103 protein-coding genes, 7 tRNA genes, 1 pseudogene and 1 riboswitch (2 of these 112 running past the window's edge) are annotated in these 112992 nt (G+C 72.9%); of the genes and pseudogenes, 87 read left to right on the top strand and 24 right to left on the bottom strand.

Features of this window, described 5'->3' with window-relative positions; genetic code table 11:
* From cobT to ACWDYF_RS15605, 3 genes are all read left to right on the top strand, one after another.
* Positions 1-812 carry the 3' end of a nicotinate-nucleotide--dimethylbenzimidazole phosphoribosyltransferase gene (cobT, locus tag ACWDYF_RS15615; RefSeq protein ID WP_389464150.1) on the top strand. Its footprint begins 3214 nt before the window's first position, so only the last 812 of its 4026 coding nucleotides appear in the window; its start codon lies off the left edge, out of view; it ends in the stop codon at positions 810-812.
* 197 nt (positions 813-1009) lie between these two features.
* On the top strand, positions 1010-2242 hold the full coding sequence (gene cobA, locus ACWDYF_RS15610; RefSeq protein WP_381737054.1) for a uroporphyrinogen-III C-methyltransferase: 1233 nt from the start codon (positions 1010-1012) through the stop codon (positions 2240-2242).
* A gap of 43 nt (positions 2243-2285) precedes the next feature.
* Positions 2286-3104 (top strand): TrmH family RNA methyltransferase, encoded by an 819-nt coding sequence (locus ACWDYF_RS15605; protein ID WP_381737055.1) that lies wholly within the window; start codon positions 2286-2288, stop codon positions 3102-3104.
* Positions 3105-3186: 82 nt separating this feature from the next.
* Here the strand turns inward: ACWDYF_RS15605 and ACWDYF_RS15600 are convergent, their stop codons facing one another.
* Positions 3187-4659, bottom strand: coding sequence for a serine/threonine-protein kinase (locus tag ACWDYF_RS15600; protein ID WP_389464152.1), 1473 nt, complete (start codon positions 4657-4659; stop codon positions 3187-3189).
* Positions 4660-5248: 589 nt separating this feature from the next.
* Here ACWDYF_RS15600 and ACWDYF_RS15595 point away from each other — a divergent pair.
* From ACWDYF_RS15595 to ACWDYF_RS15585, 3 genes are all read left to right on the top strand, one after another.
* Positions 5249-5443, top strand: coding sequence for a hypothetical protein (locus ACWDYF_RS15595; protein ID WP_389464154.1), 195 nt, complete (start codon positions 5249-5251; stop codon positions 5441-5443).
* 374 nt (positions 5444-5817) lie between these two features.
* Entirely contained in the window at positions 5818-6774 is a 957-nt protein-coding gene (locus ACWDYF_RS15590; protein ID WP_389464156.1) for a phosphotransferase family protein, read from the top strand.
* A gap of 81 nt (positions 6775-6855) precedes the next feature.
* Positions 6856-7155, top strand: a complete 300-nt coding sequence (locus ACWDYF_RS15585) for a TFIIB-type zinc ribbon-containing protein (RefSeq protein WP_389464158.1) — start codon at positions 6856-6858, stop codon at positions 7153-7155.
* 56 nt (positions 7156-7211) lie between these two features.
* Here the strand turns inward: ACWDYF_RS15585 and ACWDYF_RS15580 are convergent.
* From ACWDYF_RS15580 to ACWDYF_RS15560, 5 genes are all read right to left on the bottom strand, one after another.
* Positions 7212-7283: transfer RNA gene (locus ACWDYF_RS15580), tRNA-Val, on the bottom strand.
* 34 nt (positions 7284-7317) lie between these two features.
* Positions 7318-7389 (bottom strand) — tRNA-Val (locus ACWDYF_RS15575).
* A gap of 36 nt (positions 7390-7425) precedes the next feature.
* Positions 7426-7497, bottom strand: a tRNA-Val gene (locus ACWDYF_RS15570).
* 1 nt (position 7498) lies between these two features.
* Positions 7499-7572 (bottom strand) — tRNA-Cys (locus ACWDYF_RS15565).
* Between the two features lie 37 nt (positions 7573-7609).
* Positions 7610-7682 (bottom strand) — tRNA-Gly (locus tag ACWDYF_RS15560).
* A gap of 177 nt (positions 7683-7859) precedes the next feature.
* Between ACWDYF_RS15560 and ACWDYF_RS15555 the strand changes: the two genes are divergently transcribed.
* From ACWDYF_RS15555 to ACWDYF_RS15545, 3 genes are all read left to right on the top strand, one after another.
* Positions 7860-8924, top strand: a complete 1065-nt coding sequence (locus ACWDYF_RS15555) for a chorismate-binding protein (RefSeq protein WP_381737058.1) — start codon at positions 7860-7862, stop codon at positions 8922-8924.
* Positions 8921-9742, top strand: coding sequence for an aminotransferase class IV (locus ACWDYF_RS15550; RefSeq protein WP_389464159.1), 822 nt, complete (start codon positions 8921-8923; stop codon positions 9740-9742). Before ACWDYF_RS15555 ends, ACWDYF_RS15550 begins: the two co-directional genes overlap by 4 nt.
* Positions 9743-9822: 80 nt before the next feature.
* The gene (locus tag ACWDYF_RS15545) at positions 9823-10647 is read left to right on the top strand and encodes a GNAT family N-acetyltransferase (RefSeq protein ID WP_389464161.1); all 825 of its coding nucleotides are present in this window, start codon (positions 9823-9825) and stop codon (positions 10645-10647) included.
* Positions 10648-10709: 62 nt separating this feature from the next.
* Here the strand turns inward: ACWDYF_RS15545 and ACWDYF_RS15540 are convergent, their stop codons facing one another.
* Complete coding sequence (locus tag ACWDYF_RS15540; RefSeq protein WP_037896568.1) at positions 10710-11249, bottom strand: DsbA family protein; 540 nt, start codon at positions 11247-11249, stop codon at positions 10710-10712.
* A gap of 256 nt (positions 11250-11505) precedes the next feature.
* Between ACWDYF_RS15540 and ACWDYF_RS15535 the strand changes: the two genes are divergently transcribed.
* Positions 11506-11964: a hypothetical protein gene (locus ACWDYF_RS15535; RefSeq protein ID WP_389464163.1), complete on the top strand. Its 459-nt coding sequence runs from the start codon at positions 11506-11508 to the stop codon at positions 11962-11964.
* A gap of 139 nt (positions 11965-12103) precedes the next feature.
* Positions 12104-12256, top strand: coding sequence for a hypothetical protein (locus tag ACWDYF_RS15530; protein ID WP_018570251.1), 153 nt, complete (start codon positions 12104-12106; stop codon positions 12254-12256).
* A 62-nt stretch (positions 12257-12318) separates the two neighbouring features.
* Here ACWDYF_RS15530 and ACWDYF_RS15525 read toward each other — a convergent pair whose 3' ends face one another.
* Positions 12319-12879 (bottom strand): CGNR zinc finger domain-containing protein, encoded by a 561-nt coding sequence (locus ACWDYF_RS15525; RefSeq protein ID WP_064531712.1) that lies wholly within the window; start codon positions 12877-12879, stop codon positions 12319-12321.
* Between the two features lie 261 nt (positions 12880-13140).
* Positions 13141-13554, bottom strand: coding sequence for an SsgA family sporulation/cell division regulator (locus tag ACWDYF_RS15520; RefSeq protein ID WP_004002642.1), 414 nt, complete (start codon positions 13552-13554; stop codon positions 13141-13143).
* 247 nt (positions 13555-13801) lie between these two features.
* Between ACWDYF_RS15520 and ACWDYF_RS15515 the strand changes: the two genes are divergently transcribed.
* The 4 genes from ACWDYF_RS15515 (at position 13802) to ACWDYF_RS15500 (ending at position 15290) form a co-directional block, all read left to right on the top strand.
* On the top strand, positions 13802-14245 hold the full coding sequence (locus ACWDYF_RS15515) for a TIGR02611 family protein (protein WP_389464165.1): 444 nt from the start codon (positions 13802-13804) through the stop codon (positions 14243-14245).
* Positions 14246-14358: 113 nt separating this feature from the next.
* Positions 14359-14430 (top strand) — tRNA-Val (locus ACWDYF_RS15510).
* A gap of 302 nt (positions 14431-14732) precedes the next feature.
* Positions 14733-15179, top strand: coding sequence for an SRPBCC family protein (locus ACWDYF_RS15505; RefSeq protein ID WP_018570248.1), 447 nt, complete (start codon positions 14733-14735; stop codon positions 15177-15179).
* Between the two features lie 39 nt (positions 15180-15218).
* Positions 15219-15290, top strand: a tRNA-Val gene (locus ACWDYF_RS15500).
* Between the two features lie 105 nt (positions 15291-15395).
* On the opposite strand, the gene ACWDYF_RS15495 is transcribed toward ACWDYF_RS15500, so the two are convergent.
* Complete coding sequence (locus tag ACWDYF_RS15495) at positions 15396-16124, bottom strand: 3'-5' exonuclease (protein ID WP_389464293.1); 729 nt, start codon at positions 16122-16124, stop codon at positions 15396-15398.
* Between the two features lie 280 nt (positions 16125-16404).
* On the opposite strand from ACWDYF_RS15495, the gene ACWDYF_RS15490 reads away from it, so the two are divergent.
* The 4 genes from ACWDYF_RS15490 to ACWDYF_RS15475 all read left to right on the top strand — a co-directional run bounded on the left by ACWDYF_RS15490 (position 16405) and on the right by ACWDYF_RS15475 (position 20908).
* A complete protein-coding gene (locus ACWDYF_RS15490; RefSeq protein ID WP_355478652.1) occupies positions 16405-16971 on the top strand; it encodes a DUF4365 domain-containing protein in 567 nt (188 codons plus the stop codon).
* The gene (locus ACWDYF_RS15485) at positions 16968-18206 is read left to right on the top strand and encodes a hypothetical protein (RefSeq protein ID WP_389464167.1); all 1239 of its coding nucleotides are present in this window, start codon (positions 16968-16970) and stop codon (positions 18204-18206) included. Before ACWDYF_RS15490 ends, ACWDYF_RS15485 begins: the two co-directional genes overlap by 4 nt.
* Positions 18207-18305: 99 nt before the next feature.
* The gene (thrS, locus tag ACWDYF_RS15480) at positions 18306-20282 is read left to right on the top strand and encodes a threonine--tRNA ligase (RefSeq protein WP_389464169.1); all 1977 of its coding nucleotides are present in this window, start codon (positions 18306-18308) and stop codon (positions 20280-20282) included.
* Positions 20283-20362: 80 nt separating this feature from the next.
* Positions 20363-20908 (top strand): HIT family protein, encoded by a 546-nt coding sequence (locus ACWDYF_RS15475; protein WP_389464170.1) that lies wholly within the window; start codon positions 20363-20365, stop codon positions 20906-20908.
* Between the two features lie 48 nt (positions 20909-20956).
* On the opposite strand, the gene ACWDYF_RS15470 is transcribed toward ACWDYF_RS15475, so the two are convergent.
* Together ACWDYF_RS15470 and ACWDYF_RS15465 are read right to left on the bottom strand one after the other, a co-directional pair.
* Positions 20957-22615 (bottom strand): hypothetical protein, encoded by a 1659-nt coding sequence (locus tag ACWDYF_RS15470; protein ID WP_381737065.1) that lies wholly within the window; start codon positions 22613-22615, stop codon positions 20957-20959.
* Positions 22616-22810: 195 nt separating this feature from the next.
* Complete coding sequence (locus ACWDYF_RS15465) at positions 22811-25009, bottom strand: elongation factor G-like protein EF-G2 (protein WP_389464173.1); 2199 nt, start codon at positions 25007-25009, stop codon at positions 22811-22813.
* Between the two features lie 264 nt (positions 25010-25273).
* Between ACWDYF_RS15465 and pgsA the strand changes: the two genes are divergently transcribed.
* The 15 genes from pgsA (at position 25274) to ACWDYF_RS15390 (ending at position 41326) form a co-directional block, all read left to right on the top strand.
* On the top strand, positions 25274-25948 hold the full coding sequence (gene pgsA, locus ACWDYF_RS15460) for a phosphatidylinositol phosphate synthase (RefSeq protein ID WP_018570240.1): 675 nt from the start codon (positions 25274-25276) through the stop codon (positions 25946-25948).
* Positions 25945-26880: a phosphatidylinositol mannoside acyltransferase gene (locus ACWDYF_RS15455; protein ID WP_389464175.1), complete on the top strand. Its 936-nt coding sequence runs from the start codon at positions 25945-25947 to the stop codon at positions 26878-26880. The genes pgsA and ACWDYF_RS15455 overlap by 4 nt, the downstream gene beginning before the upstream one ends.
* Positions 26877-28040, top strand: coding sequence for a glycosyltransferase family 4 protein (locus tag ACWDYF_RS15450; RefSeq protein WP_018570238.1), 1164 nt, complete (start codon positions 26877-26879; stop codon positions 28038-28040). Before ACWDYF_RS15455 ends, ACWDYF_RS15450 begins: the two co-directional genes overlap by 4 nt.
* An 825-nt stretch (positions 28041-28865) precedes the next feature.
* On the top strand, positions 28866-29408 hold the full coding sequence (locus ACWDYF_RS15445; RefSeq protein WP_018570237.1) for a LemA family protein: 543 nt from the start codon (positions 28866-28868) through the stop codon (positions 29406-29408).
* Positions 29409-29620: 212 nt separating this feature from the next.
* Positions 29621-30469 carry a pyridoxal 5'-phosphate synthase lyase subunit PdxS gene (gene pdxS, locus ACWDYF_RS15440; protein ID WP_234021320.1) on the top strand — a complete coding sequence of 283 codons (849 nt, stop codon included), beginning with the start codon at positions 29621-29623 and terminating at the stop codon, positions 30467-30469.
* 8 nt (positions 30470-30477) lie between these two features.
* Complete coding sequence (gene pdxT, locus ACWDYF_RS15435; RefSeq protein ID WP_381737068.1) at positions 30478-31089, top strand: pyridoxal 5'-phosphate synthase glutaminase subunit PdxT; 612 nt, start codon at positions 30478-30480, stop codon at positions 31087-31089.
* Between the two features lie 79 nt (positions 31090-31168).
* Positions 31169-31921, top strand: a complete 753-nt coding sequence (locus ACWDYF_RS15430; RefSeq protein WP_064531685.1) for a YebC/PmpR family DNA-binding transcriptional regulator — start codon at positions 31169-31171, stop codon at positions 31919-31921.
* A 110-nt stretch (positions 31922-32031) separates the two neighbouring features.
* Positions 32032-32589 carry a crossover junction endodeoxyribonuclease RuvC gene (gene ruvC, locus ACWDYF_RS15425; RefSeq protein ID WP_018570233.1) on the top strand — a complete coding sequence of 186 codons (558 nt, stop codon included), beginning with the start codon at positions 32032-32034 and terminating at the stop codon, positions 32587-32589.
* Entirely contained in the window at positions 32586-33191 is a 606-nt protein-coding gene (gene ruvA / locus ACWDYF_RS15420; protein WP_355478665.1) for a Holliday junction branch migration protein RuvA, read from the top strand. The genes ruvC and ruvA overlap by 4 nt, the downstream gene beginning before the upstream one ends.
* 57 nt (positions 33192-33248) lie before the next feature.
* Entirely contained in the window at positions 33249-34319 is a 1071-nt protein-coding gene (gene ruvB, locus ACWDYF_RS15415; RefSeq protein WP_064531679.1) for a Holliday junction branch migration DNA helicase RuvB, read from the top strand.
* Between the two features lie 163 nt (positions 34320-34482).
* Positions 34483-34992 (top strand): preprotein translocase subunit YajC, encoded by a 510-nt coding sequence (gene yajC / locus ACWDYF_RS15410; protein ID WP_355478667.1) that lies wholly within the window; start codon positions 34483-34485, stop codon positions 34990-34992.
* 132 nt (positions 34993-35124) lie between these two features.
* A complete protein-coding gene (secD, locus tag ACWDYF_RS15405) occupies positions 35125-36945 on the top strand; it encodes a protein translocase subunit SecD (RefSeq protein ID WP_389464181.1) in 1821 nt (606 codons plus the stop codon).
* A 1-nt stretch (position 36946) separates the two neighbouring features.
* The gene (gene secF, locus ACWDYF_RS15400; protein WP_381737071.1) at positions 36947-38071 is read left to right on the top strand and encodes a protein translocase subunit SecF; all 1125 of its coding nucleotides are present in this window, start codon (positions 36947-36949) and stop codon (positions 38069-38071) included.
* The gene (locus ACWDYF_RS15395; protein ID WP_381737072.1) at positions 38068-38607 is read left to right on the top strand and encodes an adenine phosphoribosyltransferase; all 540 of its coding nucleotides are present in this window, start codon (positions 38068-38070) and stop codon (positions 38605-38607) included. Before secF ends, ACWDYF_RS15395 begins: the two co-directional genes overlap by 4 nt.
* A 199-nt stretch (positions 38608-38806) precedes the next feature.
* On the top strand, positions 38807-41326 hold the full coding sequence (locus ACWDYF_RS15390; RefSeq protein ID WP_389464183.1) for a RelA/SpoT family protein: 2520 nt from the start codon (positions 38807-38809) through the stop codon (positions 41324-41326).
* Positions 41327-41446: 120 nt separating this feature from the next.
* Here the strand turns inward: ACWDYF_RS15390 and ACWDYF_RS15385 are convergent, their stop codons facing one another.
* Positions 41447-42676, bottom strand: a complete 1230-nt coding sequence (locus tag ACWDYF_RS15385) for a DUF349 domain-containing protein (protein ID WP_018570223.1) — start codon at positions 42674-42676, stop codon at positions 41447-41449.
* A gap of 138 nt (positions 42677-42814) precedes the next feature.
* On the bottom strand, positions 42815-43639 hold the full coding sequence (locus ACWDYF_RS15380; protein WP_018570222.1) for a peptidylprolyl isomerase: 825 nt from the start codon (positions 43637-43639) through the stop codon (positions 42815-42817).
* A gap of 179 nt (positions 43640-43818) precedes the next feature.
* Between ACWDYF_RS15380 and ACWDYF_RS15375 the strand changes: the two genes are divergently transcribed.
* Positions 43819-44535, top strand: coding sequence for an MBL fold metallo-hydrolase (locus ACWDYF_RS15375; protein WP_018570221.1), 717 nt, complete (start codon positions 43819-43821; stop codon positions 44533-44535).
* A gap of 11 nt (positions 44536-44546) precedes the next feature.
* The gene (gene hisS / locus ACWDYF_RS15370) at positions 44547-45809 is read left to right on the top strand and encodes a histidine--tRNA ligase (protein WP_018570220.1); all 1263 of its coding nucleotides are present in this window, start codon (positions 44547-44549) and stop codon (positions 45807-45809) included.
* 102 nt (positions 45810-45911) lie between these two features.
* Here the strand turns inward: hisS and ACWDYF_RS15365 are convergent, their stop codons facing one another.
* Together ACWDYF_RS15365 and ACWDYF_RS15360 are read right to left on the bottom strand one after the other, a co-directional pair.
* Complete coding sequence (locus tag ACWDYF_RS15365; protein WP_389464185.1) at positions 45912-46766, bottom strand: ABC transporter permease; 855 nt, start codon at positions 46764-46766, stop codon at positions 45912-45914.
* On the bottom strand, positions 46763-47623 hold the full coding sequence (locus ACWDYF_RS15360; protein WP_389464187.1) for an ABC transporter ATP-binding protein: 861 nt from the start codon (positions 47621-47623) through the stop codon (positions 46763-46765). Before ACWDYF_RS15360 ends, ACWDYF_RS15365 begins: the two co-directional genes overlap by 4 nt.
* A gap of 172 nt (positions 47624-47795) precedes the next feature.
* On the opposite strand from ACWDYF_RS15360, the gene ACWDYF_RS15355 reads away from it, so the two are divergent.
* The 3 genes from ACWDYF_RS15355 (at position 47796) to rpsD (ending at position 50781) form a co-directional block, all read left to right on the top strand.
* A complete protein-coding gene (locus ACWDYF_RS15355) occupies positions 47796-48452 on the top strand; it encodes a vitamin K epoxide reductase family protein (protein ID WP_018570217.1) in 657 nt (218 codons plus the stop codon).
* Between the two features lie 60 nt (positions 48453-48512).
* Positions 48513-49868, top strand: coding sequence for a replication-associated recombination protein A (locus ACWDYF_RS15350; RefSeq protein ID WP_381737078.1), 1356 nt, complete (start codon positions 48513-48515; stop codon positions 49866-49868).
* Between the two features lie 298 nt (positions 49869-50166).
* Complete coding sequence (rpsD, locus tag ACWDYF_RS15345) at positions 50167-50781, top strand: 30S ribosomal protein S4 (protein WP_018570215.1); 615 nt, start codon at positions 50167-50169, stop codon at positions 50779-50781.
* Positions 50782-50803: 22 nt separating this feature from the next.
* On the opposite strand, the gene ACWDYF_RS15340 is transcribed toward rpsD, so the two are convergent.
* A complete protein-coding gene (locus ACWDYF_RS15340; RefSeq protein ID WP_389464191.1) occupies positions 50804-53074 on the bottom strand; it encodes an ATP-binding protein in 2271 nt (756 codons plus the stop codon).
* A gap of 173 nt (positions 53075-53247) precedes the next feature.
* On the opposite strand from ACWDYF_RS15340, the gene ACWDYF_RS15335 reads away from it, so the two are divergent.
* The 12 genes from ACWDYF_RS15335 (at position 53248) to nusB (ending at position 66904) form a co-directional block, all read left to right on the top strand.
* Positions 53248-53697, top strand: coding sequence for a DUF948 domain-containing protein (locus tag ACWDYF_RS15335; protein WP_173860802.1), 450 nt, complete (start codon positions 53248-53250; stop codon positions 53695-53697).
* A gap of 9 nt (positions 53698-53706) precedes the next feature.
* Positions 53707-54066, top strand: a complete 360-nt coding sequence (locus ACWDYF_RS15330; RefSeq protein ID WP_018570212.1) for a hypothetical protein — start codon at positions 53707-53709, stop codon at positions 54064-54066.
* Positions 54066-56738 (top strand): alanine--tRNA ligase, encoded by a 2673-nt coding sequence (alaS, locus tag ACWDYF_RS15325; RefSeq protein ID WP_389464194.1) that lies wholly within the window; start codon positions 54066-54068, stop codon positions 56736-56738. The genes ACWDYF_RS15330 and alaS overlap by 1 nt, the downstream gene beginning before the upstream one ends.
* Before the next feature lie 8 nt (positions 56739-56746).
* Positions 56747-57211: a Holliday junction resolvase RuvX gene (ruvX, locus tag ACWDYF_RS15320; protein WP_389464195.1), complete on the top strand. Its 465-nt coding sequence runs from the start codon at positions 56747-56749 to the stop codon at positions 57209-57211.
* A 120-nt stretch (positions 57212-57331) separates the two neighbouring features.
* Positions 57332-59125, top strand: coding sequence for an endolytic transglycosylase MltG (mltG, locus tag ACWDYF_RS15315; protein ID WP_389464197.1), 1794 nt, complete (start codon positions 57332-57334; stop codon positions 59123-59125).
* A gap of 19 nt (positions 59126-59144) precedes the next feature.
* Positions 59145-59972 carry a shikimate dehydrogenase gene (locus ACWDYF_RS15310; protein ID WP_381737082.1) on the top strand — a complete coding sequence of 276 codons (828 nt, stop codon included), beginning with the start codon at positions 59145-59147 and terminating at the stop codon, positions 59970-59972.
* Positions 59973-60422: 450 nt separating this feature from the next.
* Positions 60423-61607, top strand: coding sequence for a chorismate synthase (aroC, locus tag ACWDYF_RS15305; protein ID WP_381737083.1), 1185 nt, complete (start codon positions 60423-60425; stop codon positions 61605-61607).
* Positions 61604-63271: a 3-dehydroquinate synthase gene (gene aroB / locus ACWDYF_RS15300; RefSeq protein ID WP_389464199.1), complete on the top strand. Its 1668-nt coding sequence runs from the start codon at positions 61604-61606 to the stop codon at positions 63269-63271. Before aroC ends, aroB begins: the two co-directional genes overlap by 4 nt.
* 164 nt (positions 63272-63435) lie before the next feature.
* Complete coding sequence (locus ACWDYF_RS15295) at positions 63436-64350, top strand: Pro-rich N-terminal domain-containing protein (RefSeq protein WP_389464200.1); 915 nt, start codon at positions 63436-63438, stop codon at positions 64348-64350.
* Between the two features lie 390 nt (positions 64351-64740).
* Positions 64741-65847 (top strand): aminopeptidase P family protein, encoded by a 1107-nt coding sequence (locus tag ACWDYF_RS15290; RefSeq protein WP_381737086.1) that lies wholly within the window; start codon positions 64741-64743, stop codon positions 65845-65847.
* Between the two features lie 47 nt (positions 65848-65894).
* The gene (gene efp / locus ACWDYF_RS15285; RefSeq protein WP_018570203.1) at positions 65895-66461 is read left to right on the top strand and encodes an elongation factor P; all 567 of its coding nucleotides are present in this window, start codon (positions 65895-65897) and stop codon (positions 66459-66461) included.
* A 2-nt stretch (positions 66462-66463) separates the two neighbouring features.
* Positions 66464-66904, top strand: coding sequence for a transcription antitermination factor NusB (nusB, locus tag ACWDYF_RS15280; protein ID WP_381737087.1), 441 nt, complete (start codon positions 66464-66466; stop codon positions 66902-66904).
* A gap of 238 nt (positions 66905-67142) precedes the next feature.
* Here nusB and bldD read toward each other — a convergent pair whose 3' ends face one another.
* On the bottom strand, positions 67143-67646 hold the full coding sequence (gene bldD / locus ACWDYF_RS15275; protein WP_018570201.1) for a transcriptional regulator BldD: 504 nt from the start codon (positions 67644-67646) through the stop codon (positions 67143-67145).
* Between the two features lie 276 nt (positions 67647-67922).
* Here bldD and pyrR point away from each other — a divergent pair, with 276 nt between their 5' ends.
* From pyrR to ACWDYF_RS15205, 14 genes are all read left to right on the top strand, one after another.
* Complete coding sequence (pyrR, locus tag ACWDYF_RS15270; RefSeq protein ID WP_018570200.1) at positions 67923-68519, top strand: bifunctional pyr operon transcriptional regulator/uracil phosphoribosyltransferase PyrR; 597 nt, start codon at positions 67923-67925, stop codon at positions 68517-68519.
* 102 nt (positions 68520-68621) lie between these two features.
* Positions 68622-69602 (top strand): aspartate carbamoyltransferase catalytic subunit, encoded by a 981-nt coding sequence (locus ACWDYF_RS15265; protein WP_018570199.1) that lies wholly within the window; start codon positions 68622-68624, stop codon positions 69600-69602.
* 5 nt (positions 69603-69607) lie between these two features.
* Complete coding sequence (locus tag ACWDYF_RS15260; RefSeq protein ID WP_381737088.1) at positions 69608-70894, top strand: dihydroorotase; 1287 nt, start codon at positions 69608-69610, stop codon at positions 70892-70894.
* Positions 70891-71484: a PH-like domain-containing protein gene (locus tag ACWDYF_RS15255; RefSeq protein WP_037896515.1), complete on the top strand. Its 594-nt coding sequence runs from the start codon at positions 70891-70893 to the stop codon at positions 71482-71484. The genes ACWDYF_RS15260 and ACWDYF_RS15255 overlap by 4 nt, the downstream gene beginning before the upstream one ends.
* Entirely contained in the window at positions 71481-72623 is a 1143-nt protein-coding gene (gene carA, locus ACWDYF_RS15250) for a glutamine-hydrolyzing carbamoyl-phosphate synthase small subunit (RefSeq protein WP_381737089.1), read from the top strand. The genes ACWDYF_RS15255 and carA overlap by 4 nt, the downstream gene beginning before the upstream one ends.
* Positions 72616-75924, top strand: coding sequence for a carbamoyl-phosphate synthase large subunit (carB, locus tag ACWDYF_RS15245; RefSeq protein ID WP_389464206.1), 3309 nt, complete (start codon positions 72616-72618; stop codon positions 75922-75924). Before carA ends, carB begins: the two co-directional genes overlap by 8 nt.
* A 68-nt stretch (positions 75925-75992) precedes the next feature.
* Positions 75993-77099 (top strand): quinone-dependent dihydroorotate dehydrogenase, encoded by a 1107-nt coding sequence (locus tag ACWDYF_RS15240; RefSeq protein WP_381737090.1) that lies wholly within the window; start codon positions 75993-75995, stop codon positions 77097-77099.
* Positions 77096-77941: an orotidine-5'-phosphate decarboxylase gene (gene pyrF, locus ACWDYF_RS15235; RefSeq protein ID WP_389464208.1), complete on the top strand. Its 846-nt coding sequence runs from the start codon at positions 77096-77098 to the stop codon at positions 77939-77941. The genes ACWDYF_RS15240 and pyrF overlap by 4 nt, the downstream gene beginning before the upstream one ends.
* Positions 77942-78229: 288 nt before the next feature.
* Positions 78230-78553 carry an integration host factor gene (locus ACWDYF_RS15230; protein WP_003977346.1) on the top strand — a complete coding sequence of 108 codons (324 nt, stop codon included), beginning with the start codon at positions 78230-78232 and terminating at the stop codon, positions 78551-78553.
* Between the two features lie 60 nt (positions 78554-78613).
* Positions 78614-79207, top strand: a complete 594-nt coding sequence (gene gmk / locus ACWDYF_RS15225) for a guanylate kinase (protein WP_051115955.1) — start codon at positions 78614-78616, stop codon at positions 79205-79207.
* Positions 79208-79257: 50 nt separating this feature from the next.
* On the top strand, positions 79258-79530 hold the full coding sequence (gene rpoZ, locus ACWDYF_RS15220; protein WP_018570191.1) for a DNA-directed RNA polymerase subunit omega: 273 nt from the start codon (positions 79258-79260) through the stop codon (positions 79528-79530).
* Between the two features lie 117 nt (positions 79531-79647).
* The gene (coaBC, locus tag ACWDYF_RS15215; RefSeq protein ID WP_389464211.1) at positions 79648-80850 is read left to right on the top strand and encodes a bifunctional phosphopantothenoylcysteine decarboxylase/phosphopantothenate--cysteine ligase CoaBC; all 1203 of its coding nucleotides are present in this window, start codon (positions 79648-79650) and stop codon (positions 80848-80850) included.
* A gap of 238 nt (positions 80851-81088) precedes the next feature.
* Entirely contained in the window at positions 81089-82297 is a 1209-nt protein-coding gene (gene metK, locus ACWDYF_RS15210; protein WP_026252923.1) for a methionine adenosyltransferase, read from the top strand.
* A gap of 102 nt (positions 82298-82399) precedes the next feature.
* Positions 82400-84547 carry a primosomal protein N' gene (locus tag ACWDYF_RS15205; RefSeq protein WP_389464213.1) on the top strand — a complete coding sequence of 716 codons (2148 nt, stop codon included), beginning with the start codon at positions 82400-82402 and terminating at the stop codon, positions 84545-84547.
* A gap of 197 nt (positions 84548-84744) precedes the next feature.
* On the opposite strand, the gene ACWDYF_RS15200 is transcribed toward ACWDYF_RS15205, so the two are convergent.
* Positions 84745-85284 carry a hypothetical protein gene (locus ACWDYF_RS15200; RefSeq protein WP_389464215.1) on the bottom strand — a complete coding sequence of 180 codons (540 nt, stop codon included), beginning with the start codon at positions 85282-85284 and terminating at the stop codon, positions 84745-84747.
* Positions 85285-85623: 339 nt separating this feature from the next.
* Between ACWDYF_RS15200 and fmt the strand changes: the two genes are divergently transcribed.
* The 11 genes from fmt to ACWDYF_RS15145 all read left to right on the top strand — a co-directional run bounded on the left by fmt (position 85624) and on the right by ACWDYF_RS15145 (position 98348).
* A complete protein-coding gene (fmt, locus tag ACWDYF_RS15195; protein ID WP_389464216.1) occupies positions 85624-86556 on the top strand; it encodes a methionyl-tRNA formyltransferase in 933 nt (310 codons plus the stop codon).
* A 971-nt stretch (positions 86557-87527) separates the two neighbouring features.
* On the top strand, positions 87528-88946 hold the full coding sequence (locus ACWDYF_RS15190) for an RsmB/NOP family class I SAM-dependent RNA methyltransferase (protein WP_381737095.1): 1419 nt from the start codon (positions 87528-87530) through the stop codon (positions 88944-88946).
* Between the two features lie 97 nt (positions 88947-89043).
* Positions 89044-89730: a ribulose-phosphate 3-epimerase gene (rpe, locus tag ACWDYF_RS15185; protein ID WP_389464218.1), complete on the top strand. Its 687-nt coding sequence runs from the start codon at positions 89044-89046 to the stop codon at positions 89728-89730.
* Between the two features lie 92 nt (positions 89731-89822).
* Complete coding sequence (locus ACWDYF_RS15180; RefSeq protein WP_026252922.1) at positions 89823-90866, top strand: sugar-binding transcriptional regulator; 1044 nt, start codon at positions 89823-89825, stop codon at positions 90864-90866.
* 65 nt (positions 90867-90931) lie between these two features.
* Positions 90932-91399 (top strand): ribonuclease domain-containing protein, encoded by a 468-nt coding sequence (locus tag ACWDYF_RS15175; protein ID WP_389464219.1) that lies wholly within the window; start codon positions 90932-90934, stop codon positions 91397-91399.
* Complete coding sequence (locus ACWDYF_RS15170) at positions 91396-91725, top strand: barstar family protein (RefSeq protein ID WP_389464221.1); 330 nt, start codon at positions 91396-91398, stop codon at positions 91723-91725. The genes ACWDYF_RS15175 and ACWDYF_RS15170 overlap by 4 nt, the downstream gene beginning before the upstream one ends.
* 123 nt (positions 91726-91848) lie before the next feature.
* Positions 91849-93300 carry a GuaB1 family IMP dehydrogenase-related protein gene (locus ACWDYF_RS15165; protein WP_389464223.1) on the top strand — a complete coding sequence of 484 codons (1452 nt, stop codon included), beginning with the start codon at positions 91849-91851 and terminating at the stop codon, positions 93298-93300.
* Positions 93301-93620: 320 nt separating this feature from the next.
* The gene (locus ACWDYF_RS15160) at positions 93621-95096 is read left to right on the top strand and encodes an amino acid permease (protein WP_381737099.1); all 1476 of its coding nucleotides are present in this window, start codon (positions 93621-93623) and stop codon (positions 95094-95096) included.
* A gap of 43 nt (positions 95097-95139) precedes the next feature.
* Positions 95140-95592, top strand: a complete 453-nt coding sequence (locus tag ACWDYF_RS15155; protein ID WP_018570178.1) for an Lrp/AsnC family transcriptional regulator — start codon at positions 95140-95142, stop codon at positions 95590-95592.
* 204 nt (positions 95593-95796) lie between these two features.
* Complete coding sequence (locus ACWDYF_RS15150; RefSeq protein WP_381737149.1) at positions 95797-96594, top strand: carbon-nitrogen hydrolase family protein; 798 nt, start codon at positions 95797-95799, stop codon at positions 96592-96594.
* A 56-nt stretch (positions 96595-96650) separates the two neighbouring features.
* Positions 96651-98348 (top strand): flavin monoamine oxidase family protein, encoded by a 1698-nt coding sequence (locus ACWDYF_RS15145; protein WP_381737100.1) that lies wholly within the window; start codon positions 96651-96653, stop codon positions 98346-98348.
* Positions 98349-98364: 16 nt separating this feature from the next.
* On the opposite strand, the gene ACWDYF_RS15140 is transcribed toward ACWDYF_RS15145, so the two are convergent.
* From ACWDYF_RS15140 to ACWDYF_RS15130, 3 genes are all read right to left on the bottom strand, one after another.
* Entirely contained in the window at positions 98365-99294 is a 930-nt protein-coding gene (locus ACWDYF_RS15140) for an LLM class F420-dependent oxidoreductase (RefSeq protein ID WP_381737101.1), read from the bottom strand.
* 111 nt (positions 99295-99405) lie between these two features.
* A complete protein-coding gene (locus ACWDYF_RS15135; RefSeq protein ID WP_381737102.1) occupies positions 99406-100128 on the bottom strand; it encodes a DUF5995 family protein in 723 nt (240 codons plus the stop codon).
* 107 nt (positions 100129-100235) lie between these two features.
* Positions 100236-101645 (bottom strand): uracil-xanthine permease family protein, encoded by a 1410-nt coding sequence (locus ACWDYF_RS15130; protein WP_381737103.1) that lies wholly within the window; start codon positions 101643-101645, stop codon positions 100236-100238.
* A 205-nt stretch (positions 101646-101850) separates the two neighbouring features.
* Here ACWDYF_RS15130 and ACWDYF_RS15125 point away from each other — a divergent pair.
* Positions 101851-102003, top strand: a pseudogene (locus ACWDYF_RS15125) (acyl-CoA thioesterase); the annotation flags it as partial.
* Here ACWDYF_RS15125 and ACWDYF_RS15120 read toward each other — a convergent pair.
* Positions 101963-103174, bottom strand: a complete 1212-nt coding sequence (locus ACWDYF_RS15120) for an MFS transporter (protein WP_389464227.1) — start codon at positions 103172-103174, stop codon at positions 101963-101965. The pseudogene ACWDYF_RS15125 and the gene ACWDYF_RS15120 overlap by 41 nt on opposite strands.
* A gap of 140 nt (positions 103175-103314) precedes the next feature.
* Here ACWDYF_RS15120 and ACWDYF_RS15115 point away from each other — a divergent pair, with 140 nt between their 5' ends.
* Positions 103315-104526 carry an ROK family transcriptional regulator gene (locus ACWDYF_RS15115; RefSeq protein ID WP_389464229.1) on the top strand — a complete coding sequence of 404 codons (1212 nt, stop codon included), beginning with the start codon at positions 103315-103317 and terminating at the stop codon, positions 104524-104526.
* 133 nt (positions 104527-104659) lie between these two features.
* Here ACWDYF_RS15115 and ACWDYF_RS15110 read toward each other — a convergent pair whose 3' ends face one another.
* Entirely contained in the window at positions 104660-105418 is a 759-nt protein-coding gene (locus ACWDYF_RS15110) for an SDR family oxidoreductase (RefSeq protein ID WP_381737106.1), read from the bottom strand.
* A 366-nt stretch (positions 105419-105784) separates the two neighbouring features.
* A riboswitch (FMN riboswitch) is annotated at positions 105785-105915 on the top strand.
* A gap of 151 nt (positions 105916-106066) precedes the next feature.
* Here ACWDYF_RS15110 and ACWDYF_RS15105 point away from each other — a divergent pair.
* From ACWDYF_RS15105 to ACWDYF_RS15065, 9 genes are all read left to right on the top strand, one after another.
* A complete protein-coding gene (locus tag ACWDYF_RS15105; RefSeq protein WP_389464231.1) occupies positions 106067-106675 on the top strand; it encodes a riboflavin synthase in 609 nt (202 codons plus the stop codon).
* The gene (locus tag ACWDYF_RS15100; RefSeq protein ID WP_381737107.1) at positions 106672-107316 is read left to right on the top strand and encodes a nicotinamide mononucleotide transporter family protein; all 645 of its coding nucleotides are present in this window, start codon (positions 106672-106674) and stop codon (positions 107314-107316) included. Before ACWDYF_RS15105 ends, ACWDYF_RS15100 begins: the two co-directional genes overlap by 4 nt.
* A complete protein-coding gene (locus ACWDYF_RS15095) occupies positions 107313-108665 on the top strand; it encodes a bifunctional 3,4-dihydroxy-2-butanone-4-phosphate synthase/GTP cyclohydrolase II (RefSeq protein ID WP_389464233.1) in 1353 nt (450 codons plus the stop codon). Before ACWDYF_RS15100 ends, ACWDYF_RS15095 begins: the two co-directional genes overlap by 4 nt.
* Positions 108666-108722: 57 nt before the next feature.
* Positions 108723-109208, top strand: coding sequence for a 6,7-dimethyl-8-ribityllumazine synthase (ribH, locus tag ACWDYF_RS15090; protein WP_018570166.1), 486 nt, complete (start codon positions 108723-108725; stop codon positions 109206-109208).
* Positions 109209-109242: 34 nt separating this feature from the next.
* Positions 109243-109515, top strand: a complete 273-nt coding sequence (locus ACWDYF_RS15085; RefSeq protein ID WP_018570165.1) for a phosphoribosyl-ATP diphosphatase — start codon at positions 109243-109245, stop codon at positions 109513-109515.
* A gap of 49 nt (positions 109516-109564) precedes the next feature.
* A complete protein-coding gene (gene hisG / locus ACWDYF_RS15080; protein WP_381737109.1) occupies positions 109565-110413 on the top strand; it encodes an ATP phosphoribosyltransferase in 849 nt (282 codons plus the stop codon).
* Positions 110414-110426: 13 nt separating this feature from the next.
* Positions 110427-110888, top strand: coding sequence for a PH domain-containing protein (locus ACWDYF_RS15075; protein WP_037896484.1), 462 nt, complete (start codon positions 110427-110429; stop codon positions 110886-110888).
* Between the two features lie 268 nt (positions 110889-111156).
* The gene (locus tag ACWDYF_RS15070) at positions 111157-112503 is read left to right on the top strand and encodes a hemolysin family protein (protein ID WP_018570162.1); all 1347 of its coding nucleotides are present in this window, start codon (positions 111157-111159) and stop codon (positions 112501-112503) included.
* A protein-coding gene (locus ACWDYF_RS15065) for a hemolysin family protein (RefSeq protein ID WP_037896481.1) crosses the window boundary here: on the top strand, positions 112500-112992 show its 5' portion. The gene runs 587 nt beyond the window's last position; only the first 493 of its 1080 coding nucleotides appear in the window; the start codon lies at positions 112500-112502; its stop codon lies beyond the right edge, outside the window. Before ACWDYF_RS15070 ends, ACWDYF_RS15065 begins: the two co-directional genes overlap by 4 nt.

Here is a 112992-nt window from a genome sequence, read left to right as displayed (position 1 = left end):
AGGAGGTCACCGCCCAGATGGTGGCGAACTTCCTCGGCGGGGGAGCGGTCTGCAACGCCTTCGCCAACCAGGTGGGCGCCGAGGTCTGTGTGGTCGACGTGGGCGTCGCCGCCGACCTCCCGGCCACCCCGGGCCTGCTGCCCCGCAAGGTGCGCGCGGGCACGTCCGACATGACCACCGGGCCCGCCATGACCCGCGAGGAGGCCAAGAAGGCCATCGAGGTCGGCATCGAGACCGCCCGCGACCTGGTGGCGGCCGGCAACAAGGCGCTGCTCACCGGCGAGATGGGCATTGCCAACACCACCGCCTCGGCCGCCCTCATCTCGGTCTACACCGGCGTCGACCCCGCCGAGGTCACCGGCCGGGGCACCGGCATCAACGACGAGACGCTGGCCCACAAGACCGAGGTGGTCCGCCGCGCCCTCGACGTGCACCGGCCCGACCCGGCCGACCCGATCGGCGTGCTCGCCGCGATCGGCGGCTTCGAGCACGCGGCCATCGTCGGTCTGCTGCTGGGCGGCGCGTCGCTGCGTACGCCGGTGATCCTTGACGGGGTCAGCGCGGGCGCCGCCGCCCTGGTGGCCCGCGCCATCGCCCCGGAGGTGCTGGCCGCCTGCATCGCCGGGCACCGCAGCGCCGAACCGGGCCATGTCGCCGCCCTCAACAAGCTCGGTCTGCGCCCCCTGGTCGACCTGGACCTGCGTCTGGGCGAGGGCACGGGCGCGCTGCTCGCGCTGCCGCTGGTGCAGAGCACGGCGCGGGCGATGCACGAGGTGGCGACGTTCGACTCGGCGGGCGTCACCGAGAAGTGACCCGGGAGTCCTGAGCCGGGCGGGTACGCGGCCCCTGCGTACCCCCCGGCCCCGCCGTACCCTGAACCCACGGTTAAAATCCGCACGTCAGGGCCGCTCCGGAGCCGTAGCGCCCGTCACCGTCGCACCGCTTCGACCGCATCCCCACGTCGCCCACCGCCGCCGCGACCGCCGTCCGGACGAGGAGCCGCACCACCATGGCCGAACACCCCGCCTACCCCGTAGGACTCCGCCTGTCCGGCCGCCGCGTGGTCGTCCTCGGCGGCGGCCAGGTCGCCCAGCGCCGGTTGCCGGCCCTCATCGCGGCCGGTGCGGACGTCCTTCTGGTCTCGCCCGCGGCCACGGCCTCCGTGGAGGCGATGGCGGACGCCGGTGAGCTCTCCTGGCTGCGGCGCCCGTACCAGGACGGCGACCTCGCCGACGCCTGGTACGCGCTGATCGCCACCAGTGACCACGACGCCAACACCCGGGCCTCCGCCGAGGCCGAACGGGCACGCGTGTGGTGCGTACGCGCCGACGACGCCGACGCGGCGACCGCCTGGACCCCGGCCACCGGCCACAGCGAGGGCGTCACCGTGGCCGTGCTCACCACCCGGGCCAGCGGACGCGACCCCCGGCACACCGCCGCCGTCCGTGACGCCGTCGTCGAGGGACTGCGCGACGGCACCCTGGTCGCCCCGCACCACCGCACCCGCACCCCCGGCGTCGCGCTGGTCGGCGGCGGCCCCGGCGACCCGGACCTGATCACGGTGCGCGGGCGCCGGCTGCTCGCCGAGGCGGACGTCGTCATCGCCGACCGGCTCGGCCCCCGCGACCTGCTGGCCGAACTCCCGCCGCACGTCGAGGTGATCGACGCCGCGAAGATCCCCTACGGCCGCTCCATGGCCCAGGAGGCCATCAACGACGCGCTCGTCGAGCACGCCAAGCAGGGCAAGTCGGTGGTCCGGCTCAAGGGCGGCGACCCGTACGTCTTCGGCCGGGGCATGGAGGAGGTCATCGCGCTCACCGAGGCGGGGATCCCGTGCACGGTGGTGCCGGGCATCTCCAGTTCCGTCTCGGTGCCGGGCGCGGCGGGCATCCCGGTCACGCACCGCGGCGTCGCCCATGAGTTCACCGTGGTCAGCGGGCATGTGGCGCCCGACGACCCGCGCTCCCTGGTCGACTGGGCCAGCCTGGCGAAGCTCACCGGCACCCTCGTGATCCTCATGGGCGTCGACAAGATAGGCAGGATCGCCGAGACCCTGGTGGCCCACGGCAAGTCCCCCGACACCCCGGTCGCCCTCGTCCAGGAGGGCACCACCGCCGCCCAGCGCCGCGTCGACGCGACCCTCGCGACCGTCGCCGGGACCGTACGCGCCCAGGACGTGCGCCCGCCGGCCGTCATCGTCGTCGGCCCGGTCGTCACGGTCGGCCCCGCCCCCGCCGCCTGACGGCACCCTCTCCCACCGCACCAGGACAAGGCAGCAGCTCCCCGTGGCCGAACTCATCACCGTCGACGACCCCGCCGACCCCCGCCTGCACGACTACACCGGCCTGACCGACGTGGAGCTGCGCCGTCGGCGCGAACCCGCCGAGGGCCTGTTCATCGCCGAGGGCGAGAAGGTCATCCGCCGGGCCGCCGAGGCCGGGTACGAGATGCGCTCGATGCTGCTGTCCGCCAAGTGGGCCGACGCCCTGCGCGACGTCCTCGACACGCTCGACGCGCCCGTCTACGTGGTCGCCCCCGACCTGGCCGAAGAGGTCACCGGCTACCACGTGCACCGGGGCGCGCTGGCCTCCATGCGGCGCAAGCCGCTGCCCGCCGCCGCCGACCTCCTGGCCACCGCCCGCCGGGTCGCGGTCATGGAGGCGGTCAACGACCACACCAACATCGGCGCGATCTTCCGTTCGGCCGCCGCCCTCGGCATGGACGCGGTACTGCTCTCGCCGGACTGCGCCGACCCGCTCTACCGCCGCAGCGTCAAGGTCTCGATGGGCGCCGTCTTCTCCGTGCCGTACGCCCGCCTCGACACCTGGCCGCAGGGTCTTGACGCGGTCCGCGAGGCCGGTTTCGCCCTGCTCGCGCTCACCCCCGACGCACAGGCCCGCTCCCTGGACGAGACGGCCCCGCACCGGATGGAACGGGTCGCGCTGATGCTCGGCGCGGAGGGCGACGGCCTCTCCCGCCGCGCGCTGGCCGCCGCCGACACCTGGGTGCGTATCCCGATGTCCCACGGCGTCGACTCCCTGAACGTCGGCGCGGCGGCGGCCGTCGCCTTCTACGCCGTCACGGCCGGCCGCCCGGAGGCGTAGCCCGCCCGCAGGCGCAGCCCGTCAGGAGATGCGGCCCGTACGGAGTCGCGGTCCGCGCGCGACGCGTGTCGCCGGGCCGGGGTCAGTGTCCCGGTGCGGAGGCGGTCTCCGCCGCCTGCCCGTGCTGCTGCTCCACCCGTACGCCGCCGCGCTCGACGCCGAGCCCCCGGGACGGCCCCTGGCAGCCCTGGGCCGCCGCGATACCGAGCGCGACCAGCAGCGTCACCACCACGAACACGAACAGCCGCTGCCGCAGCAGCCGCGGGTTGGCCGGGCGCAGACCGGTGGACGTGCCGCGCGGGCGCGGGCGGCCGGGACCGCCGCGGGTGCCGGGACGGTTGCCGCCGCCGGGCCGGGACCCGCCCCTGGACGCCGGAACGGGCCGTCCGCCCGCCCGGGACGACGCGCCGGTGGCCCGCGGGCCGCCCCCGTCCCGGGGAGCGCCGCCCCGCCCGGCCGGGGCGCCGCCGCGCGGCGCGGGTGTCCGGGGCGCGGCAGCCTGCTGCCGCCGCTGCCCGCGCGCCTCGGGATGCCCGCCGCGCTGCTGCTCGGCCGGGCCGCCCCGCCGCTGCTCGGAGTACGGCGACCGCTGGCCCTCGGGACGGGCGGCGCGCTGCTGCTCCGGGTAGGTGGCGCGCTGCTGGTCCGGGTAGGTGTCGGCCATCCGGCCGGTGGGCCGGTCCGCCTCGGCGGCGCGCGGCGACGGCGGCCGGGGCTCGCCCAGGCCCTGCGCCTCGCGGGCGGCGATCTCCTTGAGCCGCAGCGACAGTTGGAGCGTGCTGGGCCGGTCCTCGGGATCCTTGGCCAGGCAGGCCCGCACGAGCGGGGCCAGCGCGTCGGGCACCCCCTGGAGATGCGGCTCCTCGTGCACCACGCGGTACAGCATCACCTCGGAGCTGCCGTGCCCGAACGGCGAGTCGCCCGTCGACGCGTACGCCAGCGTCGCGCCCAGCGAGAACACGTCGGTCGCCGGGGTGACGGCGGCGCCCCGCACCTGCTCCGGGGCGAGGAAGCCGGGGGAGCCGACCGCCGTGCCCACATGGGTGAGCGTCGAGGCGCCGGTCGCCCAGGCGATGCCGAAGTCGATGATCCGCGGGCCCTTGGGCGACAGCAGGATGTTGGACGGCTTCAGGTCCCGGTGCACCACACCGGCCTCGTGGACCGCGACGAGCCCCTCCGACAGGGCGGCCCCGACCGCGGCCGCCTCGGCGGCGCCCAGCGCGCCCTCGTCGGCCACCTTGTCGTGCAGGGAGGGGCCGGGCACGTACTGCGTGGCGAACCACGGCCGGTCCGCCTCCAGGTCCGCGGCCACCAGCCGGGCGGTGCAGCCGCCCCGGATCCGCCGGGCCGCCGAGACCTCGCGCGCGAACCGGGAGCGGAACTCCTGGTCCTCCGCCAGATCCGGCCGGATGACCTTCAGCGCGACCCGCTGGCCCTTCCGGTCGGAGCCGAGATAGACGACGCCCATCCCGCCCGCGCCGAGCCGTCGGTGAAGCCTGAACGAGCCGACGACGCGCGGGTCCTCGCGCCTCAGGCGCATCATCGCCATGTTCATCCCCGCTGCCCGGTCCCTGTGACGAGCCACAGCTTACGTTTCCGGGACCGCTCGCGCGCAGAGGCCGCGCCCTCTCGACCCGATCGATTGTCACTGCCGTGCGCGAGAGTTGAGGGACGGTCAGCGCACGGGCGGCCCGCCGGAGCCGCCCGCGGACAAGATCCCAACCGCCCGCGCCGACAGGGGGGTTGGAGATCACGGAGGCCGCCCGCCGGTCCCGGCCGGGACCGCGCGGGAGACGGCCGGGAGGGACCGTGCGGCGTCGTGGCGGGCGGTCGGACGGCGGGCGCACGCGGGGGTCCGGCCCCACCCGGAAGTGAGCGATGTCACCGTCCGTGTCCGGAAATGCCGGGCAGTCCGGGCACCCTCTCCGGGATGACCCGGAGACGGAGGAGGACGTCTCCACCCAGGGGAGTACGCCCCCGGGCACGGCTCATCCTCCGGGAGGCCCGCCAATCGGTACGAGGGCATGACGCCCTGCATCCGCCCCGCCCCTAGATTTGAGGTCAAGCGGCGGGTGCAGCACTCGTCCCCCGAGGTCAGACACCCGCCGCTGCCGATGACAACCGAGACGGTCAGGAGAGGGACCATGGCCCACACGGCACCGCGGACCGCGTTCCGCTTCCCGGGACGCTTCACGCGCCCCCGCCGCACGGGCCGTCGCCACCCACTGGTGGCGACCGTGATGGCCCTTCCCCTGGCGGCCCTGCTCCTGCTCGTCTTCGACGGGTGGGACACCGTGGCCACACAGGCGTCGTCCGTGGGAGTGATGCTGGGGCGCTGAGCGGCGCCCCAGGCCCGGAAGAGCGGTCCGGGCGGGGACATCCACCCATGAAACCCCGTGGGGACGGGGGTGCGGCGGACGGCAGAATGCCGGCGCAGCTGGGGAGCTGCGCCGGCATTGCCGTGTCCGGCCCCGCCCGCCCGCGGGCCACACCCACCGGCCTCACTCGCGGGCCTCACCCGCGGACCCGCCCCCCGGACCCTCGGACACCGCCCGCGGCTCCCGCCCGGCCCGGCGCCCCCGCCCGCGACACCAACCCGTAGGCTCACCGCCCGACACCGCACCCGTACGCCTGTCCGGACACGGTGCCCGGCCGCCGTACCCGGACACGGTGCCCGACGCCGCGCCCGGCCGCCGTACCCCAGGGGGAGCCCGTGACCGCCACCGCCGCCCCCGTCCCCGTCGGCCCGCCCCCCGCGCTGGCCGCGCAGGTCATCAGGGCCGCCCACCCCGGCGCGCCCGGCTGCGCCCGCCCGACGACCGTCCTGGCCGACCGCCCCGACGCCACGGTGGTCCGGCACTGCGGGACCGTCGCGAAGGCGCACGCACCCGGCACGGACCCCGCCGCGCTCGCCCACCGCCTGGCCCTGGCCGCCCGCCTGCCGGACATCCTGCTGCCCCCGCTCGACCCCGCTCCCGTGGCGTCGGACGACCGCCTCGTCACCTTCTGGCCGCACGGCACGCCCGTCGACCCCGAGGTCCCGGAGGCCGCGCCCTGGGAAGCCACCGCCGCACTCCTCGCCCGCCTCCACCGCAGCCCCGTACCGCCCGGACTGCCGCCCATGCGCGGCCCGGAGAAGACCGCCCGCGCCGTCGCCCGGCTGCGCGCCGCCGCCCCCGGCCACCCGGCCACCGGCCCGGTCCTGCGCGCGTGGGCCGCCCTGCCCGCCTGGGCGCGCGCCGAGGCACCCGCGCCCGGTCCTGCCGCCGTCTGCCACGGCGACCTGCACCTGGGCCAGCTCGTACGCCATCCGGTGCCCGGCGGTCCCTGGCTGCTGATCGATGTCGACGACCTCGGCACCGGAGCGCCCGCCTGGGACCTGGCCCGTCCCGCCGCCTGGTTCGCCTGCGGGCTGCTCCCGCCGGACGACTGGACCCGCTTCCTCACCGCCTACCGGGCGGCGGGCGGCCCCGCCGTGCCGCCCGACGGCGACCCGTGGGCGGCCCTGGACACCGCCGCCCGCGCCCTGACCGTGCAGAGCGCCGCACGGGCCGTCGCCAAGGCGGCGGCGGCCGGCCGCGCCCTGGACGAGGTGGAGCGGGCCGTGGTCGACGCCTGCGGCCGAATGGCGCCGCCGCCCGGCGAGTTGACGGGCGGAGCGCACCAGTAGGGTGCAACCGACCGCGGCCGGACGGAGTCTGTCCAGGCGGTACCCCGAAGCAGGACCCACCGGTGAGGAGTTGAGCCGAGCATGCAGTGTCCGAAGTGCCACGCGCCGATGCACACCTACAACCGCAACGGCATCCAGATCGAGCAGTGCAGCGGCTGCCGCGGCATCTTCCTCGACTACGGCGAGCTGGAGGCACTGACCCGCCTGGAGTCCCAGTGGGCGCAGCCCGCCCCGCCGCCGCCCGCCCCGCAGGGCTACCCGGCCCCGCAGGCGTACCCGGCCCCGCCCGCCCCGGCCTGGGGCGCGCCGCACGGCGGCCACGGGCACTACGGACACGGCCACAAGCGCAAGAGCTTCGGCCACATGCTCTTCTCCAGCTGAGCCCCGGCACGCGAAAGCCCCCGGCCGTACGGAACGGCCGGGGGCTTGCTGCGGTGTGGACGATACTGGGATTGAACCAGTGACCTCTTCCGTGTCAGGGAAGCGCTCTCCCGCTGAGCTAATCGTCCTCGGGACCGTGACCGAAGGGTCACGGGCGGTGCGTGCGCGATACTGGGATTGAACCAGTGACCTCTTCCGTGTCAGGGAAGCGCTCTCCCGCTGAGCTAATCGCGCGGGTCGGGACCTCGCCGTACGAGACGGCCGGTCCAGTGGACGATACTGGGATTGAACCAGTGACCTCTTCCGTGTCAGGGAAGCGCTCTCCCGCTGAGCTAATCGTCCTTGGAGGTGGAGACGGGATTTGAACCCGTGTAGACGGCTTTGCAGGCCGTTGCCTCGCCTCTCGGCCACTCCACCAGGAGTGCAGGGGACCGGGAGTCCCCTCTTTCCTGCGAGCGGACGACGAGGCTCGAACTCGCGACCTCAACCTTGGCAAGGTTGCGCTCTACCAACTGAGCTACGTCCGCCTGTCGGTGCGGTCCGCTTGCGCGTCCCGGCGACGTGTTGAACTCTAGCGGATTCCCGGGCCAGTACAAAAACGCGTTTGCGCAGCGTGCTGCGGTGCGTCCCCCCGAGGACCTGGTCAGGCCCCCCGCAGGACACGCACGGGCCATCCGGTGGACACCGGTCCTAGACTCGGTGCCGTGCTCGACCTGCCTCCTCTGGCGCGCTTCGGCGACCGCCTCGCCACCGGCCTGACCGATGTCACCGACGACCCCGCGGCCCTGGACTCCACCGGCTTCTGGGCGGTCGCCGCCGACTACGAGGGCCGTCTGACCTGCGCCCGCTTCAGCGACGTACGGCACGCGCCCGTGCCCGCCCCGGTGCCCGGCGCCTGGCGCGGACCGGCCGCCGCCGACTGGACCTCCTCGCTCGACCGCCGCGCGTACACCGCCGGCGTGCGCCGGGTGCGCGAGCACATCGCGGCCGGCGAGGTCTACCAGGTGAACCTCTGCCGGGTGCTGTCCGCGCCGGTCCGCCCCGACGCCGACGTGGACGCGCTCACCGCCGTCCTGGCCCGCGGCAACCCGGCCCCGTACGCCGGAACGATTCGCCTGCCGGAGCACGGTGTGGAGATCGCCACCGCCTCCCCGGAGCTGTTCCTGCGCCGCGCGGGCCGCACCGCCGAGTCGGGCCCGATCAAGGGCACCGCCCGCACCGAGGACGAACTCCTCGACAAGGACCACGCCGAGAACGTGATGATCGTGGACCTGGTCCGCAACGACCTGGGCCGGGTCTGCACCACCGGCAGCGTCACCGTCCCCGACCTGTGCGCCGTCGAGAAGCACCCGGGCCTGGTCCACCTCGTCTCCACCGTCCGCGGTGAACTGCGCCCCGGCACCGGCTGGCCCGGACTGCTCGCCGCCGCCTTCCCGGCCGGTTCGATCACCGGCGCCCCCAAGTCGAGCGCCCTGCGGATCATCGACGCCCTGGAGACCGCGCCCCGCGGACCGTACTGCGGCGGCATCGGCTGGGTCGACGCCGACCGGGGCACCGGTGAACTGGCCGTCGGCATCCGCACCTTCTGGATCGACCGGCCCGGCGGCGGCGCCGGAACGGGCGCCGTGCTGCGCTTCGGCGCGGGCGCCGGCATCACCTGGGACTCCGATCCCGAGGGGGAGTGGCGGGAGACCGAACTGAAGGCGGCCCGGCTGCTCGCGGTAGCGTCGGGCACCCACGAGCACGGCGGAGAGGACACGGCACTGTGAAGGTATGGCTCGACGGCGCACTGCGGGACCTGGAGTCCGCGCGCGTCTCCGCCCTGGACCACGGGCTGACCGTGGGCGACGGCGTCTTCGAGACGGTCAGGGCCACCGACGGGAAGCCGTTCGCGCTCACCCGCCATCTGGACCGGCTGACCCGCTCGGCCCGCGGCCTCGGGCTGCCCGGCCCGGACCTCGACGAGGTCCGCCGCGCCTGCGCCGCCGTCCTCGGCGCCCACCCCGTGCCGCTCGGCCGGCTGCGCATCACCTACACCGGCGGCCACGGCCCCCTCGGCTCCGACCGGGGCGAGCACCCGCCCACCCTCGTCGTCGCCCTCGGGGAGGCCGCCCGCCGCCCCGACTCCACCGCCGCCGTCACCGTCCCCTTCACCCGCAACGAACGCGGCGCCCTCACCGGCCTGAAGACCACCTCCTACGCGGAGAACGTCGTCGCCCTCGCCCGCGCCCGCGCCGAGGGCGCCTCCGAGGCCCTGTTCGGCAACACCGTCGGACAGCTCTGCGAGGGCACCGGGTCCAACGTCTTCGTCGTCCTCGACGGCGAGATCCACACCCCGCCGCTCGCCTCCGGCTGCCTCGCCGGTGTCACCCGCGCGCTCGTCCTCGACTGGACCGGGGCCCGCGAGAGCGACCTGCCGCTCGACGTCCTGGACCGCGCCGAGGAGGTCTTCCTCACCTCCACCCTGCGCGACGTGCAGGCCGTCCACCGTGTCGACGGCCGCGCGCTGCCCGGCACGGCGGGCCCGGTGACGGCCAAGGCCATGCGGATCTTCGACGAGCGGTCAGGCGACGACCTCGACCCGTGACCGGGCGGCGGCCGCGGGACATCGCGCACGTCGTGGAAAAAGAGCTGACGCGGGCCGCCGGGGCGGGTAGAAATCCCCTGATGACCACCACCCTGCGGCCCACCGAGCCGCTCCAGCAGCACCCCGACGGAACCCGCTCGCGCCGCTACCAGGTCTGCGTGAACAGCCGCCCCGTCGGCGTGCTCCACCTGGCGACCCACCCCGTCTTCGGGCCCGCCGTCGCCCGGATCCTCGACCTGCGCATCGACGAGCCCGACCGGGGCCGGGGGCGCGGCACGGTGGCCGCGCTGGCCGCCGAGGAGGTCGCCCGCGACTGGGGCTGCCGACGCGTCGAGATCGCCGTGCCCGCCGCCGAGGAGGCCGCCCTGCGGCTCGTCGCCGCGCTCGGCTACGTCCCGCGCAACCGCGGCATGGAGAAGCGGCTCGGCGCCGCCGCGCCCGGACTGCCCGCCGGAACCCGCGGCCGGCCGCTCACGGACGCCGAGTACGGCCCGTGGCTGGAGCACGGCAAGGCCGTCTATGCGCAGAGCTGGATCGACCGCGGCGTACCGGCCGACGAGGCGCAGGCCAAGTCGGAGGCCGACCACGCCCGGCTGCTGCCCCAGGGCCCGGCCACACCGGACATGCTGATCAGCGTCCTGGAACACGAGGGCACCCCGGTCGGCACCCTGTGGGTCGCGCTCGACGAGGACAGGGCGTTCGTCTACGACGTCGAGGCCGACGCCCGCTTCCGCGGCCGGGGCCACGGCCGCTCCCTGATGCTGCTCGCCGAGGCCCAGGCCATCGCCGCGGGCCGGTCCGTCCTCGGCCTGAACGTCTTCGCCGGCAACACCCCGGCCGAGCGCCTCTACGACTCCCTCGGCTACCGCACGACCCTGCACTCCCTCTACAAGGAGCTGCCCTGACCCGCAGGGAGCTGCCCTGACCCACAGGGAGCTGTCCTGACCCCACGGCCGCGGGGGAGCGGTCAGGCCGTGTCCCGGCCGCCCCGGTCCTGCTGCGCCAGCAGCCGGTCGGCGATCTCCTCGACGCGCTCGCGCAGCCCCTCCTGGCCGGTGCCGCCGTCCAGGCGCTCGCCGCCGATCACATACGTCGGTGTGCCCGTCACCCCGATCGCCTTGCCCTCGGCCTGGTCGGCGTCCACCATCAGGATGTGCCGGCCGTCGATCAGCGCGGTGTCGAACTCCTCGGCGTCCAGGCCCAGTTCACGGGCCACCTCGACCAGCAGCGGCTCGCCCCGGCGGTCCAGCTCCGCCACCCGGGCGAGCACCGCCTCCACGTACGGCCACAGCTGCCCCTGCTCGGCGGCCTCCTCGGCGGCCTGCGCGGCGGCGAAGGCGTGCCGGTGCTTGTCCAGCGGGAAGTGCCGCAGCCGCAGCTCCAGCCGGTCGCCGTAGCGGGCGCGCAGGGCACGCAGGTCGTCCAGCGCCGTACGGCAGTCGGGGCACTGGAGCTCGCACCAGACGTCGAGGACCGGGACCGTGGATGCGGGGGAGGTGTCGCTCATGCCACCAGTCTTCCAGGCCCGCGGCGCGGCACCCAATCCCCGCCCGCCGCGACCGGCGCCCCGCCCGGCCGTCGGCCCACGCCCGGCCGGGCGCCGCCCGTGACCGGCACCTGCGGAGGAGGCGACCCGGAGATCTCCCTGATCTCGGTCCCGGACGTGGCCCGCGGCCCGGTGGCAGGTGCAGGATGGAGGGGACGAAGGGCCCGGACCGGCTGCCCCGGCCGCCCCGACCGCAGAGCACCGCCTGGAGGACCGGATGATTGCCGAGACCGTCTGTTGCGCCGTCTCCGCGGCCGGGCTGGGCATCGCCGCGGTCACCGCCTACCGCAAGCGGTTCCTCGCGGCGGCCCGGATCGCCGCCTACTCGCTGGTCCCGGTGGGCCTGGTGATGACCGGGGCCGTCGGCTGGCTGGCCCGCACCGCCTTCAGTCCCACCGCCTGGGCCGGATTCGCCCTGCTCGGCTGCGCCTGGGTGCTCTTCGCGACGACCCGCGCCGTCGAGCGCCGCCGGGGCGGCACCCGCAAGGAGCGCAGAGCGGCGGCCCGCGCCACCGCACCGGAAGCGGTGGCTCCGGCGGCCTCCGCGCCCTCCCTCGGCGGCGCCCGCAAGCCCGCCGCCCGCCCGTCCGGCGCCCAGAGCTCCCGCCCGGCCTCCGCGCCCGGCGGCGACGACTTCAGCGACATCGAGGCCATCCTCAAGAAGCACGGCATCTGACATCCGACCGACGCCGGTCCCGGAAACGATCAAGCTCGGACCCGATCCGGAGCGAAGATCACGGAATCCCGCGACGACCCGGACATTCGGTGCGTGTTGATCGCGCCGCGGGTCCTGGCTGGGTCATCATCACCGCGAGATGGTGGACACGACCCAGAGCGAGGCCGCGCCGCAGAAGGACAAGCCGCGCGGCTGCCTCTTCGCCCTATCCCAGCCACCGCTGATGATCTTCCTTGCGGTGATCGGGTGTCTGCTGCTCATGGCTGCGTTGCACGACCTGCTGCTGCTGTGAGCCGTACCGTGGTTCCTCGGCGTCACCCGCCGGGGGCCACGACCCACCGGAGCGTCCCGGGCTCAGCCCGCCGCCTCCTTGCGCCGCGCGCGGTACGCGGCCACATGCAGCCGGTTGCCGCAGGTGCGGCTGTCGCAGTAGCGCCGCGAGCGGTTGCGGGACAGGTCGACGAAGGCCCGTCGGCAGTCGGGCGCCTCGCACCGGCGCAGCCGCTCCTGCTCCCCGGCCACCACGAAGAACGCGAGCGCCATCCCGCAGTCCGCCGCCAGATGATCGGCGACCGAGGCACCGGGGGCGAAGTAGTGCACATGCCAGTCGTAGCCGTCGTGGTCCGTCAGCCGGGGCGTGGTGCCCGCCGCCGCCACCAGCTCGTTGATCATCCCGGCGGCCGTACGGGAGTCCGGGGCGGAGAAGATCCCCGCGAACCGGCCGCGGATGCGGCGCACCGCCGAGAGATCGAACTCGGAGAGCACCCCGACATCGCTCATGTCGTGCCGGCGTACGAAATCCGTCAGCGCGGCGAGATCCGCCAGCCCGTCCGGCGCCGAGTCGTCCTCCGGTGCGGTGTTCACCAGATCCACCACGGTGTCGAGCGCGCACCGGGTGTCGTGGGTGATCAGCACGTTTCGCTCCCTGGCCTGGGGATCGGGCACACGCCCGCCGATGCAGGCCGATGGTAGCGGCCCCGCCGTCACCCGAGCAGCGCACAGACACGCCACGACGGCCCCCTGCCGTCCCCTGCCGCCCCCGGACGCGCGCGAGCGCACCGGCGGCGGCCCCCGAGGGGAACCGGCGCCGGTGCGCCCTGTGTGCGGTCGTCCTGGCCCGAGCCGTCTCCCCGAGTGGACGGCAACGGGCAGCTCGAAGGGCCTCGGCGGCTACCGCTAACTCTCCGCGAGGATGTGCGACAGCTCCTGATCGAGATCGAAGTGCCGGTGTTCCGTGCCCGGGGGCACGGCCGCGTCCGTCCGCTTCAGGAAGGACTCCAGGGCCCGCGCCGGGGCCTCGAGCAGTGCCTCGCCCTCCGGAGAGCTCAGGGCGATGCACACGACGCCCTGACCATGACTGCGCGACGGCCAGACTCGGACGTCGCCGGTGCCCGTGGGACGGTGAAGCCCCTCGGCGAGGAGGTCGCGGGCGAACACCCACTCGACGGTCTCCTCGGCTCCGGTGTGGAAGGTGGCGTGCACGGCGTAGGGGTCGGCCGTGTCGTACCGCAGGCCTGCGGGGACAGGCAGGGAGGACTCGCTCGACACAACGAGGCGCAGGTGCAGCTCGCAGCTGACCGTGGTGTTCATAAGCGCCAGGGCCTTTCGCTCAGTGTGCGCTCGGGGATTCGCACGTCGGCGAAATCGACATGCCACCTACGGTGCCGTTGTAAACCCCTCTGAGGGTTTTGCCTGGCTTTACGTAACTCTTCCGGCCGAGAACCCGTTCGGGCGGTACGGCCATTCCGGTGACCGGATTCTCTCCGGTAGGTTCGGACATATGAATACGGGGAGTGACGAGCCGGCCGAGGTTGCCGCGACGCCGGACGGAGCGACGATGGAGGGGAAACCCGAAGAGGCCCGCGAGCCCCACGGCGGGGCCGGGGCGGACGAGGCGCCGGACCGCCGGGGCCTCGGGTCCCGCGCGCCGGAGTTCGTCCGGTCCCGGCGCGTGCTCCACGTCAGCTGGCAGGTCGGCGTCTTCGTCGTCGGCCTGGCGGTCGTCGTCACCGGCGTCATCCTGCTCCCGCTGCCCGGACCGGGCTGGGTGGTCATCTTCGGCGGCATGGCGATCTGGGCGACCGAGTTCGTCTGGGCCCAGCTCGTGCTGCGCTGGACCAAACGCAAGGTCACCGAGGCGGCCCAGCGGGCCCTCGACCCCAGGGTGCGCCGCCGCAACATCGCTTTGACCGTGGCCGGACTCGTGATCATCGCGGTGCTCGGCGGGATCTACCTGTGGAAGTTCGGCCTGGTCATGCCCTGGAGCATCAAGCACCAGTGACCCCGACCGGCCGCCGGTGACCGGCCCGCGAGACCTCCCGGCCCCCCGCGGAACCCTCCCGGACCCTGGTCCGGGGCACCGGCTGACATGCGGTAATGTTCTTCCTGCACCCGGGGCGATTAGCTCAGTGGAAGAGCGCTTCGTTCACACCGAAGAGGTCACTGGTTCGAACCCAGTATCGCCCACCCCGGTCCCACGGCCCGTCCCTGAACACAGGGCGGGCCGTCGGTGTATGCGCACCGATGGACGCCGATCCATGAAGGCGGACTTTCCGGTCCCGCTTTCACCGCCGCGTCCCACCACCGTGTCTCTTTCCGCCGGGAGTTCCGCGAGCGGACTCGCGATGAAAATCTCCTGACCTTTTCCAATACCCCGTCATATTCCCTCGGACGTAGGGCACAAGAGGAACCGGCGCCCGTCCCGCGGCCCCGGCCCGGCACCGGGAAAGCGGCCCCCGGGCAGCGGCGCACCGGGCAGACTGAGGACCATGGACTGGACCCACTACCGCTTCCTCAGCCGGTGGCCCCTGCCCGCTCCGCCCGCCACCGTGTACGCGGCCCTGGAACGGGTCGAGGACTACCCGCGGTGGTGGCCGCAGGTGCGCGAGGTCCGCCCGACCGACGCCACCGCAGGCGTCGTCCGGATCCGCTCCCTGCTGCCGTACGACATGACGTTCACCGCCCGCGAGGCGCGCCGCGACCCGGCCGCCGGGATCCTGGAGGTGGCGATGACCGGGGACATCGACGGCTGGGCGCGCTGGACCCTCACCGCCCACGGCACCGGCACCCTGGCCCGCTACGACCAGGTCGTCGACGTGCACAAACCGCTGCTCAGACGCCTCGCCGTGCCCGGCCGCCCCGTCTTCCGGCTCAACCACCGGCTGATGATGAGCGCCGGACGGCGCGGACTGGCCGCGCATCTGGCGACGGTTTGAACGAAGGCCCCCCGGACCTGTATGGTTCAGTCCGTTCCCGGGCGATTAGCTCAGTGGGAGAGCGCTTCGTTCACACCGAAGAGGTCACTGGTTCGAACCCAGTATCGCCCACCGGGAAAAGGCCGGTCCGCAGCAGCGGACCGGCCTTCTTCATGTCACCGCCGCCCGCCGCCCGCCGCCCGCCGCCCGACCCCGGCGCCGCGGAACCGCACCGCCTCACGCCGCCGCCGGCAGCTCCGGGCGCAGTGGCCAGGCCGGATCCACGGTCTCCTCGGTGCCGGTACGCGCGAACCACGCTTGCAGGCCCCGTGCCTGCGCCGCGTGCCAGCCCGTCTGCAACGCGTGCAGCTCGGCGGGGGACAGCCGCTCCAGCCGGGCCGCGAACCGGCGGCCGAGCGCCCGGACCACCTCCAGCGCGGCAAGCGCGTCCGCCGCCGCGTCATGCGCCTCCGCCAGCGTCACCTCGTAGTGCGCGCACAGATCGGTGAGCGTGCGCCGGCCCTTGCGGTAGCGGTCCAGATGCTTGTCCAGCACCCGCGGATCCAGCACGCTCAGCGGCGACGACTCCAGCCAGCGGCCCAGCGAGGACGCCCGGTGCCGCCGCAACTCCCGGTCCAGCAGGGTCAGATCGAACGGCGCGTTCATCACCACGAGCGGGCGGCCCAGCGTGGCCTGCTCCGCCAGCTCCTCGGCTATCTCGTACATCACCGGCGCGGGCCAGCGCCCGTTGCGGTGCAGGTGATCCTCCGTCAGGCCGTGCACCGCCGTCGCCGCCCCGGGCACCGGCACCCCCGGATTCACCAGCCAGCGCACCGTCCTGGGCCGCGCGCCCGGCGCGTCCTGGACGACGACGGCGGCCGACACGATGCGGTCGGTCTCGACGTCGACGCCCGTGGTCTCCGTGTCGAAGGCGGCCAGCGGCCCCTCGTACCAGCAGCACGTCATGTCGACCACAACTCCTCGCTCACCCAAGGCGGCTGACGTGCCGTCCGCCACCCGAACCGGTGATACCCGGGCTGTTTGCGGCGTACGCCGGAAGGAGACAACAGCAGTACGGGTCTTTGCAGTTCACGGACCCGCTCCCCGGACCGGGACCCCTGCCCCGGCGGCGGCAGCGGCACACGCCCGGCCCGACCGCCGCGGCCGCCCCCGCCGGACCCCCGTTCCACCCCCATCCCGTTCGGTACGTCTCTCTCGATTCCCCTGGTTCGGAAGGCTGTCGGTCATGGTGACGGCGCAGCCCGAGCGGAGCGGGCTGCTGCCCGGACGCGCGGGCACCCGACGCGGCACACTCGCCACCACCGCCTGCATGGAGACCTTGCAGGTGGGCTATCTGCATGCCGTCGCCGCCGCGGCCGGCTGCTCCCTGTCCCAGCCCTTCCCGGACAACGGCATCGACTGGCACGTCAGCCACAGCGCCCCCGGACACACCGTCGACGACGAGGTGACCGTCAAGGTGCAGCTCAAGTGCACCTACCAGCTCCCGCCCCACCCGCCGGGCCCGACCTTCGCCTTCACCCTGGACAACGCCCACCTGGCGAAGCTCGCCCGCACCCCGGTCTCGGTCCACAAGATCCTGGTCGTGATGATCGTGCCGCGCTCCCAGGACCAGTGGCTGCGGGCCGGGCACGACCGGCTCGACCTGAGGCACTGCTGCTACTGGGTCAACCTCGCCGGCCATCCGATCACCGGCCGCCACCGCACCACCGTACGGATACCGACCTCGCGCATCTTCGACGACCGGGCCCTGTGCGAGATCATGACGCGGGTCGGGACCGGAGGCAGACCATGACGCACCGACCCCCGGACCAGCCGTCGCGCGCCGCGCGCCCGCACCCCGCCACCGCGCCCCCGGCCGGTGTCCCGCACCCCGCCGACGTCGACCCGGCCGTGCTCGCCGCCCTGCTGCACCGGCACGGCTGGCAGCGGCGCGGCGGCGCCACGGGACACTACGGCCGCTGGACACCGCCCGGCCCCGGCGGCGCCGCCACCAGCCTGCTGGTGCCCGTCAGCCACGCCTTCCCCGACAGCGACGACCTGCTCGGCGAGGCACTGGACGCCCTGGTCCACGCCCGCACACCGTCCGCGTACGCCGTGCTGGCCGCCCTCGCCGTGCCCAGCGACGAGATCCACTGGTGGCGCGACGAACCGGGCGGCCCGGCCGGCACCGCCGCCTGGACCGCCGCGGAACGGCTGCGCGCCGCCGCCCGGCAGACCCTGCTCGCCGCCGCGCTCGCCACCCGCGCCCGCACCGGCTACCACGGCGCACGGCACCGCCGCCCGGCCGCCGCCTGCCTCGACCACGTCCTGGTCGGCTCCGGCAGCGGCGGCCCCGGCCTGACCGCGCTCGTCCCCGTCGACCCCGCCCGGCCGCTCGCCGTCCGGCTCCACCGGGCCGTCCACGCCGTCCGCGAGGCCGTCGACCACCGCCGGGCCACCGGCGCCCTGGACGCCTTCGACGGCGCGGTGCGGGCCGGTGCCAGCCGCGAGCTGACCGAGGCGCTGATCGCGCTGGTGCGCGGCAGCGAGGGCGCCCGGATCGCGGTCGACTGGGCACCCGCCGCGGGCGTACCCGCGCACTGCGGGGCCGGGCCGGTCGCGTTCTCACCGGGCGACCTGCCCGTGCTGCGCGAGGCCGGTGCCCGCTATCTGCGCGCCGAGCCGTCCGTGCCGGTGCGGATCACCGGCGCGGTGGTCCGGCTGCGCAGACCCCGGCCCTACGGCGAGGGCACCGCGCGGCTGCGCGTCCTCGCGGGCGCCGAGGTGCCCTACGTCCGGGTCGTGCTGGCCGAGGAGGACTACCGCACCGCCGGGCACGCGCACCTGGCCGGACTGCCGGTGCGGATGCGCGGCAGACTGGAGAGCCGCGGCGGCTTCCGCCGGGTCACGGGCGCCTGCGAGGTCGTCCCCGTGCGGGTGGACGACGAGGAACGGGACCGGCTGATGAAATGGCTGGGGGAGGGGCCCGGGGACCCGGATCTCTTCGGCGGACCGGAGGCCGGAGCGGACGGCGCCCCGCGGGGCTGACGACAACCGCTTCGCGGAGGGCGCCTTCGTCTCGGTACCATCCCAGTCATGCGCGCGCTCCCGGTATGGCGCCGCACCCCCTTCAGTCAGGAGAGACCGGTGTCAGACGTCCGTGTGATCATCCAACGCGATTCCGAGCGGGAAGAGCGCACGGTGACGACGGGCACCACGGCCGCCGACCTCTTCGCCGGTGAGCGCTCGATCGTCGCCGCGCGCGTGGGCGGCGAGCTGAAGGACCTGGCGTACGAGGTCGCGGACGGCGAGACCGTCGAGGGCGTGGAGATCTCCTCCGAGGACGGTCTGAACATCCTGCGCCACTCCACCGCGCACGTCATGGCGCAGGCCGTGCAGGAGCTGTTCCCCGAGGCCAAGCTGGGCATCGGCCCGCCGGTCAAGGACGGCTTCTACTACGACTTCGACGTCGAGCGGCCCTTCCACCCCGATGACCTCAAGGCCATCGAGAAGAAGATGCAGGAGATCCAGAAGCGCGGGCAGCGGTTCGCCCGCCGGGTGGTCACCGACGCCGAGGCCCGCGAGGAGCTGGCCGGCGAGCCGTACAAGCTGGAGCTGATCGGCCTCAAGGGCTCCGCCTCCGCCGAGGACGGCGCGGACGTCGAGGTCGGCGCCGGTGAGCTGACGATCTACGACAACCTGGACGCCAAGACCGGCGAGCTGTGCTGGAAGGACCTCTGCCGCGGTCCCCACCTGCCCAGCACCCGGCTCATCCCGGCGTTCAAGCTGATGCGCAACGCCGCCGCCTACTGGCGCGGCAGCGAGAAGAACCCGATGCTCCAGCGCATCTACGGCACCGCTTGGCCGTCCAAGGACGAGCTGAAGCAGTACCTGGAGTTCCTCGCCGAGGCCGAGAAGCGCGACCACCGCAAGCTGGGCAACGAGCTGGACCTCTTCTCCGTCCCCGAGCAGATCGGCTCCGGCCTCGCCGTCTTCCACCCCAGGGGCGGCATCATCCGCCGGGTCATGGAGGACTACTCGCGCCGCCGCCACGAGGAGGAGGGCTACGAGTTCGTCTACACCCCGCACGCGACCAAGGGGAAGCTCTTCGAGACCTCGGGCCACCTGGACTGGTACGCCGACGGCATGTACCCGCCCATGCAGCTCGACGAGGGCGTGGACTACTACCTCAAGCCCATGAACTGCCCGATGCACAACCTGATCTTCGACGCGCGCGGCCGGTCCTACCGCGAACTGCCGCTGCGCCTCTTCGAGTTCGGGACGGTGTACCGGTACGAGAAGTCGGGCGTCGTGCACGGCCTGACCCGCGCCCGCGGCTTCACCCAGGACGACGCGCACATCTACTGCACCCGCGAGCAGATGGCCGACGAGCTCGACAAGACGCTCACCTTCGTGCTGAACCTGCTGCGCGACTACGGTCTGACCGACTTCTACCTGGAGCTGTCGACCAAGGACCCGGAGAAGTTCGTCGGCTCGGACGAGGCGTGGGAAGAGGCCACCGAGACCCTGCGCCAGGTCGCCGAGAAGCAGGGCCTGCCGCTGGTCCCGGACCCGGGCGGCGCCGCCTTCTACGGCCCGAAGATCTCCGTCCAGGCCAAGGACGCCATCGGCCGCACCTGGCAGATGTCGACGGTCCAGCTCGACTTCAACCTGCCCGAGCGCTTCGACCTGGAGTACACCGCGGCGGACGGCTCCAAGCAGCGCCCGGTCATGATCCACCGCGCGCTGTTCGGCTCCATCGAGCGGTTCTTCGCGGTGCTCCTGGAGCACTACGCGGGCGCCTTCCCGGCGTGGCTGGCCCCGGTGCAGGCGGTCGGCATCCCGATCGGCGACGCGCACGTCGGCTATCTGCACACGTTCGCCGCCGAGGCCAGGAAGAAGGGCCTGCGGGTGGAGGTCGACTCCTCCTCGGACCGGATGCAGAAGAAGATCAGGAACGCGCAGAAGCAGAAGGTGCCGTTCATGGTCATCGCGGGCGACGAGGACATGGCGAACAACGCCGTCTCCTTCCGCTACCGCGACGGCTCGCAGGACAACGGCATCCCCTTCGACGAGGCCATCGCCAGGATCGCGAAGGTCGTCGCGGAGCGCACGCAGGTCTGACCCACGGGAGCAGGCCCCCGGGAGGCACGGCTTCCCGGGGGCCTGCTCCGTCCCCGGGCGGCACGCCATATGCTGCACGCATGACGAGTGAGCCGGAGCAGCAGATCGGAGTGGGGACGCAGGACGCGTTCCAGCGCCTGTGGACGCCCCACCGGATGGCCTACATCCAGGGCGAGAACAAGCCGACCGGTCCAGGGGCCAAGGACGGCTGCCCCTTCTGCGCGATCCCGGCCAAGTCCGACGAGGACGGTCTGATCGTCCGGCGCGGCGAGCAGGTGTACGCGGTGCTCAACCTCTACCCGTACAACGGCGGCCATCTGATGACGGTGCCCTACCGCCACGTCGCCGACTACACCGACCTCACCGTGGCGGAGACCGCCGAGCTGGGGGAGCTGACCAAGCAGGCGATGCGGGCCCTGCGCGCGGCCTCCGGAGCGCACGGGTTCAACATCGGCATGAACCAGGGCTCGGTGGCGGGCGCGGGCATCGCCGCCCATCTGCACCAGCACATCGTGCCCCGCTGGGGCGGCGACACCAACTTCATGCCGGTGGTCGGGCACACCCGGGTGCTGCCCCAACTGCTCGCCGACACCCGCAAGATGCTCGCGGAGGCCTGGCCCGAGTAGTCCCGGGCCCGGCCCCCGCCGTGCGTGTCGGGGCGTGTCGCGCGGGTGCTACGCGTCGTACAGATCGGCCTTCCTGGGCGAGGCGTCCTGGACCATGCCGCTGAGCACCGAGGAGCGGTTGCCGAACTTCTCGACGTCCACGCCGTTGTCCCGCAGGACCTTCAGCGCCGCCGTGTGCACCACCCGCAGCACGGGTGTGGCGGCGCGCAGCGCGTCGTCGGCCATGAAGCGGTGGCGCCAGGGCTGGTCGGCCCAGGCGTGCCGCAGTCCGAACGGCTCGGGCAGGGCGAGGCTGCCGCCGAGCCAGTTGAGCAGCGGCGGGTACCAGGTCAGCGGGGCGCGGGCGGCGAGCCGTACCACCTCGTCGGTGTCGATCAGGGGCAGCTTGACCTTGCGGGTCTCCCAGAACCGGAAGGCCTTCTGCACCTCCTTCTCCTTGGCCGCGGGCTTGCCGTTGAAGAGCGGGTTGACCGGGCCCAGGGCGTGACCGGTGACCTCGATGCGCAGCGTGTTGTGCAGCACGGTCACGGTGATCATCATGGTGATCACCAGATGGCCGTCCCAGAGCGTCCACTGGACGCCGAGGTAGTGCCGGTCGCCGCTGCCGAACTGCTGCTTGTTGCAGATGTCCTGCACGGCGTGGCTGCGGACGGTGTACGCGTCCACGTCGGTGCCGCCGGGCCGGGCGACCTCCTTGGCGTTCTCCCCGATGGGGGTGACGATCCAGTGGGTGATCGCCGGCTTGGTGAAGCCGCCGGTGTTGATGGAGGTGCGCTCCAGCATGCCGAGGCCGCCCTGGATGGCGTTGATCACGTCCCAGCTGCGGAACGGGTGGAACTCCTTGCCCGGTTCGGCCGAGACCAGGTCCTCGGCGAGCTGCCAGCTGCCCCAGCGGGTGCCCATGCCGAGTATGCCCTTGGGACCGGCGTAGAAGACCGAGTTGGAGCGCTGTTCGGCACTGAGCCGGGCGAGTTCCTTGCGGATCTGCTCGGCGGCGTCACCGGGGTTGCCGGGGACGGCCTCGGGGATCTTGGCGCCGACACCGCCGCCGCCCGAGAGCAGACCGGACCAGCGTTCGCGCAGGTCACGGGCGGTGCGCTCACAGATCCGCTTGGCCCAGAACCAGCCGGCGACCGGCATGACGACGGCCGCGCGCGCGTACCAGGCCCAGAAGCCGTGGAAGGGCATCTTGACCAGGAAGAGGACGGCGAGCGCGCCCATGGCGACCAGCAGGGTGGTGGCGAGCATCCCGGCCCGCTTGTCCTCGCGGCGGCTCATGGTGGTGCGCAGGACGAACACCAGCAGCCAGACCAGGAAGCCGGGCAGGAACAGCACCCCGCACAGCACCGTCACGGCCGAGAGCCAGTTGTCGCGCTCGCGGCGGATGCGCTGGGCGGCCAGGCAGTGCTCCACGACGACCTGGGGCTCGATGCCGAAGGACTGGATGAGCGGCTTGCGTCCGGCGCCGAGCATGCGGTCGATCACGGCGCGGGAGAACGCCTCGCCGAGCCGGGGGCGGAAGATCTTCGCCCAGGGGCGCGGCGGTTTGACCGTGGACTGGTGCCAGTCGTTGTCGGCTTCCTTGATCTTCTCCACTTCGTCGTCCCGGTAGGCGGCGGCGGCCAGCGCGAAGGTGGCCGCCGTCTGTCCCGCCGCGCCCGAGAGGGGAATCTGAGCCCCTGGACTGAAATCGAATCCGTCCGTCACCGCCGCCCCCACTGCCGCCGATTCTGCATCTGCGGCCTTCCCGACTTCCCTGCCTCGCACACCTGTTGATCAGGTCATCAGCGTATCCGCACCCGCCCTTCCGCACAGGTGGACGGCCGAAGCCGCCCCCCTGTGCGGAGCGCGGTGCCCCGTACTGCCCCGCGCGAGCGCTCCGTTGTGCGCCCGGCGCGTCGACTATGAGGCTTCGCGCTCCTGTTGGCGCAGCCGGTCGGCGATCTGCTGCGGCATCGGTTCGTGGCGGGCGTAGCGGCGCTCGAAGCGGGCCGTGCCGTGCGACAGGGACCGCAGGTCGATCGCGTACCGGCCGATCTCGATCTCGGGCACCTCGGCCCGCACCAGGGTCCGGCCGCCGCTGATCTGCTCGGTGCCCAGCACCCGGCCGCGCCGTCCGGACAGATCGCTCATCACGGCGCCCACGTAGTCGTCGCCGACCAGGACGCTCACCTCGGCCACCGGTTCGAGCAGATGGATCCGGGCGTCGGCCGCGGCCTCCCGCAGCGCCAGCGCGCCCGCGGTCTGGAAGGCGGCGTCGGAGGAGTCCACCGAGTGCGCCTTGCCGTCCAGCAGTGTGACGCGGACGTCGATCAGCGGATGACCTGCGGCCACCCCCTTCGCGGCCTGCGCCCGTACGCCCTTCTCGACGGAGGGGATGAACTGCCGCGGGACCGCGCCGCCGACGACCTTGTCGACGAACTCGATGCCCGAGCCGCCCGGCAGCGGCTCCACCTCGATCTCGCAGATGGCGTACTGGCCGTGGCCGCCGGACTGCTTGACGTGCCGGCCGCGGCCCGCCGACCGGCCGGCGAACGTCTCCCGCAGGGAGACCCGGTGCGGGACGACGTCGACCTGGACCCCGTAGCGGCTGCGCAGCCGCTCCAAGGCCACGTCGGCGTGCGCCTCGCCCAGGCACCACAGGACCACCTGGTGGGTGTCCTGGTTCTGCTCCAGGCGCATCGTGGGATCCTCGGCGACCAGCCTGGCCAGGCCCTGGGAGAGCTTGTCCTCGTCGGCCTTGCTGTGCGCCTGGATGGCGAGCGGCAGCAGCGGGTCGGGCATCTGCCAGGGGGCCATCAGCAGCGGGTCGTCCTTGGCGGAGAGGGTGTCGCCGGTCTCGGCGCGGTTCAGCTTGGCCACGGACACCAGATCGCCCGCGACGGCGTGCGTCACCGGGCGCTGCTGCTTGCCGAACGGGGTGGACAGGGCGCCGATCCGCTCGTCGACGTCGTGGTCCTCGTGGCCCCGGTCGGCGAGGCCGTGCCCGGAGACGTGCACGGTCTCGTCCGGGCGCAGGGTGCCGGAGAAGACGCGTACCAGGGAGACCCGGCCCACGTAGGGGTCGGAGGCCGTCTTGACGACCTCCGCGACCAGCGGTCCGTCCGGGGCGCACGGCGCCGGGCGGCGCGAGCGGCCGTCGGGTGTGGTCACCTCGGGTGCCTCGTGCTCCAGGGGCGTGGGGAAGCCGCGGACGATCAGGTCGAGGAGTTCCACCGTGCCGATGCCCTGGCGGGCGCCGTCGGCGGCGGGGGCGGCGGCCAGCACGGGGAAGAAGGCGCCGCGCGCGACGGCCCGTTCGAGATCTTTGATCAGGGTCTCCACGTCGACCTGCTCGCCGCCGAGGTAGCGGTCCATGAGGGTCTCGTCCTCGCTCTCGGCGATGATCCCCTCGATGAGCCGGCCGCGGGCCTCGTCCATGCGCGGCAGTTCGTCCGCGCCGGGTTCGGACTCCTTGCGCTCCCCGCTCGCGTAGTCGAACAGCTTGCGGGTCAGCAGGCCGACCAGGCCGGTGACCGGGGCGTGCCCGTCCGGGCCCTCGGGTCCGTGCAGCGGCAGGTACAGGGGGAGGACGGCGTCGGGGTCGTCGGCGCCGAACGCCTCGGCGCACACCCGGGTCATCTCCTCGAAGTCGGCGCGGGCGGCCTCCAGGTGGGTGACCACGATGGCGCGGGGCATGCCGACGGCGGCGCACTCCTCCCACACCATGCGGGTGGAGCCGTCCACGCCGTCGGAGGCCGAGACGACGAAGAGGGCCGCGTCGGCGGCCCGCAGACCGGCGCGCAGCTCCCCGACGAAGTCCGCGTAGCCGGGTGTGTCCAGCAGGTTGATCTTGATGCCGTCCCAGGCGACGGGCACCAGGGACAGCTGCACCGAGCGCTGCTGGCGGTGCTCGATCTCGTCGTAGTCGGAGACGCAGCCGCCGTCCTCGACGCGGCCCGCCCTGTTCACCGCCCCCGCCGTCAGCGCGAGAGCCTCTACCAAGGTCGTCTTGCCCGATCCGGAGTGGCCGACCAGCACCACGTTCCGCAAGGAAGCGGGGTGGTCGGCCGCCATCGCCCTGCCGGCGGCTCCGGGATGTGTGTGCGCCTTGTCGCCCATGATCCTGCCCTCCCGTGCACGGTGAGGTCCTGTGGGCGCGGACACGCGGCACCGCGTCACCGGCGGCTCCTGCGACGCCCGCGGTCATTCGAGCTTTGCACTCCCGTCATGCCGCGTCCATACGAAGGACCCGATCCCGCCGCCCGCCCGTGCGCCGCAAGGGCCAGAGGGTGCCCGGACGCGGCCCACGCGCGCGCGTGACTACGATGGGCCAGCCGGTGGCCAGCAGGGGCCGCCCGGCGAAAGCGACCCCCCGGGAAGGCCATGCTGAACAAGTACGCGCGTGCATTCTTCACGCGTGTCCTCACACCGTTCGCCGCGTTTCTCATCCGCCGGGGCGTGAGCCCCGACACGGTCACGCTCCTCGGCACCGCCGGGGTGATGGCGGGCGCACTGGTCTTCTACCCCCGGGGCGAGTTCTTCTGGGGCACGGTGGTGATCACGCTCTTCGTGTTCTCCGACCTGGTCGACGGCAACATGGCGCGCCAGCTGGGCCGTTCCAGCCGCTGGGGCGCGTTCCTGGACTCCACCCTGGACCGGGTGGCCGACGGCGCCATCTTCGGCGGGTTCGCCCTCTGGTACGCCGGGCAGGGCCACGACAACACCCTGTGCGCGGTGTCGATCTTCTGCCTGGCCAGCGGCCAGGTGGTGTCGTACACCAAGGCGCGCGGTGAGGCGATCGGCCTGCCCGTCGCCGTGAACGGCCTGGTCGAGCGGGCCGAGCGGCTGGTGATCTCCCTGGTCGCGGCCGGATTCGCGGGCCTGCACAAGTTCGGGGTGCCCGGCATCCAGTACCTGCTGCCGGTCGCGCTGTGGATCGTCGCCGCCGGCAGCCTGGTCACGCTGATCCAGCGCGTGGTCACCGTGCGCCGCGAGTCGGCCGAGGCGGACGCCGAGGCCGCCCGGCAGGAGAACCAGGGGAGCGGGGCGTCGGCGTGAGCGCCCGGGAGCGCCTGACCGACACCCTGTACGGGCTGGGCTGGAACACCGTCAAGAAGCTGCCCGAACCGGTGGCCGTCCGGCTCGGCCGCACCCTCGCCGACCTCGTCTGGAAGCGGCGCGGCAAGGGCGTCCTGCGGCTGGAGGGCAACTACGCGCGCGTGGTGCCCGGCGCGAGTCCCGAGCGGCTGGCGGAGCTGTCCCGCGCGGGCATGCGCTCCTACCTGCGCTACTGGATGGAGTCCTTCCGGCTGCCCGCCTGGAGCGCCGAGCGGGTCCGGGGCGGCTTCGCCCCCGACGACGTGCACCACCTGACCGACGGCCTCGCCTCCGGCAGGGGCGTCGTCCTCGCCCTGCCGCACCTGGCCAACTGGGACCTGGCGGGCGCCTGGGTCACCACCGCGCTGGAGACGCCGTTCACCACGGTCGCCGAACGCCTCAAGCCCGAGACGCTCTACGACCGGTTCGTCGCCTACCGCGAGGGCCTGGGCATGGAGGTACTGCCGCACAGCGGCGGCTCGGCCTTCGGCACCCTGGCCCGGCGGCTGCGCGACGGCGGCCTGGTCTGCCTGGTCGCCGACCGCGACCTGTCCTCCTCCGGCGTCGAGGTCGAGTTCTTCGGCGAGACGGCCCGGATGCCGGCCGGCCCCGCGCTGCTCGCCCAGCAGACCGGCGCCCTGCTGCTGCCCGTCACCCTGTGGTACGACGGCTCGCCCGTCATGCGGGGCCGGGTCCATCCCCCGATCGAGGTACCGGCGACAGGCACGCGGCCCGAGAAGACGTCTGTCATGACACAGGCGCTGGCCGACGCCTTCGCCTCGGGTATCGCCGACCATCCGGAGGACTGGCACATGCTCCAGCGCTTGTGGCTCGCGGACCTCGAACCCCGCCCCGCACCGGCCGGGCAGGACACGGAGGGGGAGGCGGCGTGAGGATCGGCATCGTCTGCCCGTACTCCTGGGACGTCCCCGGCGGCGTGCAGTTCCACATCCGCGACCTCGCCGAGTACTTCATCCGCCTCGGCCACGAGGTGTCCGTCCTCGCCCCCGCCGACGACGACACCCCGCTGCCGCCCTACGTCGTCTCGGCCGGCCGCGCGGTCCCGGTGCCGTACAACGGGTCGGTGGCCCGCCTGAACTTCGGCTTCCTCTCGGCCGCCCGGGTACGGCGCTGGCTGCACGAGGGCCGCTTCGACGTGATCCACATCCACGAGCCGACCTCGCCGTCGCTCGGCCTGCTCACCTGCTGGGCGGCGCAGGGTCCGATCGTGGCCACCTTCCACACCTCCAACCCGCGCTCCCGGGCGATGGTCGCCGCGTACGCCATCCTCCAGGCGGCCCTGGAGAAGATCAGCGCGCGCATCGCGGTGAGCGAGTACGCCCGGCGCACCCTGGTCGAGCACCTGGGCGGGGACGCCGTGGTCATCCCCAACGGCGTCGACGTCGGCTTCTTCGCCCGCGCCGAGCCCCGGCCCGAGTGGCAGGGCGGCACGATCGGCTTCATGGGCCGCATCGACGAGCCCCGCAAGGGCCTGCCCGTGCTGATGCGGGCCCTGCCGAAGATCCTCGCCGCGCATCCGCGGGCCCGGCTGCTGGTCGCGGGCCGCGGCGACGAGGAGGAGGCCGTGGCGAGCCTGCCGCGGGAGCTGCGCGCGCGGGTGGAGTTCCTCGGCATGGTCAGCGACGAGGACAAGGCGCGCTTCCTGCGCAGCGTCGACCTCTATGTGGCGCCCAACACCGGCGGCGAGAGCTTCGGCATCATCCTCGTCGAGGCGATGTCCGCGGGCGCTCCCGTGCTCGCCTCCGACCTCGACGCCTTCGCCCAGGTCCTCGACCAGGGCAAGGCCGGTGAGCTGTTCGCCAACGAGGACGCGGACGCCCTGGCCGACGCCGCCGTGCGCCTCCTCGCCGACCCGGCCCGCCGCGCCGAACTCCGCGAGCGGGGCAGCGCCCACGTCCGCCGCTTCGACTGGTCCACCGTCGGCGCGGACATCCTCTCCGTCTACGAGACGGTCACCGCCGGCGCGGCAGCGGTCGCCACGGACGACCGCGCCACGGGGCTGCGGGCGCGGCTGGGCCTGGTCCGCGACTGACCGGAAGCCGGGCTGCGTGGTGCAGCCGGGCGCGCGGCTCGCGAGGGCTGTGCGGTCCGAGGGCCGCGCGGTTCCGGGGGCGTGCGGTTCGAGGGCCGTGCGCCTCGGCGGGCTTGCGGTTCCGGGGCGTGCGGTCCGGTGGCCGTGCGGCCGGGGGCTCGGGCGGTCCCGGCGGCGGGTTGCGGGGCGGTCCGGTGGCCGCGTCGGCGTGCGGGGGCCGACCTTCAGGGTGGTGTCCGGACGCGGGGGACGCGGGGAGAGAAGCGGGGGAGAGGAGCTGCCGGAGCAGGCGCGCCAGCCCCCGGCTCCGGCCTCCTGACCGGTCGTATGCCTCTCCGGCCGCCTCGGCCGGGTGCCTTCCGGCCTGCGCGCCCGGGGGCGGATCGGCGCTCCCTGATGTTGCGTACCCGCGCCGCGGCTGTCCGCCCTGGGCGGGCGTCCACTGCCCCCGGAGCGGCTGCCCGCCCAGTTCCTCACCGTCCGGCCGCAGGCTCCGTTCCCACCTGGCCTGGTGCCGTCCCGGTTGCCCGAGGGACGGGGCGGCGCCCGTGCCACCGCGCCCCTACTGCCCGCCCAGGTACGGGCACACCGCCCCCGGATCGGTCGCCTCGCCCACCTGCGCCCTCTCCCGGACAGCCGCAGACGCCACCCCGCCCCAGGCGCCGCGTCACTCCCCGCCCCCGAGGGGCGGATCGGCGCCCCTACGGCCGCGCGCCCGCGCCCCCGCTGCCCGCCCCGGGGACCGGCACCCACCGCTCCCGAACCGCTCGGCACACCCCCGACCGGCCGCAGGCCCCCCTCCCCGCCCCGGTAGCCTTGCCGCCCGTGATCGCAACGCTCATCTGGATCCTTGTCGCGCTCGTGGCCGTCGGCCTCTATCTGAGCTGGACGGCGGGCCGGCTGGACCGGCTGCACGCCCGGATCGACGCGGCGCGGGCCGCGCTGGACGCGCAGTTGCTGCGCCGCGCCTCCGTGGCGCAGGAACTGGCCACCTCCGGGGTGCTGGACCCGGCCGCCTCGATCGTGCTGTACGAGGCCGCGCACGCGGCCCGGCAGTCCGAGGAGGAGCAGCGGGAGGTCGCCGAGAGCGAGCTGAGCCAGGCGCTGCGGGCGGTGTTCGGCGAGGCGCAGCAGGTGGAGGCGGTCCGCGCGGTGCCCGGCGGCGAGGAGGCGGCGCGCGAGCTGGCCGAGGCGGTGCGCCGGGTGCCGATGGCCCGCCGCTTCCACAACGACGCCGTGGGCGCGGCCCGCAGACTGCGCGAGCACCGCAAGGTGCGCTGGTTCCGGCTGGCCGGGCACGCCCCCTTCCCGCTGGCCTTCGAGATGGACGACGAGCCCCCGGTGGCGCTGGTGGAGCGCGCGGCCTAGCGGTCCGCGCCGCACGGCACTGCCCGTACAGGGGCCGTGCGGGCAAAAGGATCCACCCGCTTGTCATTGGCCCTTGCCGTGGACTGGTCCACTCGCGTTTCCTCTGGGTGCATCAACCCCCTCTTTCCACCCGAGTGAGGTCACCCGTGTCCACCACGCTTCCCGATTCCGCCCAGACTCCCGAGACCGGTACCGCGCGCGTCAAGCGCGGCATGGCCGAGCAGCTCAAGGGCGGCGTGATCATGGACGTCGTCACGCCGGAGCAGGCGAAGATCGCCGAGGACGCGGGCGCCGTCGCCGTCATGGCCCTGGAGCGGGTCCCGGCCGACATCCGCAAGGACGGCGGCGTGGCCCGCATGTCCGACCCGGACATGATCGAGGGCATCATCGAGGCCGTCTCCATCCCGGTCATGGCCAAGTCCCGCATCGGCCACTTCGTCGAGGCCCAGGTCCTCCAGTCGCTCGGCGTCGACTACATCGACGAGTCCGAGGTCCTCACCCCGGCCGACGAGGTCAACCACTCCGACAAGTGGGCCTTCACCACCCCCTTCGTCTGCGGTGCCACCAACCTGGGCGAGGCCCTGCGCCGCATCGCCGAGGGCGCGGCCATGATCCGCTCCAAGGGCGAGGCCGGCACCGGCAACGTCGTCGAGGCCGTCCGCCACCTGCGCCAGATCAAGAACGAGATCGCCCGGCTGCGCGGCTTCGACAACAACGAGCTGTACGCCGCCGCCAAGGACCTGCGCGCCCCCTACGAGCTGGTCAAGGAGGTCGCCGAGCTGGGCAAGCTCCCGGTGGTCCTCTTCTCCGCCGGCGGCGTGGCCACCCCGGCCGACGCCGCCCTGATGCGCCAGCTCGGCGCCGAGGGCGTCTTCGTCGGCTCCGGCATCTTCAAGTCCGGCGACCCGGCCAAGCGCGCCGCCGCCATCGTCAAGGCGACCACCTTCTACGACGACCCGAAGATCATCGCGGACGCGTCCCGCAACCTCGGCGAGGCCATGGTCGGCATCAACTGCGACACCCTCCCCGAGACCGAGCGCTACGCCAACCGCGGCTGGTAGCCCACCCCATGAGCAGCGAAGCACCTGTCGTCGGCGTCCTGGCCCTCCAGGGCGACGTACGGGAGCACCTCGTCGCCCTGGCCGCGGCCGACGCCGTGGCCAGGCCGGTCAGGCGCCCCGAGGAACTCGCCGAGGTGGACGGCCTGGTCCTGCCCGGCGGCGAGTCCACCACCATCTCCAAGCTCGCCGTCCTGTTCGGCGTGATGGACCCGCTCCGCGCGCGCGTGCGTGACGGCATGCCCGTCTACGGCACCTGCGCCGGGATGATCCTGCTCGCCGACAAGATCCTCGACCCGCGCTCGGGCCAGGAGACCGTCGGCGGCATCGACATGATCGTGCGCCGCAACGCCTTCGGCCGGCAGAACGAGTCCTTCGAGGCGGCCGTGGACGTCCGGGGCGTCGAGGGCGATCCGGTGGAGGGCGTCTTCATCCGCGCGCCCTGGGTCGAGTCCGTGGGCGCCGGGGCCGAGGTGCTCGCCGAGCACGGCGGTCACATCGTGGCGGTGCGCCAGGGCAACGCGCTGGCCACGTCGTTCCACCCGGAGCTGACCGGCGACCACCGTGTGCACGCCCTGTTCGTCGACATGGTGCGCGCGATACGGGCGGCGGAGTCCTTGTAGGATCTCCCGGGGTACCTCCCGGCTGCTTCAGGCCCGGGGGCGTTCGTACAGGATGGGTTTACGCGAAGGAGACAGGCAGATGTCCGGCCACTCTAAATGGGCCACGACGAAGCACAAGAAGGCCGTCATCGATGCCAAGCGCGGCAAGCTCTTCGCGAAGCTGATCAAGAACATCGAGGTCGCGGCGCGGATGGGCGGCGTGGACCTGGACGGCAACCCGACGCTCTACGACGCCGTACAGAAGGCCAAGAAGCAGTCGGTCCCGAACAAGAACATCGACTCCGCCATCAAGCGCGGTGGCGGTCTTGAGGCCGGCGGCGCCGACTACGAGACGATCATGTACGAGGGCTACGGGCCGAACGGCGTCGCGGTGCTCATCGAGTGCCTCACCGACAACCGCAACCGCGCCGCCTCCGACGTCCGCGTCGCCATGACCCGCAACGGCGGCTCCATGGCCGACCCCGGTTCGGTGTCGTACCTGTTCAACCGCAAGGGCGTCGTGATCGTCCCCAAGGGCGAGCTGTCCGAGGACGACGTCCTGGGTGCCGTCCTGGACGCGGGCGCCGAGGAGGTCAACGACCTCGGTGACACCTTCGAGGTCCTCAGCGAGGCCACCGACCTGGTCGCGGTCCGCACCGCCCTCCAGGAGGCCGGCATCGACTACGACTCGGCCGACGCCAACTTCGTCCCGACCATGCAGGTCGAGCTGGACGAGGACGGCGCCCGGAAGATCTTCAAGCTGATCGACGCGCTGGAGGACAGCGACGACGTGCAGAACGTCTTCGCCAACTTCGACGTCAGCGACGAGGTCATGGAGAAGGTCGACGCCTGACGCACGCACGGCGCCACCGGCGGGCCGAGGGACACACGTCCCTGGGCCCGCCGCCGTTGTCAGTGGCACCCGATAGCCTGCGCGGACAGGAGATCGAAGGGAAAGATCGCGTGCGCGTACTGGGGGTGGACCCGGGGCTGACCCGCTGCGGGGTCGGTGTCGTGGAGGGGGTCGCGGGCCGGCCGCTGACCATGATCGGTGTGGGCGTGGTGCGGACCCCCGCGGACGCCGACCTCGGACACCGCCTGGTCGCCGTCGAACAGGGCATCGAGCAGTGGCTCGACGAGCACCGCCCCGAGTTCGTGGCCGTGGAGCGCGTCTTCAGCCAGCACAATGTGCGCACGGTCATGGGCACCGCCCAGGCCAGCGCCGTCGCCATCCTGTGCGCCTCCCGCCGCGGCATCCCCGTCGCCCTGCACACCCCCAGCGAGGTCAAGGCCGCCGTCACCGGCAGCGGACGCGCGGACAAGGCCCAGGTGGGCGCCATGGTCACCCGCCTGCTGCGGCTCGCCGCGCCGCCCCGGCCCGCCGACGCCGCCGACGCCCTCGCCCTCGCCATCTGCCACATCTGGCGGGCCCCCGCACAGAACCGGCTCCAGCAGGCCGTGGCCCTGCACACCGCCGCCGCCACCAGGACGGCCCCGCACACGAAAGGCCGTACGGCATGATCGCCTTCGTCAGCGGCACCGTCGCCGCGCTCGCCCCCGACACCGCGGTGATCGAGGTCGGCGGCGTCGGCATGGCCGTCCACTGCACCCCGGGCACCCTGTCCGCCCTGCGGATCGGCCGCCCCGCCAAGCTGCACACCTCCCTCGTCGTCAGGGAGGACTCCCTGACCCTGTACGGCTTCGCCGACGACGACGAGCGCCAGGTCTTCGTGCTCCTCCAGACCGCCAGCGGCGTCGGCCCGCGCCTGGCCCAGGCCATGCTCGCCGTGCACAGCCCCGACGCGCTGCGCCGCGCGGTCGCCACCGGCGACGAGAAGGCCCTCACCGCCGTCCCCGGCATCGGCAAGAAGGGCGCCCAGAAGCTCCTCCTGGAGCTGAAGGACCGCCTCGGCGCGCCGGTCGGCGCCCCCGCGGTCGGCGCCCCCGTGACCCAGGGCTGGCGCGACCAGCTGCACGCCGCCCTCATCGGACTCGGCTACGCCACCCGCGAGGCCGACGAGGCCGTCACCGCCGTCGCCCCGCAGGCCGAGGCCGCCGACGGCACCCCCCAGGTGGGGCAGCTCCTGAAGGCGGCCCTCCAGACCCTCAACCGAGCCCGCTGACGCCACCGGGCCCGCTGACGCAACCGGCGCCCCGCGCCCCGCTAGGAGACAACCGCAGTGAACTGGGACGACACGCCCGACACCACCGCCGCCGAGCGACTGGTGGGCTCTGTCGCCGACCGCGAGGACCAGGCCGTCGAGGCCGCCCTGCGGCCCAAGGACCTCGGCGAGTTCATCGGCCAGGAGAAGGTCCGCGAACAGCTCGACCTGGTGCTGCGCGCCGCCCGCGCGCGCGGCGCCACCGCCGACCACGTGCTGCTCTCCGGCGCCCCCGGCCTCGGCAAGACCACCCTCTCCATGATCATCGCGGCCGAGATGGGCGCTCCCATCCGCATCACCTCCGGCCCCGCCATCCAGCACGCGGGCGACCTCGCCGCCATCCTGTCCTCGCTCCAGGAGGGCGAGGTGCTCTTCCTCGACGAGATCCACCGCATGTCCCGGCCCGCCGAGGAGATGCTGTACATGGCGATGGAGGACTTCCGCGTCGACGTGATCGTCGGCAAGGGCCCCGGCGCCACCGCCATCCCGCTCGAACTGCCCCCCTTCACCCTGGTCGGCGCCACCACCCGGGCCGGACTGCTGCCGCCCCCGCTGCGCGACCGCTTCGGCTTCACCGCCCACATGGAGTTCTACGAGCCCGCCGAGCTGGAGCGCGTCGTACACCGTTCGGCGCAACTGCTGGACGTGGAGATCGAGGCCGACGGCGCCGCCGAGATCGCCGGCCGCTCCCGCGGCACCCCCCGCATCGCCAACCGCCTGCTGCGCCGGGTGCGGGACTACGCGCAGGTCAAGGCGGACGGGATGATCACCCGTGACATCGCCGCCGCGGCCCTCGCCGTCTACGAGGTCGACGCCCGCGGCCTGGACCGTCTGGACCGGGCCGTGCTGACGGCGCTGCTCAAGCTGTTCGGCGGCGGCCCGGTGGGCCTGTCGACGCTGGCGGTGGCGGTGGGGGAGGAGCGTGAGACCGTGGAAGAGGTCGCCGAACCGTTCCTCGTCCGCGAGGGCCTGCTCGCGCGCACCCCGCGCGGACGGGTCGCCACCCCGGCCGCCTGGGCGCACCTCGGCCTCACCCCGCCCGGCTCGCCCGGGGCGGGAAACGGACAACAGGACCTGTTCGGGGCGTGACGGCGATCCATTGGCCCGGGGAGGAACCCAGGTGCCATGCTGAGCGTTGTTCCTTGCACGCGGACTCCCTTAGACTCCGCCGATGCCGCCCTTGTCGACGGCAAGCACACCCCCAACCATCAGGCCGCTTTCCATCGCGGTCGTGTGAAGGAAGTTCCGACCCGTGAGTCTCGTGACCCTCCTCCCGTTCATCGTGCTCATCGGGGCCATGTTCCTGATGACCCGGTCGGCCAAGCGCAAGCAGCAGCAGGCCGCCACCATGCGGAACCAGATGCAGCCCGGTAGCGGAATCCGCACCATCGGGGGCATGTACGCGACGGTCAAGGAGGTCAACGACGACACGGTCCTCCTCGACGCCGGGCCGGGCGTGGAGCTTCTCTTCGCCAAGAACGCCATCGCGACCGTCCTGTCCGACGACGAGTACAACCGCATCGTCCACGGCGTCGAGCACGACCTGAAGTCCGACACCGACATCGTTCCCGACGACGCCTCCTCCCTCACCGAGACCGACGAGCCCGCCGCCGACGCTTCCGCCGCCTCCGACGACAAGCCCATCGACCTCGGCAAGAAGGACGCGGCCGAGCCGAAGGGGGAGGAATCCGCCGACGCCGCCGCCGAGGCGAAGGCGGACGAAGAGCCGAAGAAGACCGACGGCGACTCCGGGGCGAAGTAGGCACCACCCAGGGCGCGCGGCACCGCCCGCGCGCCCTGGGACGTGTTCACTTCGCGCGGGATCCCGACACCATGTCATGGCCGCACACCAAGCCCACCCGGCGCGGAGCGGCCCGAGAGGGAGTACGAGAAGGTGGCAGCACCTAAGAAGGGCCGGAGCGCGAGCGCCCAGAGCAAGCCATGGCGCTCGCTGGCCCTCATCCTGATCGCCATCGTGGCGCTCACCGGTGGCATGTTCGCCTCCGGGCACACCACCCCGCGCCTCGGCATCGACCTGGCCGGCGGCACCAGCATCACCCTGAGGGCGGTTCCCGAACGCGGTCAGGAATCCGCGATCAACAAGGCCAACATGGACACCGCGGTCGACATCATGAACCGCCGTGTCAATGGTCTGGGTGTCTCGGAGGCCGAGGTTCAGACCCAGGGCCGTGACAACATCATCGTCAACATCCCCAAGGGCACGAACTCCAAGGAGGCCCGGGAGCAGGTCGGCACCACCGCCAAGCTGTACTTCCGCCCGGTGCTGGCCACCGAGGTCTCCGCCGGCCAGCCCCCGGCCAGCCCGGCGCCGTCCTCCAGCTCCTCCGGCAAGCCCGGCGACAAGGCCACGGACAAGCCGGGCGACAAGGCCACCGACAAGACCGGCGACAAGGACAAGGCGACCTCCGGCTCCAGCCCCTCGTCGACCGCGACGCACCAGGGCCGTGCCGTCACCGACGGCCTGAAGGCCGACTCCACTCCCTCGACGGGCAGCACCGGCTCCGCCGCGCCGAACTCCTCGCAGAGCCCCAAGGCCCCCGCCTCCCCGTCGGCCGGCGGCGCCACCTCCGGTGACGACAGCAAGCTCCAGGCCGAGTACGCCGCCCTGGACTGCTCCAAGGAGTCCGTCCGCGCCACGGCAGGCAAGGGCGTCAAGCCCACCGTGTCGACCGTCGCCTGCGGCCAGGACTCGCAGGGCCAGTGGGCGAAGTACCTCCTCGGCCCGGCCGGCGTGGACGGCACCGACGTCAAGAAGGCCCAGGCCGTCTTCAACACGCAGAACGGCTCCGGCTGGACCGTCACCATGGAGTTCACCTCCAAGGGCGCCAAGAAGTTCGCGGACATCACCGGCAAGCTGGCGCAGAACCAGACGCCGCAGAACCAGTTCGCGATCGTCCTCGACGGCAACGTCGTCTCCGACCCGTACGTCCGCGAGGCGCTGACCGGCGGCAACGCCGAGATCACCGGCCGCTTCACGCAGTCGGAGGCCCAGGGCCTGTCGAACATGCTGTCCTACGGCGCGCTGCCGCTGACCTTCAAGGAGGACAGCGTCACCACCGTCACCGCCGCGCTCGGCGGCGACCAGCTGCACGCCGGCCTCATCGCGGGCGCCATCGGCCTCGCCCTGGTCGTCGTCTACCTGCTGATCTTCTACCGCGGCCTGTCGGTCATCGCCATCCCCTCGCTGCTGGTCTCGGCGATCCTCACCTACGTGATCATGGCGCTGCTCGGACCGGGCATCGGCTTCGCGCTGAACCTGCCGGCCGTCTGCGGTGCCATCGTCGCCATCGGCATCACGGCGGACTCGTTCATCGTGTTCTTCGAACGCATCCGGGACGAGATCCGCGAGGGCCGCACGCTGCGGCCCTCCGTGGAGCGCGCCTGGCCGCGGGCCCGCCGCACCATCCTCGTCTCCGACTTCGTGTCCTTCCTCGCCGCCGCGGTGCTCTTCATCGTCACCGTCGGCAAGGTGCAGGGCTTCGCGTTCACCCTCGGTCTCACGACCGTGCTGGACGTCGTCGTGGTGTTCCTGTTCACCAAGCCGCTGATGACGATCCTGGCGCGCCGGAAGTTCTTCGCCAACGGCCACCGGTGGTCCGGTCTCGACCCCAAGGCCCTGGGCGCCAAGGCGCCGCTGCGCCGCACCCGCCGCCCCTCCCGCCCCGCCGGCCCCGTCGACCCGAAGGAGGCGTGAGATGTCCAAGCTCGGCAGCCTCGGCGCCCGACTCCACCGCGGCGAGGTCGGCTACGACTTCGTCAAGAACCGCAAGCTCTGGTACGGCATCTCCATCCTGATCACCATCACGGCCATCCTCGGCCTGGCGGTGCGCGGCCTGAACATGGGCATCGAGTTCCAGGGCGGAGCGGTCTTCACCACCCCCAAGCACATGACCGCCTCGGTCAGCCAGGCCGAGACGTTCGCGGAGGACGCCTCCGGGCACGACGCGATCGTGCAGAAGCTCGGCGACGGCAGCCTGCGCATCCAGATCGCGGGCATCGAGACCGGCAAGTCCGACGAGATCAAGGACGCGCTGGCCAAGGACCTGAAGGTCAACCCCGAGCAGATCAACGCCGACCTGGTCGGCCCCAGCTGGGGCGAGCAGATCGCCAACAAGGCCTGGCAGGGCCTGGCGATCTTCATGGTCCTGGTCGTGATCTACCTGGCGATCGCCTTCGAGTGGCGCATGGCCGTCGCCGCCCTGGTCGCCCTGATCCACGACATCACCATCACCACCGGTATCTACGCCCTCGTCGGCTTCGAGGTCACCCCCGGTACGGTGATCGGTCTGCTCACCATCCTCGGTTACTCGCTCTACGACACGGTCGTCGTCTTCGACAGCCTCAAGGAGCAGACGAAGGACATCACCAAGCAGACCCGCTGGACCTACAGCGACCTCGCCAACCGCTCCATCAACGGCACCCTGATGCGCTCCATCAACACCACCGTGGTGGCGCTGCTGCCGGTGGCGGGCCTGCTGTTCATCGGCGGCGGCGCGCTCGGCGCGGGCATGCTCAACGACATCTCGCTGTCGCTGTTCGTCGGCCTGGCCGCCGGCGCGTACTCCTCGATCTTCATCGCCACGCCGCTCGTCGCCGACCTCAAGGAGCACGAGCCGCAGATGAAGGCCCTCAGGAAGCGCGTCCTGGCCAAGCGCGCCCAGGCCGCCGCCGAGGGCACCCCGGTGACGGCCGAGGGCACCACGGACGACGGGTCCTACGACGACGACGCCGAGGACGCGGCCCCCGCCGTGGTCGGCCCGCGCAACCAGCCCGCCGCCCGCAGCCGGGGCCGGGGCCGTCCCTCCGGGAAGCGCCGATGACCGACATCCGGGAACTGCTGCTCAGCCGGATCCGCGACGTCACCGACTACCCGGAGCCGGGGGTGGTGTTCAAGGACATCACCCCGCTGCTCGCCGACCCGGCGGCCTTCTCCGCGCTCACCGAGGCACTGGCGGAGATCGCCACCCGCCAGGGCGCGACCAAGGTCGTCGGCCTGGAGGCGCGCGGCTTCATCCTGGGCGCCCCGGTCGCCCTGCGCGCGGGCCTCGGCTTCATCCCGGTGCGCAAGGCGGGCAAGCTTCCCGGAGCCACCCTCCGCCAGGCCTACGAGCTGGAGTACGGCTCGGCCGAGATCGAGGTGCACGCCGAGGACCTGACCGCCGCCGACCGCGTCCTGGTCGTCGACGACGTCCTCGCCACCGGCGGCACCGCCGAGGCGTCGCTCCAGCTCATCCGCCGCGCGGGCGCCGGTGTCGCCGGTGTCGCGGTCCTGATGGAGCTGGGCTTCCTCCAGGGCCGCGCCCGCCTGGGCACCGCCCTGGACGGCGCCCCGCTGGAGGCGCTGCTCCAGGTCTGAGCACGGCGCACGCACGTCCGCGTATCGCTCGTACGACGGCGCACGGGACGGGCCCGGAGGAATCCGGCGCCCGTCCCGTGCGTTTTCCCCGGTGAACGGCCCGCGCACCGGGCTGAAGGCGATCCGGGAGCCCGGAATCGCTACCATGGGACCTCCGGGAGCCTGACCGGGGCACCCGGATCGCGCACGAGGAGTCCTCTTGCCAGACGAGGCCCAGCCACTGACCGCCGCCAAGCCCGAGTCCGCCTCGGCAGCCGCGGCGAAGCCCGCGCCGAACGCGAAGGACGCGAAGAACGACACCCGCGGCCCGGTCGAGCGCGTCTCGTCCGCGCCCGTCGAGAAGTCCGCCGAGTCCGTGCGCCCCAAACCGGCCCCTCCCGTGCGCGCCGCCGGCGGCCAGCCCGCCCGCTCCGGCTCCTCCAACCGCGTCCGCGCCCGCCTGGCCCGCCTCGGCGTCCAGCGCGCCAACCCGTACAACCCGGTCCTGGAGCCGCTGCTGCGGATAGTGCGCAGCAACGACCCCAAGATCGAGACGGCCACCCTGCGCCAGATCGAGCGCGCCTACCAGGTCGCCGAGCGCTGGCACCGCGGCCAGAAGCGCAAGAGCGGCGACCCGTACATCACGCACCCGCTCGCCGTCACCACCATCCTCGCCGAACTCGGCATGGACCCGGCCACCCTCATGGCCGGGCTGCTGCACGACACCGTCGAGGACACCGAGTACGGCCTGGACGACCTGCGCCGCGACTTCGGCGACGTGGTCGCCCTGCTCGTCGACGGCGTCACCAAGCTCGACAAGGTGAAGTTCGGCGAGGCCGCGCAGGCCGAGACCGTGCGCAAGATGGTCGTCGCCATGGCCAAGGACCCGCGCGTCCTGGTCATCAAGCTCGCCGACCGCCTGCACAACATGCGCACCATGCGCTACCTCAAGCGCGAGAAGCAGGAGAAGAAGGCGCGCGAGACCCTGGAGATCTACGCGCCGCTCGCCCACCGCCTGGGCATGAACACCATCAAGTGGGAGCTGGAGGACCTCGCCTTCGCGATCCTCTACCCCAAGATGTACGACGAGATCGTCCGCCTGGTCGCCGAACGCGCCCCCAAGCGCGACGAGTACCTGGCGATCGTCACCGACGAGGTCCAGTCGGACCTGCGCGCCGCCCGCATCAAGGCCACCGTCACCGGCCGCCCCAAGCACTACTACAGCGTCTACCAGAAGATGATCGTCCGCGGCCGCGACTTCGCGGAGATCTACGACCTGGTCGGCATCCGTGTCCTGGTCGACACGGTCCGCGACTGCTACGCCGCCCTCGGCACCGTGCACGCGCGATGGAACCCGGTCCCCGGCCGGTTCAAGGACTACATCGCGATGCCCAAGTTCAACATGTACCAGTCGCTGCACACCACGGTCATCGGCCCCAACGGCAAGCCCGTCGAACTACAGATCCGCACCTTCGACATGCACCGCCGCGCCGAGTACGGCATCGCCGCGCACTGGAAGTACAAGCAGGAGGCCGTCGCCGGTGCCTCCAAGGTCCGCACGGACGCGCCCCGGTCCACCGGCAAGGCGGGCAAGGACGCGGCCATCAACGACATGGCCTGGCTGCGCCAGCTCCTCGACTGGCAGAAGGAGACCGAGGACCCGGGCGAGTTCCTCGAATCACTGCGCTTCGACCTCTCCCGCAACGAGGTCTTCGTCTTCACGCCCAAGGGCGACGTCATAGCGCTCCCGGCCGGTGCCACCCCGGTGGACTTCGCCTACGCCGTCCACACCGAGGTCGGCCACCGCACCATAGGAGCACGGGTCAACGGCCGCCTCGTCCCGCTGGAGTCCACCCTGGACAACGGCGACCTGGTGGAGGTCTTCACCTCCAAGGCGGCCGGTGCCGGGCCCTCCCGCGACTGGCTGGGCTTCGTCAAGTCGCCGCGTGCCCGCAACAAGATCCGCGCCTGGTTCTCCAAGGAGCGCCGCGACGAGGCGATCGAGCAGGGCAAGGACGCCATCGTCCGCGCCATGCGCAAGCAGAACCTGCCCATCCAGCGCATCCTGACCGGCGACTCGCTGGTCACGCTGGCGCACGAGATGCGCTACTCGGACATCTCCGCGCTGTACGCGGCGATCGGCGAGGGCCATGTCTCGGCCCAGAACATCGTGCAGAAGCTCGTCCAGGCCCTCGGCGGCGAGGAGGCCGCCACCGAGGAGATCGACGAGAGCATCCCGCCCGCCCGCGGGCGCGGGCGCAAGCGCCGCTCCAGCGCCGACCCGGGTGTCGTCGTCAAGGGCGTCGACGACGTATGGGTCAAACTGGCCCGCTGCTGCACACCGGTGCCCGGCGACCCGATCATCGGGTTCGTCACCCGCGGCAGCGGGGTCTCGGTCCACCGCAGCGACTGCGTCAACGTGGACTCGCTCTCCCGCGAACCCGAGCGGATCCTGGACGTCGAGTGGGCGCCCACCCAGTCCTCGGTCTTCCTGGTCGCCATCCAGGTCGAGGCCCTGGACCGCTCCCGACTGCTCTCGGACGTCACCCGCGTCCTGTCCGACCAGCACGTCAACATCCTGTCCGCGGCCGTCCAGACCTCCCGCGACCGCGTCGCCACCTCACGGTTCACCTTCGAGATGGGCGACCCCAAGCACCTGGGACACGTCCTGCGCGCGGTGCGCGGCGTGGAGGGCGTCTACGACGTCTACCGCGTCACATCGGCCCGCAACCGGTCCTAGCCGCCCCAGCGGCCTCCCGGGCACCCGGAGCACCGGAGTGCCGGGGAGGCGGCGGCAGACGGCGAGAGGGCCCCGTACGGCGTGTACGGGGCCCTCTCGCCGTCTGTCTGCGTGCCGCGCTCAGCCGCCGAACTCCTGGAGGCCCTTCAGGGCCTGGTCCAGCAGCGCCTGGCGGCCCGACAGCTCCTTGTCCAGCTTGTCGGCCCGCGCGTTGTTGCCCTGCGCCCGCGCCTGCTCGATCTGGCCCCGCAGCTTGTCCACGGCGGCCTGGAGCTGACCGGTCAGACCCTCGGCACGCGCGCGTGCCTCCGGGTTCGTCCGGCGCCACTCGCTCTCCTCGGCCTCCTGGAGGGCCCGCTCGACCGTGTGCATCCGGCCCTCGACCCGCGGGCGGGCGTCCCGCGGCACATGGCCGATGGCCTCCCAGCGCTCGTTGATCGAACGGAAGGCGGCACGGGCGGTCTTGAGATCACCGACCGGCAGCAGCTTCTCCGCCTCCTCGGCCAGCTCCTCCTTCAGCTTCAGGTTCTCCGACTGCTCGGCGTCCCGTTCGGCGAAGACCGAGCCGCGCGCGGCGAAGAACACGTCCTGGGCACCACGGAAGCGGTTCCACAGGTCGTCCTCGTGCTCGCGCTGCGCACGCCCCGCGGCCTTCCACTCCGCCATCAGCTCGCGGTACCGGGCCGCCGTGGCACCCCAGTCCGTCGAGCCCGACAGCGCCTCGGCCTCGGCGACCAGCCGCTCCTTGGTGCGGCGCGCCTCCTCGCGCTGCGCGTCCAACTGCGCGAAGTGCGCCTTGCGCCGCTTGGAGAACGCCGAGCGCGCGTGCGAGAAGCGGTGCCACAGCTCGTCGTCGGACTTGCGGTCCAGGCGCGGCAGCCCCTTCCAGGTGTCCACCAGCGCGCGCAGCCGCTCACCGGCCGCCCGCCACTGGTCGGACCCGGCCAGCTCCTCCGCCTCGGTGACCAGCGCCTCCTTGCTGTGCCGCGCCTCGTCCGCCTGCCGGGCGCGCTGCACCTTGCGCTCCTCGCGCCGCGACTCGACGGTCTCGACCAGCTTGTCCAGGCGGGTGCGCAGGGCGGCCAGATCGCCGACCGCGTGATGCGCGTCGACCTGCTCCCGGAGGTGGTCGACGGCGGCCTGGGCGTCCTTCGCCGACAGATCGGTGGTGCGTACGCGCTTCTCGAGGAGGCCGATCTCGACCACCAGGCCCTCGTACTTGCGCTCGAAGTAGGCCAGTGCCTCATCGGGGGAGCCGGCCTGCCAGGAACCGACGACCTGCTCGCCCTCGGCCGTCCGCACGTACACGGTCCCCGTCTCGTCGACGCGGCCCCACGGGTCGCTGCTCACAGCGCCTCCTCCACATGATGCCTGCGGGGGGCTCTGGAGGCTCCCCCGGGCATCGTCCACAGTTTCGTCACGGCCAACATAGGCGACCAGCGGGTTTCCTGTCCGCATCCAGCGCCACCGAAATCGCGCGGTTGACGGTCAGGACTTCGTGACCGTGGCCTTGTTGATCACGACCGTCGCGTTCGGGGCGCCGTCGCCGGCGCCCGAGTTCTCACCCGCGGCGGCGATCTTCTTCAGCACCGTGAGACCCGACTCGGAAATCGTACCGAACGGTGCGTAGTTGGGCGGCAGCTGGCTGTTCTGGTACACGAGGAAGAACTGGCTGCCCCCGGTGTGCTTCTGCCCGGTGTTCGCCATCGCGACCGTGCCCGCCGGGTAGACGTTGCCCTTGAGGCTGGTGTCCTTGAGGTTCTCGTCCGGGATCGTGTAACCGGGGCCGCCCGTGCCCGTGCCGGTCGGGTCGCCGCACTGGAGCACGTAGATCCCGTTCGTGGTGAGCCGGTGGCACTTCGTGTGGTCGAAGAAGCCCTTCCCGGCCAGGAAGTCGAACGAGTTCACGGTGTGCGGCGCGGCGGACGCCTTCAGCGACATGTCGATGTCACCGCACGTCGTGGCGAGCTTCATCGTGTACTTCGCCGACGTGTCGATCGACATCGCCGGCTCCTTCTTCCAGCTCAGCTTCGCCACCGAGCCCGCGGCCGGCTTCGCGCACGGGTCCGCCGCCTTGGGGCTGGCCGACGGGCTCGCGGAGACGTCCGCGCTCGCGTTCGCCTTGTCGTCCTTGTCGCTCTTGAGGGCCCCGGTCGAGTACAGCGCGACACCACCGATGACGACCACGCCGAGCACCGACGCGATCACGGAGTTGCGCGTGCGTGCCTTGCGCCGCGCGGCGGTGCGCCGCTGCTGCTGCCGCAAGAACTTCTCCCGGGCGAGCTGACGCCGCCGCTGCTCCTGGCTGACCACCGGGTTCTCTCCTCATGCGTCTGGAATGTCGACCGGCACCCGCGCGGCCGGTGAGCCGGTCGCCCGTGTGTGCCCCGTACCGTATATGGGTTCGCTGAGGATCCGGCAGCGCCGGTAGTCTCTGACCGCGGGCGCAGTCACCCGATGCCCGCCCGTATCGACACAAACGAAGGACGATCGTGCTCATTGCCGGGTTCCCCGCCGGGGCCTGGGGGACGAACTGCTATCTCGTCGCCCCCGCCGCCGGTGAGGAGTGCGTGATCATCGACCCCGGCCACCAGGCCGCCCAGGGTGTCGAGGAAGCACTGAAGAAGCATCGGCTCAAGCCCGTCGCCGTCGTCCTCACCCATGGCCACATCGATCATGTGGCCTCGGTCGTCCCCGTGTGCGGCGCGCACGGCGTACCGGCCTGGATCCACCCGGCCGACCGGTACATGATGAGCGACCCCGAGAAGGCCCTCGGCCGTTCCATCGGGGCGCCGCTGATGGGCGAGCTGACCGTGGGCGAGCCCGACGACGTCGAGGAGCTGACCGACGGCGCGAAGCTGGAGCTGGCCGGTCTGGAGTTCTCCGTCGCGCACGCCCCCGGCCATACCAAGGGGTCGGTGACCTTCCGGATGCCCGAGGCCGCGGACATCCCGCCGGTCCTCTTCTCCGGGGATCTGCTCTTCGCCGGCTCCATCGGACGCACCGACCTGCCCGGCGGTGACATGGCCGAGATCCTCGACTCGCTGGCCCGCGTGTGCCTGCCGCTCGACGACTCGACCGTGGTGCTGTCCGGCCACGGCCCCCAGACGACCATCGGCCAGGAGCGCGCCGCCAACCCGTATCTGCGGCAGGTGGCCGCCGGCCGCCGCGAGCACGGCGCCGGCGAGGCTCCCCGACGAGGAATGTGACGAGAGACTTCGTGAGCACCTTCAAGGCCCCCAAGGGCACGTACGACCTGATCCCCCCGGACTCCGCGACCTACCTGGCGGTCCGCGAGGCCATCGCCGCCCCGCTGCGCAACTCCGGCTACGGGTACGTCGAGACGCCCGGCTTCGAGAACGTCGAGCTGTTCGCCCGCGGTGTCGGCGAGTCCACCGACATCGTGACCAAAGAGATGTACGCCTTCGAGACGAAGGGCGGCGACCAGCTCGCCCTGCGTCCCGAGGGCACCGCCTCCGTGCTGCGCGCCGCCCTGGAGGCCAACCTGCACAAGGCGGGCAACCTCCCCGTCAAGCTCTGGTACTCCGGCTCGTACTACCGCTACGAGCGCCCGCAGAAGGGCCGTTACCGCCACTTCTCGCAGGTCGGCGCGGAGGCCATCGGCGCGGAGGACCCGGCCCTGGATGCCGAGCTGATCATCCTCGCCGACCAGGCGTACCGCTCGCTGGGCCTGAGCGACTTCCGCATCCTGCTCAACAGCCTCGGCGACAAGGAGTGCCGTCCGGTCTACCGGGCCGCCCTCCAGGACTTCCTGCGCGGCCTCGACCTGGACGAGGACACGCTGCGCCGGGCGGAGATCAACCCGCTGCGCGTGCTCGACGACAAGCGTCCCGACGTGCAGAAGCAGCTTACCGACGCCCCGCTGCTGCGCGACTACCTGTGCGACGCCTGCAAGACGTACCACGAGGAGGTGCGCGAGCTGATCACGGCGGCGGGCGTCTCCTTCGAGGACGACCCCAAGCTCGTCCGCGGCCTGGACTACTACACCCGCACCACCTTCGAGTTCGTCCACGACGGCCTCGGCTCGCAGTCCGCGGTCGGCGGCGGCGGCCGCTACGACGGCCTGTCCGAGATGATCGGCGGCCCCGCGCTGCCCTCGGTCGGCTGGGCGCTCGGTGTGGACCGCACCGTCCTGGCCCTCCAGGCGGAGGGCGTCGAACTCCGCCTGCCCCCTGCCACCAGCGTCTTCGCCGTCCCGCTCGGCGAGGAGGCGCGCCGGGTGCTGTTCGCCAAGGTCACCGAGTTGCGCAAGGTGGGCGTCGCGGCGGACTTCTCCTACGGGCACAAGGGCCTCAAGGGAGCGATGAAGAACGCCAACCGCAGCGGCGCCCGTTTCACCCTGGTCGCCGGTGAGCGCGACCTCGCCGACGGCGTCGTCCAGCTCAAGGACATGGAGTCCGGCGAGCAGACGGCGATCGGCGTCAACGAGATCGTGGCGGAGCTGGAGTCGCGGCTCGGCTGAGCGGCCGGAGGAGCGCGCGGCGGGCGCCGGGAGCCTCGACGGGCACCCGGCGCCCGCCGCCGTCGCGGCGGCACGACCGCACGGGCCGCGCCGCCGTCCCCGTCAGCCCCTACGCCGGTCCTTCCAGCGGAACGTCAGCAGGCACAGCACCAGCCCGCCGGCGCACCAGGCCGCCAGCACCAGCGCGATCCGTCCGAACTCCCAGGAGCCCGCCTGCTCCAGCACCCGGGCCGAGTCGGGCAGGAACACCCCGCGCAGGCCCTGGCAGAGCCACTTGAGCGGGAAGAGGGCTCCGATGTCCAGCATCCAGTCCGGGATGGTGCTGACGGAGATGTACACCCCGGAGACGAACTGGAGCACCAGGAACGGCAGGACGACCACGGAGGTGGCACTCTTCGCCGACCGGGGCACCGAGCTGATCGCGATGCCCAGCAGCGCGCACCCGGTCAGACCGAGCACGAAGATCCAGGCGAAGTGGAACCAGCGGACCGCGTCCGTGGGCAGGTCGACACCGTAGAGCGTCGTCCCGACGAGCAGCAGGACCGCCGTCTCCAGGACCCCGGTGACCAGCACCAGCCAGATCTTGCCCAGGAAGTAGGCGGCCGGAGGCATGGGCGTGCCGCGCAGCCGGCGCAGCGCCTTCTCGTCCCGCTCCACGGCGATCGAGACGCCCAGCGACTGGAAGCTCGTCGACATGATGCCCGACGCCATCATCGCGGGGACGTAGAGCTGCGAGGCGGTGATGCCGGTGCCCTGGACGGCGTCGTGGAAGATCGAGGCGAACAGGAACAGGAAGACCACCGGGAAGGCGAAGGTGAACACCACCTGCTCGCGTTGCCGGAAGAACTGCTTGATCTCCAGGGCGCCCCGGGCCAGTCCCAGTCCCCACGCCCCCGGCGGCCGCGCGTCCGCGCCGCGCGCCAGAGTCCCTTCACCGGGGGCCGCGGTGGTGGTCATCGGGTGTTCTCCTGTCCGGTCAGCCGGAGGTAGACGTCCTCCAGGGTGGGGCGGCTCACCCGGAGCCCGGGTATCTCGCCGTCGAAGCGGTGCATGAGCCCGGCGACGGTCCTGGTGGGCGTCTCGGTCCGCTCGGTGCGCGCGGTGCCGTCGTGCTCGGTCCACTCCACGGTGGCGCCGGTGCCGAAGCGTGCGCGCAGGGCGGCCGAGGTGCCCTCGGCGACGATCCGGCCGCCGGCCACCACCGCGAGCCGGTCGGCGAGCGCCTCGGCCTCCTCCAGGTAGTGCGTGGTCAGCAGGATCGTCGTGCCCTCGGCGGCGAGCTGCCGGATCAGGTCCCAGAACTGCCGCCGGGCCGCCGGGTCGAACCCGGTCGTCGGCTCGTCCAGGAGCAGCAGCTCGGGGCCGCCGATCACGCCGAGCGCGACGTCCAGCCGGCGCCGCTGCCCGCCCGAGAGGGACTTGATCCGGCTGTCCGCCTTCGCCTCCAGACCGACCAGCGAGATCACCTCGCCGGGGTCGCGGGGCCGGGGGTAGTAGCGGGCGAAGTGGCGCACGGTCTCGCGGACCGTCAACTCGGCGGGCGCGGATTCGTCCTGCCAGACGATCCCGACGCGGGAGCGCCACGCGCGCGTGCCGGTCGCCGGGTCCGACCCGAGGACGGTGACCTCTCCGGCGTCCCGTGAGCGATGGCCCTGGAGGATCTCCACGGTGGTGCTCTTGCCCGCCCCGTTGGGTCCGAGCAGGCCGAAGACCTCGCCCTTCTCGATGCCGAGATCGATCCCGTCGACCGCGGTGACGTCCCCGTAGCGCTTGCGCAGCCCCCGTACGGCCACCGCGAGTTCGTTCGATGTCATGCCCAGAGCGTCACCCGGAACGGTGGCTTCCGGGGAGATTTCGCGTTCTTCGGCGTTCTTCGGCGTTCTTCCTCGTTCTCCTTATCTCCAGCGAACGGTGGGCACCCGGGTGTGTGCGGCACAATGGCCCTGCCCGAAGAAGGTCCAACTCTCAAGTGACGGAATCGGCGTGATGAGCAAGACGACAGTCAGGGACGTCTCGACGGATCCCGGCCCGCAGTCCGCGGCACCCGGACCGCGCACGGCGGGCGGCAGCCGTGCCTTCGCGCTGCTGCTGGTGATCACCGGTGCCGCCGGTCTGCTCGCCGCCTGGGTCATCACGATCGACAAGCAGAAGATCCTCGAGGGCAAGCTGTCCGGCAAGACGTTCACGCCGAGTTGCAGCATCAACCCGATCATCTCCTGCGGCAGCGTCATGGAGAGCAAGCAGGCCGCCGTCTTCGGGTTCCCCAACCCGATGCTCGGTCTGGTCGCCTACGGCATCGTCATCTGCGTCGGCATGAGCCTGCTCGCCCGCGCCCGTTTCCCCCGCTGGTACTGGCTGACCTTCAACGCCGGCACGCTCTTCGGCGTGTGCTTCGTCACCTGGCTCCAGTTCGAGTCGCTGTACCGGATCAACGCGCTGTGCCTGTGGTGCTCGCTGGCCTGGGTCGCCACGATCACCGCGTTCTGGTACGTCACGTCGTTCAACGTGCGCAACGGCTTCCTGCCCGCCCCGCGCCCGCTGAAGACGTTCCTGAGCGAGTTCACCTGGGTGCTGCCGGTGACCCACTGCGGGATCATCGCCATGCTGATCCTGACCCGCTGGGGCAGCAGCCTCTGGGCCTGAGCGGCCCCGGCGGTGCACGGCCCCGGCGGCGTTGTCAGTGGGGTGCCATAGGGTTTCCGTGTGGAGCCCGACCTGTTCACCGCCGCCGCGGAAGACCGCCAGGAGAAGGATCCGGCCGCCAGCCCCCTCGCGGTCCGGATGCGCCCGCGCACCCTCGACGAGGTGGTGGGCCAGCAGCACCTGCTCAAGCCCGGCTCGCCGCTGCGCCGCCTCGTGGGCGAGGGCGCGGGCGGTCCCGCGGGACCGTCCTCGGTGATCCTCTGGGGCCCGCCCGGCACCGGCAAGACCACCCTGGCGTACGTCGTCTCCAAGGCGACCAACAAGCGCTTCGTGGAGCTGTCCGCGATCACCGCGGGCGTCAAGGAGGTCCGCGCGGTCATCGACGGCGCCCGCCGCGCCTCCGGCGGGTACGGCCAGGAGACCGTCCTCTTCCTCGACGAGATCCACCGCTTCAGCAAGGCCCAGCAGGACTCCCTGCTCCCGGCGGTCGAGAACCGCTGGGTGACCCTGATCGCCGCCACCACGGAGAACCCGTACTTCTCGGTGATCTCCCCGCTGCTGTCCCGCTCCCTGCTCCTCACGCTCGAACCGCTCACCGACGACGACGTGCGCGGTCTGCTGCGCCGTGCCCTCGCCGCCGAGCGCGGCCTGAAGTCCGCCGTCGCCCTCCCCGAGGACACCGAGGACCATCTGCTGCGTATCGCCGGCGGTGACGCGCGCCGCGCGCTGACCGCCCTGGAGGCCGCCGCGGGCGCCGCTCTGGACAAGGGCGAGGACGAGATCTCCCTGACCACGCTGGAGGAGACCGTCGACCGGGCCGCGGTGAAGTACGACCGCGACGGCGACCAGCACTACGACGTCGCCAGCGCCCTGATCAAGTCCATCCGGGGCTCGGACGTCGACGCGGCCCTGCACTATCTGGCCCGGATGATCGAGGCGGGCGAGGACCCCCGGTTCATCGCCCGCCGGCTGATGATCTCCGCCAGCGAGGACATCGGCCTGGCCGATCCGAACGCGTTGCCCCTGGCGGTCGCCGCCGCCCAGGCCGTCGCCATGATCGGCTTCCCCGAGGCGGCCCTCACCCTCAGCCACACCACCATCGCCCTGGCCCTGGCCCCCAAGTCCAACGCCGCGACCACGGCGATCGGCGCCGCCCTCGCGGACGTGCGCGGGGGCCTGGCCGGATCGGTGCCGCCGCATCTGCGGGACGGGCACTACAAGGGCGCCGCCAAGCTCGGCCACGCCCAGGGGTACGTCTACCCGCACGACCTGCCCGAGGGCATCGCCGCCCAGCAGTACGCGCCGGACGCCCTCAAGGACCGCGAGTACTACACCCCGAGCAGGCACGGCGCGGAGGCGCGGTACGCGGACGCGGTGGAGTGGACCCGCAAGCACCTCGGTCGGAAGGGGCCGTGAGCACCCTGTAGACTGCCTCGAAGTGCCGAGTCCCGTGCCGTCAGAGCGGGACAGCCGGCCGGAGCCCGGACCGTCGAGGACCGGCTCAAGGAGCGTCGCGCACCGTCGAACGGTGTCGCGGGCAGCCCACCACCACCCGGGATCCCGGGACGGTCGGTGGGCCACTCGCGTGCTGCACGTATGTGCCCAGACCAGGGAAGCGGCTGCCCGGCAGTCCCTCAGGGACCGACGGGTTCTCCCAGGCTGCGGATGCGACCTCCGTAACCCTGACAAGCCGAGAACTACGAAATGAGAGACAGTGGCGAACCAGTCCCGCCCCAAGGTCAAGAAGTCGCGTGCCCTCGGCATCGCGCTGACCCCGAAGGCCGTCAAGTACTTCGAGGCCCGTCCCTACCCGCCGGGTGAGCACGGCCGCGGTCGCAAGCAGAACTCGGACTACAAGGTCCGTCTGCTGGAGAAGCAGCGTCTGCGCGCGCAGTACGACGTGTCCGAGCGCCAGCTCGTCCGCGCCTACGAGCGTGCCTCCAAGGTCCAGGGCAAGACCGGTGAGGCCCTGATCATCGAGCTGGAGCGCCGCCTCGACGCGCTGGTCCTGCGTTCGGGCATCGCCCGCACGATCTACCAGGCCCGCCAGATGGTCGTCCACGGCCACATCCAGGTGAACGGCCAGAAGGTCGACAAGCCGTCCTTCCGCGTCCGCCCCGACGACGTCGTGCAGGTCCGCGACCGCTCCAAGGAGAAGACGCTCTTCACCATCGCCCGTGAGGGCGGCTTCGCCCCCGAGGGCGAGACCCCGCGTTACCTCCAGGTGAACCTCAAGGCCCTGGCGTTCCGCCTGGACCGTGAGCCGAACCGCAAGGAGATCCCGGTGATCTGCGACGAGCAGCTCGTCGTCGAGTACTACGCCCGCTGATCCCAGCAGGCCGCGCGGTACCTCAGCCCGCCGTCTCCCCGCCCTTCCGGGTGGGCGAGGCGGCGGGCTGCCGCGTGTGCGGGCTCTCGCTCCCGGCCCGCCCGCGCGGATTCGGCAGCGCCCGCAGCGGCCGCCGTCCCGCACGGCCCAGGGCCCGTGCCACGGCCGCCTCCCGGCCCAGCCCGGCCCCCTCGCGCACCCGCGCCTCGTAGCGCGCGTCGCCCAGCCGCTCGCGGGCCCGTGCCTCGCACAGCTCGTGCGGCGCGTTGTAGTGGACCGAGCCGAACAGCCGCAGCCCCACCGAGGCCCACATGCCGCCCGCGGCCCCCTGGAGCACCGCGGCCTCCGCCGCGTCGCCCTCGCTGACCGTCACCAGCGCCAGCAGCTCCACCGCCAGCACCGAACCGAGCAGGTCGTGGAAGCCGTGGGTGTCGGTGAGGCAGTCGACCAGCAGATCCCGGGCGTACCCCAGCCTCCCCTCGTGCCAGGCGGCGAACGCCAGCACGTACAGCGCGTAGGCGCGCGACCAGCGCTCCCCGTGGTCGTCGCAGACCCGGCGGACGTCCTCGCACAGCCGCACCGCGTCCGCCAGGTCGCCCTGGAAGGCGCGGGTCATCGCCAGTTCGACCTGGCCCATCAGCACCGTGCTGTTCAGCTCGCCGATCTCCCGGTAGCGCTCCAGCGCCGAGCGCAGCAGCCGCTCCGCGCGTTCCATGTCGTCCGTGACCAGGGCCAGACAGCCCGTGCGGTGCTCCGCGTAGGCCAGCGCCGTCGCGCTCGCCGCGGACTCGGCGACGTCGCGGCACTCCTGGAGCGCGGCCAGCGCGGGCCCGGTGTCGCCCTGGAGGATCGCCACGTACGCGAGCACCCACAGCGCCTTCAGCCGGGACGGCTCGTGGCCGCCGTCCAGCGCCACGGCGCGCGCCAGCCAGTGCCGGCCCTCGGCCAGCCGCCCGCACCCGGCCCAGCAGAACCACAGGCAGCCCGCCAGGTACTGGGCCAGGCGCGCCTCGCCGGGGCCGGTCACGCAGTACTCCAGGGCGCTGCGCAGATTGGGCAGTTCCGTCTCGATGCGCGCGGCCACCTCGGTCTGCCGGGGCGAGAACCACTCCAGTTCGCACCAGGTGGCCAGGCCGACGTACCAGTCGCGGTGGCGGCGCCGCAGCCGTTCGGCGTCCCCGGTGGCGGCCAGCCAGCCGGCGCCGTAGGCGCGGACCGTGTCCAGCATCCGCAGGCGCGGCCCCGCGGCGGTCTCCTCGCGCGCCACCACGGACTGCGCGACCAGCTCGCCCAGCACGTCCAGGACGTCGTCGGCGGGCAGCCCGAGGCCGCCGCACACGTACTCGGCGGCCTCCGGGTCGAACGGCCCGGTGAACACCGAGAGGCGCGCCCACAGCAGGCGCTGCTCGGGTGTGCACAGCTCGTGGCTCCAGCCGATCGCGGTGCGCAGTGTCCGGTGCCGGGGCAGGGTGTCGCGGGGGCCGCCGGTGAGCAGCCGGAACCGGTCGTCGAGCCGTTCCAGCAGCCGGGCCGGGGGCAGCGTCCGCAGCCGCCCCGCCGCCAGTTCCACCGCGAGCGGGAGCCGGTCCAGGCGGCGGCACACCTCCCGCACCGCCGGGTCGGCGGCCTCGACACGCACGCCGTGCTGGGCGGCCCGCGCGATGAGCAGCCGGACCGCCTCGTCCTCGGCGGGCGGATCCAGCGGGAACAGCCGCTCACCGGCCACCCCGAGCGGCTTGCGCCCCACGGCCAGGACCCGTACCTGCGGCACCCGCCGCAGCAGCTCCGCGACCAGGTCGGCGCAGGCGTCGGCCAGGTGCTCGAACCCGTCGAGCACCAGCAGCAGCCGCGGCCCGGCGGCGGCACGGGTCCCGTCCGCCCCGTCCGTCTCGCCCGGCCCGGCGAAGCCCAGGACCCGGGGGAGGGCGAGCAGCGTCTCGCGCGGGGTGCGCGCCGTGTGGTCGGTGAGGTCCAGCGCCTCCACCACGGCGTGGTCGACGAGGTCCGCGTCCCGCAGCGGTGCCAGGTCCACCCGCGCCCAGGCGCGCGGCGCCTCCGGATCCGCCCCGCCGTGCCGTGCGCCGTCCGCCGCCCAGCGCGCCGCGGCCCGCGCCGCGAGCCGCGACTTGCCGACCCCGCCGGTGCCGGTCACCGTCACCAGCCGGGCGGCGCCGAGCGCCCGCGCGAGCGCGCCGAGTTCGGCGCGGCGGCCCACGAACGCGTCGGGCTCGGCGGGCGGGCCGGCCGCCGCCCCGCACCACCGCGGCGGCCGGCCGGACGTCGGATCAGGCATGGCGTCTCGCATGGGACACGGAGCGTACTGAAACGTAATCACTCCGTACAATCGCCGGCGGCGGCCGGTCGCGCGCCGGGGGTAATCGGGTACGGAGCCCCACCCGTGTCGCGATAGGCTCGGTGCACGACTTTCTCGATGTTCTCGAAGTTCAGGCACGTTTCAGGGAGCGGGTGCGCACAGTGTCCGGTGGTGAGGTGGCCGGGATCCTGGTGGCCGTGTTCTGGGCGATCCTGGTCTCCTTCCTCGCCGTCGCGCTGGCGAGGCTGGCCCAGACGCTCAGGGCGACCACCAAGCTCGTGGCGGACGTGACCGACCAGGCGGTCCCGCTGCTGTCCGACGCCTCCCAGGCGGTGCGTTCGGCGCAGACCCAGATCGACCGTGTCGACGCGATCGCCTCCGACGTCCAGGAGGTCACGTCGAACGCGTCCGCGCTGTCGACCACCGTGGCCTCCACCTTCGGCGGCCCGCTGGTCAAGGTCGCCGCCTTCGGCTACGGCGTGCGCCGGGCCCTGGGCGGCCGCAAGGAGGACGTGCCCGCCAAGGCGTCGAGGCGTACGGTGATCGTGGGCCGCACCGTCCCGGCCGCGCGGCGGGGGAAGCGGAACAACCGGGAGAAGTAAGGACTAGCGATGTTCCGCCGTACGTTCTGGTTCAGCACAGGTGTCGCCGCCGGTGTGTGGGCCACCGCCAAGGTCAACCGCAAGCTGCGGCAGCTGACCCCCGAGAGCGTCGCCGCCACCGCGGCGAACAAGGCTCTGGAGACCGGCCACCGGATCAAGGACCGCGCGGTGGGCTTCGCCCTCGACGTCCGCGACAACATGGCCCGGCGCGAGGCCGAACTCGGCGAGGCGCTCGGCCTCGACGCCCCCGTCGACCGTGAACTGCCCCCGTCCCGGCGGCTCGCCGCCATCGAGAACCACCACAGCCCGAAGTACGTCGAGGGATCGACGTACCCGACGTACTCGTACAACCGGAATGAGGACCACTGATGGAGTCGGCTGAGATCCGCCGCCGCTGGCTGAGCTTCTTCGAGGAGCGCGGGCACACCGTCGTCCCTTCGGCGTCGCTCATCGCGGACGACCCGACTCTGCTCCTCGTCCCGGCCGGCATGGTGCCCTTCAAGCCCTACTTCCTGGGCGAGGTCAAGCCGCCGTTCCAGCGCGCCACCAGTGTGCAGAAGTGCGTGCGCACGCCGGACATCGAAGAGGTCGGCAAGACCACCCGGCACGGCACGTTCTTCCAGATGTGCGGCAACTTCTCCTTCGGCGACTACTTCAAGGAAGGCGCCATCAAGTACGCCTGGGAGCTGCTCACCAGCCCCCAGGACAAGGGCGGTTACGGCCTCGACCCCGAGCGCCTGTGGATCACCGTCTACAAGGACGACGACGAGGCCGAGCGCATCTGGCACGAGGTCGTCGGCGTGCCCCGCGAGCGCATCCAGCGCCTGGGCATGAAGGACAACTACTGGTCCATGGGCGTCCCCGGCCCCTGCGGCCCCTGTTCCGAGATCAACTACGACCGCGGCCCCGAGTTCGGCGCCGAGGGCGGCCCCGCCGTCAACGACGAGCGGTACGTGGAGATCTGGAACCTCGTCTTCATGCAGTACGAGCGGGGCGAGGGCATCGGCAAGGACAACTTCGAGATCCTCGGGGACCTGCCGAGCCAGAACATCGACACGGGCCTCGGCCTGGAGCGGCTCGCCATGATTCTGCAGGGCGTGCAGAACATGTACGAGATCGACACCTCCATGGCCGTCATCAACAAGGCCACCGAGCTGACCGGTGTGGCCTACGGCGACGCCCACGCCTCGGACGTCTCGCTGCGGGTGGTCACCGACCACATGCGCACCTCCGTGATGCTCATCGGCGACGGCGTCACCCCGGGCAACGAGGGCCGCGGCTACGTGCTGCGCCGCATCATGCGCCGCGCCATCCGCAACATGCGCCTGCTCGGCGCCACCGGCCCGGTCGTCAAGGACCTCGTCGACGTCGTCATCGGCATGATGGGCCAGCAGTACCCGGAGCTGGTCACCGACCGCGAGCGCATCGAGAAGGTCGCCCTCGCCGAGGAGAACGCCTTCCTGAAGACGCTCAAGGCCGGCACCAACATCCTGGACACCGCCGTCACCGAGACCAAGCGGTCCGGCGGCGCGGTCCTCTCCGGCGACAAGGCGTTCCTGCTCCACGACACCTGGGGCTTCCCGATCGACCTCACCCTGGAGATGGCCGCCGAGCAGGGCCTCTCGGTGGACGAGGACGGCTTCCGGCGCCTGATGAAGGAGCAGCGGGAGCGGGCCAAGGCCGACGCCCAGGCCAAGAAGACCGGCCACGCCGACATGGGCGCCTACCGCGAGATCGCGGACAGCGCCGGCGAGACCGACTTCATCGGCTACAGCGCCACCCAGAGCGAGTCCACGGTCGTCGGCATCCTCGTCGACGGTGTCTCCTCCCCGGCCGCCACCGAGGGCGACGAGGTCGAGGTCGTCCTGGACCGCACCCCGTTCTACGCCGAGGGCGGCGGCCAGATCGGCGACACCGGCCGCATCAAGGTGGACACCGGTGCCGTCATCGAGGTCCGCGACTGCCAGAAGCCCGTCCCGGGCGTCTACGTCCACAAGGGCGTCGTCCAGGTCGGTGAGGTCACGCTCGGCGCCAAGGCCCAGGCCACCATCGACGTGCGCCGCCGCAAGGCCATCGCCCGCGCCCACTCGGCCACCCACCTGACCCACCAGGCGCTGCGCGACGCGCTCGGCCCGACCGCCGCCCAGGCCGGTTCGGAGAACCAGCCCGGCCGCTTCCGCTTCGACTTCGGTTCCCCCTCCGCCGTGCCGACGGCCGTGATGACCGACGTCGAGCAGAAGATCAACGAGGTGCTCGCCCGCGACCTGGACGTGCACGCCGAGGTCATGGGCATCGACGACGCCAAGAAGCAGGGCGCCATCGCCGAGTTCGGCGAGAAGTACGGCGAGCGGGTCCGGGTCGTCACCATCGGCGACTTCTCCAAGGAGCTGTGCGGCGGCACGCATGTGCACAACACGGCCCAGCTCGGCCTGGTGAAGCTGCTCGGCGAGTCCTCCATCGGCTCGGGCGTGCGCCGGATCGAGGCGCTGGTCGGCGTGGACGCCTACCACTTCCTGGCCCGTGAGCACACGGTCGTCGCCCAGCTCCAGGAACTGGTCAAGGGCCGTCCCGAGGAGCTTCCGGAGAAGGTCTCCGCCATGCTCGGCAAGCTGAAGGACGCCGAGAAGGAGATCGAGAGGTTCCGCGCGGAGAAGGTTCTCCAGGCCGCCGCCGGTCTGGCCGAGTCCGCCAAGGACGTGCGCGGGGTGGCCGTGGTCACCGGTCGGGTGCCGGACGGCACGACCCCGGACGACCTGCGCAAGCTGGTCCTCGATGTGCGCGGGCGCATCCAGGGCGGCCGGGCCGCGGTGGTCGCCCTGTTCACCGTGAACAACGGCAAGCCGCTCACGGTCATCGCCACCAACGAGGCCGCGCGCGAGCGCGGTCTGAAGGCCGGTGACCTGGTGCGCACGGCCGCCAAGACGCTCGGCGGCGGCGGTGGCGGCAAGCCGGACGTCGCCCAGGGCGGCGGCCAGAACCCGGCCGCGGTCGGCGACGCGGTGGCCGCGGTGGAGCGGCTCGTGGCGGAAACGGCCAAGTGAGCGCAGCGATGAGGAGAGGCCGCCGGCTCGCCGTCGACGTCGGGGACGCCCGGATCGGGGTCGCGTCCTGCGACCCCGACGGGATCCTCGCCACACCGGTGGAGACGGTCCCCGGCCGGGACGTCCCGGCCGCCCACCGCCGGCTGCGCTCGCTCGTCCAGGAGTACGAACCCATCGAGGTCGTCGTCGGTCTGCCCCGCTCCCTCAAGGGGGGCGAGGGCCCGGCGGCCGTCAAGGTCCGCGCCTTCGCGGGGGAGTTGGCCAAGGGCATCGCCCCGGTGCCGGTCCGCCTGGTGGACGAGCGGATGACCACGGTGACGGCGAGCCAGGGACTGCGGGCGTCCGGGGTGAAGTCCAAGAAGGGACGCTCCGTGATCGACCAGGCCGCCGCGGTCGTCATTCTCCAGCAGGCCCTGGAATCCGAACGGGTGTCAGGCAGAGCACCCGGCGAGGGCGTCGAAGTGGTCATCTGATCGCGGTACGGTAACGTTCCGCGCGATGCGGCGGTCCTCGAACGGCCTCCGCACGGCAAGAGGCGGAACAGAAGCGGGCGTCACGCATCGTGACCACCGCCTCGCGGCGCTAGGGGATCGATGACTGAGTATGGCCGGGGCCCGCACCCCGAACCGTGGCATCCGGAGGACCCGTTGTACGGGGACGGCGGATGGGGAGGTCAGCAGGTCCCCGCGGACCCGCAGTCCCCCTACGGCGGCCTGCCCCAGCACCACCCCCAGGCGCCGCACCAGCACCACGACCCGCAGGCGCAGCAGCACCACGGCGGCTGGGCCCAGGCGCCGCAGCCCGGCTACGACGGGCAGTACCCGCAGTACGGGCACCAGCCCACCGGACAGTCCCCGCACTACGACCCGCACCACGATCCGCAGGGCGGCCAGCCGCACTACGACCCGCACGCCCCGCAGACCGGCCAGTCCCCGGGCCAGTACCAGCAGGGCGGCTGGGACGGCACCGGAGCGCACGCCCAGCAGCCGTACGGCAACGACCCCGTCGACCCGTACGGCGGACAGTCCCTGGCCTACGGCCAGGAACAGCATGATCTCTACGGCACTCCCGAGGCCTACCCGCCCCCGGAGCCGCCGAACCGCAGAAGTCCCGAACCGGAGCCGCGGACCGACTGGGACCCCGAGCCCGATCCGGCCCAGGAGGAGGACCACGCCTTCTTCGCGGGCGGTGGCGGGGACGACGAGGACACCGACGACGATCCGGACGCCGACGCACCCGGGCGCGGCCGGGGCCGCGGTGAGCGCACCGGACGCGGCGGCAAGGGCCGGTCGGGCAAGGCCGGCCGGAAAAGACGCAACGGCTGTGCCTGCCTGGTCGTCGTCGCGGTGTTCGGCGGCGGCATCGCCGGCGTCGGCTACTACGGCTACCAGTTCTACCAAAATCGTTTCGGCGCGGCGCCCGACTTCGCGGGCAGCGGCAACGGCGAGCAGGTCACGGTCGTCATCCCCAAGGGCGCCGGCGGATATGTGATCGGCCAGGAGCTGAAGAAGGCCGGTGTCGTCCAGAGCGTCGACGCCTTCGTCTCCGCCCAGGCCGCCAACCCCGACGGCAAGCAGATCCAGGACGGTGTCTACACCCTCCAGAAGCACATGTCCGCCGCGAGCGCCGTGCAGCTGATGCTCAGCCCCAAGAGCCGCAGCAACCTGATCATCGCCGAGGGCTCGCGCAACACGGCGGTCTACTCGCTGATCGACAAACGCCTCGGGGTGCCCGACGGCACCACGGCGAGCACGGCGAAGAAGGACTACAAGAAGCTCGGGCTGCCCGAATGGGCACTGAACCACGCCGACCTCAAGGACCCGCTCGAAGGGTTCCTCTTCCCCTCCAGCTACGCCGTCGCCAAGGGCCAGCAGCCCGAGGACGTGCTGAAGGACATGGTGGCGCGGGCCAACGAGCGCTACACCGCGCTGGGCCTGGCCAAGAAGGCGCAGGGCCTCGGGCTCGACGGCCCCTGGCAGCTGCTCACCGTGGCGAGCCTCGTGCAGGCCGAGGGCACCAGCCACGACGACTTCCGCAAGATGGCCGAGGTCGCCTACAACCGCCTCAAGCCCGGCAACACGCAGACCAACGGCAAGCTGGAGTTCGACTCCACGTACAACTACGTGAAGAACCAGAGCAAGCTCGATCTGTCCATCGCCGAACTGCGCAAGTACAACAACCCGTACAACACGTACTACGTCACCGGCCTGCCCCCCGGGCCCATCGACAACCCCGGCGAGGAGGCGCTGAAGGGCGCCCTCGACCCGACGGACGACGGCTGGTACTACTTCATCTCGATGGACGGCAGGACCAGCAAGTTCACCAAGACACTCGCCGAGCACGAGAAGCTGGTCGACGAGTGGAACCTCTCCAAGAAGAGCCAGTGATCTCCAAGAAGAGCCAGTGATGACGTCATCCCGCCGGGCCGCCGTACTCGGTTCGCCCATCGCCCATTCCCTCTCCCCGGTGCTGCACCGCGCGGCCTACGCCGAGCTGGGGCTCACCGACTGGTCCTACGACCGGTTCGAGACCGACGAGGCGGCCCTGCCGGGCTTCCTCGAAGGACTCGGGCCCGAGTGGGCGGGACTGTCGCTCACCATGCCGCTGAAACGTGCCGTCATCCCGCTGCTCGACGAGATCAGCGACACGGCGGCCTCCGTCGAGGCGGTCAACACCGTCGTCCTGACCGAGGACGGCCGCCGCACCGGCGACAACACCGACATCCCGGGCATGGTGGCCGCGCTGCGCGAGCACGGCATCGAACAGGTCGACTCGGCGGCGGTGCTCGGCGCCGGGGCCACCGCCTCCTCCGCGCTGGCCGCCCTGGCACGCGTCTGCACCGGCGAGGTCGTCGCCTACGTCCGCAGCGGCGCCCGCGCCGCCGAGATGCGCGGCTGGGGCGAGCGGCTGGGCGTCGAGGTCCGCACCGAGGACTGGTCGCGGGCCGGACAGGCGCTGACCGCCCCGCTCGTGATCGCCACCACCCCGGCCGGTACCACCGACGCCCTCGCGGCGGCCGTACCCGAACGGCCCGCCGCCCTCTTCGACGTGCTCTACGACCCCTGGCCCACCCCGCTGGCCGCCCGCTGGTCCATGGTGGGCGGCGCCGTCGTCAGCGGCCTCGACCTCCTCGTCCACCAGGCGGTCCTCCAGGTCGAGCAGATGACCGGCCGGGCCCCGGCCCCGCTGGAGGCCATGCGCCGGGCCGGTGAGAAGGCCCTGGCGGACCGCTGACCCCCTGACCCCCGGATCACCCGCCCGCTCGCTCACCTGTCCGCCCCTGCCGAACGCGCCCCGATCGCCCCGCCGGGGCGCCGCCCGGTGCGGTGTCCGAGGGCGCTGACACGGCCGCTGACGCGAGCGCTGACAGCCGGATCCCCCCAGCCCGTCCGCCGGGCGGGACGGGGCTCCCGGGCCGGGCGGCGCGTCCCGGCTCCGGGGCGCCCCGGGCGTGCTCCGGGGCGGTCGCGGCGGGTGGGAGGCCCGGCCGCGGCGTACCGCTGCCGGACGCGCGGTGCTCCGGTACGGGCCCGGCGCGCGGCCCGCGGAGTGTCCGCCGGGCGTCCGGCTGGTGGACCGGCGGCGGGCTCGGGCTCCCGGACGTGGGAGGATCGGGGACGGCGGGCCAGGGCCGCGCACCCGGTCGCGCCGTCGCAGTTCGAGGCGCGAGCATGAGGAGCATCGTTGAGCAGGTTGCGTTGGCTGACCGCGGGGGAGTCCCACGGACCCGCACTTGTCGCGACGCTGGAGGGCCTTCCCGCCGGCGTGCCCATCACCACGGACATGGTGGCGGACCACCTCGCGCGGCGCCGTCTGGGCTACGGACGCGGCGCACGGATGAAGTTCGAGCGGGACGAGGTCACCTTCCTCGGCGGGGTCCGGCACGGACTCACCCTCGGCTCCCCGGTGGCCGTCATGGTCGGCAACACCGAGTGGCCCAAGTGGGACAAGGTCATGGCGGCCGACCCCGTGGACCCGGACGAGCTGGCCGAGCTGGCGCGCAACGCGCCGCTGACCCGGCCCCGCCCCGGCCACGCCGACCTGGCCGGTATGCAGAAGTACGGCTTCGACGAGGCCCGGCCGATCCTGGAGCGGGCCTCCGCCCGGGAGACCGCCGCGCGCGTCGCGCTGGGCGCGGTCGCGCGGTCGTACCTGAAGGAGACGGCCGGCATCGAGATCGTCTCGCACGTCGTGGAGCTGGCCGCCGCCAGGGCGCCGTACGGGGTGTACCCGACCCCGGCGGACGTGGAGCGGCTGGACGCCGACCCGGTGCGCTGCCTGGACCCGGACGCCTCCGAGGCGATGGTCGCCGAGATCGACCAGGCCCACAAGGACGGCGACACCCTCGGCGGCGTGGTCGAGGTCCTCGCCTACGGCGTTCCCGTGGGCCTCGGCTCGCACGTGCACTGGGACCGCCGCCTCGACGCCCGGCTCGCCGCCGCCCTCATGGGCATCCAGGCGATCAAGGGCGTGGAGCTGGGCGACGGCTTCGACCTGGCCCGGGTGCCCGGCTCGAAGGCGCATGACGAGATCGTGACCACCGACGAGGGCATCCGGCGGGCCACCGGCCGTTCCGGCGGCACCGAGGGCGGCCTCACCACCGGTGAGCTGCTGCGGGTGCGCGCCGCGATGAAGCCGATCGCGACCGTGCCGCGCGCCCTCCAGACCGTCGACGTGGCCACCGGCGAACCGGCGCAGGCCCACCACCAGCGCTCCGACGTGTGCGCGGTCCCGGCGGCCGGGATCGTGGCCGAGGCCATGGTGGCCCTGGTGCTCGCCGACGCGGTCGCCGAGAAGTTCGGCGGCGACAGCGTGCCCGAGACCCGCCGCAACGTCCGCTCCTACCTCGACCATCTGGCGATCCGATGAGCGGGACCCCGGTCGTGGTCCTGGTCGGGCCGATGGGCGTGGGCAAGTCCACCGTCGGCCGGCTGCTGGCCGACCGCCTCGGCCTCGCCTACCGGGACACCGACGACGACATCGTGGCCGAGCAGGGCCGCGCCATCTCCGAGATCTTCGTCGACGAGGGCGAGGACGCCTTCCGCGCGCTGGAGAAGGAGGCGGTGCGCCGGGCGGTCGCCGAGCACGGGGGCGTCCTCGCGCTGGGCGGCGGCGCCGTCCTGGACGCGGACACCCGCGCGCTGCTGGCCCCGCTGCCCGTCGTCTGTCTGTCGATGGACGTCGAGGAGGCGGTGCGCCGCACCGGCCTGAACGTCGCCCGCCCGCTGCTCGCCGTCAACCCGCGCAAGCAGTGGCGCGAGCTGATGGAGGCCCGCCGCCACCTGTACGAGGAGGTCGCCACGGCGGTGGTCGCCACCGACGGCCGCACCCCCGAGGAGGTCACCGGGGCCGTCCTGGACGCGGTGGGGCTGAAGGACGCGGCGGCGCCGAAGACCGTATCCCCCGGGGCGGGCGTCCCGGACCCCGGGCAGGAGAACGCGATGACGCAGCAGGTGACCAGGATCCGGGTCGGCGGCACCGACGGCACCGATCCCTATGACGTGCTGGTGGGCCGTCAGCTCCTGGGCGAGCTGGCCGGGCTGATCGGCGAGCAGGCGCAGCGGGTCGCCGTCATCCACCCCGAGGCGCTCGCCGAGACCGGTGACGCGCTCCGCGCCGACCTGGCCGGGCAGGGCTACGAGGCCGTCGCCATCCAGGTGCCGAACGCGGAGGAGGCCAAGACCGCCGAGGTCGCCGCCTACTGCTGGAAGGCGCTCGGCCAGTCCGGGTTCACCCGCTCCGACGTGATCGTCGGCGTGGGCGGCGGCGCCACCACCGACCTGGCCGGGTTCGTCGCCGCGACCTGGCTGCGCGGGGTGCGCTGGGTCGCCGTCCCGACCACCGTGCTCGCCATGGTGGACGCGGCCGTCGGCGGCAAGACCGGCATCAACACCGCCGAGGGCAAGAACCTCGTGGGCGCCTTCCACCCGCCCGCGGGCGTGCTGTGCGACCTGGCCGCGCTGGACTCCCTCCCGGTCAACGACTACGTCTCCGGGCTCGCGGAGGTCATCAAGGCGGGCTTCATCGCCGACCCGGTCATCCTCGACCTGGTCGAGTCCGACCCGCAGGCCGCGCGCACCCCGGCGGGTCCGCACACCGCCGAGCTGATCGAGCGCTCCATCCGGGTCAAGGCCGAGGTGGTCTCCGCCGACCTCAAGGAGTCCGGCCTGCGGGAGATCCTCAACTACGGCCACACGCTCGGCCACGCCATCGAGAAGAACGAGCGGTACAAGTGGCGGCACGGCGCCGCCGTCGCCGTCGGCATGCACTTCGCCGCCGAACTGGGCCGTCTGGCGGGCCGGTTGGACGACGCGACCGCCGACCGGCACCGCACCGTCCTGGAGTCGGTCGGGCTGCCCCTGCACTACCGCTACGACCAGTGGCCCAAGCTGCTGGAGACCATGAAGGTCGACAAGAAGTCCCGCGGCAACCTGCTGCGGTTCATCGTGCTCGACGGCCTGGCCAGGCCCACCGTGCTGGAGGGTCCCGACCCGGCCGTGCTGCTCGCCGCGTACGGCGAGGTGGGGGAGTAGCTCCCCCGAAGGGCGATCCGTCCGATCCGCCGTGCGGCGGCGGGCACTTCGGGCCGTCCCCGGCCGTTCACCACAGGGCGGCCGGGGACGGTACCGTTCGGTAAGGAGCGGGCACGGGCCCGCTGCCAGCGCCCATGGCCTTGTACGAGACGGAGTGGCACCGGATGCAGCACGCAGTGGGTTCTCCGCTGCCGCCGCCCCACCAGCCGGGGCACGGACCGGCCGCAGGCTGGCCACCGGCCGCACAGCACCCCGGGCCGCACCCGGGCGCCCACCCGGCCCCGGGCCCGGTGCCTCCGCCGCCCCCGGCCCCGGGCCACCCGTCCGCACCCGCGGTCGGTCACCCGGCCGGACCTCCCGCCGGACCTGCGGCGGGGCACGTTCCGCTGCCGCCGGCGCAGGTCTCCCCGGCCCCGGTGCCGCCTCCCGCGCCGGACGCCACCGGCCATGTCCGGCTGCCGCCCGGCGCTCCGGTCGCCATGCCCGCGCCGCCGCCCGCCCAGGCCGTGCCCGACCCGACCGTCACCACGCTCGCGGTGCTCCTCATCGGCCCCGCGGGCGCCGGCAAGACGAGCGTCGCGCGCCACTGGGCCGAGCACCGCCGGGTGCCCACCGCGCACATCAGCCTCGACGACGTCCGCGAGTGGGTCCGCTCCGGCTTCGCCAACCCGCAGTCCGGATGGAACGACAACTCCGAGGCGCAGTACCGCCTGGCCCGCCGCACCTGCGGCTTCGCCGCGCGCAACTTCCTCGCCAACGGCATCTCCTGCATCCTCGACGACGCCGTCTTCCCGGACCGCCCGGTCGTCGGGCTCGGCGGCTGGAAGCGGCATGTGGGGCCCGGACTGCTCCCCGTGGTGCTCCTGCCCGGACTCGACATCGTCCTGGAGCGCAACGCCGAGCGCAGCGGCAACCGCCGCCTCACCGACGAGGAGGTGGCCCGCATCCACGGCCGCATGGCCGGCTGGTACGGCTCCGGGCTGCCCATCATCGACAACTCCCAGCTCGACATACCGACCACGGCCCATGTCCTGGACGAGGTCCTCACCCGAGCCATCGCGAGCCCGCCGAACTGGTAGCCCGGCGGCACGGGAGCGGGCGGGGCGGACCGCCGGGGAGCCGGGGCCCGAATGCAACCGGAGTGTCCGGAGTATGCCGTGCCCCCAAGGGCTCTGCCCGGCACTCCACCCGCCGCGCCGCGCGCCCCGCCGCTGTCGTCCCCGTCACCGCCGCGTACCGACAGCGCCGTTCCACCGGGGCGGGCGAGCGCCTGCGGGGGAGACACGCAGATCCGTGTGTCCGGCGGCCTTACGCCCCACCCCGCCGGGCCCCAGCCGGGGCGGCCGGTGCGCGCCCGCCGCACCACCACCCGCACCACCACCCGCCCCCACCGCGCACGCGGCCCCGCTCACCGCCCACTCGGCCTCTCCCGAGCGGCACGGTGCGGGCGGAACTCTTACGCTCGGTTCATGTCAGAGGTGTACGCGGCCCGCCGGACCCGGCTACGGGAGCGCTGCAACGCGGGCGGCAGCGCGGCGGCGCTGGTGACTCGTCCCGCCAATGTGCGGTACCTCGCGGGCGCGGCCCCGCACGGTGCCGTCCTGCTCCTCGGAAAGCGCGAGGACCTGCTGGTGAGCCAGAGCCCGCCGGAGGACCGGCCCGGCGAGGGGCGCCCCGACGAGACGCTGCGCACGCAGGTGCTGCCGCAGCCCGGCGGCGACCCGGCCGTCGCCGCCGCCGACCTCGCGGGCTCCCAGGGCGCCGACTCCCTCGCGATCGAGGAGCACCACGTCACCGTCGCCCGGCACCGGGCGCTGGCCTCGGTCGCCCCGGGGCTGCGCATCACCGACCTGGGCAGCGCGGTGGAACAGCTCAGGGTCGTCAAGGACGAGGAGGAGATCTCCTGTCTGCGGATCGGCGCCGAGATCGCCGACCAGGCCCTGGGCGAGCTGCTGGAGTCGATCCTCGTCGGCCGCACCGAACGCCATCTGGCCCTGGAGCTGGAGCGCAGACTCGTCGACCACGGCGCCGACGGCCCGGCCTTCCCCACCTCGGTCGCCACCGGCCCCCACTCGGGCCGCCGCGGCCACCGGCCCACCGACCGCAGGGTGGAGGAGGGCGACTTCCTCTCGGTGTGCCTGGGCGCGGCCTACCGCGGCTACCGCTGCGAGATCGGCCGCACCTTCGTGATCGGCACCTCCCCGGCGGACTGGCAGATCCAGCTCTACGACCTCGTCTTCGCAGCCCAGCGGGCCGGGCGGGAGGCGCTGACCCCCGGGGCGGCCTGCCGCGACGTGGACCGCGCGGCCCGGCAGGTGCTGGACTCGGCCGGGTACGCCGAGGGGTTGCAGTCCCTCACCGGACACGGTGTCGGACTCGAAATCGACGAGGACCCTCAGTTGGCGCCCGCGGCCATGGGTAAACTGGACGCTTGCGTGCCGGTCACCGTCGAACCGGGGGTCCACCTCCCGGGCCGGGGCGGTGTCCGGATCGATGACACGCTCGTCGTGCGCCCCGAGGCGGACGGCGGACCCGAGCTACTCACCATCACGACCAAGGAGCTGCTCGCGCTGTAGGAGTGCGCGCGCCGGGGTCGTACGTCAGTCCAGGAGATTCCGCAACCGTGGCTTCCACGAACGACCTCAAGAACGGCCTGGTGCTCAAGCTCGAAGGCGGCCAGCTCTGGTCCGTCGTCGAGTTCCAGCACGTCAAGCCCGGCAAGGGCCCGGCCTTCGTGCGCACCAAGCTCAAGAACGTGCTCTCCGGCAAGGTCGTCGACAAGACCTTCAACGCCGGCGTCAAGGTCGAGACGGCCACCGTCGACAAGCGCGACATGCAGTTCTCGTACATGGACGGCGAGTACTTCGTCTTCATGGACATGGAGACCTACGACCAGCTGATGGTCGACCGCAAGGCCGTCGGCGACGCCGCCAACTTCCTGATCGAGGGCTTCAGCGCCACCGTCGCCCAGCACGAGGGCGAGGTGCTCTTCGTCGAGCTGCCGGCCGCCGTCGAGCTGGTCGTGCAGGAGACCGAGCCGGGTGTCCAGGGCGACCGCTCCACCGGCGGCACCAAGCCCGCCACGCTGGAGACCGGCCACCAGATCCAGGTCCCGCTCTTCATCACCACCGGTGAGAAGATCAAGGTCGACACCCGTACGAGCGACTACCTCGGCCGGGTGAACAGCTAACCGTGGCTGCCCGCAACACGGCCCGCAAGCGCGCCTTCCAGATCCTCTTCGAGGGCGACCAGCGAGGTGTCGACGTCCTCACCGTCCTCGCGGACTGGATCCGGCTCTCCCGGTCCGACACCCGGCAGCCCCCGGTCAGCGAGTACACGATGCAGCTGGTCGAGGGCTACGCCGGGCACGCACGGCGGATCGACGAGCTGATCGCGCAGTACGCGGTCGGCTGGACGCTGGACCGCATGCCGGTCGTCGACCGCAACATCCTGCGGCTCGGCGCGTACGAGCTGATCTGGGCCGACGAGACACCGGACGCCGTCGTGCTGGACGAGATGGTGCAGCTGGCCAAGGAGTTCTCCACGGACGACTCGCCGTCGTTCGTCAACGGGCTGCTCGGCCGGCTGAAGGACCTCAAGCCCTCGCTGCGCCGCGCGAGCGACGAGGCGTAGGCGGAGCAAGAGCACACACACGCCCGAGGGCCCGCAGCACGACCGCTGCGGGCCCTCGGGCGTGTCCGGGTGTCCCTGGGCGCCATGGGCACCTCCGGGCCCGCAGAAAGCCGCCGGGGTGGCCGGAACCGTCAAGTTCCGGCCACCCCGGCGGCACGTTTCTGCTGGGTCTGCCGTGACTGCTGGGCCTGTGGGTGTCTGGCGTCGCTACCGGGGCCGCTGTGGCGCCTGGTGCCGCTCAGGCCTCCTCGTGGGACGCCACCGCACGGCGCGCGTCCGCGTCCAGCACGCCCCAGCTGATCAGCTGCTCGGTCAGGACCGAGGGCGACTGGTCGTAGATCACGGCGAGGGTGCGCAGGTCGTCCTGGCGGATCGAGAGCACCTTGCCGTTGTAGTCGCCGCGCTGCGACTGGATCGTCGCCGCGTAGCGCTGGAGGGGGCCCGCCTTCTCGGCCGGGACCGTGGCAAGCCGCTCCAGGTCGAGGACCAGCTTCGGCGGCGGCTCGGCGGCACCGCCGGGGGTGGTGCCCGGCAGCAGCTCCTGCACCGGCACCCCGTAGAAGTCCGCCAGCTCGGCGAGGCGCTGCACGGTCACGGCACGGTCGCCGCGCTCGTACGAACCGACCACGACCGCTTTCCATCGGCCCTGGCTCTTCTCCTCGACACCGTGGAGGGAAAGGCCCTGCTGGGTGCGGATGGCCCGGAGCTTGGCCCCGAGCTGTTTGGCGTATTCGCTGGACATATGGCTCCCCGGACACTGTGTCGACGCGGCCTGGCTGGACTGCCACGCCGGGCGGCTGGTAACTCACTGTGAGGTTACGCAGCGTTACTCTGTCGCGTCAAGCCGAATGGTCCACACCGCCGCTTCCGTGCTATCGGCGGCGCATTGAGCCGACCGGGTGAAGCGGGAGCGGGAGGGGGCGGTCGGAGCGGCGCACGGCACCTGCTACCGTGGATGGCGCAATTCCGACGTCCTTTAAGGTCCGTCCCGTGAGGCGGAGAAGGAGGTCCGTTTCGTATGGACAAGCAGGACACCCACGCAGGTCCGCAGGCGACCGATGCCCGCCCCGTGCTCGAGGGCCCCGACATCGCGCGTGTACTGACCCGTATCGCCCACGAGATCGTCGAACGCGCCAAGGGCGCCGACGACGTGGTGCTGCTCGGCATCCCGACCCGCGGCGTCTTCCTCGCCCAGCGGCTCGCGGCCAAGCTCGCCGAGATCACCGAGCGCACCGTCCCGGTCGGCTCCCTCGACATCACCATGTACCGCGACGACCTGCGCATGCACCCGCCGCGTGCGCTGGCCCGCACCGAGATCCCCGGTGACGGCATCGACGGCCGCCTCGTCGTCCTCGTCGACGACGTGCTCTTCTCCGGCCGCACCATCCGCGCCGCCCTCGACGCGCTGAACGACATCGGGCGTCCGCGCGCGGTGCAGCTCGCCGTCCTCGTCGACCGCGGCCACCGCGAACTGCCCATCCGCGCCGACTACGTCGGCAAGAACCTCCCCACGTCGTTGCGGGAGACGGTCAAGGTCCAGCTCGCCGAGGAGGACGGCCGCGACACCGTGCTGCTCGGTGCCAGGCCGGACGCCCCGGGCGAGCAGCAGCCGTAGCCCACGCGCGCGTACGCACACCGCCGTACGCCCCGCGCGTGTGCCCACGCGCGCCTCTGTGCCCGAATTCTCCCGAATGAACTGCCTTACGGAGCCTGACAGATGCAGCGTCATCTCATCTCGGCCGCCGACCTCACCCGAGACGACGCCGTCCTGATCCTCGACACCGCCGAGGAGATGGCCCGGGTCGCCGACCGGCCGATCAAGAAGCTGCCGACCCTGCGCGGCCGCACCGTCGTCAACCTCTTCTTCGAGGACTCCACCCGCACCCGGATCTCCTTCGAGGCCGCCGAGAAGCGGCTCTCCGCGGACGTCATCAACTTCACCGCCAAGGGCTCCAGCGTCTCCAAGGGCGAGTCCCTGAAGGACACCGCCCAGACGCTGGAGGCCATGGGCGTGGACGCCGTGGTCATCCGGCACAGCGCCTCCGGCGCCCCCTACCGCCTGGCCACCTCCGGCTGGATCGACGCCGCCGTGATCAACGCGGGCGACGGCACCCACCAGCACCCCACCCAGGCCCTGCTGGACGCCTTCACCATGCGCCGCCGCCTGACCGGCCGGGACACGGGCCTCGGCCAGGACCTGTCCGGCAAGCGCATCACCCTGGTCGGCGACGTCCTGCACAGCCGGGTCGCCCGCTCCAACGTCGACCTGCTGCACACCCTCGGCGCCGAGGTCACCCTCGTCGCCCCGCCCACCCTGCTGCCGGTCGGCGTGACCTCCTGGCCCTGCGAGGTCTCCTACGACCTCGACGCCGTCCTCCCGAAGTCGGACGCCGTGATGATGCTGCGCGTCCAGCGCGAGCGCATGAACGCCGCCTTCTTCCCGACCGAGCGCGAGTACTCCCGGCGCTACGGCCTGGACGGCGACCGGATGGCGAAGATGCCCGAGCACGCGATCGTGATGCACCCCGGCCCGATGGTCCGCGGCATGGAGATCACCGCCGAGGTCGCCGACTCCCCGCGCTGCACGGTCGTCGAGCAGGTCGCCAACGGCGTCTCCATCCGGATGGCCGTGCTGTACCTGCTGCTCGGAGGCAACGAGCCCGCCGTCACCCACACCCGCACCAACGAGGAGAAGTAAGACCCATGAGCAAGATCCTTATCCGGGGTGCGAAGGTGCTCGGCGGCGAGCCGCAGGACGTGCTGATCGACGGCGAGACCATCGCCGAGGTGGGGACCGGCCTGTCCGCGGCGGACGCCGAGGTCGTCGAGGCCGGCGGCAAGGTCCTCCTGCCGGGCCTGGTCGACCTGCACACCCATCTGCGCGAGCCGGGCCGCGAGGACTCCGAGACCGTGCTCACCGGCACCCGCGCCGCCGCCGGTGGCGGCTACACCGCCGTGTTCGCCATGGCCAACACCTTCCCCGTCGCCGACACCGCCGGCGTGGTCGAGCAGGTCTGGCGGCTCGGCCGGGAGCACGGCTACTGCGACGTGCAGCCCATCGGCGCCGTGACCGTCGGCCTGGAGGGCAGGAAGCTCGCCGAGCTGGGCGCCATGCACGAGTCGGCCGCCGGGGTCACCGTCTTCTCCGACGACGGCAAGTGCGTGGACGACGCGGTGATCATGCGCCGCGCCCTGGAGTACGTGAAGGCGTTCGGCGGCGTCGTCGCCCAGCACGCCCAGGAGCCCCGCCTCACCGAGGGCGCCCAGATGAACGAGGGCGTCGTCTCCGCCGAGCTGGGGCTGGGCGGCTGGCCCGCCGTCGCCGAGGAGTCGGTCATCGCCCGGGACGTGCTGCTCGCCGAGCACGTCGGCTCCCGCGTCCACATCTGCCACCTCTCGACCGCGGGCAGCGTCGAGATCGTCCGCTGGGCCAAGTCCCGCGGCATCGACGTCACCGCCGAGGTCACCCCGCACCACCTGCTGCTCACCGACGAGCTGGTGCGCACGTACAACCCGGTCTACAAGGTCAACCCGCCGCTGCGCACCGAGCGCGACGTGCACGCGCTGCGCGAGGCGCTGGCCGACGGCACCATCGACATCGTCGCCACCGACCACGCGCCGCACCCGCACGAGGACAAGGACTGCGAGTGGGCGGCCGCCGCCATGGGCATGGTCGGCCTGGAGACGGCCCTGTCGGTGGTCCAGGAGACCATGGTCGCCACCGGACTGCTGGACTGGGCGGGCGTCGCCGACCGCATGTCCGCCGCCCCGGCCCGGATCGGCCGGGCCACCGGCCACGGACGGCCCGTCTCGGCAGGCGAGCCCGCCAACCTCACCCTCGTCGACACGGAATACCGTGGGCAGGTGGACCCCGCGGGCTTCGCCTCCCGCAGCCGCAACACTCCGTACGAGGGACGCGAGCTGCCGGGCCGTGTCACCCACACGTGGCTCCGGGGCAAGGCCACGCTCGTCGACGGGAAGCTCACGTGACACCTGCAACACTGCTCGCAGCCCAGCTCACCACCTCACTCGCCGATGAGGAGAAGTCGGCCTCGGTCACCAACTGGGGCGGACGCATCGGCTGGCTGGTCGGCCTCGCCCTGTTCGTCGCGCTCGTCTACTGGCTGATGCGCGAGGGCTGGAAGTGGCGCGGCACCCTCCAGAGCGACCTGCCCGCCCTGCCCGACGCGCCGGAACACCCCGGCGAGGCGAGACTGACGATGACCGGCCGCTACCACGGCTCCACCACGGCCGGCCAGTGGCTGGACCGCATCGTGGCGCACGGCCTGGGCACCCGCAGCCGGGCCGAGCTGACTCTCACGGACGCGGGCCTCGACGTCGTACGCCCCGGCGCGCACGACTTCTTCGTCCCGGCCGCGCAGCTGCGCGGGGCCCGGCTCGACAAGGGCATCGCCGGCAAGGTCCTCTCCGAGGGCGGCCTGCTGGTGGTGACCTGGGAACACGGCGGCAAGCTGCTCGACTCCGGCTTCCGCTCCGACCGGGCGGCCGAGCACACCGAGTGGGTCGAAGCCATCAACTCCATGACCGAAGCAAGCACCACGGAAGGCGCCGAACGATGACCACCTCCACAAGGGGAACCGAGAGGGTTCCCGCCGTACTCGTCCTGGAGGACGGCCGGGTATTCCGGGGCCGCGCCTACGGGGCCGTGGGGGAGACGTTCGGCGAGGCCGTGTTCTCCACCGGCATGACCGGCTACCAGGAGACCCTGACCGACCCGTCGTACCACCGCCAGGTCGTCGTCATGACCGCCCCGCACGTCGGCAACACCGGCGTCAACGACGAGGACGCCGAGTCCAGCCGCATCTGGGTGGCCGGCTACGTCGTGCGCGACCCCGCGCGCGTGCCGTCCAACTGGCGCTCCCGCCGCTCCCTGGACGAGGAACTGGCCGCCCAGGGCGTCGTCGGCATCAGCGGCGTCGACACCCGCGCCCTCACCCGCCATCTGCGCGAGCGCGGCGCCATGCGCGTCGGCATCTTCAGCGGCGACGCCGTCCGCGACGACGCCGCGCTGCTGGCCCGCGTCCAGCAGGCCCCCGAGATGGTCGGCGCCGACCTCTCCGCCGAGGTCGCCACCAAGGAGGCGTACGTCGTCCCGGCGATCGGCGAGAAGCGGTTCACCGTCGCCGCCGTCGACCTCGGCATCAAGGGCATGACCCCGCACCGCATGGCCGAGCGCGGCATCGAGGTGCACGTGCTGCCCGCCACCGCCACCGTGGAGGACGTGTACGCGGTCGCGCCCGACGGCGTGTTCTTCTCCAACGGCCCCGGCGACCCGGCCACCGCCGACCACCCGGTCTCCGTCATGCGGGGCGTCCTGGAGCGCGGCACGCCGCTGTTCGGCATCTGCTTCGGCAACCAGATCCTCGGCCGCGCCCTCGGCTTCGGCACCTACAAGCTGAAGTACGGCCACCGCGGGATCAACCAGCCCGTGCAGGACCGTACGACCGGCAAGGTCGAGGTCACCGCGCACAACCACGGATTCGCCGTCGACGCCCCCGCCGACCGGGTCTCCGACACCCCCTTCGGCCGTGCCGAGGTCTCCCACGTCTGCCTCAACGACAACGTGGTGGAGGGCCTCCACCTGCTCGACAAGCCGGCCTTCAGCGTCCAGTACCACCCCGAAGCGGCGGCAGGACCGCACGACGCCGCCTACCTGTTCGACCGCTTCGTTTCCCTGATGGAGGGCCAGCGTGCCTAAGCGCACCGATATCCAGTCCGTCCTGGTCATCGGCTCCGGCCCGATCGTCATCGGGCAGGCCGCCGAGTTCGACTACTCCGGCACCCAGGCGTGCCGCGTCCTCAGGTCCGAGGGCCTGCGGGTGATCCTCGTCAACTCCAACCCGGCGACGATCATGACCGACCCGGAGATCGCCGACGCCACCTACGTCGAGCCGATCACCCCGGAGTTCGTCGAGAAGATCATCGCCAAGGAGCGCCCCGACGCCCTGCTGCCCACCCTGGGCGGCCAGACGGCCCTGAACACCGCCATCTCGCTGCACGAGAACGGTGTCCTGGAGAAGTACGGCGTCGAGCTGATCGGCGCCAACGTCGAGGCCATCCACAAGGGCGAGGACCGCGACCAGTTCAAGCTGGTCGTCGAAGAGGTCCGCAAGAAGATCGGCCACGGCGAGTCCGCCCGCTCGGTCATCTGCCACACCATGGACGACGTCCTGGCGGGCGTGGACGAGCTGGGCGGCTACCCGGTCGTCGTCCGCCCCTCCTTCACCATGGGCGGCGCCGGCTCCGGCTTCGCGCACGACGAGGAGGAGCTGCGCCGCATCGCGGGCACCGGCCTCACCCTCTCGCCGACCACCGAGGTCCTCCTGGAGGAGTCCATCCTCGGCTGGAAGGAGTACGAGCTGGAGCTGATGCGCGACAAGAACGACAACGTCGTGGTCGTCTGCTCCATCGAGAACTTCGACCCGATGGGCGTGCACACCGGTGACTCGATCACCGTCGCCCCGGCGATGACCCTCACCGACCGCGAGTACCAGGTCCTGCGCGACATGGGCATCGCCATCATCCGCGAGGTCGGCGTCGACACCGGCGGCTGCAACATCCAGTTCGCGGTCGACCCCGAGGACGGCCGGGTCATCGTCATCGAGATGAACCCGCGCGTCTCCCGCTCCTCGGCCCTCGCCTCCAAGGCGACCGGCTTCCCGATCGCCAAGATCGCCGCCAAGCTCGCCGTGGGCTACACCCTCGACGAGATCCCCAACGACATCACGCGGGAGACCCCGGCCTCCTTCGAGCCGACCCTCGACTACGTGGTCGTCAAGGCCCCGCGGTTCGCCTTCGAGAAGTTCCCGAGCGCGGACTCCACCCTCACCACCACCATGAAGTCGGTCGGCGAGGCCATGGCCATCGGCCGCAACTTCACCGAGGCCTTCCAGAAGGCGCTGCGCTCCCTGGAGAAGAAGGGCAGCCAGTTCGCCTTCACCGGCGTGCCCGGCGACAAGAGGGCCCTGCTCGAAGCGGCCGTACGCCCCACCGACGGCCGGATCAACACGGTCATGGAGGCCATCCGCGCGGGCGCCACCCCCGAGGAGATCTTCGACTACACGAAGATCGACCCGTGGTTCGTCGACCAGCTCTTCCTGATCAAGGAGACCGCCGACGAACTGGCGGCGGCCCCCGAGCTGACCGCCGACCTGCTCGCCGAGGCCAAGCGGCACGGCTTCTCCGACCAGCAGATCGCCGGCATCCGCGGCCTGCGCGAGGACGTCGTCCGCGAGGTCCGGCACACCCTCGGCATCCGCCCGGTCTACAAGACGGTCGACACCTGCGCCGCCGAGTTCGCCGCGCGCACGCCGTACTTCTACTCCTCCTACGACGAGGAGAGCGAGGTCGCCCCGCGCGAGAAGCCCGCGGTGATCATCCTGGGCTCCGGCCCCAACCGCATCGGCCAGGGCATCGAGTTCGACTACTCCTGCGTCCACGCCTCCTTCGCGCTCTCCGACGCCGGGTACGAGACCGTGATGGTCAACTGCAACCCGGAGACCGTCTCCACCGACTACGACACCTCCGACCGGCTCTACTTCGAGCCGCTCACCCTGGAGGACGTCCTGGAGATCGTGCACGCCGAGCGACAGGCGGGACCGGTCGCCGGTGTCGTCGTCCAGCTCGGCGGCCAGACACCGCTGGGCCTGGCCCAGGCGCTCAAGGACAACGGCGTGCCGATCGTCGGCACCCCGCCCGAGGCCATCCACGCCGCCGAGGACCGGGGCGCCTTCGGCCAGGTCCTCGCCGAGGCCGGGCTGCCCGCGCCCAAGCACGGCACCGCCACCACCTTCGCCCAGGCCAAGGCCATCGCCGACGAGATCGGCTACCCGGTCCTGGTGCGCCCGTCCTACGTCCTGGGCGGACGCGGCATGGAGATCGTCTACGACGAGGCCCGCCTGGAGGCGTACATCGCCGAGTCGACCGAGATCAGCCCCTCCCGGCCGGTCCTCGTCGACCGCTTCCTGGACGACGCCATAGAGATCGACGTCGACGCCCTCTACGACGGCGAGGAGCTGTACCTCGGCGGTGTCATGGAGCACATCGAGGAGGCCGGCATCCACTCCGGCGACTCGGCGTGCGCGCTGCCGCCGATCACCCTGGGCGGCTTCGACATCAAGCGGCTGCGCGCCTCCACCGAGGCCATCGCCAAGGGCGTCGGCGTCCGCGGCCTGATCAACATCCAGTTCGCGCTGGCCGGTGACATCCTCTACGTCCTGGAGGCCAACCCGCGCGCCTCGCGCACCGTCCCCTTCACCTCGAAGGCGACCGCGGTGCCGCTGGCGAAGGCCGCCGCCCGGATCTCGCTGGGCGCCACCGTCGCCGAGCTGCGCGAGGAGGGTCTGCTGCCGAGGAACGGCGACGGCGGCACCATGCCGCTGGACGCGCCGATCTCCGTCAAGGAGGCCGTGATGCCGTGGTCGCGCTTCCGCGACATCCACGGCCGCGGCGTCGACACCGTCCTCGGCCCGGAGATGCGCTCCACCGGCGAGGTCATGGGCATCGACTCCGTCTTCGGCACGGCCTACGCCAAGTCGCAGGCAGGCGCCTACGGCCCGCTGCCCACCAAGGGCCGCGCCTTCATCTCGGTCGCCAACCGCGACAAGCGGTCGATGATCTTCCCGGCCCGTGAGCTGGTCGCCCACGGCTTCGAACTGCTCGCCACCTCCGGCACCGCCGAGGTCCTCAAGCGCAACGGCATCAACGCCACGATCGTGCGCAAGCAGTCCGAGGGCACCGGCCCCCAGGGCGAGAAGACCATCGTCCAGCTCATCCACGACGGCGAGGTCGACCTCATCGTCAACACGCCCTACGGCACCGGCGGCCGCCTCGACGGCTACGAGATCCGTACGGCGGCCGTGGCCCGGTCCGTGCCGTGCCTGACGACGGTCCAGGCGCTCGCCGCCGCCGTCCAGGGCATCGACGCGCTCAACCACGGCGACGTGGGCGTCCGCTCGCTCCAGGAACACGCCGGGTTCCTGATCGCGGCCCGCGACTAGCAGCAGCCCCGAGGGGGACACCGGAAACGGTGTCCCCCTCTTCATGAGGTCGTCATGAGGACACAGTGATGTACAAGCTCTTCTTCCGTCTCGTCTTCCGGCGGATGGACCCCGAACAGGCCCACCACCTCGCCTTCCGCTGGATCCGCCTGGCCGCCCGCGTGCCGGTGCTGCGCACCTTCGCCGCGGCCGTCCTGGCCCCCCGCCACCAGGAGCTGCGCACCGAGGCCCTGGGCCTGCGCATGCACGGCCCCTTCGGACTCGCCGCCGGCTTCGACAAGAACGCCGTCGCGATCGACGGCATGTCGATGCTGGGCTTCGACCACGTCGAGATCGGCACCGTGACCGGCGAGCCGCAGCCCGGCAACCCCAAGAAGCGGCTGTTCCGGCTGGTCGCCGACCGCGCGCTCATCAACCGCATGGGCTTCAACAACGACGGCTCGCTGGCCGTCGCCGCCCGCCTGGCCTCCCGCACGCCGGTCTTCCGCACCGTCGTCGGCGTCAACATCGGCAAGACCAAGGTCGTCCCCGAGGAGGAGGCGGCCGGTGACTATGTGAAGTCCGCCGAGCGCCTCGCCCCGTACGCCGACTACCTGGTCGTCAACGTCTCCTCGCCCAACACGCCCGGACTGCGCAACCTCCAGGCCACCGAGGCGCTGCGCCCGCTGCTGAGCGCGGTGCGCGAGGCCGCCGACCGGGCTGTGCCCGGTCGCCGGGTGCCGCTGCTGGTCAAGATCGCGCCCGATCTCGCCGACGAGGACGTGGACGCGGTCGCCGACCTCGCCGTGGACCTCGGCCTGGACGGCATCATCGCCACCAACACCACCATCGCGCGCGAGGGGCTCGGCCTGCGGTCGGGCCCGGAGCTGGTGGCCGAGACCGGCGGGCTGTCCGGCGCGCCGCTCAAGGAGCGCTCCCTGGAGGTGCTGCGCCGCCTCTACGCGCGCGTGGGCGACCGGATCACCCTGGTCGGCGTGGGCGGCGTCGAGACCGCCGAGGACGCCTGGCAGCGCATCCTGGCCGGCGCCACGCTGGTCCAGGGCTACAGCGCCTTCGTCTACGAGGGCCCCTTCTGGTGCCGCGCGATCCACAAGGGCCTCGCCGCCCGCCTGCGCACCAGCCCGTACGCCACCCTCGCCGACGCGGTCGGCGCCGACGTGAGGACGTCCGCATGAGCCCCCTGGAGCCCTTCGGCGCGCGGCTGCGCCGCGCCATGGACGAACGCGGCCCGCTCTGCGTCGGCATCGACCCGCACGCGTCGCTGCTGGCCGAGTGGGGTCTGAACGACGACGTGGCCGGTCTGGAGCGGTTCAGCCGCACCGTCGTGGAGGCGGTGGCCGACCGGGTCGCCGTCCTCAAGCCGCAGAGCGCCTTCTTCGAGCGGTTCGGCTCGCGGGGCGTGGCGGTGCTGGAGAAGTCCGTGGAGGAGGCGCGGGCGGCCGGCGCGCTGGTCGTCATGGACGCCAAGCGCGGCGACATCGGCTCGACCATGGCCGCCTACGCGGAGTCGTTCCTGCGCAAGGACGCGCCGCTGTTCTCGGACGCGCTGACCGTCTCGCCGTACCTGGGCTACGGCTCGCTCAGGCCCGCCGTCGACCTGGCGCGGGAGAGCGGCGCCGGTCTGTTCGTGCTGGCGCTGACCTCCAACCCGGAGGGCGCCGAGGTGCAGCACGCCGTCCGCCCGGACGGGCGGACCGTGGGCGCGACCGTCCTCGCGCACCTGGCCCGGGAGAACGCGGGGCAGGAACCGCTGGGCTCCTTCGGCGCGGTGGTGGGTGCCACGCTCGGCGATCTGTCCTCGTACGACCTGGACATCAACGGGCCGCTGCTCGCTCCCGGCATCGGCGCGCAGGGCGCGACGCCGGCCGGTCTCCCGGCGGTCTTCGGGCCCGCGGTGCGCAACGTGGTGCCCAACGTCAGCCGGGGTGTGCTGCGGCACGGTCCCGACGTGGCGGCGCTGCGGGACGCGGCGGACCGGTTCGCGGCGGAGATCCGGGCCGCGGTGGCCGCCGTCTGAGGCCCTTCGCGGAGGCTTCGGGGACGTCCCGGGTCTGGATCCACGGCAAAAACCGAGGCAATATGTCCTAAATGTCCGACCTCACCAAGGCTGACCAGGACTTTTCCGCTGTTCTCGCTGACTCTGGCGCCCTCGACCGCTAGTCTCCGTCGAGTGGGGGCGCCTCCCACGCCCTTCAAGGCAGTGGGGGCAGCGGGCAAGCGTGTTGCTCGTGGCCCCCCAGGTGTGGGGCGACTAGGTTCCTCACCGGTCCGTATCCGACAGTTCGACATCCGAGGTGACGTAGGCGTGGCTCTTCCGCCCCTTACCCCTGAACAGCGCGCAGCCGCGCTCGAAAAGGCCGCCGCGGCTCGCCGGGAGCGGGCCGAGGTCAAGAATCGACTCAAGCACTCCGGCGCCTCCCTGCACGAGGTCATCAAGCAGGGCCAGGAGAACGACGTCATCGGCAAGATGAAGGTGTCCGCCCTTCTTGAGTCCCTGCCGGGCGTGGGCAAGGTCCGCGCCAAGCAGATCATGGAGCGACTCGGCATCTCCGAGAGCCGTCGTGTGCGCGGCCTCGGCTCCAACCAGATCGCTTCCCTGGAGCGTGAGTTCGGCAGCACCGGTTCCTGAGCCCCCGGGACCCCGCGACCGGGGTCCCGGGCACTCCGGGATTGCTGGAATAATCGCTGCATGGCTGTAACACCCCGGGGGACGACCCCCGTACCCCCGGACGCACGTCCGCGGCTGACCGTGCTCTCCGGCCCCTCCGGGGTCGGCAAGAGCACGGTCGTCGCTCATATGCGCAAGGAACACCCCGAGGTCTGGCTCTCCGTGTCGGCGACGACCCGCAAGCCGCGCCCCGGTGAGCAGCACGGCGTGCACTACTTCTTCGTCACCGACGAGGAGATGGACAAGCTGATCGCCAACGGCGAGCTGCTGGAGTGGGCCGAGTTCGCCGGCAACCGCTACGGCACGCCGCGCGCGGCGGTGCTGGAGCACCTGGAGGCGGGGGTGCCGGTCCTGCTGGAGATCGATCTCCAGGGTGCCCGGCAGGTCCGCGAGTCCATGCCCGAGGGCCGCCTCGTCTTCCTGGCCCCGCCCTCCTGGGAGGAGCTGGTGCGCAGGCTCACCGGCCGGGGCACCGAGCCGCCCGAGGTGATCGAGCGCCGGCTGCGGGCCGCGAAGGTCGAGCTGGCCGCCGAGTCCGAGTTCGACGAGACCCTGGTCAACACCTCCGTCGAGGACGTGGCGCGCGAGCTGCTAGCCTTGATGGACGTCGTGTGATCGTCACGATCATCACGGCTGATTCTTTCCCATCCATCGGAAGGTAGAGCGTGTCCTCTTCCATCTCCGCGCCCGAGGGCATCATCAACCCGCCGATCGACGAGCTCCTCGAGGCCACCGACTCGAAGTACAGCCTCGTGATCTACGCGGCCAAGCGGGCCCGCCAGATCAACGCGTACTACTCGCAGCTCGGCGAGGGCCTCCTCGAGTACGTCGGTCCGCTCGTCGACACCCACGTCCACGAGAAGCCGCTCTCCATCGCCCTGCGCGAGATCAACGCGGGTCTGCTGACCTCCGAGGCCATCGACGGCCCGGCCCAGTAAGGCGACGCAGGTTCTTCTGCTCTTCCACAGGCCCGGCAGCGCGACTGCCGGGCCTGTGGTGTGTCATAGAGGCGTGCGCCGCACCGGGCGCACCGGGGCCGATTCCGGGGAGAGACGGTGGACAAGCCGAAGGTCGTTCTGGGGGTCAGCGGCGGCATCGCCGCGTACAAGGCGTGCGAGCTGCTGCGCCGGTTCACCGAGTCCGGGCACGAGGTGCGCGTCGTTCCCACCGCCTCGGCGCTCCACTTCGTCGGCGCCGCCACCTGGTCCGCGCTGTCCGGCAACCCCGTCGCCACCGAGGTCTGGGACGACGTCCACGAGGTGCCGCACGTGCGCATCGGCCAGCACGCCGACCTGGTGGTCGTCGCCCCGGCCACGGCCGACCTGCTGGCCAGGGCCGCCCACGGCCTCGCCGACGACCTGCTGACCAACACCCTGCTCACCGCTCGCTGCCCGGTGGTCTTCGCCCCGGCCATGCACACCGAGATGTGGGAGCACCCGGCCACCCGGGAGAACGTGGCGACGCTGCGCCGCCGCGGCGCCGTGGTCGTCGAGCCCGCCGTCGGCCGGCTCACCGGCGTCGACACCGGCAAGGGGCGGCTGCCCGACCCGGCGGAGATCTTCGAGGTCTGCCGCCGGGTGCTCGCCCGCGGCGCCGCCGCCCCCGACCTCGCCGGACGGCATGTCGTCGTCAGCGCGGGCGGCACCCGCGAGCCCCTGGACCCGGTCCGCTTCCTCGGCAACCGCTCCTCCGGCAAGCAGGGCTACGCGCTGGCGCGCACCGCCGCCGCCCGGGGCGCCCGGGTCACCCTCGTCTCGGCCAACGCCGAGCTGCCGGACCCGGCCGGGGTGGACCTCGTCCGGGTCGGGACGGCCGTACAGCTGCGCGAGGCGGTGCTGAAGGCCGCCGCGGACGCGGACGCCGTGGTGATGGCCGCCGCCGTCGCCGACTTCCGGCCCGCCGTCTACGCGGCCGGGAAGATCAAGAAGCAGGACGGCCAGGAGCCGGAACCGGTCGCCCTGGTGCGCAATCCGGACGTCCTGGCGGAGATATCGGCCGACCGGGCGCGGCCCGGACAGGTGATCGTCGGCTTCGCCGCGGAGACCGACGACGTCCTCGCCAACGGCCGCAAGAAGCTCGCGCGCAAGGGCTGCGACCTCCTCGTGGTGAACGAGGTGGGGGAGCGCAGGACCTTCGGCTCCGAGGAGAACGAGGCCGTGGTGCTGGCCGCCGACGGCGGCGAGACCCCGGTGCCGCACGGGCCGAAGGAGGCCCTGGCCGACACCGTGTGGGATCTCGTGGCCGCCCGGCTCGGCTGACCGCCACGCCGCTTCGCACATGACTCGAACACGCGGCGCCGCCGCTCAGGGGCCCTGTTCAAGGGCCCCGGGCGCGGGGCAGAATGCCCGTGCCGCAGGTCACAGCACTCCCGAGTGGCGAGACAGGTGGGCCGGCGGCCGAGTGCGACCGATAAACTGTTTCTCGGACGGACCGGGCGCAGCCTCCGTGCCGTCCGCCCATGATCAGCCAGCAGCCGCTGCAACCCCAGGGAGCGTTGTGTCCCGTCGCCTGTTCACTTCGGAGTCCGTGACCGAGGGTCACCCCGACAAGATCGCTGACCAGATCAGCGACACCATCCTCGACGCGCTGCTGCGCGAGGACCCGTCCTCCCGCGTCGCCGTCGAGACGCTGATCACCACCGGCCTGGTGCACGTCGCCGGTGAGGTCACGACCAAGTCCTACGCGGACATCGCGACCCTCGTCCGCAGCAAGATCCTCGAGATCGGCTACGACTCCTCCAAGAAGGGCTTCGACGGCGCCTCCTGCGGCGTGTCGGTGTCCATCGGCGCGCAGTCCCCGGACATCGCACAGGGCGTCGACGCGGCCTACGAGGCCCGCGTCGAGGGCGACGACGACGAACTGGACCGGCAGGGCGCCGGTGACCAGGGCCTGATGTTCGGCTACGCCTCCGACGAGACGCCGACGCTGATGCCGCTGCCGATCTTCCTCGCGCACCGCCTGTCCAAGCGCCTGTCCGACGTGCGCAAGAACGGCACGATCCCCTACCTGCGCCCGGACGGCAAGACCCAGGTCACCATCGAGTACGACGGCGACAAGGCGGTCCGCCTGGACACGGTCGTCGTCTCCTCGCAGCACGCCTCCGACATCGACCTGGAGTCGCTGCTCGCCCCCGACATCCGCGAGTTCGTCGTCGAGCCGGAGCTGAAGGCGCTCCTGGAGGACGGCATCAAGCTGGACACCGAGGGCTACCGCCTGCTGGTCAACCCGACCGGCCGCTTCGAGATCGGCGGCCCGATGGGCGACGCCGGACTGACCGGCCGCAAGATCATCATCGACACCTACGGCGGCATGGCCCGCCACGGCGGCGGCGCCTTCTCCGGCAAGGACCCGTCCAAGGTGGACCGCTCGGCCGCGTACGCCATGCGCTGGGTCGCCAAGAACGTCGTGGCCGCCGGCCTGGCCGCCCGCTGCGAGGTCCAGGTCGCGTACGCGATCGGCAAGGCCGAGCCGGTCGGCCTGTTCGTCGAGACCTTCGGCACCCACAAGGTGGAGCCCGAGAAGATCGAGAAGGCGATCGAGGAGGTCTTCGACCTCCGTCCGGCCGCCATCATCCGCGACCTCGACCTGCTCCGCCCGATCTACTCCCAGACCGCCGCCTACGGCCACTTCGGCCGTGAGCTGCCCGAGTTCACCTGGGAGCGCACCGACCGCGTGGACGCGCTGCGCCAGGCCGTCGGCATCTGACCGGTCCCTCGCACACCACCTCGGCTCCCAGGACCTGACCCGACCCGGTCACGGCCCTGGGAGCCGTCGTCGTTGTCAGTGCCGTTTGGTAGGAATGCAAGCGTGAGCAGCGAGAACGGGTCGGGAGCGGGCGGCGCCGAGGGTGCGCCGCACGAGCAGCTTGCGCTGATCCGGGAGAGCGTGCGCAAGGCCAAGGAGCCCCGCGCCAAGCCCCGGACCTGGCGCGGCGCGGCCCTGGCCCCGCGGCTCCCGGTCGCCCGGGTGCTCGTCGACAAGGGCGTGCTCCACCTCGACCGCACCTTCGACTACGCGGTCCCCGCCGAGCTGGACGCGGACGCGCAGCCCGGGGTGCGGGTCCGGGTGCGGTTCGGGGCCGGACGGCACCGGGTGCGCGAGGGCCGGCGCGAGGGCGGCGGCCTCATCGACGGCTTCCTGGTCGAGCGGCGCGCCGAGTCCGACTACTCCGGGCCGCTGGCCGCGCTCGCCCAGGTCGTCTCGCCCGAGCCGGTGCTCGGCGAGGAACTGCTCGCGCTGGTGCGCGCCGTCGCCGACCGCTACGCGGGCAGTGTCGCCGACGTGCTCCAGCTCGCCGTGCCGCCGCGCAGCGCACGGGCCGAGCGGCGGCCGTCCCCGGAGCCGCTGCCCCCGCCCCCCGCCCCCGACGCCGGTTCCTGGACGCGGTACGAGCACGGGGCCGCCTTCATCGAGTCGCTCGCCGCGGGCGGCACCCCCCGCGCGGTGTGGAACGCGCTGCCCGGACCGCGCTGGAGCGAGGAGACGGCACGGGCCGTCGCCGCGACGCTCGCCTCCGGGCGCGGCGCGCTCGTGGTCGTCCCGGACGGCCGGATCGCCGCCCGCCTGGACACCGCGCTGACCGGCCTGCTGGGCGAGGGACGGCACGCGCTGCTCACCGCCGACGCCGGACCCGAGAAGCGCTACCGGCAGTGGCTCGCGGTGCGCCGGGGCTCCGTACGGGCCGTGGTCGGCACCCGCGCCGCCATGTTCGCCCCGGTCCGCGACCTCGGACTCGTGGCCCTGTGGGACGACGGCGACGACAGCCACAGCGAACTGCACGCGCCGCAGCCCCACGCGCGCGAGGTGCTGCTGCTGCGCGCCGCACAGGACCGGTGCGCCTTCCTGCTCGGCGGCTGGAGCTGCACCGTCGAGGCGGCGCAGCTCGTCGAGACCGGCTGGGCGCGGCCCCTGGTGGCGGCGCGCGAGCAGGTGCGCCGGGCCGCCCCGCTCGTGCGCACGGTGGGAGACGGGGACCTCGCCCGGGACGAGGCCGCCCGCGCCGCCCGGCTGCCCTCGCTCGCCTGGCAGACGGCCCGGGAGGGGCTGCGCCACGGCCCGGTCCTGGTGCAGGTGCCCCGGCGCGGGTACGCGCCGCGGATGGCCTGCGCCCAGTGCCGGGCCCCGGCCCGCTGCCGGCACTGCGCGGGCCCGCTCCAGGGCCAGGACGCGGGGGTGCTGCGCTGCGACTGGTGCGGGCAGGGGGAGTCCGCCTGGCACTGCCCGGAGTGCGGCTCCCCGCGGCTGCGCGCCCAGGTGATCGGCGCCCGGCGCACCGCGGAGGAACTGGGACGGGCCTTCCCCGCCGTACCGGTGCGCACCTCGGGCCGTGAGCATGTGCTCGACACCGTGCCGGGGACGCCCGCGCTGGTGGTCAGCACACCGGGCGCCGAACCGGTCGCCGAGGACGGGTACGCCGCCGCCCTCCTGCTGGACGGCTGGGCCATGCTGGGCCGTCCGGACCTGCGGGCGGGCGAGGACGCCCTGCGCCGCTGGATCGGCGCGGCCGCGCTGGTACGGCCGCAGGAGGCGGGCGGCACCGTGGTCGTCGTCGCCGAGCCGACCCTGCGCCCGGTGCAGGCCCTGGTCCGCTGGGACCCCGCCGGCCACGCGCTGCGGGAACTGTCCGAGCGGGCCGAGCTGGGTTTCCCGCCGGTGTCCCGGATGGCCGCCGTCACGGGTCCGCCGGAGGCGGTCGCGGACTTCCTGGGCGGGGCCGCCCTGCCACCGGCGGCCGAGATCCTCGGCCCGGTGCCGGTACCGGCCACCCCGGCCGGACGCCCCCGGCGGCCCGGCGCGCCGCCCCCCGGCGAGCACTGGGACCGGGCCCTGGTCCGGGTGCCGCCCGGCAGCGGCTCCGCGCTCGCCGCGGCCCTGAAGTCCGCGCAGGCGGCCCGGACGGCCCGCGGGAGCGACGCGGCGGTGTGGGTGCGGATCGATCCGCCGGACATCGGCTGACGAGTACGCGGGCGCGGGCCGGACCCGGTGCGCCCGGCGTGCCCGGCAGCGGATCCGAGGCCGGAGGCAGGGGAGCGACGGCGGATCAGGGACCGCGGGTGGGAGGGGGGATGCGGGGGAGTGGGGGTGCTCGGCGCGGCGTGGGGACGCGACGCGGTGACGAGGTGTGACGGGGTGTGGTGAGGCGTGACGGAGCGTCAGCCGTTGCGGGGGCCCGGGAAGGCCGTGGGCCTGACGTCCTCCCGCAGTGCGGGGCTGCCCGCGGTCGGCTGGGTCGGCATGGAGCGGGCGGCGGGGACCGTGGGCACGGAGGAGATGGCCGGACCCACGTTGACCGGGCGGGGACCGGGGGTCTCCGGTGTCCGCTCGGGCTCCGCCGCCTGCGCCGCGGCCCGGCGTGCGCCGTATCGGCGGTGCACGGCCTGCTTGGTGACGCCGAGCGCCGAGCCCACGGCGTCCCACGAGAAGCCGAGCGAGCGGTCGAAGTCGACGGCCGCCGTGACCAGGGTCTCGACGCTGTCCCGCAGCTCCTGCGCGAGGCGGACCGTGGGGGCGGGCGCGCGCCCGTAGACGACGAAGCCCGTGGAGGGGCCGGTGCGGCGCGGGCGGTAGACGTTGCCCAGCTGGGCGGTGAGCGTGCGCAGCGCGTCCACCTGCCGGCGGACCCGCTCGATGTCCCGCACCAGCAAGTGCAGGCTGGCACGGGCCTGGGCGTCGTGGGTTGCGTGGTCGGCCATGAACAAGCCTCTCGAACCGGCGTTGAAAGGAAACGGGCCGTACGAGCGGCCCCTTTTGGTCAACTCTCACTTGACCAACGCGTTTTCGGCCCGCTGGTCACGCTCTGGGGGCGTAAGAGCATGTGCGTACGCCCCCTGCGCGGCGGGCGTGCGCTGCGGGACGGGGTGCGCGCCCGCCGCGCGGACAGGCGGGCGCCGCCGGGTGGGAGGACCGTGCGCGGCCGGAGGCGGCGGCGCACGGTCCCGGGGCTTCCCCGCCGTGGCCGTGGCCGCGGTCGTCCGTGGTCATAGACTTGTGGGCCGCGCACCCCACCCCGACCGAGAGGCCCGCACCCGCTCATGAAGCTCGTCTTCGCCGGTACCCCCGAGGTCGCCGTTCCCGCCCTGGACGCCCTGATCGCCTCCGGGCGGCACGAGGTCGCGGCCGTCGTCACCCGCCCCGACGCCCCGGCCGGCCGGGGCCGCAGGCTGGTCGCGAGCCCCGTCGCCGACCGCGCGGAGGAGGCCGGGATCGAGGTGCTCAAGCCCGCGAGGCCGCGCGACCCCGACTTCCAGCAGCGGCTGCGGGAGATCGCCCCGGACTGCTGCCCGGTCGTCGCCTACGGCGCGCTGCTGCCGCCGAGCGCCCTGGAGATCCCCGCGCACGGCTGGGTCAACCTGCACTTCTCCCTGCTGCCCGCCTGGCGCGGTGCCGCGCCGGTGCAGCACAGCCTCATGGCGGGCGACGAGATCACCGGCGCCTCCACGTTCCTCATCGAGGAGGGCCTGGACTCCGGCCCGGTCTACGGCACCGTCACCGAGCTGATCCGGCCCACCGACACCAGCGGCGACCTGCTCACCCGGCTCGCGTTCGCCGGTGCGGGACTGCTCGCCGCGACCATGGACGGCATCGAGGACGGCAGCCTGAAGGCCGTGCCGCAGCCGGCCGAGGGCGTCACCCTGGCACCGAAGATCACCGTCGAGGACGCCCGGGTCGACTGGAGCGCGCCCGCGCTGCGCGTCGACCGGGTCGTGCGCGGGTGCACGCCGGCGCCCGGCGCCTGGACGACGTTCCGCGGCGAACGCCTCAAGCTGATCCAGGTCGCCCCCGTGCCCGAGCGCACCGACCTCGCCCCGGGGGCGCTCGCCGTGGGCAAGAACGACGTACGCGTCGGCACCGGCTCCTACGCCGTGGAGCTGCTGTGGGTCCAGGCCCAGGGCAAGAAGCCCATGCGGGCGGCGGACTGGGCCCGCGGCGCCCGCATCGCGGAGGGCGAGACCCTCGGCGGCTGACCGGCTGACCGGCTGACCGGCTGACCGGCTGACCGGCTGACCGGCTGACCGGCTGACCGGCTGACGGTCACGGTCGGCCGACGAGCCGGTCACTCGGTGGCTCGGCCACCCGGCAGCCCGGTCATCCGTCCGCCCGGCCGGGCGGGGCGTGCGGGGCGGCGCGAGGCACGGGGACGGCGGCGGACTGGGGGCGGCGTGCGTGCGGCCGGTCGTCCGTAGTCCTGGCGCGGTCGGCGCGGCGGGGGAGACGGACACGGGGTACAAGGACTCGGGGACCGCAAGGGACCCGTGGGCCGGAGCGGGCCCAGGGGGCGGGTCGGAGCGGACCCGGCGCACGGGCCGTAGGCCGGGCGGACAGCGCATCCGAGTGACGCGCACCGGCGGGCCGCCCGGCAGTCCCGGCCGGGCGGGGCGTGTGGGACGGCGTGAGGCACGGGGACGGCGGCGGGCCGGGGGTGGCGTGTGTGCGGCCGGTCGTCCGTAGTCCTGGCGCGGCCGGCGCGGCGGGGGAGACAGACACGGGAGGCAAGGGCCCGCAGGCCGGAACGGCACCCGGAAGCCGGAGCGGACCCGGGGGCTGGAGCGGTCCCGGAGCCCGGAACGGACCCGAGGGTCCGGGCGGCCCCGGAGCCCGCCGTGGAACCAGGTACTGGAGCGGTCCCGAAGCCCGCAACGGACCCGAGGGCCAGGGCTGCCCAGGGGAACCAGGGCCCGGAGCCGCACCGGAAGCCGGAGCGGCCCTAGGTACCAGCGGACGCCCCAGGCACCAGCGGAGGACCCCCAGAGGCCCGCGGAGGACCCAGAGGCCCGCGGAGGACCTAGAGGCCGGAGTCGGCCCGGGGGTCGGAGCGGGGCCGGTGCACGGGCCGTAGGCTGGGCGGACAGCGCATCCGGGCCACCCGCACCGGCGGCCCGGGTCCCAGCCGGGGCGTCCGTGCGACGGCGGCCCCAGACATCCGGAGCACCTTTTCGTGAGCGACACCCCCCGTCGGCCCCGCAAGCCCGCCAAGCCCTACCGCCGGCCCCAGAAGGACCCCGTCCGCATCCTCGCCTTCGACGCGCTGCGCGCCGTGGACGAACGGGACGCGTACGCCAACCTCGTCCTGCCGCCGCTGCTGCGCAAGGCGCGCGAGAAGGGCGACTTCGACGGGCGGGACGCCGCGCTCGCCACCGAGCTGGTCTACGGCACGCTGCGCCGCCAGGGCACGTACGACGCGATCCTCGCCGCCTGCGTGGACCGGCCGCTGCGGGAGGTCGACCCGCCCGTCCTTGACGTGCTCAGCCTCGGCGCCCACCAGCTGCTCGGCACCCGTATCCCGAGCCACGCCGCCGTGTCCGCCACCGTCGAGCTGGCCCGGGTCGTGCTCGGCGACGGCCGGGCCAAGTTCGTCAACGCGGTCCTGCGCAAGGTCGCCCGCACCGACCTCGACGGCTGGCTGGAGACGGTCGCCCCGCCCTACGACGAGGACCCCGAGGACCACCTCGCCGTCGTCCACTCCCACCCGCGCTGGGTCGTCTCCGCCCTGTGGGACTCGCTCGGCGGCGGACGCGCCGGTATCGAGGACCTGCTGGACGCCGACAACGAGCGGCCCGAGGTCACCCTGGTGGCCCGGCCCGGCCGGGCCACCACCGACGAACTCCTGCGCGAGGAGGCGGCGCTGCCCGGCCGCTGGTCCCCGTACGCCGTGCGGCTCACCGAGGGCGGCGAGCCCGGCGCGGTGGACGCCGTGCGCGAGGGCAGGGCGGGCGTCCAGGACGAGGGCAGCCAGCTCGTCGCCCTGGCCCTGGCGAACGCGCCGCTCGACGGACCGGACCGCGCCTGGCTGGACGGCTGCGCCGGACCCGGCGGCAAGGCGGCCCTGCTCGCCGCGCTGGCCGCCGGGCGCGGCGCGGTGCTGCTCGCCTCGGAGAAGCAGCCGCACCGGGCCGGCCTGGTCGCCAAGGCACTCGCCGGGAACCCGGGCCCGTACCAGGTCATCGCCGCCGACGGGACGCGCCCCGCCTGGCGGCCGGGCAGCTTCGACCGGGTCCTCGTCGACGTGCCGTGCACCGGCCTGGGCGCGCTGCGCCGCCGTCCCGAGGCGCGGTGGCGGCGCCGCCCCGAGGACCTGGAGGGCTTCGCCCCGCTCCAGCGCGGGCTGCTGCGCACGGCGCTGGAGTCGGTCCGGGTGGGCGGGGTCGTCGGCTACGCCACCTGCTCGCCCCACCTCGCCGAGACCCGGGCGGTCGTCTCCGACGTGCTCAAGCAGTTCCCGGAGACCGAACTGATCGACGCCCGGCCGCTGCTCCCCGGCGTTCCCGCGCTCGGCGAGGGCCCGGACATCCAGCTCTGGCCGCACCTGCACGGCACCGACGCGATGTACCTGGCCCTGATCCGCCGGACCGGCTGAGCCCCGGGGCCGCCGTGCCGCGCACCGGCGGTCCTCCGGGGGCCGCGCCCCGGGACCGCCGTTACAGCCCGGCGCCGCGGCATGGCAGGCTTGGGGCATGGCCGTGCAGATCAACCCCAGCATCCTGTCCGCGGACTTCGCCCGCCTCGCCGAGGAGGCGAAGGCGGTCGAGGGCGCCGACTGGCTCCACGTCGACGTGATGGACAACCATTTCGTCCCCAACCTCACGCTCGGCGTGCCGGTCGTGGAGTCCCTGGCGCGCGCGGCGGACACCCCGCTGGACTGCCATCTGATGATCGAGGACCCGGACCGCTGGGCGCCGCAGTACGTGGAGGCGGGCGCCTCCTCGGTCACCTTCCACGTGGAGGCCGCCGCCGCGCCCGTGCGGCTGGCCCGGGAGATCCAGGCCAAGGGGGCGCGGGCCTCGATGGCGCTCAAGCCCGCCACGCCCGTCGAGCCGTACGAGGACCTGCTGCCCGAGCTGGACATGCTCCTGATCATGACGGTCGAGCCCGGCTTCGGCGGACAGGCGTTCCTCGACATCATGCTGCCGAAGATCCGCCGTACCAGGGAGCTGATCGGCCGGCACGGCCTCCAGCTGTGGCTCCAGGTGGACGGCGGGGTGTCGGCCTCGACGATCGAGCGGTGCGCGGACGCGGGCGCCGACGTCTTCGTCGCCGGTTCGGCCGTCTACGGCGCCGAGGACCCGGCCGAGGCGGTCCGTGCCCTGCGCGCCCAGGCGGAGAAAGCGACCGCTCAGGCGTCCTGGGTGTGCAACCACTGAGCATCAGGTACGTGAACGGCTCTCATCAGGGCTGATCGACAGCGCCGAATCTGCAAGGATGAACGGCGAATGCACGTGTGAACAGCAGTCGTGTGAACGGCAGTGAGGAGAACGCCGTGTCGGGTATGTCGGCGGGCCGGTCAGCAGTGCGGATGGGACCCGCTGAGCTGGTGCAGGCGGCGGCCATGGCCCGCCGCTTCTACCTCGAGGGCAAGTCCAAGATCCAGATTGCCGAGGAGTTCGGCGTCAGCCGCTTCAAGGTGGCCCGGGTCCTGGAGACCGCCCTCGAACGGGATCTGGTGCGCATCGAGATCCGCGTCCCGGCTGAGCTGGACGCCGAGCGCTCCGACGCGCTCCGTGCCCGCTACGGCCTCAGGCACGCCGTCGTGGTCGAGTCCCCGGCCGAGGCCGAGGAGACCCCGGACCCGGAGAACCTGGGCGAGGTCGCCGCCGACCTGCTCGGCGAACTGGTCGACGAGGGCGATGTGCTGGGCCTGGCCTGGGGCCGCTCCACCATCCACATGGCGGCGGCGCTGGACCGGCTGCCCCCGTGCACCGTGGTCCAGCTGACCGGCGTGTACGACGCGGGGACCTCCGAGCGCGGCTCGGTGGAGGCGGTGCGCCGCGCGGCCCAGGTCTCCGGCGGCGACGCCCACCCCATCTACGCGCCGATGCTGCTGCCGGACGAGGCCACCGCCGCCGCGCTGCGCAACCAGACCGGCATCGCCCGTGCCTTCGAGTACTTCGACAAGGTCACGGTCGCCTGTGTGTCCATCGGCTCCTGGGAGCCGGGCATCTCCACGGTGCACGACATGCTCAGCGACGAGGAGCGCGCCCACTACGCCTCGCTCGGCGTCGCCGCCGAGATGGCCGCGCACCTCTTCGACTCCGAGGGCCGCCGGATCGGCCGGGACCTGGGGGAGCGCTGCATCACGGTCACGGCCGACCAGCTCCGCCGGATCCCCGAGGTGGTCGCCATCGCGGGCGGTCAGCGCAAGGCGGCGGCGATCGACGCGGTGCTCCGCTCCGGCCTGGTCACCAGCCTGGTCACGGACACCTCGGCCGCCGACCACCTGCTGGCGGCCGGACCGGCCCCCAAGTCCGCCCTGAACCGCTCGGACCCGGACGGCGTCTGAGCGCACAGGCCCCCTCGGGGGCCTGGAGCAGGCCGCCGGAGGACGGCCGTGGGAGCATCGTCGGCATGCTGCTGCGGTCCGTCCCCCGCCTGTTCGCGGGGCTCCTCGTCTGTCTTTCCGTCCTGCTCTCCGTCCTGCTGGCCGGGTGTTCCACCGCCCAGGGCCCGGCCTCGCCGACGTCCTCGCGGTCCGCCTCCCCCGGCCACGGCAACCCCTCCGCCGGATCCGGCACGGCCACCCCCTCCTGGGCCCGTGGCACGGCCACCGTCCGGGTGTCCCGGCTGCCGGCCGAGGCCCGGCAGACCCTGGCCCTGATCGACAAGGGCGGCCCCTTCCCGTACACCCAGGACGGGGTGGTCTTCGGCAACCGCGAGCGCCGGCTGCCCCGGCACGAGCGGGGCTACTACCACGAGTACACGGTCAAGACCCCGGGCGCGCGCACCCGGGGCGCCCGCCGTCTGATCACCGGGCAGCACGCCGAGCTGTACTACACCGACGACCACTACGACACCTTCCGGGCGGTACTGCGATGAGTGAAGACCTGACCGGGCGGCTGGTGGTCGCCCTGGACCTCGACGGCGTCACCGACAAGGCGGGCCTGATGGACCGCGCCGCCCGCGCACTCGCGCTGCCCGGCTGGTTCGGCCGCAACTGGGACGCGCTGGCCGACTCCCTGGGCGATCCCTCCGTATGGCCGGAAGACGCCGCCGGGCGCGGGCTGCTGCTCGTCGTCGTGGGCTGGCGGGCCTACGCCGAGGCCCGTCCCGAGGAGTGGCGCACCGCGCGGGAGGTGTTCGCGGAGGCGACGGAGCGCACCCCCGCGCTCACTGTCGCCCTCGGCCTTGGAGGTTCCTCCTAAGGCCTCGCTGACCAGCCTGGATGTTGTGACAGGGCATGACGGGCCATACGGCATGGGACAATGAAGTACGTGCTCTTTCCCCCTGGCTGACCTGTCCGGGGGCCACCTCTGATCGACTGGGATGTGCAGCACGTGCGTTTCCTCAACGACATCCAGCCCGCGTACGACCTGACGTACGACGACGTGTTCATGGTGCCGAGCCGCAGCGCGGTCGGCTCACGTCAGGGCGTGGACCTCAGCTCCCCGGACGGCACGGGCACCACCATCCCGCTCGTCGTCGCCAACATGACCGCCATCGCCGGCCGCCGCATGGCCGAGACCGTGGCCCGGCGCGGCGGCCTGGTGGTCGTCCCGCAGGACATCCCGATCGAGGTCGTCACCGAGGTGACCTCCTGGGTCAAGGGCCGCCACCATGTCCTGGACACCCCCATCGTGCTGGCCCCGCACCAGACGGTCGCCGACGCCCTGGCCCTGCTGCCCAAGCGCGCGCACAACGCCGGTGTGGTCGTCGACGAGGAGCACCGGCCCGTCGGTGTGGTCACCGACCGGGACCTCACCGGGGTGGACCGCTTCACCCAGCTCGAAGTGGTGATGAGCAAGGACCTGCTCCTGCTGGACGCGGACATCGACCCGCGCGAGGCGTTCAACCGGCTCGACGCCGCCAACCGCCGCTACGCGCCCGCCGTCGACCGGGACGGCCGCCTCGCGGGCATCCTGACCCGCAAGGGCGCCCTGCGGGCCACGCTGTACACCCCGGCCGTGGACGCGCAGGGCAGGCTCCGGGTCGCCGCCGCCGTCGGTATCAACGGCGATGTGGCGGGCAAGGCCAAGCAGCTCCTCGACGCGGGCGTCGACACGCTCGTCATCGACACCGCGCACGGTCACCAGGAGTCGATGATCAGCGCGGTCCGGGTGGTCCGCGCCCTCGACCCGCAGGTGCCGATCGTGGCCGGGAACATCGTCTCCGCCGAGGGTGTCAAGGACCTGATCGACGCGGGCGCGGACATCATCAAGGTCGGGGTGGGCCCGGGTGCCATGTGCACCACCCGCATGATGACCGGTGTGGGCCGGCCGCAGTTCTCCGCCGTGCTGGAGTGCGCGGCCGAGGCGAAGAAGTACGGCAAGCACGTGTGGGCCGACGGCGGCGTGCGCCACCCCCGCGACGTGGCCATGGCGCTGGCCGCCGGAGCCTCCAACGTCATGGTCGGCTCCTGGTTCGCGGGCACCTACGAGTCGCCCGGCGACCTCCAGCAGGACGCCGACGGCCGCCTCTACAAGGAGTCCTTCGGCATGGCCTCCGCGCGCGCGGTGCGCAACCGCACCTCGGAGGAGTCGGCGTACGACCGGGCCCGCAAGGCGCTGTTCGAGGAGGGCATCTCCACCTCCCGGATGTTCCTCGACCCGGACCGCCCGGGTGTCGAGGACCTGATCGACTCGATCATCGCGGGCGTCCGCTCCTCCTGCACCTACGCCGGTGCGAACTCCCTGGAGGAGTTCGCCGAGAAGGCGATCGTCGGCGTCCAGAGCGCCGCGGGCTACGCCGAGGGCAAGCCGCTGCACGCCAGCTGGAGCTGACCGGCGCCCGCCCGAGCGAGGCCCCCGCTGTCCCGGTGACGGGAGAGCGGGGGCCTTCCGCATGCCGGGCACACCCGGACAGTCCCACCCGTCCCGCACGCAACGGACGAAAGCACCGGCGCAACGAACACCCGCGCCGGGCCCCGGAACGCAACGACCATGCGGGAAGACGCAAGGTTGCTGCATTACGCTTGTGAAGCGCAGCCTCATAAGGTCTGCGCTGTACATGGCGTGGCAGGGACCCCGCTCGGTGGGTCCCCGCGGGACGGGGCGCCACCGGTCCCGCCCGCTCCGGCAATCGCAGCGACAAGGAGCCGCGCGTGCTCGACCAAGGCGCACCCCCGGACCGCAGCACCACCGTCCCCCCGTCTCTCGGCGCCCGCCTGATGCGCCGCAAGCCGGTGGAACGCCTGGTCGCAGAGGGCGGTCAGGGTGAGGGCGGAACGCTCAGGCGGTCCCTGGGGCTGTGGCAGCTCACCATGATCAGCATCGGCGCCACCCTGGGCACCGGCATCTTCGTGGTGCTCGGCGAGGCCGTCCCCAAGGCCGGGCCCGCCGTCACGCTGTCCTTCGTGATCGCCGGTCTCACGGCGCTCTTCTCCGCCCTCTCCTACGCCGAGCTGGCCGGCACCATCCCGGTCTCCGGATCCTCGTACTCGTACGCATACGCAACGATGGGCGAGCTGATCGCCTGGGTCTGCGGCTGGTGCCTGGTCCTGGAGTACGGCGTGTCGGTGGCCGCCGTCGCCGTCGGCTGGGGCGAGTACCTCAACGAGCTGCTCAAGGGCACGATCGGCGTGACCATACCCGCGGCCCTGTCCGCGCCGCCCGGCGACGGCGGGGTCTTCAACCTGCCCGCACTGCTCGTCGTCCTGCTCGCGATGGTCTTCCTGCTCGGCGGCGCCAAGGAGTCGGCCCGCGCCAACACGGTCATGGTGTGCGTGAAGATCGCCGCGCTGATCCTGTTCTGCGCCATCGGTGTCCAGGGCTTCCGCTCCGGCAACTACTCCCACTTCATGCCGCTCGGCATGGGCGGTGTCAGCGCGGCGGGCGCGACGCTGTTCTTCTCGTACATCGGCTTCGACGCCGCCTCCACCGCCGGTGAGGAGGCCAAGAACGCGCAGCGCGACCTGCCCCGCGCGATCATGCTCTCCCTGGTCATCGTCACCGCGCTGTACGTCCTGGTCGCCGCCGTCGCGGTGGGCGCCAAGCCCTGGCGGCAGTTCAACGACTCGGAGGCCGCCCTCGCCCAGATCATGCGCGACGTCACCGGCCAGAGCTTCTGGGGGACGCTGCTGGCCTTCTGCGCGGTCATCGCCATCGCCAGCGTCGTGCTGACCGTGCTCTACGGCCAGACCCGCATCCTGTTCGCCATGTCCCGCGACGGTCTGGTGCCCAAGGCGTTCTCCCGCGTCCACCCGAAGTCCGGCGCGCCCCGGGTGAACACGCTCATCGTGTCCCTGTTCTGCGGTGTGCTGGCCGCCGCCATCCCGCTGGGCCAGCTCGCGGACGCCACCAGCATCGGCACCCTCTTCGCCTTCGCCCTGGTCAATGTGGCCGTCGTGGTGCTGCGCCGGACCCGGCCCGCCATGCGCCGCACCTTCCGGGTGCCGCTGTCGCCGGTGCTGCCCGCGATCGGCTTCGTGCTGTGCGTGTGGATGATGGGCAGCCTGTCCACCGTCACCTGGGTGGTCTTCGGGATCTGGATGGCCGTCGGGCTCGTGATCTACTTCCTGTACGGCCACCGCCGTTCCCGTCTCGCGGCCGGTTCCGGCCCCGCGACGGCAGCCCAGTAGACCGGACGACCGGACCCGAGCCCGGAGAAATGACCCGCGCCCCGTGCTGAACGAACTCGACGAACGCATCGTGCACGCCCTCGCCGAGGACGCCCGCCGCTCCTACGCGGACATCGGGCAGCTGATCGGACTGTCCGCGCCCGCCGTCAAACGGCGGGTGGACCGGCTGCGCGCCACCGGCGCCATCACGGGGTTCACGGTCCGCGTCGACCCGGCGGCGCTCGGCTGGCACACCGAGGGCTTCGTGGAGATCCACTGCCGGCGCAACACCTCGCCGGAGACGATCCAGCGCGGCCTGGAGCGCTACCAGGAGGTCGTGTCCGCGTCCACCGTCACCGGTGACGCGGACGCGATCGCCCAGGTCTTCGCCGCCGACATGCGCCACTTCGAACGGGTCCTGGAGCGCATCGCGGGCGAGCCGTTCGTGGAGCGCACCAAGTCGGTCCTGGTCCTCTCCCCGCTGCTGCGCAGATACTCCTCGGGCTCACCCACCTGAGGCCGCCCGTCGTCGGCCGCGGCCACCACCGCGGCCACCACCGCGTCCGCCGCGCAACGAATCGCCGTACGCGCCGTCCGGGGCGCAACGGATCGCCCGCACAGACGCAACGGTCCCGTCTTGTCCCTCCGACCAGGCGAAACGTACCGTCGTTCCGGCCCCCCGACCGCGCCCCGCACCTTCCCTAGGACCGCCATGCCGCCGCTGCGCACCGCCCTGCTCCAGAGCTCCGGCCGCCCCGGCTCCGTCGCCGAGAACCTGAAGGTGCTCGACGCCGCCGCCGGCCGCGCCGCCGAGGCCGGTGCCGGGCTGCTGGTCACCTCGGAGATGTTCCTGACCGGGTACGCGATCGGCGACGGCGTCGCCCGGCTCGCCGAGCCCGCCGACGGGGAGGCGGCCGACGCCGTCGCCGAACTCGCCTGCCGGCACGGCCTGGCCGTCGCCTACGGCTACCCGGAGCGCGTCGCCGAGGCCGTCTTCAACTCCGTCCAGCTGATCTCCGCCGACGGCACCCGGCTGGCCGGCTACCGCAAGACCCACCTCTTCGGCCCCTTCGAGCGCGAGGTGTTCATCCCTGGCGACGAGCCCGTCGTCCAGGCCGAACTGGGCGGCCTGAGGATCGGCCTGATGATCTGCTACGACGTCGAGTTCCCGGAGAACGTCCGCGCGCACGCCCTGGCCGGCACCGACCTCCTGGTCGTCCCGACCGCGCAGATGCACCCGTTCCAGTTCGTCGCCGAGTCGCTGGTGCCGGTGCGCGCCTTCGAGAACCAGCTCTACGTCGCCTACGTCAACCGGGCCGGTCAGGAGGGCGACTTCGAGTTCGTCGGCCTCTCCGTCCTCGCCGGACCCGACGGCACCGCCCGCGCCCGCGCCGGCCGGGGCGAGGATCTGGTCCTCGCCGACGTCGACCCCGCCGTGCTCGCCGCCTCCCGCGCGGCCAACCCGTATCTGAGCGACCGCCGCCCCGGGCTCTACGGCTCCCTCGGCATCCCCGGCTGACACCCGCCCCGCCCCCGCCACCCCGCGATCTTCCCCGTGCAAGGAGTCCGTACCCCATGACGTCCACCGTGCCCAACGCCGTCGAGCACGCAGACGAGCAGCAGCCGCCGATCACCATGTTCGGCCCGGACTTCCCGTACGCGTACGACGACTTCCTCGCCCACCCGGCCGGGCTCGGCCAGATCCCCGCCACCGAGCACGGCGCCGAGGTCGCGGTCGTCGGCGGCGGCCTGTCCGGGATCGTGGCCGCCTACGAGCTGATGAAGATGGGCCTCAAGCCCGTCGTGTACGAGGCGGACCGGATCGGCGGCCGGCTGCGCACCGTCGGCTTCGAGGGCTGCGACGAGTCGCTGACCGCCGAGATGGGCGCGATGCGCTTCCCGCCCTCCTCCACGGCGCTCCAGCACTACATCGACCTGGTGGACCTGCGCACGCGTCCCTTCCCCAACCCGCTCGCCGAGACCACCCCCTCCACGGTCGTCGACCTCAAGGGCGAGTCGCACTACGCCGAGACCGCCGACGACCTGCCGCAGGTCTACCGGGACGTCGCGGACGCCTGGGGCCGGTGCCTGGAGGAGGGTGCCGACTTCTCCGACATGAACCGCGCCCTGCGCGAGCGGGACGTGCCGCGCATCCGCGAGATCTGGTCGCGCCTCGTCGAGAAGCTCGACAACCAGACCTTCTACGGCTTCCTGTGCGACTCCGAGGCGTTCCGGTCCTTCCGGCACCGGGAGATCTTCGGCCAGGTCGGCTTCGGCACCGGCGGCTGGGACACCGACTTCCCGAACTCCATCCTGGAGATCCTGCGTGTCGTCTACACCGAGGCGGACGACCACCACCGCGGCATCGTCGGCGGCTCGCAGCAGCTGCCGCTCAGGCTGTGGGAGCGCGAGCCGGAGAAGACCGTCCACTGGCCGTACGGCACCTCGCTGAAGTCCCTGCACCCCGGCGGCGAGCCGCGCCCGGCCGTGACCCGGCTGCACCGCACCGCGGGCAACCGGATCACCGTGACGGACGCCGACGGCGACATCCGCACCTTCCGCGCGGCGATCTTCACCGCCCAGTCCTGGATGCTGCTGTCCAAGATCCAGTGCGACGACGAGCTGTTCCCGATCGACCACTGGACGGCGATCGAGCGCACCCACTACATGGAGTCCAGCAAGCTGTTCGTGCCGGTGGACCGGCCGTTCTGGCTGGACAAGGACGAGCACACCGGGCGGGACGTCATGTCGATGACGCTGACCGACCGGATGACCCGCGGCACGTACCTGCTGGACGACGGCCCGGACAAGCCCGCCGTGATCTGCCTCTCCTACACCTGGTGCGACGACAGCCTGAAGTGGCTGCCGCTGTCCGCGAACGAGCGGATGGAGGTCATGCTCAAGTCGCTGTCGGAGATCTATCCGCGGGTCGACATCAGGAAGCACGTCATCGGCAACCCGGTGACCGTCTCCTGGGAGAACGAGCCCTACTTCATGGGCGCGTTCAAGGCCAACCTGCCCGGCCACTACCGCTACCAGCGCCGTCTGTTCACCCACTTCATGCAGGACCGGCTGCCCGCGGACAAGCGGGGCATCTTCCTGGCGGGCGACGACATCTCCTGGACGGCGGGCTGGGCCGAGGGCGCCGTCCAGACCGCGCTGAACGCGGTCTGGGGCGTGATGCACCACTTCGGCGGGGCCACGGACGCGGCCAACCCGGGCCCCGGCGACGTCTACGACGAGATCGCGCCCGTCGAACTCCCCGAGGACTGAGCCCGGCCGCGGGCCGTCACAGCCCCGCGGCCCGCGCCTTCTCGTACAGCTCGGCGGCCACGTCCTTCAGCTCACCGGCGTCCCGCAGGGTGCTCTGGAGATCGACCAGGATCTCCTGCATCCCCAGCTCCACATAGGGGAACAGGTCCTCGACGATCTGGTCGACGCTGCCGTGGAAGTGCGCCCGGCCGGTGCCCTCCTGGGCCTTGGCCGCGTAGCGGGCGTTGGCCCGCAGCACGGTCCGGATCGGCTGCTGCCGGCCGCGCTCGGCGGCCAGGTCCTGCACGGCGTGCCACTGCGCGGTCACCTGGTCGATGCCCATGCTGGTCGGCAGCCAGCCGTCCGCGTGCTCCACCAGCCGCTCGCGCGCCTTGCGGCTGCCCGCGGCCAGCAGGATCGGGATGGGCCGGGCGGGCTTGGGGCCCACCAGCGCCGAGTCGATCCGGGTGACCGGACCGTGGTGGCGCACCGGGTCCGGGCCCCACACCGCGCGGCAGACGTCGATGACCTCGTCCAGCACCCGGCCGCGCTCCTCGATCGGGCGGACGCCCGCCGCCGCGTACTCGTCGGTCGACCAGCCGGTGCCGAAGCCCGCGATCACCCGGCCGCCGCTGGCCGCGTCCAGCGAGGCGAGCGAGCGGGCGAGCTGGAACGGCACGTGCAGCGGCGCCACGAGCACGCTGGTGCCCAGGTCCACCCGCTCGGTGGCTGCCGCGGCGAGGGTGAGCGTGACCAGCGGCTCGGCCACATGGCGGTAGGCGTCGGGCCAGGGCAGGCCCTCGATGCCGTACAGGCCCTGGGTGGCGGGCTCGGGGAACAGCGCCCGCTCGTACACCCACAAGCTGTCGTAGCCGATCTCCTCCGCGGCCCGCGCCACGTCGGGCACGTCCCTGCCGAGGTCGTACTGCCGGTTCTGCGGAAGGCCCAGTCCCAGACGGGTCGCCATGGCGATGCGCTCCTTCGTGATGCCGGTGATCACCGATGTACCGGTGCAGAAGAGCCAACGTACCGGGGAGACAAGGGAGTTCCGGGGAACCGGGGGCGGGCCGGGCGGGTGTCAGCGCGGCAGCGGGGTGAGCATCATGCGCGCGGTGAGGCCGACGGCCGCGTCCAGCCCGCGGGCGTGCTCCCCGGCCAGCTCGGGCACGCGGCGCAGCGCCCACAGCGTCCGCGCGGCCGTCCAGGCGGCGTCCAGCGCCTGCCGCGGGTGCCAGGCGCCGAGCAGATGGGTGAGCGGGTCGGCGATCCGCAGCAGGTCGGGGCCCGGCGCCAGGTCCTCCCGGGCGCGTTCCTCCAGCGCGGCGAGGAGATCGCCCACGCGCTCGAAGGCGCCCTCCAGCCCGGCCGGTTCGCACCCCAGGGCGGCGCAGGTGTCCACCACGGCGAGCGCCAGATCGTGCCCGGTGTGCGCGTGCAGGCCCGCCAGGGCGAACTGGAGCGGCCGTACGCCCGGGTGCCGCCGCGCCTGGAGCAGCGGGCGCCAGCAGTCCGGCGCGCGCCGCGGACCGGCCGCCGGGTCCACGGCGGCCAGATACCGTCCGGCGAGCCGGGCGTGCAGCGCGGCCGCGGCCCGCGCGGTGGCGGGCCGCCCGGCCGCCGGGCGGCGGGCGGCCTCCTCGGCGACCGCGAGGTAGACGCGGTGGAAGACCGCGACCCCGTCCCGCTCCGGCGGTCCGGCGGCGCTCCCGCGCAGCCGCGCGAGGACGGTGTCCACGGCGGCCGCGGTGCCGGTGGTCCCCGCGGCGGCCGGGCGGCGGGTGAGTGGTGCCGTTTGCCCCATGCGGGCAGCGTCGCAGCCGCGCACCCCCGCCGGTGCCGACGGGCCGGACGCTTCCCCGGAACGGGGGAACGCCCGCCCGGTCCGGGCCCGGTCCGCCGGGTGTCCGGCTACGGCGCGGAGGTCCCCGCGTCGCCGCCGGGGCGTCCCGGCGCGTCGTAGGAGGAGGTGCCCTCGTCGAGCAGCGGCTCCTGCTGTTTCAGATGCGCCGGGGCGAAGGCGCGCAGGGCGTGGTAGCCGGTGATGACGACGACCGTGCCGAGGGCGATGCCGCTCAGGGAGAAGGTGTCGGTGAACTTCATGCTGACGTTGCCGACGCCGATGATGATGCCCGCGGCGGCCGGCACCAGGTTCAGCGGATTGCGCAGGTCGACCCGGGCGTTGCTCCAGATCTGCGCGCCGAGCAGGCCGATCATGCCGTACAGGATGACGGTGATGCCGCCGAGCACACCGCCCGGGATCGCGGCCACGACCGCGCCGAACTTCGGGCAGAGCCCGAACAGCAGCGCGAACCCGGCGGCGGCCCAGTAGGCGGCCGTGGAGTAGACGCGGGTGGCGGCCATGACGCCGATGTTCTCGGAGTACGTGGTGTTGGGCGGGCCGCCCACCGCCGTGGACAGCACGGAGGCCACGCCGTCCGCCGAGATCGCCGTGCCCAGCTTGTCGTCGAGTGGGTCGCCGGTCATCTCGCCGACGGCCTTCACATGGCCCGCGTTCTCCGCGACCAGCGCGATGACGACGGGCAGCGCGACCAGGATCGCCGACCAGTGGAACGCCGGGCCGTGGAAGGACGGCAGCCCGACCCAGTCGGCCTTGCCGACGCCCGAGAGGTCCAGCCGCCAGTGGTCGGTGAGCTTCCCCGACCCGTCCACGGAGTGGATCTTGCCGAAGACCCGGTCGAAGACCCAGGAGATGCCGTAGCCGAAGACCAGCCCGAGGAAGATCGCGATCCGGGACCAGAAACCCCGCAGACAGACGACGGCCAGACCGGTGAACAGCATCACCAGCAGGGCGGTCCACTGGTCCTGCGGCCAGTAGGTGGAGGCGGTCACCGGGGCCAGGTTGAAGCCGATCAGCATGACGACGGCGCCGGTGACGATCGGCGGCATCGCGGCGTGGATGATCCGCGCCCCGAACCGCTGCACCGCCACCCCGACCAGGAACAGCACGGCGCCGACGACCAGGACCGCGCCGGTCACCGTCGCGCTGGTGCCGCCCTGCGCCCGGATCACCGCGGCGACCCCCACGAACGACAGCGAGCAGCCCAGGTAGCTGGGCACCCGGCCGCGGGTGGCGAGCAGGAAGATCACGGTCGCCACGCCCGACATCATGATGGCGAGGTTGGGGTCGAGGCCCATGAGTACGGGGGCCACGAAGGAGGCGCCGAACATGGCCACGACGTGCTGGGCGCCGAGCCCGACCGTGCGGGGCCAGGACAGCCGTTCGTCGGGCCGGACCACCGCTCCGGGTGCGGGCGTGCGCCCGTCACCGTGCAGTTTCCAGCGCACGCCGAGGTCCATGGTGGGGTTTCGCTTTCTCTGTACGTGAAGTCGGTCGAGACCATTGTGCGGGTGGCGGGCGGCTGACCAGCACCTTCCCCGCCACCCAAGGTGAGCGACCGCTCAGGATGGCGGGCGGACCACCCCCGGCCCGTACGTCCAGGAGCACCGCCGTGACCACCGAAACACCCGCAGCACCCGACCTGTCGTACAGCTGTGGCACGGGCACGGCTTTCGCTTCTGCTCGGCCGACGGCGCGCTGACGTACGCCTCGGACAGCCGCGTCCTGGTCCGGCTGGACGCGGCCACCCTGCGGCCCGCCCCCTGGAGCGAGGGGTTCAGGCGCGCGGGCCGGGCACTGCTGCGTCCGGCGCGGTGATCTTCGGACGGTCCCGGTCACCGGCCCGCAGCACTCCGGCGAAGACCGCGAGCCCGCAGGCCAGCACGGTGACGAGACCGAACGACACCACCAGGCTGGTGGCCTGGGCGAGCCCGCCGATCGCACTCGGCGCGACCAGCCCGGAGGTGTACGTGATGGTCGCCACGCCCGCGATGGCCTGACTGGGGTTCGGCCCGCTGCGGCCCGCCGCGGCGAAGCAGAGCGGCACGACCACCGCGATCCCGAGCCCCATCAGCGCGAACCCGCCCATCGCCACGGCCGGGTGCCCCGCCAGCACCACCAGCAGCCCGCCCACGACGGCCATCAGGCCCCCGGCCCGCACGGTGCGCACCGAGCCGTACCGGTCCACCACGCGGTCGCCGGCGATCCGGGCGATGGCCATGGTGAGCGTGAAGCCCGTGGTGCAGGCCGCGGCGAGCCCGGCCGAGGTCTCCAGCTGATGGCGCAGATACACCGCCGACCAGTCCAGGCTGGCGCCCTCCGCGAACACCGCGCAGAACCCGACCGCGCCGATCAGCAGCGCCGACCTGGGCGGCAGCGCGAACCGCGGCGGCGGCTCCTCGTCCTCGGCCGGCTGGAGGTCCAGCACCCAGGTGCAGGCGACCAGGCCGAGGACCGTCAGCACAGCGGCCGCCAGCACATGGTGCAGGCGGGCGTCCGTGCCCAGGTGCGCGGCCAGGGTGCCGGCCGCCGAGCCGATCAGGGCACCCGCGCTCCACATCCCGTGCAGCCCGGACATGATCGACCGGCCCAGCCGGTTCTCCACCTCCACACCGAGGGCGTTCATCGCGACGTCCGCCATGCCGGACGAGGCGCCGTAGACGAACAGCGCCAGGCACAGGACCGGCAGGTTCGGGGCGAGCGCGGGCAGGACCAGGGAGAGCGTCCACAGGGCCAGCAGACCGCGCAGCGCGGTGCGGGCGCCGAAGCGGTGGCTGATGCCGCCCGCGAGCGGCATCGCCAGGGACGCGCCCAGCGCGGGGAAGGCGAGCGCGAGGCCCAGTTGCCCGGCGCTGACCGAGGCATGGTCCTGGATCCATGGCACCCGGGTCGCGAACGAACCGGTCACCGAGCCGTGCACGGCGAAGACGGCCGCCACGGCGTACCGGGCGCGTCTGACCTCGCGCTGGTGGTGGACCACTGCTGTCATTCTCCGGCCCCTCCCGGGCTGTGTGCTCTCCGGCCGACGTGCGGACGTAAACTATCAGGGACCCTGCCTGATAGATAGGGGTTATGCGGCCGCTCACCACACGCGCGGCCCGGCCCCCCGGATCTGGGAGGATTCCGGCCATGCCCGCATCCCCGAGCACCGCCCGAGCCATCAACGACCGGCTCGCCCTGCGCCTGTTGCAGCAGGAAGGGCCGTTGACGGCAGGGCAGTTGAAGCAGTTCACCGGGCTGTCCCGGCCCACCGTCGCCGACCTGGTCGACCGTCTGACGGCCTCCGGTCTGATCACCGTCGTGGGGGAGTCCGGCGAGCAGCGGCGCGGCCCCAACGCGCGGCTCTACGGCATCGTCGCCGACCGCGCGTACCTCGCCGCCCTCGACGTCCGCACCGACAGCGTCGCCGTGACCGTCTCCGATCTGCTCGGGCGGGAACTGGCCGAGGCGTCGGCGCCGGTCGGCCCGGACACCGGCACCGGCCCCGCGGTCGAGCAGGCCGTCACGCTCGTGGAGCGGGCCGCCAAGGAGGCGGGAGCGCCCCGGCTGCACACCGTCGGCATCGGCGCGCCCGGCCTGATCGACCCGGTCACGGGCGAACTGCGCGACTCCACCGGGCTGCCCGAGTGGCACCGCCGACTGGTGGCCGCCCTCCAGGAACGGCTGCCGCGCGCCCGGGTCATCGTCGAGAACGAGACCAACCTCGCGGCCCTGGCCGAGCAGCGCGACGGGGCCGCCCGGGGGCGGGACACCTTCGTCCTGCTGTGGCTCGGCCACGGCACCGGCGCCGCGGTGGTCCTGGACGGGGCGCTGCGGCACGGCGCCTCGGGCGGCACCGGGGAGATCGGCTTCCTGCCCGTGCCCGGCACCGGCGGGCTGCCCTCGGCGACCGACTGCACGGGCGGCTTCCACTCGCTGGCGGGCTCGGCGGCGGTGGTGGAACTGGCCGCCGAGCACGGGCTGGCGGGCGCGCCCTCGGGACGTGAGCCGGCCGCCGCGGAACTGGTGCGCGGCGCGGTGCGCGGTTCCTCGCCCGAGGCCGGGCGGTTCCTGGACGCCCTCGCCGACCGGCTGGCGCTCGGGGCGGCCTCCGTGGTGGCCGTGCTGGACCCCGGGTGCGTGGTGCTCGGCGGGGACACCGGCCGGGCCGGCGGCGAGGCGCTCGCCGCCCGGGTGGCCCGGCGCATCGCCCGCATGTCACCGCTGCCCACCCAGGTGCGGCCGAGCACCCTGGGCGGCGCGGCCGTCCTGCGCGGAGCCCTCCTGACGGCCCGCGACCGCGCCCAGGAGATCCTGTTCGCGCCGCCGGGCCCGGCCGGGGGACCGAGACCGGCGGGCTGACCGGTGCGCCGCCGTCCAGGGCGACCGCACCCGCCCGCAGGGCCCCCACCCGGGCCCGCTGGACTCGACCGGGCCTCGCCCCGTGCCGCCGGGCCCCAGCGTCCGGCGCGGCCCGCACCGGCCCGCCGCCGTCTCAGCCCCGCGTTCCGCCGCCCCCGAAGCGCGCCGTCAGATACTCCTCGAAGGTCCGTCTGCCGACCGCCCGGTCCGGCGCGAGGTGGCCGCCCTCGCGGTAGCCCCGGTAGACCCGGCCCGCCAGCGGGACGTTCAGGACGGGGCGGTGGCGGCCCGTCGCCCTGAGATAGGCGCGGGCCAGGGACTCGGCGCCGCGGACCTCGGGGCCGCCCATGTCCGGCACCCGGCCCGCCGGGGCGCCCGCCGCCAGTTCGGCCAGCCGTCCGGCGACCTCCGCGACCTCCACCGGCTGGTCGCGCACCCCGGCCGGGAGCAGCATCACCGGCGGCCTGGCCAGCTTCCCGAGGAGAGCGGCCACGAGGTCGTGGAACTGGGTGGCGCGCAGCACGGTCCAGCCGAGACCCGACTCCTCGACCAGCCGCTCCACGGCCCGTTTGGTCTGGTAGTAGCCGAGCGGCACATGGTCGACGCCCACGATGGAGACGTACACGAGATGGGAGACCCCGGCGCCGCGCGCCGCCGCGATCAGATGGGCGGCCCCCTCCTCGTCACCGCCCCGCGTCGAACTCGCGCAGTGCACGACCGTGTCCACGCCCGCGACGGCCGCGTCCAGCCCCGGGCCGCCCTCGCGCAGATCGACGCCGTACGGCCGGGAGTGCCGGCTGAGCACGCGCACCTCGTGCCCGTCCGCGCGCAGCCGCTCGGCGACGAGCGCGCCGAGGGTTCCGGTGCCGCCGGTCACCAGGATCGTGGTCATGAGGTCCCGTCCCTTCCCTGACGTCGTGCGAGGTCCGTGACGTCGTACGAGGTTCAGCTTGTCCGGCTTCGGGCCCGCCCGCACCCGCGCCGCGCGAGTGGCCCTGCCGTGACCCGAACTGGCGTCCGGTGCCGCCCTGTTGACCCCACTGGTCTAGTCCTTTTAGTGTCTGACTCAGGAACAGACCGGCCCGGCGGCGGTGACGACGGCCCTTGCCCGCCGCCGGGCCTTTCACGCGCGCGCCCGGCGCACCCCGGCACGCGCGCCCGCGCCGGCCGAGGGCGGTGCTGCACTCTGTGAGCGAGCCCACACCGATCGTCCGGATGGACGTCCACCGGGCGTGGCACACTGGCCGTGTACCAGTAGCAGCGCACTCCGGGGTCGGTGAAAGTCCGAACCGGCGGTTACAGTCCGCGACCCGGTCGCTTCCAGCGGCCGGTTGACCAGGTGAAATTCCTGGACCGACGGTTAAAGTCCGGATGGGAGGCAGTGCGCGGCGAGCGGGCACATCTGTGCGCGTCGCCGTCTACGGGCCCGTTTGGCGACGGGTCCGCTCCGGCGTCGTCGCCCTGCGTGTGGTCCCCTCGTGTGCTCTGCCGTCTCGGCAGCCCCGGAGTCCGTGCCCGAAGAGGCAGGAGGACCCGGGAAGTGTTCACCGGAATCGTCGAAGAGCTGGGCGAGGTCACCGCCGTCGAGGACCTCGGCGACGCCGCTCGCTTCCGTCTCCGCGGCCCCGTCGTCACCGAGGGCGCGCGGCACGGCGACTCCATCGCCGTGAACGGCGTCTGTCTCACCGTCGTCGAGCACGACGGCGAGGAGTTCACCGCCGACGTCATGGCGGAGACCCTCAAGCGCTCCAGCCTCGGCGTCCTCACCGCGGGCTCCCGGGTCAACCTCGAACGCCCCACCGCCGTCGGCGCCCGCCTCGGCGGCCACATCGTGCAGGGCCACGTCGACGGCACCGGCGCGATCCTGGAGCGCACGCCCTCCGAGCACTGGGAGATCGTGAAGATCTCGCTGCCCGCCCCGCTCGCCCGCTATGTCGTCGAGAAGGGCTCCATCACCGTCGACGGCATCAGCCTCACCGTCGTCGAGGCCGGCGCCGAGCACTTCACCGTCAGCCTCATCCCCACCACCCTCGCCCTGACCACCCTCGGCATCAAGCAGCCGGGCGACCCGGTCAACCTGGAAGTGGACGTCGTCGCCAAGTACGTCGAGCGGCTGCTCGGCGACCGCGCCCCGGGGGCAGACCGGTGAACTGGCTGAACTCCGAGGCGTTCACCGCGTTCGGCCAGCACATCAAGTGGTCCGACATGATCGGCAACATCATCGGACTGCTCGGTCTCGCCTTCGGCTGGCGCCGCTCGATCTGGACCTGGCCCACCCAGTTCCTGTCCGGCGCGATCCTCTTCGCCGCCTTCGCCACCGCCCACCTCTCCGGCAGCGCGGGCAAGCAGATCGTCGTCATGGTCGTCGCCGCCTACGGCTGGTGGCGGTGGAAGCGCGGCCCGCGGACGGGCGCCGACGGCCACATTGCCGTCCGCTTCGCCACCTGGCGGGAGCGGGCCGCCCTGCTCGCCGTCGCCGCCGTCGGCACCGTCGCGGTCGCCTCCCTGTTCGAGGCGTACCCGTCCCTGTCCTGGGACCCCTGGCCGGACGCCTACATCTTCGTCGGCACCGTCGTCGCCATGTACGCCCAGGCCCGCGGCATGGTCGAGTTCTGGCTCGCCTGGCTGCTCGTCGACGCCGTCGGCGTCCCGCTGAACTTCGCCAACGGCTTCGCCTTCTCCGGCTTCGTCTACGTCCTCTACGGCGCGCTCGTCCTGTGGGGCCTGCGCGACTGGTGGCTGCGCTCCCGGCACGGCGCGCGGCCCGTACCGGAAGGAGCGCCCGCATGAGCGCCCACCCGTCCGCCACCGCCACCGCCACCGCCCCGAACGAGGCGCTGCGCGCCGCCCCCGCGGTCCCGCCCGTCCTCTACAGCACCGACAACATCGAGGACTTCGCGCTCGACCCGGTCGAACAGGCCGTCGCCGACATCGCGGCCGGCCGTCCCGTCGTGGTCGTCGACGACGAGAACCGCGAGAACGAGGGCGACCTCGTCGTCGCCGCCGAGAAGGCGACCCCCGAGATCGTCGCCTTCATGATGAGCGAGTGCCGCGGCCTGATCTGCGCCCCCATGGAGGGCGAGGAACTCGACCGGCTGCATCTGCCGCAGATGGTCGAGGACAACACCGAGTCGATGCGGACGGCCTTCACGGTCTCCGTCGACGCCACCGCCGCGCACGGCGTCACCACCGGCATCTCCGCCGCCGACCGCGCCACCACGCTCCAGCTCCTGGCGAGCGGCGCCGCCGAGCCCACCGACCTCGTACGGCCCGGCCATGTCTTCCCGCTGCGCGCCCGGCCCGGCGGCGTCCTCGCCCGCGACGGCCACACCGAGGCCGCCGTCGACCTCGCCCGGCTCGCGGGGCTGCGCCCGGCCGGCGCGATCGTCGAGATCGCCGGTGAGGACGGCCGGATGCTCCGCCTGCCCGACCTGGTCCTGTTCGCCCGAAAGCACGGTCTGACCATCATCTCCATCGAGGACCTGATCGCCTACCGCCGCGGCAGCGAGCCCACCGTCCGCCACGAGGCGGCGGTCAGCCTCCCCACCGCGCACGGCACCTTCACCGCCCACGGCTTCCGCTCAGCCATCGACGGCGTGGAGCACATCGCCCTGGTGCACGGCGAGATCGGCACCGGCGAGGACGTCCTGGTCCGCGTCCACTCCGAATGCCTGACCGGGGACGTCTTCGGCTCCCTGCGCTGCGACTGCGGTCCCCAGCTGGACGCCTCCCTGGAGCGCATCCAGCGCGAGGGCAGGGGAGTGGTGGTCTATCTGCGCGGCCACGAGGGGCGCGGCATCGGCCTGATGTCCAAGCTGCGCGCCTACGAACTCCAGGAGCGCGGCCGCGACACGCTGGACGCCAACCTCGAACTCGGCCTGCCCGCCGACGCGCGGGACTACGGCGCCGGCGCGCAGATCCTGCGCGACCTCGGGGTGCGCAGCGTCCGCCTGATGACCAACAATCCCGACAAGACCGAGGCGCTGACCGGCCACGGCATCCAGGTCACCGGCCGGGAGCCCATGCCCGTCCAGGCCGGCGAGCACAACCTCCGCTACCTGCGCACCAAGCGGGACCGGATGGGGCACGACCTGCCCTGGCTGGACGCGTCCACCGCGTCCGCCTGCGGCAACCAGTAGACCTGCGCGGGCCGGCCGGGACCGGCACGGGCGAGAACACCAGCACGGAGGAGACACGTGAGCGGCAAGGGTGCACCGGAACTGTCCGTCCGCAACTGCGGCGACCTCAGGGTCGCCGTCATCGCGGCGCAGTGGCACGAAAAGGTGATGGACGGACTCGTGGACGGCGCCCTGCGCGCGCTGCACGAGCTGGGGATCGACGAGCCCACGCTGCTCCGGGTCCCCGGCAGCTTCGAACTCCCGGTGGTGGCCAAGGTGCTCGCCGGACGCGGCTACGACGCGGTCGTCGCCCTCGGTGTCGTCATCCGCGGCGGCACCCCGCACTTCGACTACGTCTGCCAGGGCGTCACCCAGGGCCTGACCCAGGTCTCCGTGGACACCGGCGTGCCCATCGGCTTCGGCGTACTCACCTGTGACGACGAGGAACAGGCGCTGGACCGGGCCGGTCTGGAGGGCTCCCGCGAGGACAAGGGGCACGAGGCGGTGACCGCGGCGGTGGCGACCGCCGCCACGCTGCGTTCAGTATCCGAACCCTGGCGGTGACCAGGGGGCCGGAGCGCGTAGGGTAAGCAGCACCATGTCCAAGAAGACGTTCGAGGAGCTGTTCACCGAGCTCCAGCAGAAGGCCGCCCACGGCGACCCCGCCACCTCCCGCACCGCCGAACTGGTCGGCAAGGGGGTCCATGCCATCGGCAAGAAGGTCGTCGAGGAGGCCGCAGAGGTCTGGATGGCCGCCGAGCACGAGGGCAAGGAGGCCGCCGCCGAGGAGATCTCGCAGCTGCTGTACCACGTCCAGGTGATGATGGTCGCCCGCGGCATCTCGCTGGACGACGTCTACGCCCACCTGTAAGTCACCGCACTCCGCCCGCACATCCCCTCAAGCGAAGGAAGCCGACCTCATGCTGCGCATCGCCGTCCCCAACAAGGGTTCACTCTCCGGCCCTGCGGCGGACATGCTGCATGAGGCCGGCTACCAGCAGCGCCGCGAGGCCAAGGAACTGCGCATCGTCGACCCGGTCAACGAGGTAGAGTTCTTCTACCTCCGCCCCCGCGACATCGCGATCTACGTCTCCTCCGGCCGGCTGGACATCGGCATCACCGGCCGCGACCTGCTCGTGGACTCCGGTGCCGACGCCGAGGAGATCCTCCCGCTCGGCTTCGCCCGCTCCACCTTCCGCTTCGCCGCCAAGCCGGGCACGGCCGAGAGCGCGCGGGACCTGAAGGGCCGCACGGTCGCCACCTCCTACGAGGGCATCGTCGCCGGACACCTCGCCGAGCAGGGCATCGACGCCTCCGTCGTCCACCTCGACGGCGCCGTGGAGACCGCCATCGAACTGGGCGTCGCCGAGGTCATCGCCGACGTCGTCGAGACCGGCACCTCCCTGCGCAACGCGGGCCTGGAGGTCTTCGGCGAGCCCATCATGAAGTCCGAGGCCGTCGTCATCCGGCGCACCGGCGCCGACACCGAGGACCCCAAGGTCCAGCAGTTCCTGCGCCGCCTCCAGGGCGTCCTGGTCGCCCGGACGTACGTGATGATGGACTACGACTGCCGGGTCGAACAGCTGGAGAAGGCCGTGGCGCTCACCCCCGGCCTGGAGTCCCCGACCGTCTCCCCGCTGCACAACGAGGGCTGGGTCGCCGTGCGCGCCATGGTCCCGGCCAAGGAGGCCCAGCGGATCATGGACGACCTGTACGCGATCGGCGCCCGCGCCATCCTGACCACGGCCATCCACGCCTGCCGCCTCTGAGGACGACCGACCGATGTCCGACCTGCCGCCCGCCCTCCCCGTCACCTTCCGGCCGGGGCACACCCGCGTGGTGCTGCTCTCCGCGGGGGCCGCGATCTTCGTCGTGATCGCGGCGGTGGCCGTCCTGCTGGAACAGCTCACCCCGGGCGAACGCATCAGCTTCGTCTTCACCGGCGCCCTGCTGGCCGGTGTGCTGGCGCTGCTGGCCCGGCCGAAGGTGGTCGCCGACGACTCCGGCGTCACTGTGGTGAACATCGCATCCCGGCGTCATCTGGAGTGGCCGCAGGTCCTCCAGGTGAATCTGCGGCCCGGCGACCCCTGGGTGTTCCTCAACCTGAGCGACGGCACCAGCCTGCCCGTACTGGGCATCCAGCCCGGAATCGCCAGGCAGCGGGCCATCGCCGACGCCCGCGCGCTGCGCGCCCTCGTCGAGTCGCACGCCCTCGCGGACCCGGAGCAGACCCGCGGCGCGTGACCCGCACCCGCCTCCGGGGTGAACCGTCGGGGACGGCTCGGGAGCCTCCGGCCTGACGCATCCGGCCCGGACTTGATTAATCTGGTGGGCGGAGACGTGTCGCTGCGTCCCCGCCCCTGAGCGCCGCCCGGTGCCAGGGGTTCCTGCTACCCGAGGAGTGACTCCCTCCGGCGATGGACGGATCGTCCTGCAGTACCTGCGCCGCCCCCTGCCGACATAGCGCGCACCGCGCCCCCGCGGTCCGCACGCGCACACAGGCGGCGGCATCATGACCCTCCCCCTGCTGCTCCTCGGAGCGGCCCTCCTGCTGATCCTCGCCAACGGCTTCTTCGTCGCGGCGGAGTTCGGCCTGGTGACGGTCGAGCGCCCGGACGCCGAGAAGGCCGCGGCCGACGGCGACCGACGCGCCCGTACGGTCGTCGAGTCGCTGGGCGAGCTGTCCTTCCAGCTCTCCGGCACCCAGCTCGGCATCACCATCACCTCCCTCGTCGTCGGCATGCTCGCCGAACCGGCGCTGGCCGAGCTGCTGCACGGCCCCATCACCGCGACCGGCCTGCCCGCGGGCGCCGTCTCCGGTGTCGCCGTGGTCGTCGGCATGCTGCTCGCCTCCGCCCTCCAGATGGTGATCGGCGAGCTGGTGCCCAAGAACTGGGCGGTCTCCCGGCCGTTGCAGGTCGCGCGGTTCGTCGCGGGCCCGCAGCACCACTTCTCGCGGCTGTTCCGCCCGGTGATCGCCGCGCTGAACACCGTCGCCAACCGGCTGGTACGGGCACTGGGCGTGGAGCCCGCCGACGAGCTGGCCTCCGCCCGCACCCCCGGCGAGCTGGTCTCGCTGGCCCGGCACTCGGCCCAGGCCGGTGCCCTGGAGCAGGACACGGCCGACCTGTTCGTCCGCACCCTGTCCCTGGGCGAGCTGACCGCGCAGCACGTGATGACGCCGCGCGTGAAGGTCAGCGCCCTCCAGTTCTCCGCGACCGCCGAGGACGTGGTCAACCTCACCCGGGCCACCGGACTGTCCCGCTTCCCCGTCTACCAGGAGAAGATCGACGAGGTGGTCGGCATGGCCCATCTCAAGGACGCCCTCGCCGTCCCGGCGCACGAGCGGCTGCGCACCCCGGTCGGCCGTATCGCCCGGCCCGCGCTGCTGGTCCCCGAGACCCTGCCGGTGCAGCCGCTGCTGGCGCAGCTGCGCAGCGAGCAGCCCATCGCGGTCGTCGTCGACGAGTACGGCGGCACCGCGGGCGTCGTCACCCTGGAGGACATCGTCGAGGAACTCGTCGGCGAGGTCCGCGACGAGCACGACGCCAAGGACGTGCCCGAACTCGCCCCGGTCCCGCCGGAGGACGGCCGGCCCGCCTGGGACGCCGACGGCGGCTGCCGGGTCGACCTGCTCCGCCGTATCGGCCTGGACGCGCCCGAGGGCCCGTACGAGACCGTCGCCGGGCTGGTCGCCGATCTGCTCGGCCGGATCCCGGTCCCCGGCGACCGGGCCGAACTGCCGGGCTGGCGCCTGTCCGTGCGCCAGGTCGGCCACTACCGCGCCGAACGGGTCCGCCTGGTCCGCACGGCTACCGCGACCGACACCGCCGAGGCCGTCACGGAGGCCGCCCGATGAGCGTGCTCCAACTGGTCCTGGCCGCCCTGCTGGTGCTGGCCAACGGCTTCTTCGTCGGTGCCGAGTTCGCGCTCGTCTCCGTGCGCCGCAGCCAGATCGAACCGCTCGGCACCGCCCGTGCCCGCCAGGTCCTGCACGGCCTGGAGCGGCTGCCGCAGATGATGGCCGCCGCCCAGTTCGGCATCACCGTCTGCTCGCTGACCCTGGGCGCCGTCGCCGAACCCACGGTGGCGAAGCTGCTGGAGCCGGTCTTCACCTGGATGCGCCTGCCGCACGGCGTGGTGCACCCGCTGGGCTATGTCATCGCGCTGGCCGCCGTGGTCTTCTTCCACCTGGTCATCGGCGAGATGGTGCCGAAGAACCTGGCGATGGCCGCCCCGGAGAAGGCCGCGCTGTGGCTCGGCCCCGGCCTGGTCGCCTTCGCCCGCCTCTGCAAGCCCGTCACCGTCGCGCTCGGCGCCTGCGCCCAGGGCATCCTGCGGCTCTTCC

The organism is Streptomyces sp. NPDC003284 (genome assembly GCF_053589675.1).
Note: the sequence above shows the minus strand (reverse complement) of the source record. Positions and strands in the feature narration are given on the sequence as shown.

What these genes read in the sequence shown, in the direction of transcription:
- cobA (WP_381737054.1), top strand. Translation starts at nt 1,010, where the DNA reads ATGGCCGAACACCCCGCCTACCCCGTAGGACTCCGCCTGTCCGGCCGC.
- ACWDYF_RS15600 (WP_389464152.1), bottom strand. Translation starts at nt 4,659, where the DNA reads ATGAACATGGCGATGATGCGCCTGAGGCGCGAGGACCCGCGCGTCGTC.
- ACWDYF_RS15595 (WP_389464154.1), top strand. Translation starts at nt 5,249, where the DNA reads ATGGCCCACACGGCACCGCGGACCGCGTTCCGCTTCCCGGGACGCTTC.
- ACWDYF_RS15585 (WP_389464158.1), top strand. Translation starts at nt 6,856, where the DNA reads ATGCAGTGTCCGAAGTGCCACGCGCCGATGCACACCTACAACCGCAAC.
- ACWDYF_RS15545 (WP_389464161.1), top strand. Translation starts at nt 9,823, where the DNA reads ATGACCACCACCCTGCGGCCCACCGAGCCGCTCCAGCAGCACCCCGAC.
- ACWDYF_RS15540 (WP_037896568.1), bottom strand. Translation starts at nt 11,249, where the DNA reads ATGAGCGACACCTCCCCCGCATCCACGGTCCCGGTCCTCGACGTCTGG.
- ACWDYF_RS15535 (WP_389464163.1), top strand. Translation starts at nt 11,506, where the DNA reads ATGATTGCCGAGACCGTCTGTTGCGCCGTCTCCGCGGCCGGGCTGGGC.
- ACWDYF_RS15530 (WP_018570251.1), top strand. Translation starts at nt 12,104, where the DNA reads ATGGTGGACACGACCCAGAGCGAGGCCGCGCCGCAGAAGGACAAGCCG.
- ACWDYF_RS15520 (WP_004002642.1), bottom strand. Translation starts at nt 13,554, where the DNA reads ATGAACACCACGGTCAGCTGCGAGCTGCACCTGCGCCTCGTTGTGTCG.
- ACWDYF_RS15515 (WP_389464165.1), top strand. Translation starts at nt 13,802, where the DNA reads ATGGAGGGGAAACCCGAAGAGGCCCGCGAGCCCCACGGCGGGGCCGGG.
- ACWDYF_RS15505 (WP_018570248.1), top strand. Translation starts at nt 14,733, where the DNA reads ATGGACTGGACCCACTACCGCTTCCTCAGCCGGTGGCCCCTGCCCGCT.
- ACWDYF_RS15495 (WP_389464293.1), bottom strand. Translation starts at nt 16,124, where the DNA reads ATGACGTGCTGCTGGTACGAGGGGCCGCTGGCCGCCTTCGACACGGAG.
- ACWDYF_RS15490 (WP_355478652.1), top strand. Translation starts at nt 16,405, where the DNA reads ATGGTGACGGCGCAGCCCGAGCGGAGCGGGCTGCTGCCCGGACGCGCG.
- ACWDYF_RS15485 (WP_389464167.1), top strand. Translation starts at nt 16,968, where the DNA reads ATGACGCACCGACCCCCGGACCAGCCGTCGCGCGCCGCGCGCCCGCAC.
- ACWDYF_RS15475 (WP_389464170.1), top strand. Translation starts at nt 20,363, where the DNA reads ATGACGAGTGAGCCGGAGCAGCAGATCGGAGTGGGGACGCAGGACGCG.
- ACWDYF_RS15465 (WP_389464173.1), bottom strand. Translation starts at nt 25,009, where the DNA reads ATGGGCGACAAGGCGCACACACATCCCGGAGCCGCCGGCAGGGCGATG.
- pgsA (WP_018570240.1), top strand. Translation starts at nt 25,274, where the DNA reads ATGCTGAACAAGTACGCGCGTGCATTCTTCACGCGTGTCCTCACACCG.
- pdxS (WP_234021320.1), top strand. Translation starts at nt 29,621, where the DNA reads ATGGCCGAGCAGCTCAAGGGCGGCGTGATCATGGACGTCGTCACGCCG.
- pdxT (WP_381737068.1), top strand. Translation starts at nt 30,478, where the DNA reads ATGAGCAGCGAAGCACCTGTCGTCGGCGTCCTGGCCCTCCAGGGCGAC.
- ACWDYF_RS15430 (WP_064531685.1), top strand. Translation starts at nt 31,169, where the DNA reads ATGTCCGGCCACTCTAAATGGGCCACGACGAAGCACAAGAAGGCCGTC.
- ruvA (WP_355478665.1), top strand. Translation starts at nt 32,586, where the DNA reads ATGATCGCCTTCGTCAGCGGCACCGTCGCCGCGCTCGCCCCCGACACC.
- secF (WP_381737071.1), top strand. Translation starts at nt 36,947, where the DNA reads ATGTCCAAGCTCGGCAGCCTCGGCGCCCGACTCCACCGCGGCGAGGTC.
- ACWDYF_RS15395 (WP_381737072.1), top strand. Translation starts at nt 38,068, where the DNA reads ATGACCGACATCCGGGAACTGCTGCTCAGCCGGATCCGCGACGTCACC.
- ACWDYF_RS15365 (WP_389464185.1), bottom strand. Translation starts at nt 46,766, where the DNA reads ATGACCACCACCGCGGCCCCCGGTGAAGGGACTCTGGCGCGCGGCGCG.
- ACWDYF_RS15360 (WP_389464187.1), bottom strand. Translation starts at nt 47,623, where the DNA reads ATGACATCGAACGAACTCGCGGTGGCCGTACGGGGGCTGCGCAAGCGC.
- ACWDYF_RS15355 (WP_018570217.1), top strand. Translation starts at nt 47,796, where the DNA reads ATGAGCAAGACGACAGTCAGGGACGTCTCGACGGATCCCGGCCCGCAG.
- ACWDYF_RS15340 (WP_389464191.1), bottom strand. Translation starts at nt 53,074, where the DNA reads ATGCCTGATCCGACGTCCGGCCGGCCGCCGCGGTGGTGCGGGGCGGCG.
- ACWDYF_RS15330 (WP_018570212.1), top strand. Translation starts at nt 53,707, where the DNA reads ATGTTCCGCCGTACGTTCTGGTTCAGCACAGGTGTCGCCGCCGGTGTG.
- alaS (WP_389464194.1), top strand. Translation starts at nt 54,066, where the DNA reads ATGGAGTCGGCTGAGATCCGCCGCCGCTGGCTGAGCTTCTTCGAGGAG.
- ruvX (WP_389464195.1), top strand. Translation starts at nt 56,747, where the DNA reads ATGAGGAGAGGCCGCCGGCTCGCCGTCGACGTCGGGGACGCCCGGATC.
- mltG (WP_389464197.1), top strand. Translation starts at nt 57,332, where the DNA reads ATGACTGAGTATGGCCGGGGCCCGCACCCCGAACCGTGGCATCCGGAG.
- ACWDYF_RS15310 (WP_381737082.1), top strand. Translation starts at nt 59,145, where the DNA reads ATGACGTCATCCCGCCGGGCCGCCGTACTCGGTTCGCCCATCGCCCAT.
- aroB (WP_389464199.1), top strand. Translation starts at nt 61,604, where the DNA reads ATGAGCGGGACCCCGGTCGTGGTCCTGGTCGGGCCGATGGGCGTGGGC.
- ACWDYF_RS15295 (WP_389464200.1), top strand. Translation starts at nt 63,436, where the DNA reads ATGCAGCACGCAGTGGGTTCTCCGCTGCCGCCGCCCCACCAGCCGGGG.
- ACWDYF_RS15290 (WP_381737086.1), top strand. Translation starts at nt 64,741, where the DNA reads ATGTCAGAGGTGTACGCGGCCCGCCGGACCCGGCTACGGGAGCGCTGC.
- bldD (WP_018570201.1), bottom strand. Translation starts at nt 67,646, where the DNA reads ATGTCCAGCGAATACGCCAAACAGCTCGGGGCCAAGCTCCGGGCCATC.
- pyrR (WP_018570200.1), top strand. Translation starts at nt 67,923, where the DNA reads ATGGACAAGCAGGACACCCACGCAGGTCCGCAGGCGACCGATGCCCGC.
- ACWDYF_RS15265 (WP_018570199.1), top strand. Translation starts at nt 68,622, where the DNA reads ATGCAGCGTCATCTCATCTCGGCCGCCGACCTCACCCGAGACGACGCC.
- ACWDYF_RS15260 (WP_381737088.1), top strand. Translation starts at nt 69,608, where the DNA reads ATGAGCAAGATCCTTATCCGGGGTGCGAAGGTGCTCGGCGGCGAGCCG.
- carA (WP_381737089.1), top strand. Translation starts at nt 71,481, where the DNA reads ATGACCACCTCCACAAGGGGAACCGAGAGGGTTCCCGCCGTACTCGTC.
- ACWDYF_RS15240 (WP_381737090.1), top strand. Translation starts at nt 75,993, where the DNA reads ATGTACAAGCTCTTCTTCCGTCTCGTCTTCCGGCGGATGGACCCCGAA.
- pyrF (WP_389464208.1), top strand. Translation starts at nt 77,096, where the DNA reads ATGAGCCCCCTGGAGCCCTTCGGCGCGCGGCTGCGCCGCGCCATGGAC.
- gmk (WP_051115955.1), top strand. Translation starts at nt 78,614, where the DNA reads ATGGCTGTAACACCCCGGGGGACGACCCCCGTACCCCCGGACGCACGT.
- ACWDYF_RS15200 (WP_389464215.1), bottom strand. Translation starts at nt 85,284, where the DNA reads ATGGCCGACCACGCAACCCACGACGCCCAGGCCCGTGCCAGCCTGCAC.
- fmt (WP_389464216.1), top strand. Translation starts at nt 85,624, where the DNA reads ATGAAGCTCGTCTTCGCCGGTACCCCCGAGGTCGCCGTTCCCGCCCTG.
- rpe (WP_389464218.1), top strand. Translation starts at nt 89,044, where the DNA reads ATGGCCGTGCAGATCAACCCCAGCATCCTGTCCGCGGACTTCGCCCGC.
- ACWDYF_RS15175 (WP_389464219.1), top strand. Translation starts at nt 90,932, where the DNA reads ATGCTGCTGCGGTCCGTCCCCCGCCTGTTCGCGGGGCTCCTCGTCTGT.
- ACWDYF_RS15170 (WP_389464221.1), top strand. Translation starts at nt 91,396, where the DNA reads ATGAGTGAAGACCTGACCGGGCGGCTGGTGGTCGCCCTGGACCTCGAC.
- ACWDYF_RS15145 (WP_381737100.1), top strand. Translation starts at nt 96,651, where the DNA reads ATGACGTCCACCGTGCCCAACGCCGTCGAGCACGCAGACGAGCAGCAG.
- ACWDYF_RS15140 (WP_381737101.1), bottom strand. Translation starts at nt 99,294, where the DNA reads ATGGCGACCCGTCTGGGACTGGGCCTTCCGCAGAACCGGCAGTACGAC.
- ACWDYF_RS15135 (WP_381737102.1), bottom strand. Translation starts at nt 100,128, where the DNA reads ATGGGGCAAACGGCACCACTCACCCGCCGCCCGGCCGCCGCGGGGACC.
- ACWDYF_RS15130 (WP_381737103.1), bottom strand. Translation starts at nt 101,645, where the DNA reads ATGGACCTCGGCGTGCGCTGGAAACTGCACGGTGACGGGCGCACGCCC.
- ACWDYF_RS15120 (WP_389464227.1), bottom strand. Translation starts at nt 103,174, where the DNA reads ATGACAGCAGTGGTCCACCACCAGCGCGAGGTCAGACGCGCCCGGTAC.
- ACWDYF_RS15115 (WP_389464229.1), top strand. Translation starts at nt 103,315, where the DNA reads ATGCCCGCATCCCCGAGCACCGCCCGAGCCATCAACGACCGGCTCGCC.
- ACWDYF_RS15110 (WP_381737106.1), bottom strand. Translation starts at nt 105,418, where the DNA reads ATGACCACGATCCTGGTGACCGGCGGCACCGGAACCCTCGGCGCGCTC.
- ACWDYF_RS15095 (WP_389464233.1), top strand. Translation starts at nt 107,313, where the DNA reads ATGAGCGCCCACCCGTCCGCCACCGCCACCGCCACCGCCCCGAACGAG.
- ACWDYF_RS15085 (WP_018570165.1), top strand. Translation starts at nt 109,243, where the DNA reads ATGTCCAAGAAGACGTTCGAGGAGCTGTTCACCGAGCTCCAGCAGAAG.
- hisG (WP_381737109.1), top strand. Translation starts at nt 109,565, where the DNA reads ATGCTGCGCATCGCCGTCCCCAACAAGGGTTCACTCTCCGGCCCTGCG.
- ACWDYF_RS15075 (WP_037896484.1), top strand. Translation starts at nt 110,427, where the DNA reads ATGTCCGACCTGCCGCCCGCCCTCCCCGTCACCTTCCGGCCGGGGCAC.
- ACWDYF_RS15070 (WP_018570162.1), top strand. Translation starts at nt 111,157, where the DNA reads ATGACCCTCCCCCTGCTGCTCCTCGGAGCGGCCCTCCTGCTGATCCTC.